Consider the following 115343-nt stretch of genomic DNA (forward strand, 5'->3'; position numbering starts at 1 on the left):
AGCGCAAAGCACCTCACGAGGTGGCGGAATTTCGCCTCGGAAATCTTTGAACGGGTGTAGTACTTGTTTTCCATAGGATCGGCGCGGCTTCCATGCTCTCACCTATCCTGTTTGCTTCCTAAGACCCCAAAAAGAAGAGACACATTCGGTCGGGAAGGAGCGGGGCGTTCACGACGCTACGGGACCTTCGCCAGCACCTGCCAGTCCCGCTTCACGTGCCAGGCGGTGGCGAAGGAGCCGTAGCTCCGGCGGGCCAGTTCGGCGGCGGAGAGGCTGGGGTCCCGGTCCAGTTCGGCCCACATGTCGGCCCGGTACGAGGGTCCTAGGAGGATGCGGCAACGGTAGGAACGGTGGCGCCGGGCCAACTCGGTGGGGCTGAGCACATCGCCTTTTCGGTCACGCAGAGTTCCTGCCGGTACTCGCAGGGGTCCACCCGCGAACCGCGGATCCTCGCCGGACCGCCGGATGTGGAAGCCTGTGCCCGTGGCCAGCAGATCCAGTCGCGGGCCCTCGTAGGTCTTAGCCATGCGGGCAAAGCGCCGGTCCTTGCCCAGCCAGTGGGCCACCGCACTCCAAAAGGCCCGAACTCGCCCTTCCGGTTGCTGCGCCACAAGAAGCGTGAGGCGGTCCGCATTGATCCAGGCCGCGTGGACCTCAAGCCAGCTCATGAGCACCGCCAGCACGCGGAAATCGTCGCGCTCCATGCCCTCGAGGGAGGCGGCCAGAAGGCTGTCTTCCAGGTTGGATTCCCTCGCAGGTTTGGCCGCGAAAGCCATGCCGATGCCCACCAGGGCCGCTGTCAGGGCTTCGCCTTCGAGAGCCACACGCGGTGAGATGTGACGCTTAAAGACCATGGCCGAGCCTCCCGGCCAGATCCTGGAGCGTGGCTCGCACATGGGCGGGCCAGTCGGGATGGAGGTCCTGATCCGCAATCCAAGTTTCGGCCTGGACCAGTTCCTCCGGACTCGGGCACAGAGCCAGGCAGTCGCCCAGGTCCAGCCCTCGATCGCATAAGGCGAAGAGTTTGCTCAGGAGCAGTTCAGGCCGGCCCAGCGTCCAGAGCCGGAGCGCCCGCCCCTGATAGATGGGCTGGAGGCGGCCCCTCCAGCCTTCCGGAAGGAGTTCCCCCAGGGACGCGGGACCGTTGTTCAGCCAGTCGTCACGCAGGATCTCCCCGCTTTCCCGGAGCGCCTCGGCGAAGGCTGCCGCGGCAGCCAGCACTTCGGCGGACAGCTCGGGCTCGATGAGATCGCAGTCCCGCGTCTCCCGGTTGATGATCCTCAGAAGCGCGAGTGCGGCCCCGCCAGTCGCGATGGCTTCCAGCTTCAGGCCCCGATTTGCAAGGAAAGCATCGAACAAGGGAATGGTTTCGGTGGGTTTCACAGGTGGCTCCAGATGGTCGCCGGGTATCAATATAACAGATACCCATTTTTCTCGCTCTGACCTCCCGACAGCCTCCTGAGACGTCAGGGTGTGGGATCTCCCGCTGAGGGGTGGAAGTCCGTTATCGCAGACCTCCTTCAGCCCTGCTTCCCGCCCCGCGTGTTGCTTTCAATGGCGCAGAGCAGGCCCAGGAGTTCCGAGGCGAGGTAGCCGCCCAGCAGGCCCAGGGCCGCGGAGGCCAGGCCGGTCAGCAGCAGGGCCAGGCCTGCCGGGAAGGCATCGCCGCCGACGCCGGGCAGCAGGAGGCGCAGCTCCGCCAGCTCGGGGCGGGCTTCGCCGGCGCTGATCCAGATCATGAGGGCCCCGCCCACGCTCATCACCGCCATCACGCTGGCATAGAGCTCGCCGCCCAGGCGCAGGAGCAGGCGGGCGAGGGGGATGATGACCTCTCCGGCGATCTGGGGCATGGCGGCCACATCCTGAGCGCGCACCCAGGTGAGGTGGGCCACCAGGTAGAGGGCCACGATCAGGGCCACCTGGAAGACCAGCTGGCCGAAGATCGCCTGGCTGCTCGTCCCTCCGCCCCGCCACAGCTCGATGGAGAGCCAGATCCCGCCCACGATGGCGGCAGCGGTGCACAATCTCAGGAGCCAGGCGAAGACCTGCTTGAAGAAGCTGCCCTCGGAGATGAGGCGGAGCAGGGCCGGCACGATGAGGATCTTCGGCATGGGGCCTCCGGGATGGCGCGGGATCGATGGCTCCAGCCTCGGGATGTCCCCACCTTCCGTCAAGCGATTCCCTGGGACAGAAGCAGGGCCGGCTGGGCCGGCCCTGCTTCTGTCGCTTCCTTCTGCTACTTCTTGGCGGCTTTGGGGGCGCCCAGGTCACGGAGCGCGAGCTGGCCCTGGCGGCCATAGTCGATGGCCTCGCCCAGGATGCGGGCCGCCTCCTGCGGGGCGTGGAAGCCCATGGAGTTCTCGGCGTTCACGAAGTCCACGCGCCACTGGGCCTTGCGCTGGAGATCGAGGATGGGCTTGAGCTGCGCCTCGTCGAGACCGCCCTTCTTGGCCTTCTCGATGTCGTTGATGAGGGCCACGACGGCGTCCTCGGCCCGGTCCAGCAGGGCCTTGGTGCGGTCCTGGATGGCCTCCACGCGGGCCTTCAGCTCCGCCTCCGGGAAGCGGTGGCAGGTCTGGCAGGAGCGGCTGATGTCGAGCAGCGGGCTGCGCACCTGATGGTTGCTGATCTTGATGGCCCCTTCACGCTCATAGGGCATGTGGCAATCCGCGCAGGCCACGCCGGAGCGGGCATGGATGCCCTGGCTCCACATCTCGAACTCGGGATGCTGGGCCTTCAGGACCTCGGCGCCGGTGCGGGCGTGCTTCCAGTCGAAGAAGCGGTGGCCGTCCGGGAACTTGTAGCTGTCGTAGTAGGCTTCCTCCTGCTCGACCTTCAGGCCGTTGTTCCAGGGGAAGAACAGGGTGGTCTTGGGGCCGCAGTAGTACTCCACGTGGCACTGCCCGCAGACCATGGAGCGCATCTCCTGGCGCGAGGCCTGGGTGTTCGGGTCGTAGGGCGTCTGGCGGTCCCCCTTGCGCCAGGTCTCGATGGAGGGCAGGTGCGGCACAGGTTCGGCGCTCTGGGCCAGGGCCGCGATGCCGCGGATGAAGCCCGGCTTGGTGACCCGCAGCTGCATGGACTTGGGGTCGTGGCAGTCGATGCAGGCCATGGGGTGCTTGGCCAGCTTGGCGGCATCGGCGTAGGGCAACTTGCAGACGGCCTCGAAGCCCTTCATGAGCTGGTCCTGGGCCGTCGCGCTGCCGAAGGGGTCATCCAGCGAGCCGGAGGCGCCGAGCTTCAGCCCCTCCTGCCGGTAGAGCACGGTGTTGGACGTGTGGCAGTGGATGCAGGAGCCGGGCTGGGGCTTCTCCGTCACGCGCTTGGTCTGCTGCTGGTCGGTCAGCATGTAGGCGTGGCCGCGGCGCTTGTTGTAGTCGATGGCGAAGGCGTAGCCGTCGAAGATGATGGGCAGACGGGGGTCCTCTTTGATCTTGCTCTCGGGAAGAGCCTCGCTGCCGGCGCCGCCGTACTTGGTGCCGTACCGCTCGGTGGTCTTCAGGTAGCCGTCGTACTGGCGGGGGAAGTTCTTCCCCCAGACGGCCGGATCGACCGTCTTCTCGTCCAGATCCACCACGCGGAAGCTGGTCTGGCGTGCCTCGGCCTTGCGCGCGGAGATGTTGGCGTAGAGCGCCATCACGAGCACGCTCGCCACGGCCGCGCCCACTGCGACCAGGCCCAGCCGCACGGACGGACGTGAGAGGAAGGGGGTGGGGTTGTCGGTCATCGGGGATCTCCTCTGGCGTGGGATGGGGAACAGGGATTCGGTCAGCGGGTGGGTCCGTGGCCAGCGTCCTGGTGGCACTGGACGCAGCCGTAGAGGTCAGCCTTGCGGCTGGGGTCCGTGGGCATGCCCAGGGTCCCGTGGGCGGTGATCTCGCCCACCAGCTCGCCGTGGCAGCGGACGCAGTTGGCCTCCAGGACCGCCGCATTGCCCGGCTTGATGCGGATGGGTTCCTTGAAGTCCTGGGCCGTGAAGGCCTTCGAGTGGTGGTAGCCGTTGCTGGCCTTCACGAACAGCTTGTGGACGATGTTGTCATGGGGCAGGTGGCAGTCGTTGCACACGGCTACGGCATGGTGGGGGCCCTTCAGCCAGCCGTCGTATTCCTCGCGCATCACGTGGCAGTTCACGCAGGTCTGCGGATCATTCGACAAGTACGAGGCACCGTGGGCCGCCACGAACGTGTAGGCCCCTGTCCCCAGGAAGACGCCCGCGAAGACGCTGGCGAGGACGCTCAACAGGAAGAGGCGACGCTTTCCGCTCACAGGGTATCCATCCAGTGTCCATGGCTGATTCCCGGACGGACACCAGGATGGAACAAAATTAGGACCTGTCAATCCGATATCAAAAGACCTCGGCTCCGCCTCTTATTTTCACCAAGCGAAAGGGCCGGCGAGGCCGGCCCTTCGTAGCGCAGCGCGAAGGCTCAGTCCAGCGTGATCGCGCCGTTGACGGTCTTCAGCTCGATGCCCCGGTCGCCGCCGGGGAAGACGGCCCTGACCGAGTGCTTCTTCACCTCCACCTGCTCCGCACCCTTGGCGTTGAACGTGATGTCGCCGTGCACGGTGTTGGCCTGCAGCCGACCCTTGAGGCCCGTGGTCTGCAGGTGGATGGAGCCGTTGACCGTGGAGGCCTTGAGCGCCTGCCCCTGGCTGTCCAGACCCGTGCCTTTGATGGTGCCGTTCACGGTCTCAAGGATCAGCTCCCCATGCACCTGGGTCAGCGTGATGGCGCCATTGACGGTGCTGACCTTCAGGGCCTCTGCGAGATCCGTGGCACGCACGCCGCCGTTGACCGTGGTGAGGTCGGCGGCGCCCTGGGTGCCACTGAGGGTCACTTCGCCGTTGACGGTCTGCAGGGAGGGCGCCACTTTGCGAGGCACCTTGAGCGTCATCTGGCACAGGGGCCCCTGGTAGAAACCCCAGCCTTCGTGCTTGGGATACTCACCCCGGATTTCCAGACTGTTCTTCCCGGATTCGATCACCACCTTCACCTGCTCGTCCCGGCTGCTGGGCTTGAACTCGCCCGTGAACTGGACTTCCTCCCGGTCCCAGGCTTCGACATGGATGAAACCATTGACGTTCTTCACCTTGAGCGTCGAGCCGGCCGCCAGGGGCACGGTGCGGGTCTCGGTGGTCTTTTCCGCCTTGGCAGGCTGGACCACCTGGGTCTGGGCCGGGAGCGGGGCCCAGAGGAGGACGGCGACGACCGCCGCGGCGAGGGAACGGGTGAAGGACATGGAAACCTCCTGCGCTGTCAGAGAACGTGACCAGTGATACGAAGGCCTTCGGAGGAGGTTTAGGCTCCGTATACTTGGGGGCGCGCGGAGTCCCCATGTCCCAGACCATCGACCGCCCTGAGCTCAGCCCCGCCGAGTGGAAGCTCATCCAGGATCTGCGTTCCCTGCCCGACGCGGCGCTCCGCGACCGCATGCAGGCCTCCATCGGCGAGTTGCTGTTCTTCTTCCGCACGCCCCGCTGTCAGGGCATCGGGGTCGAGGGTTTCCCCTGCGGTGATCCCCGCTCCTCCTGCGAGGACTGCCACCAGATTTGGGACATGCTCGACCGCGTGGCGGAGCGCTCGCGGAAGGCCTGAGTTCAGCTTTTCTGCCAGCCCGCCAACCAGCGGTCGCCGAAGTTCACCAGGATCGCGCCCACCAGGATGAGCGCGGCCCCGGCGAGGCGGATCCAGGATAGGCCTCGCACCTGCAGGCCAAGCAGGCCAAAGCGGTCGAAGAGCAGCGAGGAACACACCTGCCCTGCCACGATGAGGGACACCATGGCGGCCATGCCGATGCGGGGCGCCAGCAGGGTCGACCCGAACACGAAGTAGGCCCCCAGGAAGCCGCCGAGCCACTGCCACCAGGGCACCCGCGGCAGCCCACTCAGCGCTGTGAAGGGCTGCCCTGCGAGGGCGGAGACCACCAGCAGCGCCAACGTTCCCACGGAGAAAGAAACCAGGGCCGCCAGCATCGACCCGCTATGCAGCGAGGCCCTCAGGGCGTTGTTGACGGCCGATTGGAGCGGGATGGCCAGCCCGATGGCGAAGGCCATGATGAGGAAGAGCAGGACCATCCATGCCTCCGCCGGGAAGCGCCTATGGTAGTCCCCGAAAGCCCACGAAGACACTGCCGGCTTCACCCTGCGCAGACGCGGTTCCGCCCTTCCACCTTGGCCCGGTAGAGGCCGGCATCCGCCCGGGCAAGCATCTGCCCGGCGTCCAGGTCTCCGGGGATCCGTTCCGCGATGCCCAGGCTGCAGGTGACTTCCAGCCCGCCCGCGGGCAGAAGCACGGGGACAGAGGCCAGGGCCTTCCGGAACCGTTCGCCGAGGAGCTGGGCACCGCTCAGGTCCGTCTCCGGGAGGATCACCAGGAACTCTTCGCCCCCAATGCGACCGGCCAGGTCCGCATCGCGCAGGCTGGCCCGCAGCCGCTCACCGAACACCTGCAGCACGAAATCCCCGGCGCCGTGGCCGTGAGTGTCATTGATCAGCTTGAAGTGGTCGAGGTCGCACATCAGCACCGACAGGGGTCGGCCGTAGCGCACGCTCAGGCCGAAGCGGGTCTGGAACTCCGCCAAGGTGCGGGTCCGGTTGGCCAGTCCTGTGAGGGGATCCTTGGTGCTGAGATCGAGCAGCGTCTCGTGGAAGGCGCGTTCGAGGGGATCCATGGCCACCAGCTTGAGCACGTGCCCGCCGATGGTCAGGCGGTCGCCTGGCAGGAGCGTCACCACCCCCTCGCACCGCTCACCGTTCACCAAGGTGCCGTTGGTGGAGCCGAGATCCTGCAGCCCCACCAGGCCTCCGACCACGGCAATCCGGGCATGATGGCGGCTCACCTCGCCGTCCAACAGCGCCACCTGCACATCCGGGGCCCGGCCGATGAGGGAATCGCCGGGGCGGAGCGGGAAGATCCGCCCGAGGGCGGCCCCGGCGTAGGCCACCAGCGCCCATTCCGAGGGGATGGTGTGCTCGTCACTTCCGCCCATGATCCCAGCCATCGTGGGCATGTCCGCAGTGACAGGCGCCTGCGGAGGTCGAGCCGGGGCAGGACGTTTGCGCGCCATGGATCCTCCAGGAGGTCCTCTCTGACCGGAAGACTACATCCCCCGCGCCGGAACGACCTCTTGTCTTTTACCCAACACCTGGTACAGTGAATCTTCCACTCATTGGGGAGTGGTCTAATGGTAGGACAACGGTTTCTGGTACCGTCAGGTGAGGGTTCGAGTCCTTCCTCCCCAACCACTTACAACTTGTTCGATGGTCCCATCGTATAGCGGTTAGTACACCGCCCTCTCACGGCGGGAACAGGGGTTCGATTCCCCTTGGGACTACCAACACGGCCCGGCGCAAGCCGGGCCTTTTTCATGTCCCAAGGGGAATCGAAATCACGGATGGCGCGCAGGTAGGGCCAGGCGTGGACAGCCTGGGGGGCTGTTCGCGCCGATCCGCCGCAGGCGGAGGCCCGTGCGCAGCCAGCCGTGCGGCCGGAACGTCACCTCGGAGGCGTAGCCGCAGAGGTGACGTGGAGGGATTCCCCTTGGGACTACCAACACGGCCCGGCGCAAGCCGGGCCTTTTTCATGTCCCAAGGGGAATCGAAATCACAGGTTGGCGAAGCCCAGACGGGTGGCGAAGGGCGCTGCCACGGCAGCGCACGAAGCCGGGTACCCGTCGGGTTGAGCATCAGGCAGGTAGGGCCAGGCGTGGACAGCCTGGGGGGCTGTTCGCGCCGATCCGCCGCAGGCGGAGGCCCGTGCGTAGCCAGCCGTGCGGCCAGAACGTCACCTCGGAGGCGCAGCCGCAGAGGTGACGTGGAGGGATTCCCCTTGGGACTACCAGCAAAGAGGCAAGAGAAATCTAGGCTCTTCTGGTTTTTAGGCGGCATGCCTCTAGCCTGTTTTGGCTTCAGGGGGAAACGAGGAGGAAAAGCCCGGCCCACGGGATCATGCCGCCAGTGGTCGAGGGCGCCCCCATGCCCTTGCTTGAGTGCCTCCTCGCGGGGCCTTCCCCGCGCGTCGATGGATGGGTGGCCTCGACGGTGATTTAGCCCGCTGTATGGGAGGCCCGCGGCTCATCCGGAGCGCCCCTGGGCCGCAGCCTGCCCACTTCCAGGTAAGGTAATCCCCATGTCCCCCGCGCTCGATGCCTTCCTGAAGACCTGGCGAGGGTCCGCCGGCAACGAGCGGGCCAACTTCCAGTCCTTCCTGCGCGACTTCTGCGCGGCGCTGGAGCTGCCGGTGCCCGAGCCCAAGGGCGTGGAGTCCACCCACTGCTTCGAGAAGGATCTGAAGCTCACCCACCTGGACGGCACCACCTCCACGGGCAGCATCGACCTCTACCGCGAGGACTGCTTCGTGCTGGAGGCCAAGCAGGGCAGCACCACCGACGTGCCCGGCTCCGCCCCCCGCCGGGGCACCCGTGCCTACGATCGCTACATGGAAGCGGCATTTGGGCAGGCCGTGAACTACGCCCGCAACCTGCCCCAGCGCCCGCCCTTCGTCATCACCTGCGACATTGGCCACGCATTCCACGTATGGGACGGCTTCGCCGGGGCCTACGGCGGCTATGGCGCCCGGCGCAGCTTCACCATGGACGACCTGCGGACGCCGAAAGTGCAGGAGTACTTCCGCGCCCTCTGGCTTGATCCCCAGAGTCTCGATCCCGCCCGCTCGCGCACCGCCGTCACCCGCGACGTGGCCGCGGCCCTGGGCGGGCTGGCCCACAGCCTGGAGGCCCGCTTCCCCGCTGAAGTCGTGGCCCGCTTCCTCATGCGCGTGGTGTTCACCTTCTTCGCGGAGGACGTGAGCCTGCTGCCCGAAAAGCTCTTCCAGAACGCCCTGGAGGGGGCCTGGAAGGAGCATCCCGAAGCCTTCCCCAAGGGCATGGAAAGCCTGTGGGACGCCATGAACACCGGCGGTTTCTGGGGGCCGCTCAAGGTGCTGCGCTTCAACGGTGGCCTGTTCTCCGAAAGCCTGGCCCTGGATCTCAACGCCGACGAAATCGCCCGGCTGGCCAAGGCCGCCGCCTTCAACTGGGCCGAGGTGGATCCCAGCATCTTCGGCACCCTGCTGGAGAGCGCCCTGGACGCCCGCGAGCGGCACCGCCTGGGCGCCCACTACACGCCCCGCGCCTATGTGGAGCGCCTGCTCCGGCCCGCCCTGGAGGAACCCCTCCGCGCCGACTGGGAGCTGGCCCAGGCCGAGGCCATGGCGCTGCTCGGCGCTGAAGCCACGGACGCCGACAAGGCCAAGGCCCGCGAGGTGCTCCACGACTTCCAGCGCCACCTGGCCCACGTGAAGGTGCTGGATCCGGCCTGCGGCAGCGGCAACTTTTTGGCCACGGCCTACGATGTGCTGAAGCGGCTGGAGGGCGAGGTGCAGCGCCGCCTGGAGGATCTGGGCGAAACGGGTCGCTCCCTGGCTCTGGAGGGCGTGCTGGTGACGCCCGCGCAGTTCGTGGGCCTGGAGGTGAAGCCCTGGGCCGCCGCCATCACCGACCTGGTGCTATGGATCAGCCACCTGCAATGGTTCCACCGCCTGCACCCCGACCTGGCCCCACCGGAGCCCGTGCTCCAGGCCTACGGCAACATCCAGTGCCGCGACGCCGTGCTGACCTGGACCGGCACCCGCGCCACGGGCCGCAGCCGCTGGGACGGCCAGACCTTCAAGACCCACCCCGTCACCGGCAAGGACGTGCCCGACGAGGCCGCCCAGACAGCCATTGTCGAGTACCTGGAGCCGGAGCCTGCGTCCTGGCCCGAGGCCGACTTCATCGTCGGCAATCCGCCATTCCTGGGGAACGCCCGGATGCGTGATGCCTTGGGCGATGGCTATGCCGAGGCTCTCCGCGCCGCCTATCCCGACGTGCCCGACACCGTGGATTTCGTGTTGTATTGGTGGCACAAGGCCGCCGAGGCCGTGCGCTCGGGTCGTACCCGCCGCTTCGGCCTCATCACCACCAACAGCCTGCGCCAGGTGCGCCAGCGCGGCGTCATCGCCCATCACACGACCGGGAAGAAGCCCCTGAAGCTGCTCTGGGTCATCCCCGACCACCCCTGGACCGACGAGGGCGCCGCCGTCCGCATCGCCATGACCGTGGGTGGCATGGAGGGGCATCCTTGGCTTGGGCGCGTGGTCGAAGAGGGTAGTGGTGACACCCCGGAAATCGAGGCCCAAACCGTGAAAGTTGAAGGGCAGGGAGTTGATCTAATCAACGAAGATCTCAGCCAGGGTGCCAACCTCACCCAAGCGCAACCCCTGAAGGCAAACTCATCCCTTTGTTCCCGAGGAATGGAATTGAGAGGTAAGGGGTTCATCGTGACCCCGGAGACGTGGAACTCCTGGGGGCAACCCGCCGTAGTGCATCACTATCGTAATGGTCGAGACCTCACCGACACTCCACGCGGAGTGATGGTTATTGACCTATTTGGGCTCAGAGAATCTCAGATTCGAGAGCGGTATCCCAGCATCTACCAACATGTCGTTGACAACGTAAAACCTGAGCGTGAACAGAACAATCGCGCCGCATCCAGAGATGGCTGGTGGTTGTATGGAGAGGCTAGAAGTACTTTCAGGCCGGCATTGGTGGGTCTTCGTCGGTTCATCGCAGTCCCCCACATTGCTAAATATCGGGCTTATCAATTTCTGGATGCGGGGGTGATTCCAGACAACATGCTGATTGCTTTCGCGTTTGACGATGCTTGGGTGCTAGGTGTTCTCCAGTCTTCCATTCACGAGAAATGGACACTAGTTTCAGGGGGAACACTTGAGGATCGCCCCATCTATTACAAATCCCGCTGCTTCGACCCCTTCCCCTTCCCGAACGCCACGGAGCCGCAGAAGGCTCGTATCCGCGACCTGGCGGAGCGTCTGGATGCCCACCGCAAGGCGGCCCAGGGGCGGGGCGTGACCATCACGGGCATGTACAACCTCCTGGCCAAGCTGCGGTCGGGCGAGGCCTTCACGGCCAAGGAGCGCGAGCAGCACGAGGCCGCGCAGACCGAGATCCTGCGTCAGCTCCACGACGAGCTGGACGAGGCCGTGATCGAGGCCTACGGATGGAACCAAGACCAGGGGAACCACCGATGCACACCGATGAACACCGATAACAGCTTGGAAAATCATTCTTTGATCGGTGTGCATCGGAGTTCATCGGTGGCTAATCCATCTTTGCCTTCGGCGGCTCTCAGCGATGCCGAAATCCTGGAGCGCCTGGTGGCCCTGAACAAGGAACGCGCCGCCGAGGAGGCCCGAGGCCTCGTCCGCTGGCTGCGCCCCGAGTACCAGGCTCCCGAAGCCGCGCAGGCTGCCGCGAAGCCCATGCTCGAAGAAGAGCGAGCGTTGGCCTCCGAAGCCAACGTCCCCTTGGCTCTCGAACCTCAGCCCTGGCCCAAGGGCCTCAAGGACCAGCTCGCCGCCCTCCGTGCCGTGCTGCTGGCCTCTGCCCGCCTGTGGACCCTGGAGGATGTGGCCAAAACCTTCAAGAGCAAAGGCCGCTACCGCGACAGCATCACCGCCCACCTGGACCTGCTCACCGACCTCGGCATGCTGAGCCGCGTCGAAACCCCCGAAGGCCCCCGCTGGCACCGGCCCCAGGCCCTGGGCGCGTGAACCCGCCCCTATCCGGTGGGCACTCGAAACCAGGAAAAGCTATTTTTGCCACCGATTTCAGTGATGACGGTGATTGGGCCTCGGATGCCTTCCGCATGGGCCGGCCGCCCCCCATGAGCCCCTGCTGCGACGGGGCAGGAAATCCTCTTTTCATCACTGTAATCACCGAAATCAGCGGCGAAAAAAGGCTTTTGCAGTTCAGCTTTCCCAGTTGTTGGGTGCATGGCTCCAGGGCGGGCCTCCTCTCTTGACATGAACTGTCCATCGCGGCGGCGTATGGTAGTCATGACTGACCTTCAGGTCATCATTCCTTCCTCCCCGCTGGAGCCCCCCATGCGCGTGCAGTCCTCCCTTCTTCTGGCTACCGGCCTCCTGGCCTTCCTCGCTTGTGGTGGCGGGGGCGGTTCCTCGACACCGCCTCCCCCGCCGCCTTCCGCGGGCGCCTTCGAGGGCCCCTGGAACGGCACCCTCGTGTCCAACACCGGTGGGAGCGTGTCCGCCACGGCCCTCCTGTTGGCGTCCGGCGAGATGCGCTACGTGGCCTCCAATGGCATCCAGGCCGTGGGCACCCTGTCCGCCAGCGGCAGCAATGCCACGGGTTCCGGCACGATGTACGCCCCCACGGGCTATGTTTTCCCAGGGAACGTCACCTCCCTGAGCTACGCCCTGCGCGGCTCGGGCACGGGCGGGTCCGGGCTCTCCGGCACCTACTCGAGCGCCTACGACAGCGGCACCTTTGCCTTCACCTACAATGCTGGGGCCAAATACGCCTCGCCGGTCGTCCTGGCGAACGTGGCGGGGGCCTACGCCTCCACCGTGACCAGCTCGGGCTACCCCATCAGCGGGCGGCTCACCTCCACCGGGGCCCTGAGCGGGTCCGACGCCTTCGGCACCCTGACCGGCACGCTGACGGCCGTGGATCCCGCCAAGAACGCCTTTCGCGTGAACGTGACCTACACGCCCACCGGCCAGTCGGCCCGCACGTATGCCGGGCTGGCCTTCTTCGACTTCAGCTACTCACCCGTGCGCCTGCAGGTCCAAACCACCGGAGTCGCCGGCCAGTTCGCCGCCGAGCTGCAGCTGGTCGGGCCCTGAGCCAGCCCCTCCGGCGGGGCGTATCCTCAAGGCATGTCGACCCGTGTTCCCGCCCCGTCGCCCACGCCAAAGGCGAGCCGTCCCGTCTGCTCCTGGACGTGCGTGGGGCATTGCCCGACCTGCCAGGCCCGGACTCTGAGCCGGATCAGCTCCGGGTCACCAGGGCCGCGTGCAACGGATCGTGCTTGAAAAAGGTCCTGTCCGGCCAGCCGGAGATGACGATGCGCGCGCAGGCCTGGGCGATGGTGTCGATGCTCTGACGTTCGTTGTTGAACACACCGTCGTACCAGCGGGAAGAGGTGATGTCCGTGTGGAGGCATTCGCTGATGAATTTCTCCCGCAGCTTCGACTGGGTGCGCACCAGCTTCTCCGCTTCCGCCAGAGGCAAGTCCAGCCGGCGGGCGAGGGTCGCGACTCGGAAGTCAAAGCTGCCCTCCAGCCGGAAATGGAAGCAGTTCTTCAGGTCCTGGCAAGCCACGGCGCCGCCGCGACCGACGATGATCGCGCAACCAGCCATGGCGATCTGCACGAGGTGTTTCACCACCTTGGCATAGGCATCATCGTGGGTGAGGTGGCCGAAGTGGGTCCGAAGGACATCCTGGGCATGGCTTTCATCCCCCAGATGGCCCAGGAGCTGGCGGGACAGGCTCTCGTCCGAAGCTACCTTGTCCACGAGGGCCTTGTCGAAGACGGTCCACGGTTGGCCCGAGGCCTCTTCCAGAAGCCCCTTGAGGCGCTGGCCCAGGGAGTAGCCTTCACAACCGTATTGCCTGGAGATGGTGACGGAGGGGTGGGCCGGCGTCTGGTGGGGGGTCGCGAGGCGCTCCCGTATGCGCATCCACCCGGATTCCCGCGTCTCGATGCTGGGGATCAGGGAGTCGAAGTTCTTGGTCATGGAACCTCCGGCTTCTGCATGGCCAAGCCAGGGCCCTACGTACGGAAGATAGGGTTTTCATGGCGGATGGCAAGGCCCCGCACCTCCCTCTTTTCGCAGTCCCGGAGCCGGTGGCCAGCCCGGCTCGCATCTCCGCACCGCCTGTGTTTGGATGGATCATGCGCTTTCGTGGATTCTGGCTCCTTCCCCTGGCCGTGGCCGGGACGATTTTCTGGCTCAGTGCGCAGTCGCACTATCCGGGCGGGATCGAGCTGCCCCCGCCCTTGGACAAGTTCGCCCACGCCACGGTGTACGGCATCCTGGCGCTGGCCATCGACCTGGCCCTGCGGCACACGAGGCCTGGCCTGCCGCTCTATCGCCGCCACCTGCTGATACTGGCCGCCGTGGCCCTCTATGGCGTATCGGACGAGCTGCACCAGCACTTCGTCCCGGGTCGCGACTGCGACCTGGGCGATTGGGCGGCCGATGCCCTGGGCGGCGCCTTGGCTTTGTCGGTCGGCTCTCTCCACCTGCTGGTGACGCGGCGTCTGGACGCCCTTTCCTGGTGGCGGGGCCAGCTGCGGCGCCCCGACCCCGCCCGCGCCCTGATCCTCGTGGCGGATCCCCACTGGGGCGCCACGCTCACGGGGCTGGAGGCCGCCACCACCGCCCATCCCGAGGCCGACTGGCTCTTCCTTGGGGATGTATTCGATGTCTGGGTGGGGTTCCCCGGCATGGAGACCGGCCCGCAGCGGGCCTTCCTCGCCTGGGTGGACGCCCGCCGCGCCGCTGGCCGCTGGGTGGGCCTGTGGCTCGGCAACCGGGAGTACTTCCTGGACCCTCATGCCGCGCGCTTCGACCTCATGGGTGAAGGCATCGGCGGGACGCTCGAAGACGAAGCGCTCGTCTGGGAGCATGGCGACCTCATCAATACGGCGGACCGCCAGTACCGCCTGTGGAACCTGGTGTCGCGGTCCAGCGCCCTGTGGCTGCTGTTCCGCCTGATGCCCGCGGGAACGGCGCGGAAGGTGTCCGCCTGGATGGAGCGGAAGCTCCGCACCACCAACGCCGCCTACAAGCTGACCTTCCCCCGCGAGGCCTTCCGCGCCGCCGCCCAGGCCCATCCCGGCACCACCTTTCTCACGGGCCACTTCCACACCCACGAAGTCGAAGCCAACGGCATCGCCCTGCCCTGGGCCCACGAGGGGCGGTTCATGGTGTGGCGGGACAGGCGCGTGGAGGCGTTGTAGGTTCGACGGGACTACGTTTAAAGACAAAGATCACCACCAACTTGGTGGTAAATCCTTTCTTCTTCGAGTCTTGTACGGGTCAGAGCTCCAGCAGGTCCGCCACTTCACGGCGCAGCTCTGGGATGCCCGTGCCCTTGGCGGCACTGGCCCAGGCGATGTCGCTGGCGTGCAGGCCCAGGTCCGCGGCCACGTCCTTGCGCTGCTTGAGGGCCTTGCTGGGCTTCACCTGGTCGGCCTTGGTGGCCACGATGCGGTGGGGCAGGCCTTCGGAGCGGAGCCAGTCGATCATCTGGTGATCCAGCTTCGTGGGGCCCACCTCGGCGTCCACCAGCACGAAGACCATGCGCAGGGTGCTGCGGCCCGTGAGGTAGCCCTCCACCATCTTCTGCCAGGTGGCGCGCTCGGCGGCGGGCCCCGTGGCGAAGCCGTAGCCCGGAAGGTCCACGATCCAGCGGTCCGGGCCCGTGAGGAACACATTGATGAGCCGCGTGCGGCCTGGCGTCTTCGACACCCGGGCCAGCTGCTTCTGGTTGGCCAGCGCGTTCAGCAGCGAGGACTTGCCCACGTTGCTGCGCCCGACGAAGGCCACCTCCGCATGGCAGATGCCAAGCTTCTTCGCGTCGGCCGCGGAAGTGACGAAACGGGCATCGGTAAGGGGCTGGGCCATGGGACCTCGGGAGGCTGCGACGAAGGTCGAGGCAGATTCAAGATTAGCGCCCTTCCTGACAACCCGGAGTTTGGAGTCCGGACGGCCTTTTACACCGTCACCAGGCTCGTGGGCGCGGGCTGGTCGAAGGCGACGCGGCCATGGTCGAGGCCGATGACGCGCTTCTTCATGCGCTGGATGAGGCTGCGATCGTGGGTGGCCACGACGACCGTGGTGCCCTGGCCGTTGATGCGCTCGAAGAGGGCCATGATCTCCTGGGCGAGGTCGGGATCCAGGTTGCCCGTGGGCTCGTCCGCCAGCAGCACCAGGGGGTCGTTCACCAGGGCCCGGGCGATGGCCACGCGCTGCTGCTCGCCGCCCGACAGCTGGAGCGGGTAGCTGCTGAGCTTGTGCTGGAGGCCCACCATCTTGAGGGCCCGGAAGGTGCGCTGCTTCTGCTCCGCGGCGCTCACGCCCAGCACCCGCAAGACGAAGGCCACGTTCTCGAAGATGGTGCGGGTCCGGATGAGCTTGAAGTCCTGGAACACCACGCCCAGCTTGCGGCGCAGCAGGGGGATCTCCTTTTCGGGCATGGCAGAGAGGCGGTGCCCCGCCATCTGGATATCACCGCTGCTGGGCACCTGTTCGCGGAAGAGCAACTTCAGCAGCGTGGATTTCCCGGCGCCGCTGGGGCCCGTGAGGAACACGAACTCCCCGGATTCGATGGCGAAGCTCACATCCGCCAGGGCGGTGTGGATGCGGTCGTACTGCTTGCCGACGTGGGTGAGGGTGATCATGACAAGAAGTATTTAACCGCAAATGGCGCAGATGGCCGCAGATAGGGCCGATTTCATCTGCGAAATCTGCGTCATCTGCGGTTTCAAATCAAAGTCTTTCGACCAGCATGGCCACCCCTTGGCCGCCGCCGACGCAGAGGGCGGCGAGGCCGAGCCTCTTGTTCTGGTCCTGGAGCAGGTGCAGGAGGGTGACGAGGATGCGGGTGCCGCTGGCGCCGATGGGGTGGCCGATGGCGATGGCGCCGCCGCGCAGGTTCACCTTGGCGGGATCGATCTCGGGCAGCTCCGCAAGCACGCCCAGGCTCTGGGCGGCGAAGGCCTCGTTGAGCTCGAAGAGGTCGATGTCCTGCAGCTTCACGCCGGTCTTCGCCAGCAGCTTCTGGATGGCGGGCACTGGGCCCAGGCCCATGGTGGCGGGATCCACGCCGGCCTGCGCGAAGCCGAGGATGCGGGCGATGGGCTTGTGGGCCTTGGCGGCGGCTTCGGAGACCAGCACCAGGGCGCCGGCGCCGTCATTGATGCCGCTGGCGTTCCCGGCGGTCACGGTGCCGTCCTTCTTGAAGGCGGGCTTGAGCTTGGCCAGGCTCTCGGCGCTGGCATCGAGCTTGATGTACTCGTCACGGTTGAAGATCGTGTCGCCCTTCTTGCCGGCCAGGGTGACGGCGAACACTTCCCGGTCGAAGGCGCCCGCGGCCTGGGCGGCGGCGGCCTTCTGCTGGCTCTGGAGGGAGAAGGCGTCCTGGGCCTCGCGGGTGATGCCGTGCTTGGTGGCCACGTTCTCGGCGGTGATGCCCATGTGGGTGTCGCCGTGGCCGCACCAGAGGCCGTCCTGGATCATGCTGTCGATGAGCTGGGCGTTCCCCATGCGGGCTCCCCAGCGGGCGGCGGGCAGCAGGTAGGGCGCGTTGGACATGCTTTCCGTGCCGCCGGCGACCACGAGGTCGGCGTCGCCCATCAGGATGGACTGGGCGCCCAGGGCGACGGCCTTGAGGCCCGAGCCACAGACCTGGTTCGGCGTGTGGGCGGGCGTCGAGAAGGGCAGACCGGCCTTGAGGGCCGCCAGCCGGGCGACATTCTGGCCGCTGCCGGCCTGGAGCACGTTGCCCATGACCACGTCGCCCACAGCCTCCGGTGCCACGCCGGCACGCTTGAGGGCCTCGGTGATGGCCAAAGCGCCCATCTGCACAGCATTCAGAGGCTTGATCGCCCCTCCGAAAGAGCCGACGGCGGTGCGGGTGGCGGACAGGATATAGGCGGACATGGCAGGCTCCGGAGGATCCCCCCAGGGTATCGCGAAGCCGTGCCATACAGGACTGGGCGGTCTCCCCAGCCCGCTCAGAGGGTCTTGAGGATGGCCTCGCGCTTCTCCTGGTATTCGGCCTCGGAGATCAGGTTCTCATCCCGCAGGCGCTTCAGGGCCTTGAGGCGCTGGTACTGGAGGTCGTAGAAAGCCTGGTCCGGCTTCGGTGTGCTGGGCGGGGTGGCCCCGGGGCCGGGTGAGGTAGCCAGTGGGGTGGCCGGAACAAGAGCCGGGGCGGAAGCCTGGGGAGCGGCCGGGACCACGAGCGGGAGCGCCAGCCAGTCGGGTCGCCGTTGGGTGGCACCTTCAGCCTTGAGGGAGACCGCGGGACCACCGGCCGTTCTTGAGCCATAGGCAAAGGTCGGGAGGGTCCGGTCGGCGGAATAGCGGTCCATGAAATCCAGCCGCGCGTCATGGACGATCAGGTTCAGCTCGCCCCCCTTCAGGAAGAGCCTCGCGGTCACACCCTGGGCGGGATCCATGAAATGCCCTCCCCGCCGCTGGGTGCTCAAGAGGATCAGATCCTCCGACGGCCGGGCGGAGGCGAAGGCCTCCTGGAGGGCCTTGGCGATGGGGACCAGCTCTTTCTCCTCGAACAGTGGCGTATCGGTCTCCTCCATCCGCACCTGGACCGACCCCAGGACTTTCAGGAGCACCGCTTCGGGGACCTTGGCGGGGTGGTCGTTGGCAGCAGCACCGGCCTCCAAGGGGACCTGGTTCACCCAGGAGAAGTTGGCCAGCTTCCAGTGGGTCTTTCTCGCTTCAGCGCCCTTGGCGGGCCCGCCAGGCAGCAGGGTCAGCGCCAGGAGCAGTGCCGGGATCACCCCATTCCTGTATCGCATGTTCTCCTCCGTGATTACCGCGACTGATTCGTTCCCGAAGCATAGCTGCATGGGCGGCCAGGTAGCTTGGTGCCGATGTTCTAGTCCCTACGTGGCTTCCCGAGTGGACTGCAGCGAGGCCTTGGCGGCCTCCATGCGCCGGATGGCCGTGGGGCCTTTTCGCAAGGCCAGCGCGACTGTCAGCACGTCGACGATGGCGAGATGGACGAGCCGGGCCACCATGGGTGCGTAGACCTCCGGGTTCTCCTGCACATCGGCGGGCAGCAGGATATCGGCAGCCTCGGCGAGGGGTGTGTTCGACCGGGTGAGGGCGATCACCGTGGCGCCCGAGCGCCGGACCAGGGCGGCCACTTCCAGCAGGCTCCGGGTGCGGCCCGAGTTGGAGATGATCAGCACCACCGCATCGGCAGGCAGCAGAACCGCGGCCATGCGCTGCATCTGGGAATCAATGCAGGCCACGGTGGGCGTGCCCAGCCGGAAGAGTTTCATCTGGGCATCCTGGGCTGTGACGCCGGAGTTGCCCAGGCCATAGCATTCGATGCGGCTGGCGCGGTCGAGGGCTTCCACGGCCTGGGCCAGGCGCTCCGGGCGCAGGGCATCGCGGCCCCGGACCAGCCCCGACAGGGCGCTATCGAACACCTTGCCGATCAGGTGGCCAAGGTCGTCGCCGGGCGTCAGGCGCGCATGGACGAAGGGGATGCCCGCGCCCAGGTCGCCCGCGAGCTTCAGCTTGAAGCCAGGCAGGCCCGGGAACTTGAGGCGACGGCAGAACCGGATGACCGTGGGTTGGCTGACCTTGGCCATGGCGGCGATCTGCGAAATGGGAGCAGAGACGACATCCACGGGACGGTGCAGCACCAGGTCGGCCACCCGCCGCTCGGAGGGCGGGAGGTCAGCGAGAAGGGCCTGGATGCGGCTGAACAGTGACATGGGGGAAGGTCCGACAACGCCCGTCAGGGGGCCCAGAAGACCGAGACCGGCACGGCCGCCTGCCTCAGGATGGCACGCACCGGCAACGCTTCCACAGGGCCTGCCTCCATGGCCCGTTCCAGGACCTGGCGCTTGGCCTGGCCCGAGATCATCAGCGTGATGCCCCGGCTTTGCAGCAGTGCGTGCAGGGACAGACTCAGGCGCGGGTGGGGCGCGTGCGATGGTCGCACGGCCAAGGCCCAGGCCTCCGTGCTCAGGCCCTCGGCCAGCTCGGCGGCGCCGGGAAAGAGCGAGGCGATGTGGCCATCCTCGCCCATGCCCAGGAGCACATGGCTGAACGGGTGCGGCAATCCGGCAAGCGCCGCCGACGCGATGGGCGCAGCGGCTTCGGGGGACTCCGCATCGCTCCAGAGCGGCACCAGCTGCGCCGCGGCCGCGGGCCCCTTCAGGAGGTGGGTCCGCACCAGGGCCTCGTTGCTATCGGGATGGTCCGGCGGCACCCACCGTTCGTCGGCCAGCGTGACCGTCACCCGCTCCCAGGGGAGAACCTGCCGGGCCAGCGCCTGGAACAGGGGAATGGGGCTGCGGCCCCCGGACACCACCTGGACCGCCCGCGTCTGGCGGGAGAGATCCTCCTTCAGGCGCCGGACCACATCCTGGGCCAGGGCCGCCGTCAGCGTGGCCTGATCTGGGAATTCCCGCAGGGAGCACACCTAGTCCTCCTCGGACCAGGCGAGGCTGTCCCGGGAAAGGAGGGCGCTGGAGGCTGCGGGGCCCCAGCTGCCCGCGGTATAGGACTTGGGCCGGTCCTCGCTGGCGGCCCAGCTGTCGAGGATGGGCTCCACCCAGCACCAGGCGGCTTCCTGCTCATCCCGCCGCACGAAGAGCGTGAGCCGGCCGCGGATGGCATCGAGCAGCAGACGCTCGTAGGCTTCCAGCCGCCGGGACCGGGAGGACTCGGCAAAATCCAGGTTGAGGTGCACCGGCTGCAGGGCCATGGCGTCGCCGGGCTGCTTGGCCACCAGATAGAGCCGCATGCTCTCATCCGGCTGCATGCGGATGACGAGGCGGTTGGCCCGGATGCCGAAGGTGGGCTCGCCAAAGATGTGGTGGGGCACCTGACGGAAGTTGATGACGATTTCCGCCAGCTTCTCGGGCATCCGCTTGCCGGTACGCAGGAAGAACGGCACCCCCGCCCAGCGCCAGGTGTCGATCTCCGCCTTCACAGCCACGAAGGTCTCCGTGCGGCTGTCGGGGGCCACGCCCGGTTCCTCCAGGTAGCCCGCCACGGGCTGCCCGGCCACGGCGCCGGCCTTGTACTGACCGCGCACGGTTTTGGCGGCGACTTCCTGGGGCGTGAAGGTCCGGAGGGAACGCAGCACCTTGAGCTTCTCATCGCGCACCGCGTCAGGATCGCTGCCCGTGGGGGGCTCCATGGCCACGATGCAAAGCAACTGGAGCAGGTGGTTCTGGAGCATGTCGCGCAGGGCGCCAGTGCCTTCGTAGAAGTCACCCCGGCCTTCGACACCCAGCTGCTCTGCCACCGTGATCTGCACGTCCTGCACCCACTCCCGGCGCCACAGTGGCTCGAAGAGCACGTTGCCGAAACGCAGGGCCAGCAGGTTCTGCACGGACTCCTTGCCCAGGTAGTGATCGATGCGGAAGAGCTGGCGCTCCGGGAAGTACTGGCCCACGGCGTCGTTGATCTCGCGCGAGGATTCCAGATCGTGTCCCAGGGGCTTCTCCACCACCACCCGCGATTGCGGCGTGATGAGCCCCGCTTCGCCCAGATGGGTGGAGATGGCGGCGAAGAAATCCGGCGACGTGGAGTAGTAGAAGATGCGGATGCGCTCGGGATGCTGGCCCAGGGCCTCGCCCAGGGCCCCGTAGCTCCCGGCGGACTGCACATCCATGGAGAAGTAGCTGATGCGGTCCGCGAACGAGCGCCAGGTCTCGGGGTCGTAGTCCGCTCCCAGGAAGGGGCGGCAGCTGGACTCGGCGAGTTCCAGGAAGGCTTCGCGAGTGAGGGACCGGCGCGCGGCGGTGAGGATCCGGGACTCGGGGCTCACGCTGCCGGCCTTCACCTGCTGATAGAGGGCGGGCAGCAGCTTACGCATGGCCAGGTCGCCCGTCCCACCGAACAACACCATGTCGAAATCAGGCAGGGTTCTCATGGGATCTCCGGGTGTAAGAATACTACTTTTTTTATGATGCAACCGGTTACAAGAAGTAATAATGTTACACACGCTCGCCCCCTCGAGCCCCTGGGAAGGAACGCCTCATGGCTCTGAACGCCCACGTTTCCGCCCTCACAGATCGGATCCGCCGCCGCAGCCAGAGCGGTCGTGACGCCTACCTCACCCAGCTCCGGGAGGCCGGCACGGCGCACCCCCATCGCTGCGACGTATCCTGCGCCAACCTGGCCCACACCTTCGCCGCGGCCGGCGCCGACAAGGCCGCGCTTCGCGAAGGTCGCGAACCCAATCTGGGCATCGTCACCGCCTACAACGACATGCTCTCGGCCCACCAGCCGCTGGGTGCCTTCCCCGCCTGGATCAAGGCGGCGGCCCGGGAGGCCGGGGCCACGGCCCAGGTGGCCGGCGGCGTGCCCGCCATGTGCGACGGCATCACCCAGGGCCAGCCGGGCATGGAATTGTCGCTCTTCTCCCGGGACGTCATCGCCATGGCCACGGCGGTGGCGCTCTCCCACAACGTCTTCGACGCGGCGCTCTGCCTGGGGGTCTGCGACAAGATCGTGCCGGGCCTGCTCATCGGGGCCCTGCAATTCGGAAACCTGCCAGTGATCTTCGTGCCGGGCGGGCCCATGGTCAGCGGGATCCCCAACGACGAAAAGGCCAAGGTGCGTCAGCGCGCCGCCGCGGGGCTGGCGGATCGCGCCGAGCTGCTGGAAGCGGAGGCGAAATCCTACTCGGCACCGGGCACCTGCACCTTCTACGGCACCGCCAACAGCAACCAGATGCTGATGGAGCTCATGGGCCTGCACCTGCCGGGCTCGGCCTTCGTGCCCGCGGGCAGCCCCTTGCGGGAAGCGCTCACCCGTCACGCCGCGACCCGCGCGGCTGCGCTGGTGGAGGGGAGCCCCGAGTACACGCCCCTGGGCCTGGTGATCGACGAGCGCGCCATCGTGAACGGCATGGTGGGCCTGCTGGCCACCGGCGGCTCCACCAACCACACCCTGCACCTGGTGGCCATCGCCCGGGCCGCGGGCATCGTCATCGACTGGAGCGACTTCGACGAGCTGTCGGCTCATGTGCCGCTGCTGGTGCGGGTCTATCCCAACGGTCAGGCCGACGTGAATGCCTTCCACCAGGCCGGGGGCACGGGCTTCCTCGTCCGCGAGCTGTTGGACGCGGGCCTGCTGCACGGCGACGTGCTGACGGTGGCGGGGCCCGGCCTGCGGTCCTATACACAAGCCCCGGAGCTGGGCGCCGAAGGGTTGGTCTGGCGCGATGCGCCAACTGGCAGCGGCGACGAGACGGTGCTGCGGCCCATGTCACGGCCCTTCGCCCCCAACGGCGGCCTGCGTCTGCTCACGGGCAACCTGGGCCGTTCCGTCATCAAAGTCTCGGCCGTAAAGTCCGAACACCGTCACATCGTGGCGCCCGCCCGGGTCTTCGAGAGCCAGGAGGAACTGCAGGCGGCCTACCACTCGGGCAGCCTGACCGGCGACCTGGTGGCCGTGGTGCGCTTCCAGGGCCCCCGGGCCAACGGCATGCCCGAGCTGCACCAGCTCACCCCAACCCTGGCCAACCTCCAGGACCGCGGCTTCCAGGTAGCCCTGGTCACGGACGGCCGCATGTCCGGCGCCTCGGGCAAGGTGCCCGCCGCCATCCACGCCTCGCCCGAAGCCCTGGCTGGCGGGCCTCTGGCCAAGCTGCGTGATGGAGATGTCATCGAGCTGGATGCCGAGCGGGGCCTGCTGGAAGTGAGGGTCGATCCCACGGCGTGGGCGGCGAGGCCCTTGGCGCCGAGACCCGCGTTGAGCCATGAGCGCGGCCTGGGCCGGGAATTGTTCGGGCTCTTCCGCGCCCACGCCACCGAGGCCGAGGCCGGGGCCACCTCCTTCGGCGACGCCTTCGATCGGAGCCGGCCATGACGACCTCCCTCGAAACCATCCTCCGCGCCTCGCCGGTCATGCCGGTGATCGCCCTCGACCACCTAGACCAGGCCCTGCCTCTGGCCGAGGCCCTGCTGGCGGGCGGCATCGTCACTCTGGAAATCACCCTGCGCACCCCCGTGGCGCTGGAGGCCATCCGGCAGATCCACCAGGCCTTCCCCCACGCCCACGTGGGCGCGGGGACCGTGACCACGCCCGAGGCCCTGCGGCAGGTGGCCGAGGCGGGTGCCGCCTTCGCCGTGAGTCCGGGCCTCACCCGCCCCCTGCTGGAGGCCGCCGCCGGCTCAGGGCTGCCCCTACTCCCGGGCGTGATGACGCCCACGGAAGTGATGGCGGCCATGGACGCGGGCTTCCGCTTCCTCAAGCTCTTCCCGGCGGAGCCGGCCGGAGGCATCCCCATGCTGAAGGCTATGGCCGGCCCCTTCCGCGAGCTCGCCTTCTGTCCCACGGGCGGCATCACTCCCGCCACCGCCGCCGCCTACCTCGCGCAACCGAACGTGATCTGCGTGGGCGGCTCCTGGCTGACGCCCAAGGCCCTCCTGGCGGCGAACGATTGGAAGGCCATCACGGATCTGGCGCGCCAGGCCTCTGCCCTTACCGGCTCTGCGGCTCCGCGCTGAACGGCAACGCCCTAATTTTTGGAGAAGATTCATGACGATCAAGGTAGGCATCAACGGCTTCGGCCGCATCGGCCGCATGGTGTTCCGTGCGGCGGTGCAGGACTTTCCCGACATCGACATCGTGGCCATCAACGACCTGCAGAAACCGGACTACCAGGCGTACCTGCTCCGGCACGACTCCGTCCATGGCCGGTTCCGGGGTGATATCGCGATAGAGGGGAGCACGCTTTTCGTCAACGGCAGGCCCATCCGGCTGACAGCCCTCAAAGAGCCGTCCGACCTGAAGTGGGATGAGGCGGGCGTCGACATCGTCGTCGAAGCCACCGGCCTCTTCCTCACGGAGGAGTTGGCCTCGAAGCACCTGACCGCCGGGGCGAAGAAGGTCGTCCTTTCGGCGCCCAGCAAGGACGCCACGCCCATGTTCGTCTACGGCGTGAACCACGAGACCTACGCAGGGCAGGCCATCATCTCCAATGCCTCCTGCACCACCAACTGCCTGGCGCCCCTGGCCAAGGTGCTGAACGACACCTTCGGCATCAAGCGCGGCCTCATGACCACCGTGCATGCCGCCACCGCCTCCCAGCGCACCGTGGACGGCCTCAGCCACCGCGACTGGCGCGGCGGGCGGGGTATCCTGGAGAACATCATCCCCAGCAGCACCGGCGCGGCGAAGGCCGTGGGCAAGGTGATTCCCGAACTGAACAAGAAGCTCACGGGCATGTCCTTCCGGGTGCCCACCTCCGATGTGTCCGTGGTGGATTTGACGGCGGAGCTGAACACGGAAACCACCTACGAGGCCATCTGCGCCGCCATGAAGGCCGCTTCCGAGGGGCCCATGAAGGGGATCCTGGGCTACACGGACCAGAAGGTGGTCTCCACGGACTTCCGCGGCGAGAGCTGCACTTCCGTTTTCGACGCCGACGCCGGCATGGCCCTGGACGGCACCTTCGTGAAGCTCGTGGCCTGGTACGACAATGAGTGGGGCTACTCCAGCAAGCTCCTGGAGATGGTGCGGGTGATCGGGAAGTAAGGGCTGCGGCACAGTTTGGGCCCGGGAACCCGTCACGGCTCCGCCATACTGGTCCCCGGATTTCCTTCGAGGTCGCCCCATGCGCTGGTCCCCCGCCGCTTTCCTCATCGCCCTCCCCATCGCCGTGATGGTCGGATGCACCAAGCCCGACCTGGACTTCGGCAAGCTCAGGATCGGGATGGACAAGAAGGAGGTCATCGCCCGGGCCGGGCAGCCCACCAGGGCCTCCGTTGTCCAGGGCTTCGAGCTGTTCGAGTACGAAGCCTACGACCGCTACGGCGCCCTCAAGGTCAACGAGCGGTCCTCGTTCGTGCGCTTCGCGAACGGTCGGGTCGATGCGCTCGGAACTCGGGAGGAGGTCGATCCCGCGAAGGTGCCCGCCGCGAAGGTACCGGCAGAACCGAAGGCCGGCGATGGACCGGGAACGACGCCGGCGAGTAGCCGCTCTGCGGGCCCCGCGCCCGCCCCCTTCGATCTCCGGACCGAGCTGGAGAAGCTGGATAAGCTCAAAAAGGACGGGCTGATCTCGGAGGCCGAGTTCCAGGACCTGCGTCAGCGCGTCCTGGAGAAGGCGAAGGCCCAGTAAGGCGCCCCGCGCCCGCGTCTTCCGCAACCGGGCGGCCTGCCACGACGGGCTGTTCCCTCCTGGGGTGGAGTCCTGCCCATGCTCAAACCGCTGCTGCTGCTGACCACCCTCGCCCTCGCCGGTGGAATCCATCCGACCCAGGCGCCGCAGGCTTCTTCCATCCTTCAGGCCCCGGCCGACCTGCCCACGGGTGAGCGCTGGCTGCGGCACTTCCGCGAGGACCTGCTGCCCTTCTGGAATGTGCCGGACGCCTGGGGCACGCCCCGGGGCGACTTCCCCACCTTCCGCGGCAACGACGGCAAGGCCGTGGACTGGGCCAAGCCCCCCGCCGAGCTGGCCGACGCGCCGGGCTGGATCCAGGCCGAGTTCGGCCGCGACTATGTCCGCATGAAGTCGCGCCAAACCTACGTCTACGGCGTGGCCTACCACCTGACCGGCGATCCCAAGATGCTCGAGCTGGCCCGGGACGGCGTGGCCTTCATCCGCGCCAAGGCCCTGGACCCCGCCACCGGCAGCGCCATCTCCTACTTCGAGAAGGGCGAGCCGAAGCCCGAGGTGCTGGCCCGCACCAGCCAGGACCTGGCCTACGCGGAGCTGGGGATGGCGATGTACTACTACCTCACCCGCGACGAGGCTGTGCTGGCGGACATCCGGCGGCTCAAGGACCACATCTTCTCCCAGTACTGGAATCCGGACTGGCAAGCCCTGCGCTGGGTGGCGAAGGACGACGCGGACAAGGACCAGCTGCGCCAGGAGCTGGTGGCCCAGCTGGACCAGGTGAACGCCTACCTGCTGCTGGTCACGCCCCTGCTGCCGGCCCGGGAGCGCCGAGCGTGGACCGCCGACCTGAAGCGCCTCGCGGCCGTCATGGTGAAGGACTACCACGACGCCGACCGCCACCTGTTCTGGGGCACCATCGACGATCCCGCGCAGAAGCGGCTGGGCTCTCGCCACACGGACTTCGGCCACACGGCCAAGGCCTACTGGATGCTGGAGCGCATCGGCCGGCTCACGCACGACCAGGCCCTGGTGGACCTCGCCACCACCGGCGCCAAGGCGGTGCTGAAGCAGGCCTACCTGCCGGATTCCGGGACCTGGGGCTCCCGCCTGCGCCGCGACGGCAGCGTGGATCCGGGCAAGGAATGGTGGATCTACGCTGAGCTGGACCAGCTGGCCGAGACCCTGGCCCTGCGCGATCCCGCCCAGGCCGCGCCCCTGCCCCGCACCACGGACTTCTGGTTCCGCCGCATGGTGGACCCCGTGAACCACGAGGTCTGGGGCGGGGCCGGCGGGCCTCCCGACTTCGAGCCCTGGCAGGGCCCCAAGATCCACCAGTGGAAGAGCGGCTACCACTCGTCCGAGCACGCCCTGGTGGGCTACCTCACGGCCCAGGCCCTCCACCACCAACCCGCGATCCTCTACTTCGCCCCCAGGGATCCGAAGGCGGTCCTGCGGCCCTACTTCTTCGAGGGGCGCCTGGCGAAGCGCACCAGCCACCCCCTGCCCGGCTTTCCCGGGCGCCGGAAGGTGGAGGCCGCCTTCATCGGGTTGAAGTAGCGCTCGCCTCGCCCTTCCGTAAAAGAACGAGATCTTTTCGCCACCGATTTCAGTGATTGCGGTGATGACGCCTCGGATGCTTCCCGCATGGGCCGGCCGCAGGCCGCTTCCGGCTCCGCCGGAAGTCTTGGGGGACGCCAGGGCCGCGCATCCTAAAGAGGGCGCGGTCCTGACTCCCCCCATGGAACCCATGCTGCCTCGGGACAGGGTCAATCCTTTTTCATCACTGAAATCACCGGAATCGGTGGCAAAGAAATCAGTTCATCACACCATGTCGCGAAGAACGGAAAAACAGCACACCTCACCACCAAGGCCATCAAGAATCGCAACAGCAGGTGATCGTGGCTTTCTTGGTGTCTTGGTGGTGTTCATTATCTTTTGAAGGCGTCGTACAAAACTATTTTCTGAAGATGGCGGAGGTCAGCGGATCCAACGTCACCGAGGAGCCGGTGACGGCCACGCCGGTGGGGACGGTGATCGCCGCGGTTCCGGCCGCGGCGCCATCGGCGACCAGGGTGGCCGTGGTGAGGTCGATGTCCGCCGAGAAGGTCTTCGCGGTGGTGTCGGCGTTGTGGAAGACGTACCAGGTGCCCGTGCCATCCGTGGACACGGCCTTGTAGCCGAAGGCCAGGGCGCTGCTGCCGGCGCCCGCGGCCGGCAGGCTGGTCAGGCTGGCGGCCCGCACCGCATCGGGCAGGCGGAAGGCGTTGCTGCTCTTGCGGAGGGCGATGAGCCCCTGGACGTAGCGGTAGAGCTGGTAGCCGTTCTGGGTGGTGTCGTAGTTGGTGAAGCCGCCCGCCAGGGGATTGCCGCTGGTGTACACCCGGGCCCAGGCCACCAGGTTGATGGCGTCGGAGGCGTTGTAGGAGTTGTCGACAAAGTACCGGCCACCGTTCGACTTGGTGTTGGCGTACATCCCGGTGGTCTCCTTCGTGCGGAACATCTCGTCCCCGGCGTGGAGGAAGGCCACCCCCTGGGAGGTCAGCAGCGCGGCGTAGCCCACCCGGGCCCGCTTGAGGAGGACCGCATCGCCCGCTGTGGTCTTCGGCGCGGCGGTGGCCATGGCCAGCACGTCGTAGAGGCAGAGGTTGTCGTGGCAGGTGAGGTAGCTGGCCACGTTGCTCGTGGAGCCCGGCGCAAAGGCGGGGTTGGTGTTGGTGGGCACGCCGGCGATGTTGGAGAACAGGGTCGCCACGGACTGGGAGACGCCCGTGAGGAAAGCGGGCTGGCCGTCATTGGGGTAGCCGTTCTTGAACACCTGGCGGTAACTGTCGGAGAACATGGCGACGTTCTGGCCGAGGAACTGGGCCGAGTTGCCCTGGTCCGCGCCGGAGGTGGCATTGCCGTTGTAGTCCGTGCCGGGCCCGCTGTAGTAGCCATTCCAGCCCTCCCCGATGAAGAGGGTCTTCGGGTTGTAGGACGTGGCGGCACCGTAGGCGGCCTTCACGGTCTGGGTGTCCAGCACGCCCATGAGGTCGAAGCGGAAGCCGTCCACCTTGTACTCGCGCACCCAGTAGGCGATGGAGTCCACGATGAGCTTCCGCACCATCTTGGCCTCGGAGCGCACATCCTGGCTGCCTGCGCCGTTCCGGCTGGTGCTGCGGTAGTAGTAGCCCTGGATGCCCGAATCGCCCAGCACGGCGTTGTTGGCGGTGTGGTTGTAGACCACGTCCAGCACGACGCCCATGCCCTGCTTGTGGATCTCGTTGATGAGGGTCTTCAGCTCATTGACGCGGGCCGTGGGGCTGGCCGGCGCCGCCGAGTACATGCCGGTGGGCGTGAAGTAGTTCTGGGGGTCGTAGCCCCAGTTGTAGTTGGCGCCGGAGGTCTTGGTGATGTCCAGCTCCCGGGTGCCGACCTTGGTCTGGTCGTAGGTGTAGTTCTCCAGGGGGCAGAGCAGCTGCACATGGGTGACGCCCAGCTTCTGGATGTGGGGCAGCAGGTCCACCAGGCCCTTGAAGGTGCCCCAGGTGTGCCCCGCGGCGAAGCCGCTGAGGTTGGGATCCACCGTGAGGTCGCGCACGCCGGCCTCGTAGATGATCGCGTCCCGGTTCGAGGCGTAGGCGTAGGGGGCCGCCGTCGCGCCATCCGGGCCCTTCATGGCCGATCCGTCGAAGTAGTAGGAGGATCCGGCGTAGGGCGCCCAGCCGCCATCGGGGGCGATGGCCGTGGGATCCACGATGGCCCCCTTGCCGATGCTGTCACCCGGGATGGAGGCGCTGGGCGTGCGGACCCACTGGGCCATGGACTTGGCGTAGGGATCCAGCACGTACTCGCCGCCCACCTTGAAGACGTAGAAGCTCTGGGCGGGAAGCGCGATGGCGCCGGTGCTCCAGACGCCGCCGGATCCGCGGGTCATGGCCACCGTAGCGGCCGGCGCGTTCAGGGCGTCGTTCCAATGGGCGTAGAGACACAGCGCGACAGTGCTGGCGTTGGCGTTCCAGTAGTTGAACGTCACCGTGCCAGTGCCGAACACCGGCCCCAGGGCGGTGCTGGGAACCTTGAAGTACGAGGCGTCCGGCGGCGGCGTGGCGTTCGAGTCCGCATCGAGACTGCCCGGGGTGGGGCTGGGGGTGGTCGAGCCGCCGCCTCCCCCGCCGCCGCCCCCGCAGGCGAAGAGAAGGGTCAGGCTGGCGGCCAGGAAGAACGGCAAGATGCGGGGCATGGGATCTCCTGCGGGCGGGGCCGCCCCCCTAGCGGGTGGGACGCTTGTACATCCGGTCGTAGTACTCCTGGAGCATCCGTTCGACTCCGAAGGCGTGCCGAGTGCTCTGGATGGAGGCCACCATCATGTCCACCCAGGCGTCACGCCGGTCATAGTAGGCGGGCAGCACCTCGTCGGCGAGCACCTTCTTAAAGGCCTTGAAGTCGTGCTTGTCCAGCACGGCCTCGTCCTCGCTCTCGAAGCCGTCGCCGAACTGCCAGCCGTTCACGCCGTGCTGGCAGGCCTCGGGCCACCAGCCGTCGAGGATGGAGAGGTTCAGGACGCCGTTCATGGCCGCCTTCATGCCGGAGGTGCCGGAGGCCTCCTTGGGCCGGCGCGGGTTGTTGAGCCACACGTCGGAGCCGCGGGTGAGCATGCGGCCGATCTCCATGTCGTAGTTCTCCAGGAATACGACGCTCCCGGGGTATTTCCGGGCCATCTCCAGGATGTTTTCGACGATGTGCTTCCCGTTGTCGTCCAGGGGATGGGCCTTGCCGGAGAAGACGATCTGGAGCCGGCCGCTGTTGAGGAGGGGCTCGATGAACTTCCGGTCGGTGAAGATGAAGTTGGAGCGCTTGTAGGGCGCGGCGCGGCGGGAGAAACCGATGAGCAGCGTGTCCGCATCGAGCTTCACGCCCGTGCGGGCCTCCACGAAGGCGATCAGCTTCTTCTTGTTGTCCAGGTGGGCCTTCCAGAGCGCGTCCTTGGCCTTCTTCGTGCCGTCATAGGCGGCGCCGAGCTCCAGCATCCGGGCGTCCACCCAGGTGGGGCGGTGGATGGCATTGGTGATGCCGATGATCTCGCTGCGTCCCTCGATGTGCTTCCACATCTTGTTGGAGGTGACCCGGTGCAGGTCGGCCACGGCGTTGGAGATGCGGGACAGGCGCAGTGCCCCCACGGTCATGCTGAAGGGGCTGCCGCCGAGCTGCTTGAGCTGGGCCTTCGTCATCCCGAGGTTGGCGCCCATGTAGAGGAAGCGGTCGATGGGATGGGACTCGTTGCCCTGCAGGATGGGCGTGTGGGTGGTGAAGACGACCTCGTCCCGGGTCTTGGCCCAGGCGGCCTCGAAGGTGGCGCCCTTGACCATGCGCTGGTGCATCAGCTCGAAGCCCGCGAACAGGGCGTGGCCCTCGTTGAAGTGGTAGACGTCGGGCCTGATGCGCAGGGCCTGGAGGGCGCGCACGCCGCCGATGCCCAGCACCATCTCCTGGGCCACGCGCTCCTCGCCGAACCAGCCGTAGAGCTGGCCCGTGATCCACCGGGCCTCGCCGTCGTTCTCCTCGAGGTCGGTGTCCAGCAGGTAGAGGGAATCCACGCCATAGCTGTTCACGCGCCAGACCTTGATCTTCACCGGCCGGGCCTTGATCTCCACCTCGACGGTGACGCCGGTGTCCTCCAGGAACTCGTGGCTGGCGTTCTTGTAGGCGTCGTAGACCTTGCCCGTGGCCGGATCCACCATCTGCTCGCCGTAGCCCTGCTTCCACCGGATGCCAATGCCCACCATGGGGTAGCCGTGGTCCTTCACGCCCTTCAGGTAGTCGCCGGCGAGGATGCCCAGGCCGCCGGAGTAGATCTTGAACGCGCTCTCGAGGGCGTATTCCATGCAGAAATACGCGACCCTTGGCAGCTTCTTGGTGGTCATGCACACTCCTTCGATCTCGATTCATGCCGTATTCAGCGCGCCATCCGCACTGGGTGGCGCGGATGCCAATCTCAGCGGACCTGGACGCGCTCGAGCAGGACGGTTCCCTCCGCCTGGAGGGCGACCTTCCCACCTGCCACGGTGGCGGTGCGGCCGGTGTAGGCGTCGCGTAGGGTCTCGCCGTCGGCGAAGACGCCGGCCACGGGGAGGCTCACCTGGCCCTGGGCGCCCAGGGCCACCACCACGCGGTCGCCGCTGGTGGCCTCGATGCGGCTGAAGGTGTAGGGGGCGTCACCCAGCTGCTTGTGCTCTCCGGTGGCCAGGGCCCGGTGGCGGGCACGGAAGGTGCCGAGCTTGCGCCAGTGGGCGAGGACCTTCGCATCCACCTTGGCCCAGTTCATATCAGAGCGGGTGGCCTGCTGCTTGTCCGTGCGGGGCATGGGCCCCTCGGGCCGGGCAGTCTCGTCGCCGTAGAAGATCTGCACGCCGCCGGGGGCCAGCAGGAGGGCGGTGCCGCCCTCGATGAGCTTGCTGCGGTCGAACAGCTCCGTGTCGTGGGACGAGAGGTAGTTCAGCATGTGGACGGGCTTGCCGGCCTGGGCCTGGGCGTAGCTCCGGAAGAGCTTCTCGGGCTTAACGAAGGCGTCATCCTGCTGCTGGAAGTCGAAGTTGATCATGGCGTCGAAGCCGAAGCCCGTCATCTTGTGCTTCTCGGGCCCGGCGCCCCAGAACTCGCCCACCATCCAAAAGGGGGCGTCGTCGATCTTGCGGGTGGGATTCTTGGCCTTGAACTCCGCCAAGGCCTTCACGGCCTCGGCCTTGAGGGCGGCCCAGGCCTCCGGCTCCACGTGCTTCACGGTGTCGCAGCGGAAGCCGTCGACGCCGTACTCGCGCACCCAGTCCGTGAGCCACTTGATGAGGTAGCCGCGCACGGTGGTGTTGGGGAGGTCCACGGCCTTGGTGTCCGCCTTCTCCTTCAGGAACTTCGGCAGCTTCACGGCCTCGGTGCTCTCCGTGCGGAAGTCGGGCAGGAAGGCCAGCTGCATGGTGAGGTCGTTGCGCCCGCCATCGATGTAGCCCGGCAGCCCGGCGCGCACCCAGGGGCGGCCCCACCAGTCGCCGAACTTGAAGGAGTTGTAGTCGATGTAGTTGTGGTAGTTCCTCAGCAGGTTCGGATCCTTCTCCCAGTCCGGCCACAAGACGTCCACCTTCAGGTCCTTGGCCGTCTGAATGTCGAGGTAGCCGGGGTGGTTCATCACCACGTCGAAGAGGATGCGGATGCCCTGGGCGTGGGCCGTGTCCACCAGCTCGCGGAGGTCCGCGGCAGTGCCCAGGTTCTTGTCCAGCACCGTGTAGTCCAGGGCCCAGTAGCCGTGGTACCCGTAATGCTTGAACTCCTTCTGACCGCCCTGGACCCAGCCGTGGATCTGCTCGTAGGGCGCGGTGATCCACAGGGCATTCACGCCCAGTTCCTTGAACCAGCCCGCCTTGAGCTTCTGGGTGAGCCCCTTGAAGTCGCCCCCGTGCCAGGTGCCCACGTCGTCCTTGGGATTCATCTCCCGCTGGCGGCCGTAGGCGTGGTCGTTGGTGGGGTCCCCGTTGACGAAGCGGTCCGTCATCACGAAGTAGACGATGGGATTCTCGGCGAAGGTGCCGGGAACGGCCACCGGCGCCTGGGCCCGGATGGGTTGCCAGGGCGAGGTGAGGACCGCAGCCAGAAGGAGGATGCGAAGGGCGGAGGCGGGGCGCAGCGGGGTCATGGGAGTCTCTTCAAGGTTCAAGGGGAGCCAGGGCCGGGCTCGGCCCGACCCTGGCACCGGGTCATGCTTTGCCTACTTCTTGCAGACGTGATCCTTCAGGGCCTCTTCCTTGGAGAAGTAGATGGTGCGGTCGCCGTTGACCACCCAGATCGCCTTGTGGGCATGGCCATCGAAGGCCATGTCCTTGGCGCCCTGCTCCTTGATGTCGCCCTTGTGGATGATGTAGTTCACCTGGGCCTTGGAGCCCGTGTTGAACTCGGATAGATCCGCCCACCAATACACCCCGAAGTCGGTCTTGCCGGTGGGCATCATGGGGTTGGGCCACTCGATGTCGGGCAGCGGCATGTTGGGGCTCTTCCAGAGGTGCACGCCCCATTTCTCGTACTTGCCGTCGCAACGGTGGTAGTTGATCTCGATCTTGCCCTCGGGCGGGGTGGCCAGGGCGGGGCTGATGATCAGGGCGACCACAGCGATCGCCTTGAGGAAGGACGTGCGGAGGCTCATGCGTGACTCCTTGGGGAAGGGAGGGCCATGGCCCTCGGGTTGGAAAAGAGGGGTTCAGCCCTTGTTGGCCCCGGCGGTGAGGCCGGAGATCATCCAGCGCTGGACGAGGATGAAGACAACGGCGATGGGCAGGCCGGAAAGGATGGCCGCGGCCGCGAAATCGCCCCAGAGGTATTTCTGCTGGTAGAGGAACTGCTTCATGCCCGCGGCCATGGTGAGCTTGTCCTGGCTGCGCAGCAGAACAGAGGCCACGGGGTACTCATTCACCGCGCCGATGAAGGCCAGCAGGAAGATGACCATGATGATGGGCAGGGCCATGGGGAGAAGCACCCGCCAGAAGGCCTGCCAGGGCGTGGCGCCGTCCACGGTGGCGGCTTCTTCGATCTCGGCGGGGATGGTTTCGTAGAAGCCCTTGATCGTCCAGATGTGCAGGGCGATGCCGCCCGAGTAGGCCAGGACCAGGGCCCAGGGGCTATCGATCCCGACCAAGGGGAAGCTGTGCCCGAGGCGCGAGAAGATCGAGTGGATGGCGATGAGCGCCAGGATCGTGGGGAACATCTGCATCAGCATCAGACCCACGAGCGAGGCCTTCTTCCCGGCGAACTTCATGCGGGCGAAGGCATAGGCGGCCGTCGTCGAGAGCAGGACGGCCGTGCTGGCCGACAGGAGGGCCACCTTCACCGAGTTCCACAGCCAGCGCAGCACGGGCAGGTCCGGGATGATCACGCGCCCATCGGCGTTGGTCACCGGCATACCCAGGGCAAAGCGCCAATGTTCGAGGCTGATGGTCGTGGGGATCAGGCTCCCCGAGGCGAAATTCCCTGGGCGGAGGGAGATGGAGACCACCATCAGCAGCGGGAAGAGGACGAGAGCACAGAGGCAGATCAGGAACACGTGGGCGGCGATGACGCGCCAGCGCTGGGACTTGTCGATGACAATGGCCATGGCGTCTCCTTTCAGCGCTTGCTGTCTTCGGCGATGCGGGTGGACCGGATCTGGATCATCGAGATCGCGGCGACCATCAGGAACACCACCGTCGAGATGGCCGCGCCCAAGCCGAACTTCTGTCCCGAGTCCTGGAAGGCCATGCGGTAGGTGTAGGACACGAGAATGTCCGTCGTGCCCGCCGGTGTGGAGGTATTGAGGAAGTCCGGCAATCCTCCCGTCAGGAGGTTGATGAGCACGAAGTTGTTGAAGTTGAAGGCGAAGGAGGAGATGAGCAGCGGCGTCAGGGGCTTGAGGATCAGCGGCATCGTGATCCTGAAGAAGTTGGTGATCGGCCCGGCCCCCGCCACCGCCGACGCCTCGTAGAGGTCCTGGGGGATCGCCTTGATGAGGCCCATGCAGACCACCATCATGTAGGGAAAGCCCAGCCAGGTGTTGACGATGAGGATCATCGACTTGGCCAGGAAGGGATCCGAGAACCAGGTGGGCTTGATGCCGAAAAGGGCACTGAGCACCAGGTTGATCTCACCGAAATTGTTGTTGAACAGCCCCTTGAACACGAGGATGGAGATGAAGCCCGGCACCGCGTAGGGCATGAAGAGCAGCAGCCGGTACGCGCCCCGGAACTTCAGGTTCTCCCAGCTCAGCAGCACGGCCAGGACCATGCCGAGCGCGGTGCAGAACACCACGGTGAGGGTGGAGAAGACAAGGGTCCAGACGAAGATCCGCACGAGGGGCTCGCGCAGGGTGGTGTCCGTGAAGATGTCGACGTAGTTCTTCCAGCCGATGTCCGCCTGGAAGCCTGGCGTCACCTGCTCGCCGTCAGCGGTCTCGTAGAAGCCGGTCTTGAAGTTGGGCCGGATGACGCTGTGGTCCTGGTTGTTCGTGAGGCTTCCATCGGCGTTGCGCGTGAACTGGGGCAGACTGGGGGCAAACTCCCGCAGGCCCGTCATGCGCACGTGGCCGCCATCGGGCATGATCACGGTGATGCCCTTGAGGAAGGGCTGCTGATCGATCAGGTCCCTGATGGGCATTTCGTCGCCCGGCAGCGGCCCGGTGGCGGGCTGGGCCTTCAGGGTGAGGTGCGTCCCCTCGGCACCGAGGGAGAGGGGTTCCGTCACGAAGGCGGCGCCGCTATCAGCATCCTCCAGGCGGAACCGCCAGCGGTTGCCGTCGGCATGAAGCTCGGAGGTGTAGGTGGCGCCGTCGGACCGGTAGGTCTCCTCCAGCAGATACTGGGTGGCCCGCTTGAAGGTGAGGAGGTTCGTGGAGCTGTAGTTCGTGAAGCCGATGCGGATGGTGTAGAGCATCGGAAAGACCACGAAGATCAGCGCCGCGCCGATGCCGGGGTAGAGGTAGCGGTACGCGTAGGTCTTCTTGGAGGTGTAGATCCACACGAAGCAGGCCAGGGTCACCAGCATCATGCCCGCCAGGAGGGTCTCGCCGGTGGCGTAGACCAGGGTGACGGCGTACAGCCCGGCCAGCCCCAGGAGGAGCATCAGGATGGGCGGCAGAAGGCGTTTGAGGACCGGCGGCATGGGCATGGGTGGATCCAGATCGGAAGGAAGACCCTGGCGGCGGGGTGGGCCCGGAGGCCCGCCCCGCGCCCGGAGGAATGGCTACTTGAGGATCCGCTTGGCCGCGGCGTCCAGGGCCTCCTTCGGAGCCTGACGGCCTTCGGTCATGTTGTTCAGTGCGGAGACCATGGCGGCCCAGAAGCGGCCCATGCGGGGGTTGTTTGGCATGACGACGCCATCGTTGGCGCTGGCCATGGAGACCTGGATGAAGGGATCGCTCTTCATCTTGGCGTAGGCGGCCTTGTTGGCGGGCGCGCCGATGGCCACGTCGGCGTTGATGGTCTCGAGCCCCTTCAGGGTCAGCATGTTGTTCTCGATGAACTCGCGGGCGATGTCCACGTTCCCAGCCGAGGAGGCGGCCTTGGTGATCATGGCGCCCATGTAGCCCACGAACGGCTTGGCGGGCTTGCCGGCCACGCTGGGGAGCTTGGCCACGCCGAAGTTGATCTTGGCCTTCTTGAGGTTGTCCCAGGCCCAGGGGCCGCTGATCATCATGGCGAGCTTGCCCTGGGCCATCTGGGCTTCCATCTCGGCATAGGTGGCGCCCTTGGGCATCACGCCCTCCTTCACCATCCTCGTGAGCAATTCGGCGCCGATGACGGCCCCGGCGTTGTTCACGCCCGTGTCCTTCTGGTCATAGGTGCCATCGGCGTTCATCTTGAAGGCGTAGCCGCCATTGGCCGCCAGCATGGGCATGGTGAAGTAGGTGTTCGTGTAGTCCCACAAGATGGCCTTCTTGCCCTGGGCCACGAGCTTCTTGTCGAGGGCGAAGATCTCTTCGAAGGTTTTCGGCGGCGTCTTGATCAGAGCCTTGTTGTAGATGAGGGAGACCGCCTCGATGGCCACGGGATAGGCCCACACTTTGCCCTTGATGGTGAAGGCCTGCCAAGCCTTCTCGTCGATCTGGTCCTTGATCTTCTTGCCGGGGGTCACGGCGTTGATGACGCCGCTCTCGGCCCACTCGCCCACGCGGTCATGAGCCCAGATCCAGATGTCGGGCCCCTTGCCCTCTTCGGCGGCCGCCTGGAACTTGCCGGGGGCGTCCTCGGGATGCTCGACGACGACCTTCACGCCCGTCTTCTTGGTGAACTCGTCGCCCACTTTCTGGAGGCCGTTGTAGCCCTTGTCGCCGTTGATCCAGATGAGGAGCTTGCCCTTCTCGGCGGCCTGGGCCACGGTGAGGGCGCCAGCGACGAGGATGGTGGCGGTGGTGGCCGCCAGTTTGCGGAGGGTGGATGGATGACTCACGACAGTCTCCTTGGGTTGGGCCGGAGGGTCCGGGTGGATGAAAGCGCTAGATGAGGCGGGTCAGGGCCCGGTCATCCGGGCCGAACAGGTGGCAGTGCTTGGCGGGGAAACGAAGATGGGTCTCGTCGTCCGTCCGGAGGGTGGTCTCGGGGAGGGCTTTCACGGTGAGCTGCCCCTGGCCGCCAGGGGCATGGACGTACAGGAAGACGGTGTCGCCCAGGTGCTCGGACACGATGACCGAGGTCTTGGCGGTGCCTTCGCCGGGGGCCGTCTCGGCCAGGAGGCGCTCGGGGCGGATGCCCAGGGTGAGCGGTGTGCCCTCGGCCAGGCCCTGGGCCTCGACCTGGGCGGTGACCACTGTGCCGTCCTCCAGGCGAACCGTAGCCAGCGCGTCTGTCGCGGAGACCAGCGAACAGGGGAGGAAGTTCATCTTGGGTGAGCCGATGAAGCCGGCCACGAAGTGGTTGACGGGGCGGCGGTAGAGTTCCAGGGGCGTGCCCACCTGCTCGATGCGGCCCTCGTTGATGACCACGATGCGCCCGGCCAGGGTCATGGCCTCCACCTGATCGTGGGTGACATAGACCATGGTGGTGGCCAGGTCCTTGTGCAGGCGGGCCAACTCGACGCGCATCTGCACTCGCAGGCCGGCATCCAGGTTGGAGAGGGGCTCGTCAAAGAGGAACACCCCGGGCTTCCGCACAATGGCCCTGCCGATCGCCACCCGCTGGCGCTGTCCCCCCGACAGTTCCTTCGGTCGACGATCGAGCAGGGGTTCGATCTGGAGAATCTGGGCCGCCCGCTGGACGGCCTCGGTGGTCTCCGCTTTGGAATTCCCCGCGAGCTTCAGACCAAAGGCCATGTTCTCGGCCACGGTCATGTGGGGATAGAGGGCGTAGCTCTGGAACACCATGGCGATGCCGCGCTTGGACGGTGGCACCTCGTTCACCTGGCGGCCCCCGATGCAGAGCTCGCCGCTGGTGATCTCCTCCAGGCCGGCGATGCAGCGCAAGAGCGTGGACTTGCCACACCCCGAGGGCCCCACGAATACGACGAACTCCCCGTCCGTGATGTCGAGATCGATCCCATGGAGGATCTCCACGTCGCCGAAGGACTTGCGGAGGGATTTGAACTGGAGGTCGGCCATTTGGATCCCGGTAGAGACAGGTGGAGCCTGATGGATAGGGCCGCAGGGCCCGGAAAGCAAGGTCAGTTCAGGTCGCCGTGGAGGGTGCCTTGGAAGGCCGTGCCCGCCATATAGAGCACGCGGACACTGAATGGAGGCAGGCTGGTGGCGGTGTAGGTGTCACCGCTGAGGGCGCCGATGCCTTTCAGGTCGCCCAGGATGGCCCGCACGGGACCGGAGGCGGGCACGCCGAGGGTCGTCAGCCCGGAGACGGTGACGGTCTGGGCTGCCCCCGTGAGGTTCGCCACCACCAGCACCCGCTCGGTACCCGCGTCGCGCAGGTAGGCCAGCGCCTTGCCGGTGCCCACATCGGTGGAAAGGGTCGCGTAGCCGCCGCGCAGGGCCGGGTAGGTTTTCCGGGCCTGGATGAGGTACTTGCACCAGCTCAGGATGGAGTCGGGCTGGCCTGCCTGGGTCGCCACGGCCGCCCAATCCATGGGCTGGCGGAGGTTGATATCCGAACCCGCCTGGCCGGTCATGCCGACTTCATTGCCGTAGTAGAGGATGGGCGTGCCGGGGGACAACAGGTTCAGGGCCTCGGCCAGGATGATCCGGCCCCGGTCGCCGCCGTATTGGGTGCCGGGGCGGGAAATCAGGTTGTCGTGGTTCGAGTCGAAGGTGGCCGAGCGGTAGCCCGCCGGATAGGTGCGCTGCTCGTACTCCCAGAGGGAGGTCAGCTGCGTGGCATCCCCTCGGCTGATGGTGTTGTAGACGGCCCAGGGCGCGCTGAAGTCCAGGCACATGTGGAACTCGTTCGTGCCGTTGCCGTAGTAGGGCGTGACGCCTGAGGCGTCGTTGGTCCAGGCCTCGGCGATCATGGCCTTGCTGCTGTGCTTCGTCGGGTCGCCGCCCGGATGGGGATGGAAGTCGCCACTGTCGTACTCGTCCAGCAGCGCGCGGAAGGCCTGCAGCCGGGTGTGGGTGTCGGGCTGGTCGGCCTGCTGGCCGGGGCCGGTCTCGCAGAGGTAGCGGACCGCGTCCACCCGCATGCCGTCGAAGCCGCGGTCCAGCCAGAAGGCCTGGACCTTCTGCAGCTCCGCCTGGACGGCCGGGTTGTACCAGTTCAGGTCCGCCAGGGTGTCCGTGGCGAAGGACGTGTAGAAGTAGCCGGAGGCGCCGGATTTCCAGACATCCTGCGAGGTGCCGCCGCCCCAGGGAAGGCCCCAGCCCGCAGGCTGGCCGGCGCTCCAGATGTACCAGCTGTCCCGCGTGGCGGTGTTCGTGAACCAGGGGTGCTTCGTGGAGGTATGGTTCGGCACGAAGTCGAAGAGGATCCGCATCCCGCGGCCGTGGACGGCTTCGAGGAGGTTCTTGAGATCCGCGCGGGTGCCGAAGCGGTCGTTCACGGCGTAGTAGTCCGTCGTGTCGTACCCATGCATGTTGTCGCCCTTGTAGCTGCATTCGAAGATCGGCGACAGCCAGAGGGTGTTCACGCCCAAAGACTGGAGGTAGTCCAGCTTGCCCTGGAGTCCGGGCAGGTCGCCGATGCCGTCCTGATAGGCACCATCGGCGAAGGCCTTCACCCAGACGTGATAGACCACCGCGTCCCGGTACCAGCCGGGGGCATTCTCCAGCTGCTGCCCAGGCGCAATGGTGGTCGTGTCCACCGGGTAGCGGCTGGGACTGGTCGAGGATGGACCCACGCAGGCCACCCCGCCCACCAGGAGGAAGGCGAACAAGGCCGTGGCCGTCATCAGGCGAAAGGTCTTCACATCCGGTCCTTTGCGTCAGGAGCGAGGAAACGGCCCGCCCCGGAGGACGGGCCGTTTCGTCAGCCAGCCATTACCACCAGGCCTCGACCTGGGCGCCGAACGTCATGCCCTGGAGGGCGGTGCCGAACTGGCCTTCGCCGATCAGGTTCCAGTTGTTGGCGTTCTTGTTCCAGTCCGCGCGGGTCGCGAACAGGCGGATCACCGGGCGGCTCCAGAAGGAGGCCTGGGGGCTCCACTGCAGCGCGATGGTGTTCTTGAGGAGCTTGCGGGCCTCGTCCTCGTTGTCGAACTTCAGTTTGTCGAAGCCGACTTCATAGGCCACGCTGAAGTGTTTGGTGAAGAAGTAGACAGGGCGGACGCCCACAGAGGTCCAGGCGTTGGTCGTGCTCTCCATGGTGCCCTTGCCGTTCTGCTTCCGGTACTGCACCACACCTTGCATCTCGAGGTTGGACATAGGCTTGATGTAGAAGATGTCCATGACGTGCCACCAGTTGTTCTCGGTCTTCACGTCGGGGTTGTACCAGTTCCAGTAGGTGGAGCCGTTGCCCCAGGTGGCGTAGACGCGGTTATCGCCGCCGAGGACACCAGCCTGGTTGAGGATCAGGTTGTACTGGGTGCCCTTGTTCTTGTTGCCATCGTTCTCGAAGCCGGTTTTCGTGCGGGCTTCGTTGTACTGAACGCCGAAGGTCAGCGAGCCGCCTTCCCAAAGCTTGATGTCGGACGCGCGCAGGTCATGGGAGCCCACGACCGTGTGGCCGCCGCCGCCCACCCACTGACTGTAGGGGTTCACGGTACCCAGGATGGCGCCGTTGTTCCAGTCGCTGCCAAGGTTGCCGGTGTCATGCTGGATGTAGGCGTAATGCAGCTTGAGGGCGCCGAAGTCGATGTTCTCGATGCCCACGCCATCGCCGCTGTTGTTCCAGTACCACTGGTCCCGCAGGTGGAGATCCTGGCGCATGTAGAAGCGGCGGCCAGCCCAGATGGAGGCGTCCTTGAAGGGGCCACTGTTCCCGAAGATGCCGGTGGCCTCGCCCCAGGTCTCACGGAGGTAGACCATCTGGTTAGGCGTTGCGACCTTGCTGTTATCCACGTTGCCACCCGCGTCGGCCGAGGCGTCGCGCACCTGGTAGAACTGGCGGAAGGTGGGGCGGAAGTGCAGCTTGAAGGTGGTGTTGCCCTTCTCGTAGGCCTTCACGTCGACGGCCAGCTCGAGGTAGTTGTCGGTCTCGTTGCCGAGGCGGTAGCCGGGGCCGTTGGTGGGGGCGCCACCCGTGTTGGCCATGAAGAACGACACCTGTTCGCCGCCGTTCGAGGAACGGCCGACGCCGGCGCGCATGTAACCGTGGATTTCGACCACGTCATCGGCGAGGAGCGGTCCGCAGACCAGCGCCAAGGGCAACGCGGCCTTGATGAGGGAGAGAGACTTCATGGTCTTGCCTCCAGTGAGAGGAGCCGCGGGGGCGGCTGGGTGGGTGGGTGACTTGCGGAGGGAGGGCCGGCGCCTGGGTCAGGCCAGGCGACCGAAAAAACCTCCCCAAGGGGGAAGGTGGAGGTCCCGGCCCTCGAGATGACAGGCCGCGAGGCCGTGTCCCTGGAGGGGCTGCGCTGGAACCGGGAGCGTGTATGGAACGGGGGTGGGGCTCAGGTTGAAGACGGCCAGGATCCGCTCGGCCCCCTCCTCACGGCGAAGGGCCAGGATGGGCTCGGCGGTACGCTGGAAACGGAGGGTGCCGCGGCGAAGGGCCTCGGAGCCCTTGCGCCAGGCGAGGAAGCGCCGGTAGAAGCCCAGCACCGAATCAGGCGCAGGCGCCTGGACCGCCACGGAGCGGCGGAGGTGATCCGGGAACATTGGCAGCCAGGGTTCGACAGTCGAGAAGCCGCCCCAGGGTGGCTCGCTGGTCCACGGCATGGGGGTTCGGCAGCCATCCCGTCCCTTGAAGTCAGGCCAGAAGGCGATGCCGTAGGGATCGATGAGGCGGTCGAATGGCACTTCAGCTTCCGGAAGGCCCAGTTCCTCACCCTGATACACACAGAAACTCCCCCGGAGGGAGCCCAGCACCGCCAGCAGCAGCTTTGGGAACGCGGGATCGTCCACCCCCTTGCCCCAGCGGGTGACCGCCCGGACGCTGTCGTGGTTGGAGAGCGACCAGCAGCCCCACCCCCCGCCCGGGCGGACCCGGCGCTCGAACTCCTCCACCACGGACCGGATCCGTGTGGCGCTGAACTCGTCCGTGAAGAGGCTGAAGCCATAGGCCATGTGGAGCTTGTCGCCGTCCGCGGTGTATTCAGCCATGGTGGCGAGGGCGCCCTCATCCCCGATCTCGCCGACGCTCATGGCCCCGTACTGGTCCAGCAGCGTCCGCAGGCGTTTCAGGAAGCCTAGGTTCTCGGGCCGGGTCTTGTCGTAGCGATGGATCTGCCAGCCGTAGGGGTTGCCCTCCTTGACGGAGGTGAGCTCCACCGACCCGGGCCGGGCCGCCGGATTGTTCCTCAACTTCTGGTCATGGAAGTGGAAGTTGCAGGCGTCGAACCGGAAGCCGTCCACCCCGCGCTCCATCCAGAAGCGCACTTCCTCCAGCATCTGGGCCTGCACGGGCTCGTGGTGGAAATTCAGATCCGGCTGGGATTCCAGGAAGTTATGGAGGTAGTACTGCCGCCGCCGCGGCTCCCAGGTCCAGGCCGAGCCTCCGAAGACGGACTGCCAGTTGTTGGGGGGTGTGCCGTCGGGCTTGGCCTCGGCCCAGACGTACCAGTCCGCCTTGGCATTCGTGCGACTGGTGCGGCTCTCCTTGAACCAGGCGTGCTGGTCCGAGGAATGGGACAGCACCTGGTCGATGAGCACCTTCAGACCCAGGCGGTGCGCCTCGCCCACCAGCCGGTCGAAATCCGCCAGCGTGCCGAAGGTCGGATCCACGTCGCGGTAGTTCGACACGTCGTAGCCGAAATCCCTCATGGGCGACGTGAAGAAGGGGGAGATCCAGATGGCGTCCACACCCAAGTCAGCCACATGAGGGAGGTGCGCCGTGATCCCGGGCAGATCGCCGATGCCATCCCCATTCGTATCCTGGAAGCTCCGGGGATAGATCTGGTAGATCGCCGCCCCGCGCCACCATTCGGCACCGGAGGTTCGATGATCAACTGCGTCCCGGACGGGCATCGTCTAAGTTCCTTTGGGGGGCACGACGGGGTGGTGCGAATGGGCCTGAAAGCGAGTCAAATGAGCTATGTAACCGGTTACACAATCCTAAAAGCCAGCAGGTGAGTTCCCATGAGCCCGAAGGTGGAGATAGGAAGGCAGAGGAGGTGGATGCTTGAATGTAAACGGTTACAAAGAGGTCGCAGGTATGGTTGACCGACGTCACGGGTCTGTCAAGAAAGTTGTTTAGGAGGTGGGAACCTTTTCATGCGTCGCAATAAATCGGGTGTTTGAGCCCATTCCGGTGGCTTCGGGCTCGGGGATCGGCGCCCGCTCTCGGAGTGACGTCCCCCGATTCAGTGGACGACTGCCCTGGGAAGGGAGACCATCTGTATCCTGCTGGTTTCTCATGAAGGAATAACCGATCATGGGGCACCATTCGGTGGATTGAGGTGATGTTTCAGTGAATGCAACCGTTAACAATCTCATCCTGGTCGCGGATGTCGGTGGTACCAACCTCAACCTGGCCCTGCTGGTGCCCCAGGGCGGGGGCTACCGCGTTCATCGCAAGGACCGCTTCAGCACCCAGGGCGAGCCGTCTTTTCTTGCGCCCATCCAGCGATTCCTGGCGGCCGAGCCAGGCCACCGGCCGGTGCGGGCCTGTCTGGCCGGGGCTGGGCCGGTGGTCGATCACCGGATCCACCTCACCAACGCCCCCTGGGACATGGATGGACCCGAATTGGAACGGGAACTGGGCATCCCCGTGCGCCTGATCAACGACTTCACGGCCCTTTCCTGCGGCGTGCTCGGGTTGGACCTCACAGACGCCGGCCAGGTCACCCCCCTGCCTCACGGCGACGGCAGCCTGCCCGCGGTGGATCCTCGGGGCGTGATCTTGGTGGTGGGCGCCGGCACGGGTCTCGGCGTGGGTTTCCTCGTGCGCACCCCCCAGGGCCCACGGGCGTACCCCAGCGAGGGTGGGCACATCGGCCTGCCGGTGTTTGACGACGATTCGCTGGCGTTCTGGAGACACTTGGCCACGGGGCTGCCCGGCCCGCCAGGTGCCGAGTTGGCTGTCTCCGGGCAGGGGCTGGCGCGCATCTTCCAATTCCTCCTGGACTCCGGCCGGGCTTCCGGTACGGCGGACACCACCGCCATCCTGGACCTTCCCGCCGTGGACCAGCCGGCCGCCATCTCCGCCCGGGCCACTGCGGATCCGGTCTGCCGGCGCGCCATGGCGATGTTCGTGGACCTCTACGCACGAGTGTGTGCCGAACTCTGCGCCGTCTTCCTGCCCACGGGCGGGTTGTTCCTCGCCGGTGGCATCCCCGCCAAGAATGGGGCGCATCTCCTCAGCGGTGGCCGCTTCATGGCCCGCTTCGAACAGAACTACCGCACCCACCTAGACCATCTCTGCCGCGAGACCCCGGTGTTTCTGGTCCGGGACTACGATCTGAGCCTCTTCGGCGCGGCCCAGGCGCTCTCCTGCTTGGACTGAGCCGGCCGACCGCGCATTGACGCCCTGGAAACCGAACGGTATTCATGGATGAACGCATTCCCCACCTTCGCGCCCCTTTCCCGGCGGCCCCCATGAAGATCACCATCGGCGAGATCGCCCAGCAGGCTGGTGTCTCCACAGGCACGGTGAGCCGCGTCATCAACGGCAAGCCCACGGTGGCCGCCGAAACGCGGGCCACGGTCCTCGCCGTGATGAAGAAGCTCGGCTATGAGCCCGATCCCGTGGCGCGGGAGCTGTCTCGGCGCACCAAGCACACCCTCGGCATCTGGGTGGGCGCGGGCGAGAACCGGCTATCACCCTACTTCAACGTCATCTGGCGGGCCCTGCTGCGCGAGATGCAGCTCCACGCCACGCAGTTCGTGGAACTTCCGGTGGACATCACCTCCGTGCGACGGCGCCTGGACGCGGTGCTGATGTTTCATTGCGCCGACATCGATCAGCGCCTGGCCACCCTGTGGCGGCGCGGCGTGCCCGGCGCGCTCATCGGCCACCATCCCGGCGTATCCTGTGTGGCCCCCGACGACATCGGCGGCGGCCGACTCGCCGCGGCCCGGCTCCTGGCCCTGGGGCACCGGGACATGCTGCACCTCACCGTGGCCGATGAACACCAGTGGGCGGTGGATCGTGCGGCCGGCTTCACCGCTGCCCTCGCCGAGAGCGGGGGAGCTTCCCTGGTTCCGGTCATCTTGCGGGGCAGTGGCTCGGTACTCGGCGGCTACCGGCTCATGCGCGATGCCTGGCAGCAGGGCCACCGGCCCACGGGAATCTTCTGCGCCACCGACGAAATGGCCGTGGGGGCCCTGGGCGCCCTGGCCGATCTGGGAGTTTCCGTGCCTGATCAGGTCTCCGTGCTGGGTTTCGACGGCCTCGTGGATCTCTACCCCGGCCTGGCCTCCGTGGCCCAGGACATCCCCGCCATCGCCCACGAGGCCGTCACCCTCGCCCTTGGCGCCATCGAACGCGATGCCATCCGGCATATCGTCGTCCCTGTGAAGATCGTCGAGGGGGCCACGCTGGGGCCGGCCCCGAAAAAAGCCTGACTCGGGGCGATCCCCGTCCCCCTCAGGCCCACTGGAAGCGATCGTGACTAAACGTAGCCGCTGCAGTACCGTGAACATGACATCCAGGCCCGCCCTGGTTCTTTCTCCCCCGGGAGCCGCCATGAACGTTTCCAGCCGTTGGATCCCCTTGTTCCTGCTCGGGAGCGCCCTGCTGGCCCAGGCTCCCCCACCCCCGCCGCCGCCTGCCCCTCCGGCGCCGCCCGCGCCCATGATTGGGGTGGATGTCCCTTCCGGATCCCGGACGGAGCAGCGGACGGAGAAGTTGACCTACGGCTCGAAGCTCTGGGTGAAGAACCGCAATGGCGGCATCCGGGTGACCGGCTGGGACAAGGAGGAGGTCGCCCTCACCGCCCAGATCCGCGACAGCGAGAAGCGCCGGGTGGAGTTGGTGCTCCAGCGGAAGGGATCGGACCTGGACATCGAGGCGATGTTCCAGCAGCCCTCCTGGAGCTTCGGCCTCTACATTAGCCCCCGTTGCGAGATGACCCTCCAGGTGCCCCGCCGGGTCCTGGGCTATTTCCGCACCACCAACGGCACTGTGGCCGTGGACCATCTTGAGGGCTACGCCCGATGCGAGGCCACCAACGGCGCCATTCTGGTTTCCGACGTGCGCGGGGAAGTCCAGGTGGACACCACCAATGGCCCCATCGAGGCCCGGAACCTGGCGGCGCGGATCAAAGGGGGCACCACCAACGGGCGCATCGTCCTTGAGGACGTGGCCGGCGGCATCCGCCTGGAGACCACCAACGGTAGCGTCCGCGCCCGGAACCTGGACGGCTGGGGGGAGGGCATCTACCTAGAATCCACCAATGGCAGCATCGAGGTGGACCTCGGCAAGGCCTCTGGCGTGCTGTTGGCCGAGAACAGCAACGGGTCCATGGACATCAAAGTCCCCGGCGCCCAGGTCATCGAGATCACCAAGCACAGCGCCCACGTGAAGGTGCCCGGCCGGACCCAGTCCATCCGCCTCGAAACCACCAACGGCAGCATCCGGGTCAAGTAGTACCCGGGACCAGTAGTACCCTTGGGGCCATGCGACGCCTGGCCCTGCTCCTCCTCGCCGCCCTGGGCCTGAACGCCCAGGCGCTCCACCTCGACGAGGTGCAGGAGCGGCGGCTGGCCAATGGCGTTCGACTGCTGGTGGTGGAACGGCGGGGCCTCAACGCGTTTCACGCAGCCCTGGTCTTCCGCGGCGGGCGGGCGGAAGAACCCCCGGCCCTGGCCGGCGCCACCGACCTGCTGGCTCGTACCCTCTACGGTGCCACTTGGCCCGAGGACCTGGAGGCCTCGAAAGGGGCTGGCTCCCTGGACGCCCTGCTCAAGGAGGAGGAGGGCCTGCTCGAATCTCTGCGCCTGGAACGGCTCCGCCAACGAAAGGACCCGGCCGCCGCCAGCCAGGCCTCGGCCCTGGGGGCCAGTCTTTGGACTCTGCACGAGGCCGTGCGCGCCCGGTTCTCTAGCTCACCACTCATGGATGTGTATGCCGCCCGGGGCGGACGGCAGACCGCCGTTGCCAGCGCGGACGCTCTGCTGGTCCAGACCGAGCTGCCCATGGCCGCCTTCGAATTCTGGTGCCACACCGAGGCCCAGCGGCTGGCCATCCTTCAGCTCAGCCGGTTCTCGGAAGCCCGAGCCGCCTTGGCGGCGGAACTGCGCGGCCAGGGTTCCCAGGGACTGGCGCTGCTCCAGGGTGCTGCCTTGCCCGGCCACCCCTACGGCCGGGATCTGGCCGATCACCTCCCCGCCCTGGAGGCCATGCGGCGCTCAGAGCTGCAGACTTGGGCCCGCCGCGCCTGCGGGCCGGACCGGCTCACCGTGGTGCTGATCGGTGGCCTGGCGATGGAGGCGGTCCTGCCGCTGGTGGAGCGCAGCTTCGGCGCCCTGCCCACCGTGCAGGAGGCCGAGGATCCGCTCCTGCCCGAGATTCCGGCCGACCTGGGGGATCGGCACATCCAAGCCTCTCTCGGCGGCGCGCCCGGATTGTTGGTGGGCTGGCGCATTCCTCCCCGTCCCGACCGTGAGCACCTGGCCTTGCGCCTGGCGGCCTGCCTGTTGGGTGGAGGTCCCTCCGGGCGGCTGACCCAGCGGCTCGTACACCAGAAGGCCTTGGCCCAATCCGTGGAGGTCCGGATGGACCTGCCTGGGGGACGCCTGCCGGGCCTGCTCGTGATCAGCCTGGTTCCCACCGAAGGGCACAGCCTCGCCGAACTCGAAGGCGCCCTCCATACCGAGATCCTGCGGCTCCAGCAGGAACCCATTCCCGCGGAGGAGTGGCAGCGGGCTCTGACCCAGATCGACGTGGACCAGCTCCGCGTCCAGGACGAACCCGCAGCCCTGGCCCGGGCCCTGTGCCTCGCCTGGGTCGAAGCCGGCGATTGGCGGCAGGCAGAACAGGAGCTCCAGCGCCTGCGGAATGTCGGACCCGAGGCCGTCCAGGCCGCAGCGCGGACCTGGCTGAATCCCAGCCACCGGACCACGCTCTGGCTGCAGGCCGGAACGGACGCAGGCCAAGACCCCCTGGAGGCAGAGACGGCGCGGGTATTGAAGGCCCTGGCGGCCACCCGCATCGAGGACCTGGCCCAACGGGAGCACATGGTTGCGGAAGGGCTCCGCCAGCTCCGCATGCTCAGCATGGAAGAGCGGCGCCGCACCCTCAAGCTGCTGGAAGCCCAACTCTCCCCGGAGAAGCGATGAGATCCTTGGCGACCCTCGCGGCCTTCATCCTGACGGTCCAGGGCCAGGCCCTGCCCTCGATCCGACCCCAGATGTTCACCCTGCCCAATGGCTTGCGCGTGGTGCTGCTGGAGGATCATGAGCGCCCCCTGGTCCGGGCCCGCCTGCATCTGACCCTGGACAGCGAGGCCGCCACCCGCCCTGGGCTCGCCCCTCTGGCCCTGCGCGTACTCAGGCATTCGGATGCAGCCGCCTTCCGGATGGAAGACTTCGAGCAACTTCTGGCGGGAGCGGGCATCGAGCTGACCTCGGCCCTCCGATCGGATGGGCTCTCCTGGAGCCTGCTGGCCCGCAGCCGCGACCAGGATCTGGCCCTGGGCCTGCTCGCGGACCGGGCCTTCCGCTCGATCGTGGATCCCGCCACGCTGGAGGCCGAGCGCCTCGCCTGCTGGCGGGAGACGGAGCGTCTGGACGCTTCGCCTCGAGCGAAGCTGCGCTCGCTCCTGGAACCTGACTGGACCCTCCAGGCACCCACCCTCGCGCGCCTGACCGCCATCACGTACGAGGATCTGCTCGCGTTCTACGCCCGCACCCTGCGGCCCGACCGCGCGGTGCTGGTCCTCCAGGGCGACCTCGGGCAGGAACAGGCCAAGCGCCTTGTGGTGCTGAGCTTCGGAACCTGGACCGTCCAGCCGCCACCTCCCGTTCCGGGGGCCCCGACGTCGGTACCAGCTCCTGCTCCCACACCAGCCTCCTCACCTGCCGCCCCCTCGCCAGAGGCCCAGCGAATCCAAGTGGCCCTAGCCGGGGCTGGCCTGCGAGCGATGGCGGTGGCGGCGGAGCCCGAAGATCTGGGGGTGGAGGCTGGAGCCTTGCTGGCGCTGCTCCTTCCCGGGAATCCGGTGTTGTTCCCCGCGCAGGTCACGCTGGAGGGCCAGGATCTGGTCGCTATCCTGGACGCGGAACCCCTGGGGTCCCCATCCGCCGTCGAGACTTCCCTGCGGGAGCGCCTCCAGACGCTCAGACAGCGCGGCTTCACAGAACAGGACCTGGACCGGGCCCGGGCCGCCTGGCTCGCAGGCCGGGCCCTCACGAGTCTCCATCCCGGATCCATGGTAGACGAGGCCCTGGCCGAGGCCCGGGGGCGGGCGGTCACCCCGGAAGGCATGGCGGCCGTCACCCTGGGCCACCTGAACGAGGCCCTTCGCCGTTGGCTGGATCCCGCCCGCTTGCATACCGGTGTGGTGGGCGGATCGAACCGCTGAAATCCCCAGTCCCCCGGAGCCGACCAGGTCAGATGGTCACGCCGAAGCGCGAGGCGAGATCCAGGTACCGGGCCCGGATGCCTTCGATGATCGCAGGAGGCAGGTGCGGCGCGGGTGGTTGCTTGTCCCAGCCCGGCAGGGTCTCGAGGTAGTCGCGCAGGAACTGCTTGTCCAGGCTCGGCGGATTCTTCCCCGGCGCCCAGCTGTCCGCCAACCAATAGCGGCTGCTGTCCGGCGTGAGGGCCTCGTCGATGAGGATCAGTTCGCCCGCGTCGCTCAGCCCGAATTCGAACTTGGTGTCCGCCAGCAGGATCCCCCGCTGGGCCGCCAGTTCCGCGCCGCGACGATAGAGGGCGAGGCTCAGGTCCCGCAGCCGAACCGCCAAGTCCGCACCCACGATCTCGGCCATCTGCTCGAAGCTGATGTTCTCGTCGTGGCCTTCCTCTGCCTTGGTGGCGGGCGTGAAGATGGGCTCCGGTAGCCGGTCCGCGAGGCGCAGGCCCGAAGGCAGCGCCACCCCGCACACGGCCCCGCTGGCCTGGTATTCCTTCCAGCCGCTGCCTGCCAGATAGCCACGCACCACGCATTCCACGGGCAGGGGTCGGGTCTTCTCCACCACGACCGCGCGGCCATCCAGGGCCTCGCGGTGGGCTTCCAGAACGGCGGGCCAGCCCAGGCTGCCGCGGAAATGGTTCGGCACCAGATCCTCGGTGGCCGCGAACCAATAGGCGGCTACGGCGGTGAGGATGCGACCCTTGTCGGGAATGCCTTCGGGCATCACGCAATCGAAGGCACTGATGCGGTCGGTGGCCACGATGAGCAACTGCTTGCCCAGGTCGTACACATCGCGCACCTTGCCCCGGCGAAAGATGGGAAAGGGGAGATCGGTGCTCAGCAAGACGGACATGGGGCCCCCGAAATGAAAACCCATCTTAGCTGTCGGCCGTCACCGGTCGGTCACTGACCTCCGAAAGCCGATCGTTGACAGCTCCTAGACCAGATCCGGCAACCGCCTGGGCGTCGGGGCGGACCAGTTCAGGCCCCCGGGCAGCAGGGCGTAGCGGTTCATGACGCCTGCCCAGCGCGCCAGCTCAGATTCGCGCACCGTGCCGTCGGGCCCCGTGAGGGGCAGGCCCAGGAACTGGATGAAATCCTGGATTTCGGCGCCGGACACGCCCAACAGAGGCGGCAGGGCCTCCAAGCTGTGGGACCGATCCGCGGCCGGAGGCGCCAACAGGCGGTAGTCGAAGGTCTCTCGCAAGACCGAGGCCGTGGCCGCGGGATCCAGTTCCTGGGCTGCGTCCAGATGGGGAAAGGGGTTCCCCCCCAGCAGCCCCAGGGCCTGGGCCATGCCGAGGTGGGCCAGCAGGTGGACCGGCTGCGCCTTGAGCACGCCTTCAAAGGCATCCCTGGCTTCCTGGGCCCGGCCCAGGCGCAGCAGGGCTTCGCCCTGGCGCAGGCGCGCCTCCATCCGACCAGGCTCGGCCTTGGTCCAGCGCTCCGCGACCGCGGCCATCTCTTCGGCCATGCCCTGGGCGCGGAAGAACCCAGCCAGGTAGGCGAGGCTGGCGACGTCTTTGGGGGCCAGGAGCAGCAGCCGATCCAGGACTTCGGCCGCACGAAGGCTCTGGCCCTCCTGATCCAGCCGGTTCGCCCAGTCCCGCAGAATCTCCACCTGCCCTGCCACGGGATGGTTCGGGGTGGAGCGCGCCGCCTCGGCGGGGTGGAGCAGCTGGGTCCTCACCCACAGGTAACGGAGGGCGTTGCGCCCCTCCGGCCCGGCCAGTTCCTCCTCGATGGCATGGATGACCGTTTTGAGGCCGTGCTCCCATAGCGGTGGCACGGGCATCTGCACATGCGTCCGCAGCTGTCGGCTGAGGGGTTCCAGGGTATTGCCGCTCCTGCCCAGGTGGAGGTGCAGCCGAATCAGCTCCAGCCCTGGTTCCAAACCGGATTGGAAGGCCACCCGCAGGGCCAGCTCGCCCGTGTCGGGGTCGAAGCCGTCCAAGATCAGGAAGCGCAGATGGGCCCGCATGACCTGAGGTTAGCAAGACCTTGGCAAGGATGGAGATTGACCGTACCCGGGCCAGAGCCGATGATGCACTATCTGCTGAATTGGAGGACCCCATGCGCAAGAAGCTGCTCGTTCTCTCTGCACTGACCGCGCTGGCCGCCATTCCGGCCTCCGCCGGCGAGCTGGGCGTGCTGGTGGACAAGCAAGTCGGCAAAGCCCAGGTTGCGTCCTTCGGCACCGGCCAGAAGTACGATGCCGTGAGCCCCACGGGCTTCGCCCTCCGGGCCGGCTTTGACGTGGTCGACCTCAAAGTGGCCGCCCTCCAGCTGAACGCCACCTGGCACAACAAGACCACCGGCGACCTGACCTACGGCGGCACCAAGTACGGCGAGCTGGAGAACCAGTACTGGGCAGTGGGCGCCATGGTGAACTGGAAGCTCCTGGTGAACGTGGGCGCTGGCGTGGAATACCGCTCTGAGAACCTTACCTGGCGCCCCACCAGCGGTCCCAGTACCGACAGCACTCTGGGGCGTCCCTGGGCCCGCGTGAATGTGGGCTTCAGCATCCCCACCCCCATCGTGAGCCCCTTCTTCGCCGTGGAAGTGGCCGCGCCCCTTTCCAAGAAGGACACCACCGCCACCTACAAAGACCTCAGCGAGGCCCTGGCCCCCCAGGTGCAGATCGGGATCTACGGCGGCATCCGCTTCTAAGCGCCCGTTGAAAAATCTCCGCTTCACTGGGATCCCTTGAACTGGATCCCTTTTTTTGCGGGTCGGAACTGGATTTCGACGCCCCATTCCAGGAGGATAGGGTAAAGTTTACCCGTCCCGCCCTTTGGAGCCTGCTCATGAAAAAGCTTGTCCTGCCCCTGCTCCTCGTAGCGCCTCTCGCGGCCCAGAGCTTCGAGTTGGGGCTCAATGTCTCCCGGCAGCAGTACCCCAGCCACACCGAATTGGGCGCGTTCAAGGTCGAGCCCCAGGACAAGACGGTGGTGGCTGGCCGCTTCGGCTACGCCATCGTGGACCTGGGCCCGGCCCTCTTCCAAATCACGGCCGCCTACCAGCCCAAGGTGGACACTAACGTGAAGGTGAACGGCACGACCTCTCCGACTCAGCTCGGCCAGGAGTACTGGGGCGTGGGCGCCATGTTCAATTTCAAGGCCGTCGTCGCCGTGGGCGCCGGCGTGGAGTACCGCTCCGAGAAGCTGTCCACGCCCGGAGTCAGCACCACCTACGGCCGCCCTTGGGTGCGCATCAATGCCGGCTATGCCTTCCCGACCCCTCTGGTGAAGCCCTTCATCGGCATCGAGGTGGCAGCGCCCCTCGTCAAGAAGGATTACAGCGATTCCCTCGGCCAGGAGGACCTGCTCAAAGCCTTCGCACCCAAGCTCCAGGTCGGTGTCTACGGCGGCATCCGATTCTAGACTTCAACTGTCGTGCGTGAAAGGGGCGCCCACCGGCGCCCCTTTTCCGTATGATGAAGGCTCATTTACCGAGGGACAATGGAACTCCGGGTCCTGGGCTGCAGCGGCGGAGAGGCCGAAGGTGAGCGCCTGACGGGGCTCCTCGTGAACGGCTGCGTGGCCATCGACGCCGGCTCCATCACCGCGGCCCTGACCGTCGAGGAGCAGGTGAGGATCCAGCACGTGTTCCTCAGCCACTCGCACCTGGACCACATCTGCACCCTGCCGTTCTTCACCAAGAACATCTTCGGGCACACCCACGAAGCGGTGGAGATCCATGCCCTGCCCGAAACCCTCGACGCCCTGCGCCGCCACCTCTTCAACGATGAGCTTTGGCCCGACTTCAGCGTGATCCCCAGCCCCAACGATCCCACCATCCGGTACACCGAGATCGAACCCGAGCACACCTACCATGTGTGCGGCCTGCACATCACACCCATCCGGGTGAACCACCTGGTGCCCTGCGTGGGCTACAAGGTGGACGACGGGAAGGATGCCTTCATCTTCACCAGCGACACCGCAGAGACTGGCCGCATCTGGGAAGTGGCCAACACCACGCCCAACCTGCGCCTGGTCATCACGGAGGCCAGCTTCCCCAACGAGCAGGCTGGCCTGGCCGAGGCCTCCAAGCACCTCACCCCCGCCAAACTCGGCGCCGAATTGAAGAAGCTGCATCGCGACGTGCCCGTGCGGGTCTACCACCTCACCCCCGGCGACAAGGCCACCATGCTGCCGCAACTTCTGGCTCTGGGTGAGCCCCGCATCAGCCTGCTGGCCCAGGATGAGCGGCTCTCCTGGTGATCCCGCTTCAGGCTTCGGGAAAGGCTGCCTGGAGGGCCGCCAGGGCCTCCTCATAGGCGCCCGGGAAGATCTCCACCAGCTCCTGCGCCCCATTCCAATGGCCTTCCCGAAGTTGGTCCTCCACCTGGCGGACGCGTTCCGCGAACCGCTGGAGCCCCAAAGTGCCCAGGCCTCCCTTCAGCTGGTGGACCGCTCCGAGGGCCGCCTCCAGGTCCGTGGCCTCCAGGGCCTTTCGCAAAGCCGCCAGCCGGACAGGAGCATCAGCCTTGAGCAGCGCGATCAACTCCCCCACGAGACCCGATTCCGCCCCCATGTCCAGGAGAGCCTGGAGGGGTTGAGGATCAAGCACGGGAAGCAGGTTGGCCAAGGCGACTCCATCGGGCTATGGTGACCCGACCTCATCGGCCCAGGAGAAGGGGTCCATGAGGTTGGGTAATGAAGGCGATGGTCAGGAGTTCAGAATCCGTGGCCTGCGGGATGGCCGGCGGCCTGGAGGCGGATGAGGCTGGCATCGAGGGCGGCCTGTGCGGAGGTCAGGTCATGCTCGGTGACGGCCTCCTTCAGGAGCTTGAGGGCCCGCTGGCGCTGGGCCTCGACCTGCTCCAGGTCGATCATGTCCACGGTCTCGCTTTCCCGGGCCAGGATGGTGACCCGGTCGGGACCCACTTCCGCGAAGCCGCCGAAGACCGTCAGCCAGTGCTTCTGGCCATCCTGGACGTAGTACAGCAGGCCATCGCCCACGGCAGTCATCAGGGGCGTGTGGCCCGGCAGGATGCCGTAGTAGCCGCGAGCGGCTGTGGGGAACTGCACCTCGGAGACTTCGGCCGAAAAGACCGGCCGCTCCGGCGTCACCACTTCCAGTTTGATGGATTGAGACATGGCAGGCTCTTTTCAAGGCTCGGAATCCGCTCGCGCGGATTCCGAGTTGGAGAAAGACAGAACTAAACGGCGGCGAGCTTTTCGGCCTTCTCGACGGCTTCCTCGATGGTGCCGACAAGGTAGAAAGCCTGCTCGGGCAGGTGATCCCACTTGCCGTCGCAGATCTCGCTGAAGCCCTTGATGCTGTCCTCGAGCTTCACGTACTTGCCCGACATGCCCGTGAACTGCTCAGCCACGAAGAAGGGCTGGCTGAGGAAGCGCTGGATCTTGCGGGCACGGGCCACGACGAGCTTATCGTCGTCGGAGAGCTCGTCCATGCCGAGGATGGCGATGATGTCCTGCAGCTCTTTGTACTTCTGCAGGATCGCCTTGACGCGCATGGCGGTGTTGTAGTGGTGGTCGCCCAGGATGCGGGGATCCAGCAGGCGGCTGGTGGACGCCAGGGGATCCACAGCCGGGTAGATGCCCAGGGCCGCGATCTCACGGGAGAGGTTGGTGGTGGCGTCCAGGTGGGCAAAGGTGGTGGCGGGCGCGGGATCGGTGTAGTCATCGGCGGGCACGTACACCGCCTGCACGGAGGTGATGGAGCCCTTCTTCGTGGAGGTGATGCGCTCCTGCAGCTCGCCCATCTCCGTGGCCAGGGTCGGCTGGTAGCCCACGGCGGAGGGCATGCGGCCCAGCAGCGCGGACACTTCGGCGCCGGCCTGGGTGAAGCGGAAGATGTTGTCCACGAAGAGCAGCACGTCCTTGCCTTCCACGTCGCGGAAGTACTCGGCGACGGTGAGGCCGGTGAGCGCCACGCGGGCACGGGCTCCGGGGGGTTCGGTCATTTGGCCGTAAATGAGCGCCACCTTGCTCTTCGACAGGTCGTTCTTGTCGATGACGCCGGAGTCCATCATCTCGTGCCAGAGGTCGTTGCCCTCGCGGGTGCGCTCGCCGACACCGGCGAACACGGAGTAGCCGCCGTGGCCCTTGGCGATGTTGTTGATGAGTTCCATGATCAGCACCGTCTTGCCCACGCCGGCACCGCCGAAGAGGCCCGTCTTGCCGCCCTTCGCGTAGGGTTCCAGCAGGTCGATGACCTTGATGCCCGTCTCGAACATCTCAGAGGTGGTATTCAGCTCCTCGTACTTGGGGGCCTCGCGGTGGATGGGCAGGGTCATCTTGTGGCCGATGGGCCCGCGCTCGTCGACGGGGTCGCCCACCACGTTGATGATGCGGCCAAGGGTTTCAGGTCCCACAGGCACGTTGATGGGCTTGCCCGTATCCGTCACGATCTGGCCGCGGATCATGCCCTCGGTGGGCTGCATGGACACGCAGCGGACGCGGTTCTCGCCAAGATGCTGCTGCACTTCCAGCGTCACGGTGACGCCGGCGATCTCGGTGAGCAGCGCGTTCATGATTTCCGGCAGGTGGCTGCCGAACTCGACGTCCACGGCGGGACCGACGATCGCGATCACGCGGCCTTGAAGGTTGATTGACATGGGGAACCTCGACGAAGGAATGGGCGCTGGGTGCGACTGCTGGATACGAGGGTTGGGGATCAGGCGTTGGCGCCCGAAACGATCTCGATGATCTGGTTGGTGATGCTGGCCTGGCGGATCTTGTTCATGGTCAGGGTCAGCTGGGCGATCATCTCGCCGGCATTGTTGCTGGCCTTGTCCATGGCCGCCATGCGGGCACCATGTTCGGAGGCGCTGCTCTCCAACAGGTTGCGGAGCAGTTCGGTCTCCACGAAGCGGGGCAGCAGGGTCTCCAGCACCGAGTTGGGATCGGGTTCGAGCAGGTGGGACACTTCAAGCGCCTCCCGGCCTTCCGCGAGGCGATCCAGTTCCATGGGGAAGACCCGGAACACGGTGGGTGTCTGGGACATGGGGCTGTTGAAGTAGTTGTAGATGATGTAGAGCGCGTCGATCTCCCCGGCGTGGTACTGGGCGGCAGCGCCTTCGGAGATCTCGGTCACCACGCGCTGGAAGCCCGCGAGGGGAATGCCAAGGTACTCCCCCGCCGCGGTCAGCTGGTGCTTGCGCGCCCACTCGGCTGCGCGCTTGCCCACCACGTCCAGGTGGACGATCTCGGCGGTAGTCTCCGCCACGAAGGTGCTGGCGGCCTTGAGTACGTTGGCGTTGAAGCCACCGCAAAGGCCCTTGTCCGAGGCCACCAGGACCACGCGGATGCGCTTCTCTTCGCGGGGGGACAGGAACGCCTGGGCCGCGGGGCCGGGCTGGATCTCGACATCACCCTGGATCCGGCTCACGACCCGGCGGACGACTTCCATCATCTTCCCGGCGTAGGGGCGCAAGGCCACCAGGCGCTCTTGAGCCTTCCGCAGCTTCACCGCGGAGATCATCTTCATGGCCTTGGTGACCTGCTGAGTGTTCTTGACTGACCGAATACGGCGTCGGATGTCTTGGAGGCCGGCCATGGCTAGTTACTCCAATCCGAAAGGGGTCGGTAAGGCAAGCTCATGGCCTTGGTGACCTGCTGAGTGATCTTCACCGACCGGATGCGGCGGCGAATATCCACTCCGAAAGCCCAGAAGGCTTTCGGAGAACGGCTGGGCATCACCCGACCGCTCGATGTGGCTTCCTGGAGACCGGCCATCGGACTAGGCTCCCGCGGTCTGGTTCAGGGAGGCCTGGAAGGTCTCCTTGAAGGCCGCCACCTGGGTCTTGAGCTGGGCCTTGGCGTCGTCGCCTAGGGTCTTGGTCTCGCGGATGCCGCGGAGCACCTCGGGGGCGTTCACATCGAGGTACGCCATCAGCTCGGTCTCGAAGCGGCGGACCTGGGCAACCGGCAGGTCATCCGTGTAGCCGTTGGTGGCGGCCCAGATGATGACCACCTGCTTCTCCACCGGCATGGGCTGGTACTGACCCTGCTTCAGGATCTCCACGAGGCGCTGGCCGCGGTTCAGCTGGGCCAGGGTGGCCTTGTCCAGGTCGGAGCCGAACTGCGCGAAGGCCGCCAGCTCGCGGTACTGGGCCAGGTCGAGCTTGATGGTGCCGGCCACAGCCTTCATGGCCTTCACCTGGGCGGAACCACCCACGCGGCTCACGGAGATGCCCACGTTCACCGCGGGGCGGACGCCCGCGTTGAAGAGGTCGCTCTCGAGGAAGATCTGGCCGTCGGTGATGGAGATGACGTTGGTGGGAATGTAGGCGGACACGTCACCGGCCTGGGTCTCGATGACCGGAAGGGCCGTCAGCGAGCCAGCGCCACGCTCATCGCTGAGCTTGCAGGCACGTTCCAGCAGGCGGGAGTGGAGGTAGAACACGTCGCCGGGGTAGGCCTCACGTCCGGGAGGGCGGCGCACCAGCAGGGAGATTTCGCGGTAGGCCGCTGCCTGCTTGGACAGATCGTCGTAGATGCAGAGGACGTGGCCACCGGGGTTGTCCTTGCCTGCGGGCTTGCCGTCCTTGCCGTGCCACATGAAGTACTCGCCCAGGGCGGCGCCGGTCATGGGCGCCAGGAAGAGCAGCGGGGCGGCTTCGGAGGCGGAAGCGGCCACCACGATGGTGTGCTTCATGGCGTCGTACTCTTCCAGCGTCTTCACCACCTGGGCGATGGTGGAGCGCTTCTGGCCGATGGCGACGTAGATGCAGATCACGCCGGTGTCGCGCTGGTTGATGATGGTGTCGACGGCGACGGCGGTCTTGCCGGTCTGGCGGTCGCCGATGATCAGCTCGCGCTGGCCGCGGCCGATGGGGATCAGGCTGTCGATGGCCTTGAGGCCCGTCTGCATGGGCTCGTGCACGCTCTTGCGGTCCACGATGCCGGGGGCGATCTGCTCGATGGGGTTCGTCTTGGCGGCCTGGATGGGACCCTTGCCGTCGATGGGGTTGCCGAGGGCGTCGATGACGCGGCCCACGAAGGCGGGGCCCACGGGCACGGACATGATCTTGCCGGTGCGCTTGACGGTGTCGCCTTCCTTGATGGCGGCGGCGTCGCCCAGCAGGATGATGCCGACGTTGTCCTCTTCGAGGTTGAAGGCGAGGCCCATGACACCGTGGGGCAGCTCCAGCAGCTCGCCGGCCATGGCCTTCTCGAGCCCATAGGCGCGGGCGATGCCGTCACCCACGCTGATGACGGTGCCGACTTCGGCCACGTCCACCTGGGCATCGAAGCCTTCGATCTGGCTCCGGATGATGCGGGAAATCTCTTCCGCGCGAATGTCCATGAAGTCCTCCAAACCTGCGAGTTGAAAGCGAATGAATTAAGCGGAGAGAAGCTGAGTCTTGAGCTGGCGGAGCTGGCCCTGGAGCGAGGCGTCCAGGACTGTGGAGCCCACCTGGACCTTCAGGCCGCCGAGGAGGGCAGAATCCTGGTGCCAGGAGAGGCGGATGGTCTTTCCCGTGCGGGCCGTGAGCGAAGCCACCAGGGCCGTGGTCTGAGCCTCACTCAGGGGCTGGGCGCTGGCCACCTTGGCTTCGACGATGCCGGCGCGCTCGTCCACCTGCTCCGCGAAGGTGCGGTGGATGTCGGGCAGCAGGTTCAGGCGGCCGGCCTCGGCCACCACCCGGAAGAAGTGGCGGAGCGTCTGGCTGACCTTGGCGGTGGCGAGGATGGCTTCGAAGACCTCGGCCTTCTTGGTGGGCAGCACCAGCGGTGAGGCCACCAGCCGGGAGAGGTCGGCGTTGGCGGCCACGGTGGCGGCCACGGTGTCCAGTTCCTGCTGCAGCTGGGGAACATTGCCCTGCTGATCGCCGATCTGGAGGAGGGCCTTGGCGTAGCGCCGGGCGGTCAGGCGGTTGCTCACTGGACTCCTCCGGTCTGCTGGCCGATCTGCTGGATGGCGCGGTCAAGGGCCTTGGCGGCGTCTGGCCCCTGCATCCTGGATTCAAGACGCTTCGCAGCGCCTTCGATGGCCAGCTCGGCCACGAGGGCTCGCAGTTCCAGCTCGGCCTGGCGCTTCTGGAAGCCAATCTCAGCCTGAGCCTGGGCCAGGATCTGGGCAGCTTCGGCCTTGGCAGCCTCCAGCACGCGCTGCTTCTCGGCCTCGGCGTCGGTCTCGGCCTTGGCGAGGATCCCCGCCAGCTCACCTTCGAGCCCGGCCATCTTCGTCTCCATCTCCTTCAGCTGGGCTTCGCCCTCGGCCTTGTCCTTCTCCGCCTGGGCGAGCAGGGTCTCCAGCTCCTCCTTGCGGGACTTGAACATGGCCGACAGCGCGCCCTTCAGGAGGAAGAACAGGGCAGCACCATAGATCGCGAAATTCAGTAGCTGGACCAGAAAGGCCCCGCCCTTGCCGTAGTCCTTGCCGAAGAGCTTCATGGCGGGGCCGTGATGGGCGCCGCCGTGAGCCTCCTGGCCAGCCGCCTCATGACCTGCGGCCTCGTGGCCGACAGCTTCTGTTCCATGGCCTTCTGGGACGTGGCCTTCCGCAGGCTGGGCCTCGTGGCCGACCGTGGGCGGTTCGTGCGGCTCCACCGCTGGAGCGGCATGGGCGTCATGCGCCTGGGCCGCGAGCCCGAGGGGACTGAGGGCCAGGACGACAGCGAAGGAAATTCGGGTCAGCGTCTTCATGGTTCAGGCCTGCTTCAGAAGGGTCTGGGCCATGGCTTCGGACAGGGCGTCCACCTGAGCCAGCAAGTTCTGCCGAGCCTCCGCCTGCTGAGCCTTCAGGGAGGCCACCGCAGCCAGGCGCTCGGCCTGGGCCTTGGTGCGAGCCTCGTCCAGAAGTTGCTGTTTCGCCTTGCCCGCGGCATCCGCCAACGCCTTGCGGCGGGCGAAGGCCTGGGCGCGGAGATCCTTCAGCCGGCCCTGGTAGTCCTTCTGGCGGGCGTCCACCTGGGCCACGGCCTGGGCCTTGGCATCCCCGCCGGCGTTCAGGTCGCGCTCCCGGTCATCCATGACCTGAGTGATGGGCTTGAAGAACACCACCCGGAGGTAGAGGTAGAGCACCACGAGCAAGACGATCACGAACAGGATGGCCGGCAGGTCGGGGCGCATGGGGTCCGGCATCTGAGCCAGGATGCGCGCGACGGGGCCGTCCCCTTCCGGTGATCGAAGCGTCAGATTCGCCAGTTCCAGCAGCGCCACAGGCCACCCTCCAGAAACGTCCCAAGGCCACGGCCGAAGGGATCGGCCAGGGTCACACCGACACCAGCGAAAGGTCCGCGGGAACCTCTGGCACGGAAGTCTGGAAACCTTACCAGATCTGACGGAAACCCTCAACGCAGACCTTTGGCCTTGACCCTTCCCTCCTCCCGTGTGAGGATCGTGATTCGGCGATTCGGGCGATTAGCTCAGTCGGTAGAGCGGCTGCCTTACACGCAGCATGTCGGCGGTTCGAGCCCGTCATCGCCCACCAGCCAGCCTGGTGAAAAGCAGGAAAAGCAAGGGGTTGTAGCTCAGTCGGTTAGAGTGCCGGCCTGTCACGCCGGAGGTCGCGGGTTCGAGCCCCGTCAGCCCCGCCAGAACGAAAAAGGGTCCCACGCGGGACCCTTTTTCGTTCTGAAGCGCGGGGCTGACGGGGCTCGAACCCGCCCCGGCCGCGCATGCGCGGCCAGGATCCAGCGTCGAGTGCGGAGACGGCAGCGTCAGCGGAGGCCCTCCAGTGGAGGGCCGAAGTAGCTGCGGGCTACGCGGGGGACGCAAGCCCGCAGGGCGCAGCGGATCCGTTCGAGCCCTCGATCCGGTGGGTCGTGATGGAAGGTGGAGAACGGCGTGGTCCGCCTCTCCTACTTCATCTCGCCCTTGAACGTCGCGATCTCCCGCCGCAGGACCGTGGCACGGTTCTTCGCTTCGGTCGACTTTAGTTGCGGCGTCAAGTCCGCCAGTTCCTGCTCGACGCGTTCGACAGTGGCGATCGGTGCCTCCACCTGGCTGGACGCATCCACGCCCAGCGCCTGGGTCCGGCCGGCCGCCTGCCATTGCTCGCGGGCTCGCGCGAATTCCTCGCCCAGATCAATCACCTGCTGCTCCTCCGCCGAGAGGGCCACCCAGGGGAGGCGGCCCGTCATGAAGTAGTAGCCTCCCGTAAACAAGCCAGCCACGACCACAAAGACAGCCAGAATCCTCTTCATGAACACACCCCATCGGATTTCTCCGCCTCAGCTTACGGCGAATGGAGGGCGATAGTCTCATTCCTTCCCTGTCTTTTCCCGCCCGAACCGATAGACTGAAGGGCTTGGAACAGATATGAAACTACCCCTTGTCGCCCTCTGCGGACGCCCGAACGTGGGCAAGTCCACCCTCTTCAACCGGCTCACCCGCACCCGGGCGGCCCTGGTCCACGACCTGCCGGGCATGACCCGCGACCGCAGCTACGGGCGCGTCACCTGCCTGAGCGAGGAGGGCGTGGCGGAGGAGGTCTTCGAGCTGGTGGATACCGGCGGCCTGGATTTCGAAGGCGATGACGTCATCACCCAGGGCATCACCCGCATGGCCGAGGCCGCGCTGGGCGAGGCCCACGTGGCCATCCTCCTGGTGGACGGCCACGACGGCCTGACCGCCGGGGACGAGGAGATCGCCGCGCGGCTCCGCCGCCAGGGCAAGCCCATCCTGCTCGTCATCAACAAGCTGGACGGCATGAAGGGCGGCGCGCCCGATGCCGGCTTCTACGGTCTGGGCTTTGATCAGGTGCTGGCCATCTCCGCCGCCCACGGGGCGGGTGTTCCCGAGCTAATCGAGGCCATCCGTGCGCGTCTGCCCTTCCACCGCACGCCCGAAGAGGCGGAAATCCACTCGCTTTCGGACGAGCTGCGCTTTGCCATTATCGGCCGGCCCAACGTGGGCAAGTCTTCCCTCACGAACCGCCTGCTGGGCTATGAGCGCAGCCTGGTGAGCGAGGTCGCCGGCACCACGAGGGATACCGTAGATACGGTCTTCCACGTGAAGGACAAGGTCTACCGGATGATCGATACGGCCGGCATCCGCAAGAAGGGCAAGACCCACGAAGGCGCCGAGAAGCTCAGCATCCTCAAGGCCAAACAGGCCATGGCGCGCGCCGACGTGAGCCTGCTCCTGCTGGATGCCGTGGAGGGGGCCACCCACCAGGATGCCGTCATCGCCGGCTACGCCCAGGAGGCCGGTGCCGCTGTCATCCTCGTGGTGAACAAGTGGGATCTCGTCGAGAAGGACACCCACACCATCTACGGGGCCGAAGAAGACCTCCGCCGCAGCCTGGGCTTCCTGCACCACGCACCCATGATCTTCCTGTCGGCGCTCACCGGACAGCGCGTGTCAAAACTTTTCGGCATGATCGACGAGCTGGCCGAGGCCCACGCCCGGCGGATCCCCACGGGCGAGCTGAACCGGTTCCTGCGCGAAACCGTGAGCGCCATGAGCCCCCACGCCATCGATGGCAAGCTGCCCAAGCTCTACTTCATGACCCAGGTGGGTGTGCGACCGCCCAGCTTCGTGGTGAAGGCCAACACGGACCGCGGACTCCACTTCAGCTACGTCCGCTACATGGAGAACCGCCTGCGCGAGCAGTTCGGCCTAGCAGGCGTGCCGCTACGCCTCAGCATCCAGAAAAAAAAGAAAGACGAGGGCGAGGAAGCGGAAGTCGCAGCTGTGCGCCGCATCCTGGATCCGGGTGAAGGCCTGAAGCCTTCCCGTAGCAACGAATCCCTCCAGGCCCAGCGGGTGGACAAGGTCAAGGCGCGGCCCCGCCCCAAGAAGAAGGAAGGCCCCAAACCCGCTGCCAAACAGGCGCCTCGCAAGGGCCCCGGCGGGCCGCCCAAGCGGGTTCGGCAGAAGTCCACCAAGCGCCCCTAGCACGCCCTCGGCCAGGCCGAAGTTGCCCGAATGCGAGGGCTCGGTCTGGGCTGTCGGAGGCCAATTCCCCGAAGGTTCCATCGTCAAGGCGCGCGTCCCATGCCTGCTCAAAGAGGACCGGATCAACCTCCAGCTCCCTTGATCAATAGCTTCAAACAGGACTTTCTGATTGATTATTAATTATTGTAAATAATGCATTTATTTTAAAAATATCTAAATAGAACTGATTCTCAAGAAAATTAACAAGCCTTAACTTGAGGGGTTGACGGGCGACAGGGACTCTGGTTCCTACTTCCTGATCTTTCTTCGCAACCTTACCCTCCACGTCTGCACTCGCGAGGCGTGGGGCCGCATGGGCCAGTCGGGCCGATGTGGTTGCGCCCCCTCCCCCCCTCTATTGAAGGAGTTGCCAATGGCGATCTCCAAGGGCCGCATGGCCTTGTCTTTCCTCGCGGCCGCGCTGGCCGCCGGTTCCCTCAGTGCCCGCCTTCCGCAGGAGTCTCTGCGCGGCGAGGCCGCGACCCAGCGCCTGCTGGCCAACCGGGCCCAGCTGGGCCTGACCGCCGACCACGCGTTCCTGCTGCGGGACACGCATTCCGACCAGCTCGGTCAAACTCACGCCCATTTCCAGCAGACGTACAAGGGTGTGAAGGTGTGGGGCGGCGACGCCATCACCCACCTGAGCAAGGATGGCGCCGAGCTCCCACTCACCAATGCTCTGCTCAAGGGCATCCAGCTCAACGTGACGCCAGCTCTGGGCGCCACCGAAGCCCTGGCTGTGGCGCAGCAGGACTTGGCCCCCAAGGGTGCCTTCGCCTACGCCCCGACCACGGAACTGGTGGTCTACCCCGAGATGACCGAGGTCGTGCGTCGCACCGGCAAGGCCGCCGCGGAGTTGAACGCCGAGGACATGTCCCGCGAGGTGCTCCGCTACACCCTCGCCTACCACGTCCACACCGAGCTTGAGAATGACCAGGACGGCATCAAGCACACGGACTACCTGGTGAACGCGCACACCGGCGCCATCCTCAAGTCCTGGAACACCCTCCACACCACCGCCGCCACCGGCACCGGCAACAGCCAGTACAACGGCACGATCTCCCTGCCCACCAACTACACCGGCAGCACCTACGAACTGCGCGACATGACCCGCGGCACCGGCGGTTCCTTCGGCAACAACGTGGTCACCAACATGGCCCACGCCGCCACCACCAGCACCGCCACGGGCACCCTCTACACCGACGCCGACAACACCTGGGGTGACGGCGCCAACTACGTGGAAGGCAGCTCCACCACCGCCGCCAATGGCGAGACCGCGGCCGTTGACGCCATGTTCGGCATGATCAAGTCCTGGGACTTCTACAAGAACGTCTTTAGCCGCAACGGCATCGACGGGGCCGGCACCGCCACCTACAGCCGCGTCCACATCAGCAACAGCTACGACAATGCCTTCTGGTCTGACAGCTGCTTCTGCATGACCTACGGCGATGGGTCCTCCTTCACCACGCTCACCGCCCTCGACGTGGCCGGCCACGAGATGAGCCACGGCGTCTGCGCCCGCACCGCGAACCTCACCTACTCCGGTGAGTCGGGCGGCCTGAACGAGGCCAACTCCGACATCTTCGGCACCATGATCGAGTACTACGCCCGCGGCGGGTCGGGTTCGACCATCGGCAGCACCGGCGGCAACTGGACCATCGGCGAGCAGCTGGCCACCAGTCCCCTGCGCTGGATGTACAAGCCCAGCCTGGACGGCTCCAGCCCCGACGCCTGGTCCTCCACCATCGGCAACCTGGACGTGCACTACTCCAGCGGCCCCATGAACCGCTGCTACTACTTCCTCAGCCAGGGCGCCACCACCAGCGGCAACACCAGCACCACCTACCTGCCCAGCGGCATGACCGGCATCGGAAACGACGCCGCCGCCCGCATCTGGTTCCGCGCACTTTCGGTCTACATGACCTCCAGCACCAACTACGCCGGAGCCCGCACCGCTTCCATCAGCGCCGCCAAGGACCTCTACGGTGCCGGCAGCGCCCAGGAACAGGCCGTGTGGAACGCCTTCCATGGCATCAACGTGGGTGCCGCCTGGACCAGCGGATCTTCGGATACCACCGCTCCCACCGTCTCGGCCACCGAGTCTGGCACCAGCGGCACCATCACCTTCTCCGCCACGGCCTCCGACAATGTGGGCGTCACCAAGGTGGAGTTCTACGTGGATGGCGCCCTGAAGGGCAGCGACACCACCAGCCCCTACAGCATGACCCTGGACAGCACCACGCTGACCAATGCCAGCCACACCCTCACGGCCAAGGCCTATGACGCGGCGGGCAATGTCGGCACCAGCACCGGTGTCAGCTTCACGGTGTCCAACGCCACCTCCGGCGCGGAACTCATCCTGAACGGCGGCTTCGAAAGCGGCGTCACCAGCTGGACCCAGACTACCGGCGTCATCGGCACCTACACCGGCGAGCCCGCCCATGGCGGTTCCTACGATGCCTGGATGTGCGGCTACGGCTCGGCCCACACCGACTACGTCTACCAGCAGATCGCCGTCCCCAGCACCGCCACCGGCACCCTGACCTTCTGGCTCCACATCGACACAGCGGAAACCACCACCACCACCGCCTACGACACGATGAAGGTCCAGGTGCTCAACACCTCCGGCACCGTGCTGGCCACCCTGGCCACCTACTCGAACCTGAACAAGAACACGGGCTACACCCAGAAGTCGCTGAGCCTCAGCGCCTACAAGGGCCAGACCATCCGCCTGCGTTTCTACTCCGTGGAAGACAGCAGCCTCCAGACCTCCTTCGTCATCGACGATGTGAGCGTCAAGTAGTCTCGTTCCGCATCACGATAAGGGCCGCCTCCGGGCGGCCCTTTCTCATTTTCTTCCGTGGTCTAAGAAGTGCTAGAACACAGAGGGCGCGGAGGACCACAGAGGACGCAGAGGGGGCTGTGTGCTCGCCGCGCGGGTCCGCCGAAGGCCGCTTTCGCTTTTCCCCTGATCAGCAAGAGTTCCAACGTGGCCCAGGGCTGATAGGAGACCATCCGCAGCAGCTCTCTGTGCCTTCTGCGGCTCTCTGCGTCCTCTGTGTTCCTCTTTTTGAGACTTGAAAACCCTGGACGATTCCCTGCTCATCCCTCGAGCAGCACCTTCGCGTGTTCCAGGGCCTCGGGCCGGTCAGGGTGGCCGGAGAGCAGGCGTGCCAGCTCGCGGTTGCGGGCCTCACCCGCCACCCAGCCCAGGGCGCTGCGGGTGCGGCCGCCTTCGGTTTCCTTGTGCAACCGTCCATGCCGGTCCGCCCGGGCCGCCACCTGGGCGAGGTGCGTCACAGCCAGCACCTGGTGCGCCTGCCCGAGTTCCGCCACGGCTTTGCCCACAGCCAGGGCCGTCTCGCCGCCGAGGCCGGCGTCCACTTCGTCGAGGACCAGCGTCAGCCCGTCTTTCACGCCCGCGCCCAGGGCCAGGCCCGCGCCCACCAGAGCCAGCATGAGGCGGCTCAGTTCGCCGCCAGAGGCGATCTTGGCCAGGGGACGGAAGCCTTCGCCTGGGTTCGGCTCGATCCAGATGGCCAGGGCCGAGAAGCCCTGCGCCGCCACCCGGACGGGCCGACCGCTCTGCTGCACAGGGCTGCCGGTCTCCTCCGCGAGGGAAAGCCGCAATTGGATCCGCGCACCCTTCATGCCCAGGCGGCCAAGGCGCTTCTGCACCTCAGCCTCCAGCTTGGGGATGGCTTCGCCTCGGCGCCCGTGCAAGAGCTCAGCCACCAACCGGTAGGCCTCCGCGGCCTTTGCCAGAGCCTTTTCCAGTTCCTTCACCGAGACATCACCGGCCAGCAGGGCCCGCCGTTCGTCCCTGAGGGTCTGCTGGCGGGCGACCAGTTCCTCGGGCTCGCAGCGGTGGCGGCGGGCCAGGCGTTCGTACAGCGCCAGACGGGCTTCCATGATCTCGATGCGGTCGGCCCCAGCCTGGGACCAGCGCAGGGCCTGATCCTGGGCCAAGGCCAACAGGTCCTCCAGCTCCAGGACGGCGGAGCGCAGGCGGTCCTGCTCGGCGACGGCGTCAGGCCAGTGCGCCACAGCGCGCACCAAGGCCTTATGAGCCAGCTCCACCTTGGGAATGCCGTCGTCCAGGGCCTCCGCTGCCTCGCGGAAGGCCTGTTCGAGATGGACGGCGTGGCGCAGGGGTTCGCGATCCGCCTTGAGCTGGGCCCATTCGCCAGGTTTCGGAACGAGCTTGTCCAGATCCGCGAGCGCCTCCGCCAGCTGCTCCAGTCGCTGCTCGCGTTCGGCCTCGCTGCGACGCCGGGCCTTCAGCGCCGTCTCGGCTTCCCGCACGGCCGCAGCCTCGGCCTCCAGGCCGGGCTCGATGCCCAAGACTTCGTCGATGAGGGCGAGATGACGTTCCTCCCCCAGCAGGGACTGGTGATCATGCTGGCTGGTTAGGCGCATCCAAAGGCGGCCGGCATCGCGCAGATCCGCGAGGGTGCAGCTGGCGCCGTTGATCCAGGCCCGGCTGCGGCCCGACCCCACTTCGCGCCGCAGCACCACCGGCTGTTCCTCCGGCATGCCTCGTTCAGTCAGGAAGGCCCGCCAGACCTCGAAACGACCTTCCACGACGGCTTCCACCGTGGCCCGTTCCGAGCCGTGGCGCACCAGTTCCGCATCGCCCCGGGCGCCCACCAGCAGGGACAGCGCATCCACCAGCAGGGACTTGCCCGCGCCGGTCTCGCCCGTGAGCACCGTGAAGCCCGGCCCCCAATCCAGGGACAGGTCTTCGACCAGGGCCAGGTTCTGGATGCGCAGCGAGGAGAGCATGGGGAGAGTCTAGCGGGTCGCAGAGAAAGGCGGGCGCGGCCCCCGAAACCCCGCTAGCCGAACCCGACCCGCCGCTGTTCCTCGAACAGATCCCTGCCCTCCAACCATGCATCGATTTCGAAGGGATAGGCATAGACGGAGCCGAGCCGACGATGCATGTGGCGGTGCACGGGCAGCCGCTCCCACTTCTCCCAGCGTTGGACGGTCGCCACGCTCACCTGCGCGTAGGCGGCGATCTCCTTCCAGGAGCGCAGGCAGACCTCTCCCGCCTTGGCGCCGCCCGGGGTGTCGCCTGAAGGGGCCATGCCGCTCCTCCCTCCGACCTCGTCATGCCACGCTCTGAAATGCCTTGAGCATGTCGGCAATCTTACAGAAAAAGGCATTCTTGTCGATTACATCCATCACTATTTTCATAAAATCGCTTCTCATTCTTAATAAACATCAGCATGAACATGAGTCGTTGGCAGACCTCGCCACGCCTCTCATCGCTGTCGTCTGGTCCACAGCGATCCCGGCACGGTGGCACCCGCAAGTTCACCGAACCGGGGTTCTCCCTTTCCAACTCAGACAAAATCCTCCCGGGCAGGCATGGACCGGGTCGGTCCCTGCCTGCCACCCACCCTACCTATTGCAGGGGCGCAACGTTGGTGAGCACGCCAGAGATATCGGAGTTGAAATAGCCCAATTCCTGCATGCCGCCGGCCAGGGGGGACCAGGCGAAGATGCCGGCCCCCAGGAGGTTTCCGGAAGCGTTGGCGAAGTCGCCGCCCGGATTCTCATGCTTCCTGACCCGCCCGAAGGGATCGAGAGCCTCTCCCCGAGGTGGCGGCATCGCCGGTCATACTGGCATCAGGAGGAACCTCATGCAGTACCGGAAGCCCTGCGGCAGTGTCCTGGAAGCCATCGGCAACACGCCGCTGGTGCGGCTGCGCCGCGTCGTGGGGGACCTGCCGACGGAGGTCTTCGCCAAGCTCGAGTTCCTGAATCCCATGGGCAGCAGCAAAGACCGCATTTCCAAGTACATGATCGAAGCCGCGGAGCGCGACGGCCGCCTGAAGCCCGGGGACACCATCATCGAAAACTCCTCGGGCAACACCGCCATGGGCTTGGCCCTCATGGCCATCCAGAAGGGCTACAAGCTGAAGGTGGTGGTGCGCGACACCATCTCCCAGGAGAAGCTCAATCAGCTCCTGGCTCTCGGCGCCGACGTCCTCAAAGTGGACACGAGCCTGCCGCCAGAACACCCGGACAGCTACAACAACATCACGCCCCGCCTCGCCCGGGAGATCCCGAACTGCTTCTTCCCGGACCAGCACGGGAACCGCGAGAATAACGCGGCCCACTACCACGGCACGGGGCCGGAGATCTGGGAGCAGATGGAAGGCCGCATCGACTACCTGGTGGCCGGAGCCGGCACCGGCGGCACCATCGGCGGCGTGGGGCGGTATCTCAAGGAGCAGGATCCGAAGATCAAGGTGGTGGCCGTCGATCCTGTGGGCTCGGTGTTCACGCCTCACTTCCACGGGGAGAAGGACCCCAAGGCGGGCCCCTACAAGCTTGAGGGCCTGGGCGACGAATTTCTCATTCCCACCATGGAGTTCGAGCTCATCGACGAGATGTTCCAGGTGACGGACCGCGACGCCTTTCAGCACGCCCGCCGGCTCGTGAGGGAGGAGGGCGTCCTGGGCGGTGGCTCCAGCGGCGCGGCCCTCTGGGCGGTGCTCCAAGTGGCGAAGCACTTGCCGCCCATGGACCGCCCGGCGCGCATCGTGACCGTCTTCCCGGATGGCGCGGGCCGCTACCTCAGCAGCATCTTCAACGACGCCTGGCTCGCGGAACGGGGCCTGCTGGAGGCGAAATGACCGCCTTCTCCGGCACCTACGTCGACGCCATCCGGCAGGCCCTCTTCGATGCCATGGAGGCCGATCCCCGGGTCTGCTGCCTGGGTGAGGACATCGGCACGTACGGGGGTGCCTTCCGCGCCACCGAAGGATTGCTGGCCCGGTTCGGCCCGGACCGGGTCATCGACACGCCCATCTCCGAGCAGGCCATCGTGGGCGCCGCCATCGGCGCGGCGATGATGGGCCAGCGGCCCGTGGCCGAGTTCCAGTTCATGGATTTTGCCCTGCTGGCGTCCGACCTGATGGTGAACTTCGCCGCCAAGACCCACTGGCGCTGGGGCGCCACCGTGCCAGCGGTATTCCGCGGACCCTCCGGCGCTGGCAACGGCGGCGGCCCCTTCCACAGCCAGAATCCCGAGGGCCATTTCCTGGGCAGTCCTGGCCTCAAGGTGGTGGCACCGGGCACCGTGCGCGACGCTTACGCCTTGCTGCGGGCCGCCATCGAGGATCCCGATCCGGTGCTGTTCTTCGAGCACAAGCACCTCTACCGCCGCCTCAAGGACCAGTGGGACGCGGCCCCCACGGCCCGGCTCGGGGAAGCGGCCCTACGCAAGGACGGCACGCGGGCCTGCATCCTCACCTACGGCGCGGCCCAGCATGTGGCGCTGGAGGCCGTGGCCGACCTGGATGTGGCCGTGCTGGATCTCCGCACCCTCTGGCCTCTGGACGATCAGGCCATCACGGGGCTCGTGCAGCGCACCCATCGCGCCCTGGTGCTCACGGAGGCCAGCCTCACCTACGGTCCCGGCGCCGAATGGGCGGCCCGCATCGGCGAGACCTGCTTCGGCTGGCTGGACGCCCCGGTTCTGCGCCTGGGCGCCGCGGACACACCCACGCCCGCCAGTCCGCCCCTGGAGGCGGCCTATCTGCCTGGCGTGCAAGCCGTGCGGTCCGCCGTGGAACGGCTCCTGGCCTGGTGAGGTCCCCGGATCGCACCTCGACCTCCAGTTTCATGACCAGGATCCGAGAAAAGCCGGTCTAATAGGTCAAATGCTCCCGTCATTACCGGCCTTGATATCTCTCAGCCTCGTTCTTTTCCTGGGTCCTCCTGGAGTGGAGGCCATGGCCTTGGGGCAGGTCTCCCGTCCACCCCGATCCCGGACCGTGGCCCAGACTCCGGTTCCCCTACCCACCCAAATCCAGATCCCGGCCCGGGCGCATGACCGCCGGCTGGAAGTGGCTGATGGTCAGGGCGGTTGGCGGCCCTTCTATGTCAAAGGCGTGAACCTCGGCGCGGCCCTGCCGGGCAAATTCCCCAGCGAGTTTCCCGGCCGGACCACCTACGACGGGTGGCTCCGGGAAATGGCCGAGGCGGGCTTCAACACGATCCGGGTCTACACCATCCACCCGCCCGCCTTCTACGAGGCGCTGCGCGCCTACAACCTCGGCGCCCGGAAACCACTCTGGCTCATCCATGGCGTGTGGGCCGAGTCCCCTCCCCGCCATGATTTCCAGGACCCGGCCTGGCTCGCGGCCTGGCGCCGGGAGATGCGGGAGGTGGTTGAGGTTCTCCACGGCCGCGCCCGCATCCCCGTGCGCCCGGGGCACAGCGATGGCACATACGGGGCGGATGTCAGCCCGTGGACCCTGGCCGTCATTTTGGGCCGCGAGTGGGAATCGTCCAGCGTGGTGGCGTTCAACCGCCAGCATCCGGGCGCCGCGGACTGGGCCGGCCGCTTCGTGACCGTGCGGGGCGGCCACGCCATGGAACAGTTCCTGGCCCAGAGCATGGACCGCTTCCTGAGCCTCGAGTGGGACCAGTTCCACGCCCAGCGCCCCATCGCCTTCACCAACTGGCCCACGCTGGACCCCCTGTTCCACATCACGGAAGCCACGGAACGGGAGGAGCGCGCCCTGCGCCAGAAGCTGGGCATGGCCGTCGAGCCGCTGAACGCCGACATCGACGACGAGGATGCCGTCGGCCTCGACATGGAGAAGTTCGACGGGACACCGGCCTTGTTGGCGGGCCTCTTCGCCAGCTACCACGCCTATCCGTACTATCCCGACTTCATGAACCTGGATCCCGGTTATGCCCAGGCCAGCGACCATCTGGGGCCCAGCAACTATGCGGGGTACCTCGCCGAGCTGGTGAAGCACCATGCCCGTCACCCGGTGCTCATCGGAGAATTCGGAGTGCCCTCGTCCCGCGTGGTCGCCCACTGGCAGGCCCAGGGGTTGACCCACGGCGGCCAGAACGAACGCGAACAGGGCGAGCAGGATGCCCGGCTCCAGCGGGACATCTACGACGCGGGCTGCGCGGGGGGCGTCCTGTTCGCCTGGATCGACGAATGGTTCAAGAAGAATTGGCTGACCATGCCGTTCGAGCTTCCCTCCGATCGGAAGCCGCTTTGGTACAACGTCATGGATGCCGAGGAGAACTACGGCCTCATTGCCTACCGTCCGGGCGCCAAGGGACCCGCGATCCTCATCGACGGCAAGGCCGGGGATTGGGCCCGGGTTCCGGTCTATCTGGATGGCGGCGGCTACACCCTGAAGGTGCTGGCGGACGAAGGCTGGCTCCATCTGGGGCTGTTCCTCCCTGGTCCAGTGGACTTTTCGAAGCAGGCCTTCCTGGTGGGCATCGACACCGTGGATCCCCGGCGGGGTGATCACCGGCTGTCCGGTATGTCAGACCTTCGCAGCGAGGCGGGACTGGAGTTTGTGGTCCGCTTCCAGGGCTCGGACCGCACCGGCGTGTTCGTGGACGCACCCTATGCTATTCCCGAGTTCCGGCCCAGGCCCGACCAGCACTACCGGAGCCTCCCCAACGAGGCAGGCCGGTTCGTCATGCCCACGGCCAAGAGCAACCATCCCCGGATCGGCCGCGACGGCTCGAGGTTCCCGGGCCACAGCACCGATATCGGCTGGCTCCGCCAGGGCACCCAGGACCGCACCGACCCCGCCTTCGATTCCCGGGCCGAGTGGCAGGTGGGCCAAAGCCCGGACGGGCGGGGGTTCCTGGAGGCGCGGATTCCCTGGACGCTGCTTCAGGTCACGGACCCCAGCAGCCGGACGGTCCTCGACGATCCCGAGCAGAAGCAGCCCGGCTCTCTGGGAACGGCGATCACGCCCGGGTTCAGATTCGTGTTCGCGGCCCTCGCTGCCGACACACTCATCGGGGCCGGGAATGGCACTGTTCGCCTGACCCTCCCGACCGCCCGTCACGGACGCATCCCCTTGCCCCCCCTCTTCACCTGGCCCACCTGGAACCGACCGAGCTTCCATCGCTTCCGCAAGCAGTCCTACACGATCTACCAGAAGGCCCTGGCCGACACCCCCGACGAACCGAGGATGCCCCGATGATCCATCCCGCACCGCCCGCCCTGCAGGAACCCGCTCCGGCCCCCAACGCCACCGCCCTTCTGAAACAGGCCCGGGAGCTGCGTTCGCAAAAACGGCTGCCCGAGGCCGTGGCGGTGTACACCCGGATGCTGGAACGCTGGAAGGATCAGCCCGACGCCCTCCTCGAACGGGCCCGGACGCTGAGCTGGATGAAGCGCTTCGACGAGGCCATCCGCGACCTCAAGCGGCACCGGGAGGTCCATCCGGAGCTTGCGGCCGAATCCGAACCGGTGCTGGCCCGGGTGACCGCCTGGTCCGGCCGGTTCAAGGAAGCGGTGCGGATCCTCCAGCCTTACGTCGCCAGGGGCGACCGCCAGGCCACCCTGGATACCGCCACCTATCTGAGCTGGGACGGACACCTCAATCAGAGCCTGGACCTGACCGACGGTTGGCTGAAGAGCCACCCGGCGGACCGGGACTTCTTCATCCTCCGGGGACGGGTGCTGGGCTGGCGTGGACGGCACGCCCAGGCGCGCCGGGCCTACCAGGAAGCGCTCCTCCAAAACCCGGGGGACCGCGAAGCGCTGCTGGGGCTCGCCCAGCTGGACCTCTGGGCGGGCGATCCCGAGGCGGCAGAGCGGCGCCTGGCCAGCCTGGGACCCGAGGACGCCAAGAGCCCCGAGGCGGAACTCATGCGGGCCCAGATCGACCAGCGCATGGGGCGCCTCCGCCAGGCCCGGAGCCGGACCGAGGCCTTGCTGGACCAGCCGGACCAGCGGGAGGACGCCCAGTCCAGGCTGCGCGGCCTCGCCGACGCCCAGGGCCCCTGGCTCGAACTCTCCCAGACCCGCACCGATTCCAACGAAGGGCTGCGGGCCCAGGCCCAGCGGGTGGACGCGGCGATCCCGTTCTTCGACGGCAGTCTGCGGGTCGGCGGATCCTTCGACCTGCTCAATCAGAGTGGCCTGGCCGAGCGCAAGCCCCAGGAATGGTCAGTGGGGCTCAGCCAGCCCCTGGGCTCGCGCCTCACGGCCTCGGCGCAGGTGGGTCGGGTGGATGACGTCGGGGGGGATCCGGCGGGCTTCCATAGCCTCGCCCTGGGCTGGCGCGCCGCACCGGGATTGAACCTGGTCCTGTCCCATGCCTTCGCGCCGAACCTGGCCACGCCCATGGCGGTGGACCTCCGCACCTACACCCGGACCTGGGGCCTGGGCGGGGCCTGGGTCTTCAACCAGACCCTCGATCATTTGGCTCTGTCCCTGGAGCGGGCCTTCCTCTCCCCGGGCGCCGCCCGAACGGGCCTCCGGGGAGAGGCGGGGCACCGCTTCCCCTTCGAGGGGGGAGAATGGCGCGCGGGCCTTGCCAGCCGGTTCATCGACCAGAACCGGAGCCTTCGCATCGGCTTCTTCAATCCCCAGCGCTACCGGTACTATGGCGCCACGGCCGGAGCCTCACTGCGCCAGGAGGAACGCTGGGAGCTCGCCCTCGATGCCTGGGGGGGAAGCCAGACGGTGAACCAGACGTCCAGCCAGTTCACCTGGGGGTACACGCTGGCTGGTACCTGGACGCCCGGGGGCTCGGCCGTCTCCCTCTTCGCCTCCTGGGGCCAGAGCATGGCGGGCCTGCCCATCGCGGATCCCACGGATCCCACCAGCTACCGGGATCACACCCTGCGATTCGGAATCCGGATCCGTGGAAAACGCTGGATTTGGTAGAAAGGCGGTAGACTTTTTCCCGATGACTCGACGCTGGCCAATTCAAACGACGGTCCTGGTGGTGGAAGACGACCCGGCGACCGCGAAGATCATCCAGGTCCGCCTGGAGATGGAGGGGCTGAAGGTCCTCGTCGCCGCCAATGGCCTGGAAGCGCTTGAGATCCTCCAGCGTGAGAAGATTGATCTGATCTCCACCGACCTCATGATGCCGGCCATGAACGGGTTCCGATTGGTGCAAGAGGTCCGGGACCTCCCGCCCCCCAAGGGGCGCATTCCCATCCTGCTCCTCTCCAGCAACCACAGTGAGCAGGACATGGTGCGCTGCCTGGCCGCCGGAGCCGACGACTACATGGCCAAGCCGATCTCGGTACAGGTGCTGGTGGAACGGCTGTGGCGACTTTACGAACGCTCCCATCGCGCGGGGTGAGTCATCGTCCCCCTTCACCTGCCGCATAACCTGCTTCTGCCCATCCTGGAATGGGCCACGCTCGGGCTGGTCGCCTTAGTCGCCTTCCTGGTGCTGGTGGGCACGGCCATGCAGTACCGCAAGGATCGCCTGAACCGGCATCGCATCGCCCGCTATCAGGCCTGGGAGGCCCAGCTCACGGACTACCTTTTCAAGAAGGGGTATCAGGAGCGGGGCTTCGGATCCATCGCCTGGCCCGACCGCTGGCTGTTCCGGGATTTCCTGGCCCGCTATCTGTCCACGATCGCTGGCCAGGAATCCGAGCTGCTCCGCGAGCTCTACCTGAGCACGGGCATCCACCCGTCTCTGCCCCGGCGCCTGCGGGACCGCGATCCGAAGGTCCGCGCCCAGGCGGCCAAGGAGATCGCCGTCTTCCGCCTGGATGAACCCGCGGAGCATGCGCCGCCGCCGGTGGCCGAGCGGCCCTGGCGCTGGAAGCCCGGCATCCGGATGGAGGGCTACATCGATCACGTGCTCCCCCTGCTCGATGACCCTGTCCCCTTCGTGGCCCACACCGCGGCCCAGACCTTGACCCATAGCCGGAACCTGAAATTCGCCGCCCCGGTGCTGGCCTGGGTCATGCGGGAGGAACTCTACCAGCGGGAACGGCTGCTCCGGGTGCTCGAAGGCTTCGGCCCCTCCCTGCTGCCCTGGATGAAGGAGAATCTGGAGTCCCCGGATCAGAGCCCTGAGCCCTGGATCCTCTTCGCCCTGTTGGCAGGCTCCCACCGGCACCGGGAATCCCTGCCTCGCTTGATTTGGCTCCTGGACATCCCGAACGTGGATCTGCGTGCTTCCGTCCTCAAGGCCCTGATCATTCTCGCGGATCCGGCGGTCTATTCGAAAGTACAGGGCTTCGCCGCCAGTCCCGCCTGGGAAATCCGGGCCCAGGTCGCCCGGGCCCTGGGTGTGCTCGGCGGTCCCTCCGCCGTTCCCGATCTGCTGCCCCTGATGGCCGATCCCGTGTATGAGGTCCGCCGGAATGCCGCGCAGAGTCTCGTGGATCTTGGCCACTCCGGCGTCTCGGCCCTGACCTGGCTGGCGGACGATCTCGCGGCGGATCGCTTCGCCCGCGACATCGCCCGGGAGCGGCTCGAATGGGCGGATGAGCGGGGGCACATGTGACGTTCCGAGTGATCCTCATCGCCACCGTCGAGTGGAGCATCCTTGCCTATTTCCTGGCCACCAATCTGACGCACCTGGCCTTGATCCTGAGGGCCTTCTTCTCCATCCGCCGCTACCTGGATGCCGTCGGCATTGATCGCCTCGACACCGCCTTCGAAACCAGCCATTACAAGCCCATCACCCTCGTCTGCCCGGTGCACAACGAAGAGGCGGGCGCGGTGGCGAGCATCAACAGCCTCATCAGCCTGCGCTACCCCGAGTTCCAGGTGGTGGTGGTGAACGACGGCAGCACGGACGCCACCCTCGCACGCCTGCTCAAGGCCTTCAAGCTCCAGCCAAGCCAGCGCGTCCTGCGCGAGCTGCTGCCCACCCAGGAGGTGCGCGGCATCTACGAGAGTGCCTACGTGCCCAACCTCGTGGTGGTGGACAAGGCCAACGGGGGGAAGGCCGACGCCCTGAACTGCGGCATCAACCTGGCCCGCTACCCTCTGGTCTGCTGCATGGATGGAGACAGCCTCCTGGAGAACGATGCGCTCCTCCGTATCGCCCGGCCCTTCACCGATCGCCCGGACATGGTGGCCTCCGGCGGCGTGGTCCGTCCCCTCAATGGCTGCAAGGTGACCCCCATGGGCATCCGCGGCATCTACCTCCCCGGTTCCTGGCTGGCCCGCTTCCAGATCGTGGAATACCTGCGGGCCTTCCTCTTCACCCGCGTGGGTCTGGCCTCCCTGGACAGCATGTTCATCGTCAGCGGCGCCTTCGGGGTGTTCCGCAAGGATGTGGTGGTGGCCGCGGGGGGCTTCGAGACCGCCACCATCGGCGAGGACTTCGAGCTGGTCGTGCGCCTGCATCGCTGCCTGCGTGAGTGGAAGCGCCCCCATCACATCACCCTGGTGCCCGATCCGGTGTGCTGGACCGAGGTGCCCGAGGATTTCCGGGGGCTGGGTCGGCAGCGGAACCGCTGGCAGCGCGGCTTGCTGGAGACCCTCTGGCGGCACCGGAGCATGTGCTTCAATCCGAAGTACGGCCGCATCGGGCTCTTCTCCATGCCGTATTTCATCTTCTTCGAGGCGCTGGCACCCATCATCGAGGTCAGCGGGTACCTGCTGTTCGCCGTGTCCCTCCTGACCCACTCGGTCAGTGGCACCTTCGCGCTCCTGTTCTTCTACGTGGCCCTGCTCCTGGGCGTGCTGAATTCCGTGGTGGCCGTGGTCCTCCAGGAGATCAGCGGCCACCGCTACCAGGGCCTCAAGGCCTTCGGCCTGCTACTCTTCGCGGCCGTGGCCGAGAACTTCGGCTACCGCCAGCTCACGGTCTGGTGGCGCCTGAAGGGCACCCTCGACTGGATCCGTGGAAGGGGCCATTGGGGCCACATGAAGCGCCAGGGCCTGACGGCCCACCCCGCCCCGGAAGGGCCCACCCCGCCAGCCCAGGCTTGACGGCAAGCGGCGGTCAGACCATCCTGATCCCTCGATCTTTGGCAGTCCGATAGCGCTATCCAGAAAGGTGGAGGGAAAGGCCCTGTGAAACCTTGGCAACCTGCGACAGCAAGGTGCCAACTCCTGCCCCCGGCATGCCCGGGGGGAAGATACCGAACCGTCTCTGACTGACCCGACCCTATCTGGATGCCGATCTACGGACTGCCGCTTCCCAGGCGCGTCCATGACCCCATCCACCTTCCAGCAGGCCCTCGATGAGGGCGAGTGTTTCCTCTTCGACGGAAGCACCGCCTCGGCTTTGCATGATCGTGGAATCACGCTTCAGCGCAGCTTCGAGGAGTGCAACCTCAAGGCGCCGGACCTGCTGCTGGCCATCCACGGCGAATTCCTCGCGGCGGGCGCCCAGGTCCTCACCACCAATACCTGGGGCGCCAACCGCCTGAAGCTGGCCGCCCGGGGCCTGGAAGGCCAGCTCGATGCCATCAACCGGGAAGGCGTGGCCCTGGCGAAGCAGGCCATCGCCCAGCAGGGCGCCCGGGCCTGGGTGGCGGGCTGCATGGGGCCACTGGGTGTCCGCATCGAGCCCTGGGGACCCACGTCCTTTGACGAGGCCCGCGCCCTTTTCCGCGAGCAGGCCGAGGCGCTCGTCGGGGCCGGGGCGGACCTGATCGTGCTGGAGGCCTTCGAGGATCTCAACGAGATCCACCAGGCCATCCTCGCCGCGAAGGAAGCCGGCAGCCTGCCCGTCGCGGCCCTGATGACCACCAACGATGACGGCCAGGCCCTGTTCGGCGCCGAACCCGAGTGGTTCATCAAGCAGCTCGACACCTGGGGCGCCGAGTTGGTGGGCCTCATCGGCGGCAACGGCCCCGCGCCCCAGCTGCGCCTCCTGGAGCGCTTGAAGGCCATCACCACAAAGCCCATCGTCCTCCAGCCGAACCCCGGCCTGCCTCACCAGGTGGACGGCCGCCTCATCTACGGGGCCAGCCCCGAGTACCTGGGCGGCTTTGCAGCCCGCGCCCTCGCCGCCGGCGCCCGCGGCGTGGGCGGCTGCAGTGGCACCACGCCCGCCCACATCCGCGCCATGCGCGGGGCCTTCCGCCAGGAGCGGGCCTTCGTCCAGGCTGGCAGCGGGTTTGAGCTGAAACCCCATGAGCAGCCGCAGCCCGAGGTGCCCTTCGCCTACCGCAGCCGCTTCAGCCTCAAGCTGGCCCAGGGCGAGTTCGTCCACACCGTGGAGCTGGTGCCGCCCAAGGGCATGGAGTATGACAAGCTCCTGGCCAAGACCCGCCAGTGCCGGGCCCTGGGCGTGGACGCCATCAACGTGCCGGACGGTCCCCGGGCCATGGCCCGCATGTCCGCCTTGGCCACGGCACTCATCATCGAGCAGCAGGTGGGGCTTGAGACCATCCTCCACTACGCCTGCCGGGACCGGAACCTGCTGGGCATGCAGAGCGACCTGCTGGGGGCCGCGGGCCTGGGCCTGCGCAACATCCTGGCCGTCACCGGGGATCCCCCGAAGCTAGGCCCCTATCCCCAGGCCACGGCAGTCTTCGACGTGGACGCCATCGGCCTCGTGAACATGCTCAAGCGCCTGAACACGGGTCTCGATCTGGGCGGCGCCAGCATTGGTAAGCCCACCTCCTTCAGCGTGGGCGTGGGCGCCAATCCCGTGGCGCCGGACCTGGAACGGGAGAAAACCCGCTTCCGCTACAAAGTGGAGGCCGGCGCCCAGTGGGCCATCACCCAGCCCGTCTTCGACGCCGAGAGCCTCTTCCGCTTCCTCGACTTCACCGAGTCCCTGGACAGCAAGGGCGGCCTGCCCATCATCGCCGGTATCTGGCCGCTCAAGAGTCTGCGCAACGCCGAGTTCATGGCCAACGAGGTGCCCGGCGTCTTCATGCCGCCGTCCATCCTGGCCCGCATGGCGAAGTGGTCAAGCGCCGAGGACCAGATCAAGGAAGGCCTCGCCATCGCCCAGGAAGTGATCGAAACGATCCGGCCCCGCGTCCGCGGCCTCCAGCTCAGCGCCCCCTTCGGCCAGGTCGAACTGGTCGCACCACTGCTGCCGAAACGGGAGGAGTAAGTGATGAAAGAGAACTGCCTACCACCAAGACACCAAGACACCAAGAACGACAGGGAAGTGATCCTTCTTTTCTTGGTGCCTTGGTGTCTTGGTGGTGATCTTTTGTGTTCTTGCAAGAGTGCCCCATGCCAGTAAAAGTCCACTTCCTCCTCGAAGACCTGCTGGTGGAAGCTCCCGCAGGCACGTCCTTGCAGCGCATCGCGGACGCCGCGGGGGCTGACATCACCTTCGGCTGCCGCACTGGCTCCTGCGGCACCTGCCGGGTGCGCGTCGCAGAGGGCCTGCACCATTGCAGCGACCCAAGCCCGGAGGAGCGCGACTTCCTTCAGGGCCTGGACGCCCCGCCAGACCAGCGCCTCGCCTGCCAGGTGACCGTTCACGGCGATGTGGCCATCGACTACATAGGGCTTTAACGATGAAACCGCAGATGACGCAGATTTCGCAGATGAAAAACTGGAATGAATTCCGCTCACTCCATCTGCGTTCATCTGCGTCATCTGCGGTTAAAGAAAAAGGTCTTTCATGACCACCCTCGACACACTCCTCCATGACAAGGTGCTGCTGCTGGACGGTGGCATGGGGACGCAAATCTTCGCCCGCAAGCCCACGATGGAGGACTACGGTGGCGCGGCGCTGGAAGGCTGCGTGGATCTGCTCACAGAGCGGCGGCCCCAGTGGATCCGGGAGATCCACGAAAGCTATTTCAACGCCGGTGCCGATGCGGTGGAAACCAACACCTTCGGCGCGAACCCGCTGGTGCTCGGCGATTTCGGGCTCTCGGCCAAGGCCTACGAGCTGAACGTGCAGGCGGCCTCCCTCGCGAAGGAAGTTGCTCGCAGCTTCGACCGGCCCCGCTTCGTCATTGGCTCCGTCGGCCCCGGCACCAAGCTCATCACCCTGGGCCACGTGGGCTACGCGGAGCTGCTGGCCTCGTACCGCGTGCAGATGGACGGCCTGCTGGATGGCGGGGTTGACGCCATCCTCATCGAGACCTGCCAGGACCTGGGCCAGATCAAGGTAGCCGTGCGAGCCGCCCGCGAGGCCATGGCCGCCAAGCAACGGAAGGTACCCATCTGGGTGCAGGCCACGGTGGAGACCACGGGCACCCTGCTGGTGGGATCCGACATCTCCGCCGTGCTCACCAGCGTGGAGCCCCTGGGCATCGACGTGCTGGGCCTCAACTGCGCGACGGGCCCCGATGAGATGCACGCCCACCTTCAGACCCTCTGCGAGGCCAGTCCCTTCCGCATCAGTTGCCTGCCCAACGCGGGGTTGCCAATGAACGTGGGTGGGCAGGTGGTTTACCCGCTGGATCCTGCGGGCTTCGCCCCCAAGGTGCTGCACGCGGCATCGGAATTTGGCCTCGCCATCGTCGGCGGCTGCTGCGGCACCACGCCGGAGCACATCCGGGCCCTGGCACCAGGTGTGGCGAAACTGAACGTGCCGCGGCGCGCCCCAAAGCTGGAGCGTAGCGCCGCCAGCCTCTACCAGAGCGTGACGCTCCGGCAGGAACCCGCGCCCCTGATCGTGGGCGAGCGGACGAACGCGAACGGCTCGAAGAAGTTCCGCGACCTGCTGGCCTTGGAAGACTGGGACGGCATGATCACCCTGGCCAAGGAACAGCAGAAGGAGGGCGCCCATCTGCTGGACCTCTGCGTGGCCTACGTGGGCCGCGACGAGGTGCGCGACGCCGACCAGCTGCTGGGTCGGCTGGTCTCCCAGATCACGCTGCCGTTGATGATCGACAGCACCGAATTCCCGGTCATCGAGCGGGCCCTGCAGCGTTCCCCGGGCAAGTGCGTGGTGAACTCCATCAACTTTGAGGACGGCGAGGCCAAGGCCCGGAAGATCCTGGATCTGTGCAAGACCTACGGCGCGGCCGTGGTGGCCCTCACCATCGACGAGCGCGGCATGGCCAAGACCCGCGAGCAGAAACTCGAGGTGGCCCGGCGCCTCCACGCCCTGGTGGTGGGCGAGTACGGCCTGGATCCCGGTGACCTGATCATCGACCCCCTGACCTTCACCCTCGGCAGCGGCGACGAGGAATTCCGCGGCTCCGCCGTGGAAACGCTCGAGGCCCTGAAGCTCATCAAGGCCGAGCTGCCAGGGGTCATGACGATCCTCGGCGTGAGCAACGTGAGCTTCGGCCTGAACCCCGCCTCCCGCCATGTGGTCAACGCCCTCATGCTCTACCACGGCGTGAAGCATGGCCTCGACATGGCCATCTTCAACGCCTCGAAGGTGCTCCCCGTCGCGAAGATCGATCCCGAGGACCGCCGCATGGTCGAGGATCTGATCTTCGACCGGCGCTCGGAGGGCTACGACCCGCTCAAGGCCGTGCTGGCGCGCTTCAGCGACCGCAAGGCCACCCTAGTGGACGCTCACCGCACTGACCTGCCCGTGCTGGAGCGCCTGCACCGCGGCATCCTCGACGGCGAGAAGCAGGCCATCCTCGCGGACGTGGACGAGGCCCTGAAGGACCACGACCCCCTGAAGCTCATCAACGAGGTGCTCCTGGGGGCCATGAAGGTGGTGGGCGAGCGATTCGGTGCCGGCGAGATGCAGCTGCCCTTCGTGCTCGAGAGCGCCGAAGCGATGAAGGCGGCCATCAAGCGCATCGAACCCCACCTGCCCCGGGAATCGAACTATCAGAAGGGCCGCATCCTGCTGGCCACCGTGAAGGGCGATGTCCACGACATCGGCAAGAACCTGGTGGACATCATCCTCAGCAACAACGGCTTCGAGGTGAAGAACCTGGGCATCAAGCAGCCCATCGAAGCGATCCTCAGGGAGCTGGAGGCCTGGCCCGCGGACGCCATCGGACTCTCGGGCCTGCTGGTGAAATCCACCGTGATCATGAAGGAGAACCTGCATTTCATGGAGGAGCAGGGGCTGAAGGTACCTGTCATCCTTGGCGGCGCCGCCCTCACCCGAGACTACGTGGAGGGCGACTGTCGCCGCTCGTACGCGGGCGCGGTTCACTACGCAGAGGATGCCTTCGAGGGTCTTCGCCACATGCAGTCACTGGTGGCGGGCGACATCAGTGTGCCGGCTCCGGCAACCGCCGCCTCCGCGGCGGGCGACATCAAAATCCTGAAGCGAGGCGGCGCCGCGGTGCCGCTCACGGAAGCGGGGCAGAGCAGCTGGGTGCGCCATGACGCGCCCTCGCCGGAGCCGCCCTTCTGGGGCGTTCGCGAGCTGACGGATGCACCGGGGGACCTCTTCGAGCACCTGGACGAGTTCGCCCTGGTGCGCAACCGCTGGGGTTTCAGCCAGGGCAGTCAGAGTGACGAGGCCTTTGCCGCCGTGCTGCGGGACAAGGCGGAGCCCCAGCTGGCGCGCTGGAAGGCGCGCCTTGTGGCCGCTCCGGTGTTTCAGCCGAAGGCCCGCTACGGCTACTTCCCCGTGCGGGCCGAAGGCGATGCTCTGCGGGTGCTTGATCCAACCGACCGCGAACGTACGCTGGCTTTGCTCGGCTTCCCCCGCCAGCCTGCAGGGCGTCGCCTCTGCATCACGGACTTCTTCCGGGCTGACGCCACCGATGTGCTGGCCCTCCAGCTCGTCACCCTGGGCCAGGCCGCCGCGGATCATGCGGCCAGGCTCTACCGGGAGGACGGCTATGCGGACTACTTCGCCTTCCACGGCCTGGCCACGGAGCTGACCGAAGCCTATGCCGAGCGGCTCCACGCCCGCATCCGCCGGGAGCTGGGCATCCACCACAAGGACCTGCCCGGCCGCGCGCTCTTCGCTCAGGGCTACCAGGGCTCGCGCTACTCCTACGGCTACCCCGCCTGCCCCGACCTGGAGGGCAACGGCCCCATCCTCGACCTGCTACGCGGCGCCGAGATCGGCGTCCACCTCAGCGACAGCCACCAGATGGACCCCGAGTACAGCACCAGCGCCCTCGTGGCCTGGCATCCCCAGGCGCGGTACTTCTCCGTCTGACCTGATCGGAAAGGAAGAATGGAAGCGGAGGAAAACGGAGGTAATTGAGGAAAGCGGAGAAAGACCAACGATCCTTGCCTCAACCGGTTATCTTTTCTCCGCTTTCCTCCGCCCCTCCGCGACCCTCCGCTTATCGACATTTTTTCTGTGGGGACACCAAAAGGGGCTTGCCTGGATTCCCCCATGGCGCTAGCCTTCTCCATCGGCCCTTCGGGGCCGTTCTCTTACGAGATCCTTGTCAGTTCCATAGCGAGTTATCCAGAAAGGTGGAGGGACGGGCCCTGTGAAACCTTGGCAACCTGCGAAAGCAAGGTGCCAATTCCTGCCGCGATTGAGCAATCAAGCGCGGAGAGATGTCGAGCTGTGTCGAGCTGACGCAATCATCGAAGGGGCCCGAGAAATCGGGCCCCTTTTGCTTTTCCTGGACTTGCTTGGACAGACGAGGCCTCGGCCTTTTCAACCTTCCTTCTCCAGGAGACGCCATGAGCGCCACCCCCGCGCACCGCTTCGAGACCCTCGCCCTCCACGGGGGCCACAGCCCGGATTCGGACACGAAGAGCCGGGCCGTGCCCATCTACCAGACCACCAGCTATGTGTTCGACAGCACCGAGCACGGCGCGGCCCTCTTCAACCTGGAGGTGCCGGGGAACATCTACACCCGGATCATGAACCCCACCACGGCCGTGCTGGAGCAGCGCGTGGCGCAGCTGGAAGGCGGCATCGGAGCCCTGGCCACAGCCTCGGGCCAGGCGGCCATCACCCTCGCCCTCACCACCCTGCTGCGGGGCGGCGACCACGTGGTGGCTGGGAACAACCTCTACGGCGGCACCTACAACCTGCTGAGCAACACCCTCCCGCGCGGAGGCATCACCACCACCTTCGTGGATTCCACCAAGCCCGAGGCCTTCCGTGCGGCCATCACGCCCACAACCCGAGCCATCTACATCGAGGCCGTGGGCAATCCCAAGCTGGACGTGCCCGAGTTCGAGGCCATCGCCGCCATCGCCCACGCAGCGGGCATCCCCCTCATCGTGGACAACACCCTGCCCAGCCCCTACCTGCTGAACCCCTTCAAGCTCGGCGCGGACATCGTGGTACACAGCGCCACCAAGTACCTCGGGGGCCATGGCACCTCCGTGGCGGGCCTCATCGTGGACGGCGGCACCTTCGACTGGAAGAGCGGCAAGTTCCCCGAGTTCACCGAGCCCTTCGCCGCCTACCATGGCGCCATCCTGGCCGACCTGGCGGGCCCCGCGGCCTTCATCACCAAGGCCCGCATTGAGGGCCTGCGCGACACCGGCGCCGCCCTGAGCCCCTTCAACGCCTTCCTCATCCTCCAGGGGATCGAGACCCTGCACCTCCGCCTGGAGCGCCACGGCGCGAACGCCCTGGCCCTGGCTCAATGGCTGGAGAAGCATCCCAAAGTGGCCTGGGTGAACTACCCAGGCCTGCCCACCAGCCCCAACCACGCGGCCGCGGCCCGGTACTTCCGCAAGGGCGCAGGCTTCGGCGGCATCCTCACCTTCGGCCTCAAGCCCTCAGCATCGGGGGGGGGGCTGAAGGCCGGCGGGGCCGTCATCGACGCGGTGCAGCTCTTCTCGCGGCTGGCCAACCTGGGCGACGCCAAGAGCCTCATCATCCATCCCGCCAGCACCACCCACCAGCAGCTGTCCGCCGAGGAGCGGGTGGCCACGGGCGTCACCGACGACCTGATCCGCCTCTCCGTGGGCCTCGAGCACATCGACGACCTCATCGAGGACCTGGATCAGGCCCTGGCGAAAGCCTGAAGGCCCAGCCATGCCCGTCAAGGTCCCCAGCTCCCTGCCCGCCCGCGGCGTCCTCGAGGCGGAGAATGTCTTCCTGATGGACGAGCAGCGCGCCCTCCAGCAGGACATCCGCCCGCTCCGCATCGCGCTCCTCAACCTGATGCCCACCAAGGTGGCCACGGAGACGCAGCTCCTGCGCCTGCTCGGCAACACCCCTCTGCAGGTGGAGGTGACGCTGCTCCACACGGCGTCCCACGAGGCGAAGAACACCCCGACGGAGCATCTGCTGGAGCACTACGTGTCCTTCGCGGAGGTGCGCGACCAGACCTTCGACGGCCTGATCGTCACCGGGGCTCCGGTGGAGCAGCTGCCCTTCGAGGCCGTGGACTATTGGCCGGAGCTCGCCGAGCTGCTGGACTGGGCGCGGACGAACGTCTTCTCCAGCCTGTTCATCTGCTGGGGAGCCCAGGCCGCTCTCCACCGCTACTACGGGATTCCCAAACATCCCCTGGCGGAGAAGTTGTTCGGGGTCTTTCCCCACCGGCTGGAGGTGCGCAACGAGCGGATCGTGCAGGGGTTCGACGATGTCTTCTTCGCGCCGCACTCCCGCCACACGGAAACCCGCCGGGAGGACATCCTGGCGGAGCCGCGGCTGGAGCTGCTCGCCGAATCCGACGAAGCCGGGGTGTATCTCCTGCAATCCACGGATCACCGGCAGGTCTTCGTCACGGGACATTCGGAATACGATCCGGGCACCCTCCAGGGCGAATACGCACGGGATCTCGGGAAGGGCCTGCCCATCGGCCTCCCGCGGAACTACTTCCCCGAGGACGACCCCACCCAAGCGCCTCTGGTGCGTTGGCGGAGCCACGCCAACCTCCTCTTCGCCAACTGGCTGAACTACTTCGTCTACCAGGAGACGCCCTACGAGCTGGGCCGCCTGCCAGAGAAGGGGGGCCGGGGATGAGCCTGAAAATCCTCAAGTTTGGCGGCAGTTCAGTGGGCAGCGCCGAGGCGCTCCGCCGCGCCACCGCCATCGTTCGCGACGAGCTGCCGGCGGGCGGCCTGGTGGTGGTGTCCGCGCTCAAGGGCACGACGGATCGCATCCTCGAGGCCTGCGCCGCTGCGGGCAATAGCCACCTGGCCGAGGCCCAGGCCCACCTGGCGGGCCTCCGCCATCGGCATCGCGAAGTCGCCACCGAGCTCGGGCTGCTGGGGGCCGTCGAGGCGGCCTGGGAGCCCCTGTTTACCCGGCTCGACCAGCTGCTCACGGGCATGGCCATGCTGGGGGAGGCCACGCCCCGGGGCCGGGACTCGGCCCTGGCCCTGGGAGAAACCCTGTCGGCGCACCTGGCGGCCGCATGCTTCGGCGGAACCTTCCGCGAGGTCCGCGACGTAATGCGGACGGACGCCCGCTTCGGCAAGGCCCGGCCACAGCTCGTCGCCCTGCGCGTGGCAGCCGCTCCCTGGCGCGAGGCCCTGGCGGGCGGCGCCCTCTGGATCACCCAGGGGTTCCTCGGCGCCACGGCCGAGGGCCACACCACCACCCTGGGCCGGGGCGGCTCCGACACCAGCGCCACCCTTCTAGGCGAGGCCCTGGATGCGGAGGAGGTGCAGATCTGGACGGATGTGGACGGCGTGCTGACGGCGGATCCCAGCCTGGTGCCCAAGGCCCAGCCCATCGCCCAGATGAGCGTGAGCGAGGCCGAGGCCCTCAGCGCCTTCGGAGCCAAGGTGCTCCATGCGGATTCCCTGGCCCCCGGGGGACGGGCGGGGTTCCGACTCGTGGTGGCCAACACCCTGAGACCGACCGCCTCCCGCACGGAGATCCTGCCGGTGTCGCCCCTCCGGATTCCGGGCACCGTCACCTCGGTGGCCTACAAGGAAGGCATCAGCCTCCTGCGGTTCCCCGCCTCGGACGGCCTGGAACCGCCGCTGGAGGCCGCCCGGCGCCTGGAGGAGGCCGGAGCCCTGCGGTTCGGCCTGGTCTCGAGCCCTGCCGGCACGCTGCTGGCGGTGCGGCCGGACACGCCCGCCGCGACCAAGGTCCTGGCAGACCTGGCCATCTCGGGGCCGGAGCTGGAAGCCGGCTGGGCAGTCGTAGCTCTGGTAGGTGAGGGCCTGCGGGCGGATCCCCTGGCCGCATTGCGCCATCTGGCGACGCTGGGGCAGGAGCCCGTAGGCGGTCTCCTCACGGGCAGCAGCACGGTCTCCATCGCTTTCCTGGTGCCCGAAGCCCGCCTGGGCGACCTCATCCCGCGCCTGCATGACCGCTGTGTGGGAGGGTTGCGGCCGTCCAGACCACCGGAGGGTCAGCTGGCCGGATGATTGAAGCAGGACACCCTCAGACCTGGCGCAGCAGCCACGCGACCAGGCGGGAGTGGAAGCTCTCGGGATGTTCCAGATCCGTGCGGCGTAGGCGGGCCGGATGGGCGGGATCCCCCAGCAGCAGGGGGTCCGAGTCCACCAAATTGGGTAGACGCTGGCCATCGGGCAGAGACCAGAGGCCTCCCCGACCCTCATCTTTCCGCAATTGCGATGCCTGGCGTCGATCGCCCTGGGTCTCCCGGACCATCTCTTTCCCCTGTGGAATCTAAAAGATAGGCCCGCTCATCCGCGGCGCCACCGGCCCCTCCTGGGAAGGGCGGCTTCGTGATCTCGCGCACCCCGGATTCAAGGAACGGCCCAACCCCACCTTCGGGCGATCCGGCCCTTTTTGCTCTAGATCGAGAAGGCATGGCACTGCATCAATTACGGTGGAACTTAAGCAGCGCATGGATTTTTCAGTGACAAACCTCTGACCCGACCCCTCCGATGGACTTACATTTCCCGTACGCGGATGCATCCCCCGCGGGAACAGGCGGAGCACCATGAAATCCCTCACCGAATGTTCAACCAACTTCCTGGAATGGCGGAGGGGAGACTCCAGCCCTCTCAGCTTTGAGCTGCGCAACGACGATGGGACCTTCGCCACCCTCGTCTTCCTGGATAAGGAGTGCATCCTGGCCCGGGTGGAGACCGCCGAGGGGACCTGGACCCTCAAGCACCTGGGCGTCATGAACCCGGTGGTGACCCTGCGCGAGGAGGGCGGGAAGGTGAACCTTGCCACCTTCCACCCCCATGCGTTCCGGCATGGCAAGCTGGAATTCCAGGATGGGGCGGTCTTCGACTGGACCTGGCACCACGGCATGGGACCCGGCGGGACCTTCACGGACCAGAGCGGCCTGCCCATGGTTCGCCTCCATGCCCGCACGGGACGAGATCTGACATCCGCGCCGGGGCTTGAGCATGGGGACGTGGAACTGAATACCGAACACTCGGTCCGCTTCCGGTTCGCCCTCCTGGCGGCCTTCGGCTGGTATCTGATCCTCTTCGACCACCTGAAGGTACGCGATGAGGTGGCCGCGGAAACGGCCTTAAGGCTGTAGGCCTGGGTTTCTTCAGCCCAGGAACTTCTTCAGCAGATCCATCCCGAGGCCGCCTTCGGGCAGGCTTCCCTGGGGGCTGAGCTTGTCCACCACCTGGGGCAGCACACTGGCCAGGCCGGAAGCGGCTTCGTCCTGGGAGACCCCCATCTGACCGGCCAGCTGCTGGAGCTGGTCCGAGCCCAGGGCATTCTGGATGTGCTCAGCGCTGACGGGCTGGTTCGCGCCTGTTCCGATCCACGAGGCCACCTGGTCCCCCAAGCCCTTCTCCTGGAGCTGGCTCAAGAGGCCCTGGATTCCTCCGGGATGGTTCTGGATGAGGCCCATGACCGCGCTCATGAGCGGGTTACCGCCCTGCGCCTGGCCGCCCTGTCCCAACAGACCGCCCACCATATCCATCAAACCCATGACGTGCTCCTCGAGAAGTTGAGCCCCAGGGTCAACCCGGAACGTCGCGGCGGCAAGGACCATTGCAAAGTATTTCGGAACAACCCGGAATCCGTTGCCCCGCTTCCGGACCGGGCGTAGGGTGGATCACCATCTCTCAATCCATCAGGGGGTTCCCATGCTCCACTTCATCTGGACCTGCATCATCGGTCTCATCGCCGGTGCCGTGGCGAAGCTCCTCATGCCCGGCAAGGACCCGGGCGGGTGGATCATCACCATGATCCTCGGCATCGCCGGGTCATTCCTGGGCACCTGGATCGGGCGTGCGGTGGGCCACTATCAGGAAGGCCAGGGGGCCGGCTTCCTCATGTCCGTGGTGGGCGCGGTGATCCTGCTGGGCCTCTACCACCTCTACAAGCGGTTCACGGCCTGATGGGCCCAGCGCAGACCCTGGCGGCCATCCTCGGCCTGTCCACCGTCTCTGGCATCAACCTCTACCTCACGGTGCTCCTGGTGGGTGCCGGGCAGCGCTTCGGCTGGATCCACGGCCTGCCGTCGGATCTGGCCATCCTGAGCCATCCGGTGGTGCTGGGCGTGGCGGGTTTCCTGTTCCTCCTGGAGTTCCTGGCAGACAAGGTGCCCTTCATCACGCCCATCTGGGACGGCCTCCACACCTTCATCCGCCCCGTGGGCGGCGCTCTGCTGGCCCTGGGCGCCGCGGGCGAGCTGCATCCCGTGGCCAAGGTGCTGGCCCTGCTGGCGGGCGGCACCATCGCCCTGGGCACCCACGGCAGCAAAATGGGCGTGCGGCTCCTGGCCCACACGGCGCCTGAGCCGGCCAGCCACAGCCTCCTCAGCGTGGCCGAGGACCTGGGCGTGGCGGCCCTGCTGGCCCTGGCCTACAGACACCCGGCCATCGCCCTGCCCGTGCTCGGGGCGGTGCTGGTGGCCACGGCCCTCCTCCTGCCCCTGCTGCTGCGGGCTCTGGCTTTCGTGCTCACGGGCTTCCGTGGTGCCCTGCGCTCCCTGGTGGGGCGCGGGAGCCGCGACGAGATCCCCCTCTGGGCGGAACTGAAGGCCCTGGAGCTGGCGCCCACGCGCCCCACGGAGGTCCTGCCCTGCTTCGCCCGCCGCGTGAAGGGCCTTCCGCGCTTCCACGGGGCCTTCCTCGTCCAGGCGGGTGGGAGCTGGCACCTGGTCTACCGGCGCTGGTTCCGGAGCCGCAGCCTTTCTTTCGACGCGGCTGCCGGCCCCGCCCGCACCCTCCCCGGCCTCCTGTGGGACACCACCGTGTTCCTCCTCGATGGGAAGCCCCAAATCCTGCTGGTAGGGCGGGACTGGCGCCATACTCTGCCCACCGTGACGGCCACCCCCTGAGCCACCCACCAATCCGGAGACCATCCCAATCCTTCACAAGTCAGATGGACCGGTAGGGATCTTGCGGGACTACACTTGGCGTCCCACCCCAACCCCTTCCCGAGGAGCCCCACCATGGATCGCTTCGAACTTCTGAAGTCCGCCTATTCGCCGGCCCTGAGCATCGTGAACGGCCCCGGGTTCCAGGTCCACAATCTCCACCTGCAGGACGACAAGTTGTTCCTTAAGGCTAGCGCAGGCTCCGAGCAGTTGAAGAACGCGGTCTGGGACGCCCTGAAATCCGTGAACCCCAACGTAGATGACGTGACCTGCGACATCGACGTGAACGCGGCTCTGGCGCCCAAAGAAGCTGCCTACGAAGTGCATCCCGGGGATTCGCTCTCCAAGATCGCCAAGCGTTTCTACGGTGACGCGAGCGCCTACATGCGCATCTTCGAAGCGAACCAGGACCAGCTCAAGGATCCCAATCAGATCAATGTGGGTCAGACGCTCCGCGTTCCGCTCGACTGAAGGTCCATAGGCCCTGGCCGATCGCAATCTGGGGCTTCAGGATGATCTTCGACTCCCGGGTCGGTAGGGGGAACCCACCCCTTCCGACCCGACATCTTCCCGTGGCGAGCCTTTCGGTTCACCCTGGATGGTCCTGAGGTACTTCATGCGCCGATCTTTGCCCCTCCTTTCCCTGTGTCTTGCCGTCCCCGCCCTGGTGGCGGCGCCGCCCAAGGCCCAGCCCCACGGCCTCGACCTGGCGGGCATGGACCGCAGCGTGGCCCCCGGCGACGACTTTTTCACCTACGCCAACGGCGCCTGGGTGAAGCACACCGAGATCCCCGCCGACCGCGGCTCCTACGGGATCGGGCGCGAGGTGGCCGACCTCACCGACCGCCGCACCGCCGCCCTGATCAAGTCCGCCGCCGCCTCCAAGGCCCCTGCGGGATCCGAGCTGCGCAAGATCGGCGACTTCTACACGAGCTTCATGGCCGAGAAGGCCATCGACCGGAAGGGCATCAGGCCCCTCCAACCCACCTTCAAGGCCATCGGCGCCATCCAGGACCGCAAGGCCCTGGCCCACTACCTGGGCACAACCCTGCGGGCCGACGTGGACGTGCTGAACGCCACCCAGTACCACACGGCCAACTTCCTCGGTCTGTGGGTGGCCCAGGACCTGGACCAGCCCGATCGCTACGCGCCCTTCCTCCTTCAGGGCGGCCTGGGCCTGCCCGAGCGCAGCTACTACCTGGATCCCTCCGAGGGCATGGCGGCCGTCCGCACTCAATACACCACCCACGTGGCGGCCATGCTGAAGCTGGCCGGCCTGTCGAACGTCCTTACCCGTGCCACAGCCGTGGTGGACCTGGAGACCCGCATGGCCAAGGCCCACCTGGGTCGGGAGGAATCCGGCGACATCCAGAAGGGCAACAACCACTGGGCCCAGGCAGACTTTCCCGCCAAGGCCCCGGGCCTGGACTGGAATAGCTTCTTCACCGCCGCGGACCTGTCGAAGCAGGCGGTGTTCGTGGTCTGGCAGCCCGGCGCCGTCACCGGCCTCTCGGCCCTGGCCGCGGAGGTGCCCCTCGATGTCTGGCGGGACTACCTGACCTTCCACGCGATCCAGCACTGGGCGCCGGTGCTGCCCAAGGCCGTGGCGGACCAGTCCTTCGCCTTCTACGGCAAGGTGCTGAGCGGCGCCTCGCAGCCCCTGGACCGCTGGAAGACGGGCGTGGCGCTGACCAACCAGGCTCTGGGCGAGGCCGTGGGCAAGGCCTACGTGGCGAAGTATTTCCCGCCTTCGGAGAAGGCCCGGGCCGAGCGGATGGTCTCGAACATCAAGGCGGCCTTCCGCATCCGCATCGAGCACCTGGACTGGATGTCCCCCGCCACCAAGGCCAAGGCCGTCGCCAAGCTGGACGCGCTCAAGGTGGGCGTGGGCTACCCGGATCGCTGGCGCGATTACCGGAGCCTGAAGGTCGTGGCCGGGGACGCCTTCGGCAACCTCCAGCGGGCGGAGCGCTTCGATTACGAGCGGAACCTCAAGAAGCTCGGCCACCCCATCGACCGCACCGAGTGGGTGATGAACCCCCAGCTCGTAAACGCCGTGAACCTGCCCGTGATGAATGCCCTCAACTTCCCGGCGGCCATTCTCCAGCCCCCGTACTTCGATCCAAAGCGGCCCATGGTCATGGACTTCGGCGCCATCGGCGCGGTGATCGGCCACGAGATCAGCCACAGCTTCGACGACTCTGGCTCGCTCTTCGACGCCACTGGGAAGCTGGAGAACTGGTGGACGCCCGAGGACCTGAAGCACTTCCAGGCTTCCGCCAACCAGCTGGTGAAGCAGTTCGACGCCTACGAGCCCTTCCCGGGCCTGCATATCAAGGGCAAGCAGACCCTGGGCGAGAACATCGCCGATGTGGCGGGTCTGGCCGCCGCCTACGATGCCTACCGTCTGTCCCTGGGCGGGAAGGAGGCGCCCGTGGTGCAGGGCCTCACCGGCGACCAGCAGTTCTTCCTCAGCTACGCCCAGAGCTGGCGCGAGAAGACCCGCGAGCCGCTGCTGCGCCAGCAGATCCTCACGGACGGCCACGCCCCGGCCTCCTTCCGGCCCTACACCGTGCGGAACCTGGATGCCTGGTACCCCGCCTTCCAGGTGAAGCCCGGCCAGAAGCTCTACCTGGCCCCCGCGGACCGCGTCAGGATTTGGTAGCCCACTCGTAGCATCCAGCAGGGGGTTTCGCAGGAACCTCAAAGCTCCCGGGGAAGTCGCCCTTCCGGCGACTGGACAACGCGACTATCGTCAGGGCCGATGACCCTCGCCACCAGCACCCGCCTCGGCCCCTACGAACTCGTGGAGCGGATCGGTGCAGGCGGGATGGGCGAGGTGTGGAAGGCCCGGGATCCGAAGCTGGGCCGCTTCGTGGCCATCAAGGTCCTGCCCGATACTTTCCTGGCGGAGCCGCACCGGGTGGCCCGCTTCCGCCGGGAGGCGAAGGTCCTGGGAACCCTGAATCATCCCAACCTCGTGCAGGTCTTCGAGACGGGTGAACACGATGGCCTTCCCTACCTGGTGATGGAACTGCTGGAGGGCGAAACCCTGCGGGCCAGGATGGACGGCCACCCCCTGCCCCCGCACCGGGTCGTGGAGGTGGGTAGGGAACTCGCCATCGGTTTGGCCGCCGCCCACGAGAAGGGCATCCTCCACCGGGACCTGAAGCCCGAGAACATCTTCCTCACGAAGGATGGCCGGGTGAAGATCCTGGACTTCGGGCTGGCGAAGTCGCAGCCACCTCCAGAAGGCGGCTCGCGGATCGCCACCCAGACTCAGCTCAGCGAGCCAGGCATGGCCGTGGGCACCCTCGGTTACATGAGCCCCGAGCAAGTGGCCGGGGATCCCGCGGACGCCAGGTCAGACCTCTTCAGCCTGGGGGTGACCCTCTGGGAGATGCTGGCAGGCGCGCGGCCCTTCCAGGGCGCCTCGGCCCTCGAGGTCATGCACGCCATCCTCCGGGAGGAACCGCCCGCCCTGGCCCCGGAGCTGAAGGTGCCTCCGGGCCTGGAACGCATCCTCCAGGACTGCCTGGCCAAGGCCCCCGAGGGCCGCTTTCACAGCGCCCACGACCTGGCCCTGGCCCTGGAGTCCCTGTCCACGATGGGCTCTCACCTCCTCCCGTTCTCCTTCCACCGCCCAGGCTGGATCAAGTGGGGGCTTCCCATCCTGGCCGCCGGGGCCCTGACCGTGGCTGGGCTTGGCCTCTGGATGCACCGGCGGCCCCTCCCGCCATCCTGGGATCCCCGCTGCGTGGCCATCCTGCCCTTCGAGAACCGTACCGGCGACCCGGCCCTCGACCCCCTCGGCCAACAAATCGTAGATCTGTTGCGCCAGGATCTGCAGCCTGTGGAGGACCTGAAGGTGGCGGCGGACCCACCGCCCGCACTGAGCCACGGTAGCCCCATGGTGCGCTTGGCGGAGGCCACCCGGGCCCGCTACATCGTGGCGGGGGCCATCTACCGGAAGGGCGGGGAGCTGGAATTCCAGGGGCGCCTGGAGGATCCCTGGATGAATCAGGTGGTCTACCAACTGGGGCCGTGGAAGGCCCCGCAGGAAGCTCCCGAACCCGCCCTGCTCGAACTGCGCCAGCGTCTGGGCGGCGCCGTGGCCTGGACCTTCGAGAAGGGCTTGCGCTATCACCCTGGCGCCGTGCGCCCCCCGCGCTTGGATGCCCTGCAGATCTACCTGAAGATCATGAAGGACTGGGGGGGAGTTCCAGTCCAGAGCCTGATCCCGGATTTCGAAAGGGCCGTGAGCCTGGACCCGGATTTCCTCCCCCTCCGCCTGGATTTCTTCGATGCCTGGGCGGCAACCTCAATCCAGCGGAGGGATAAGGCGGCCGAGCAGGTCGAAGCCGTGGAGGCTCGTGCCGGAAGCCTCACGCCCGTGGAACGGGTGCTCGCACGCCACCTTCGCGCCAGCCTCGAGGGATGGCGGACCGACATGTTGACCTCCTGCGAGGAACTGGACGCCCTCCTTCCCGGCACTCCCTGGATCCGAGCCCGGCTAGGGACCACCTTCGTCACAGTCATGAGAACCGGTTCGGCCATCCGCGTCCTCCAGCAGATTCCCGAGGGCTGGTATGGGCCCGGTGCCGGGGCGGCCACCTACCCCACGATCTGGCTCTGCTGGGCCTACCACCTTCAAGGGGACTACGCGTCGGAGTTGAAGACGTCGCGGGAGGCCCAGGTCCTGCATCCCAACGATACAGGTCTGCGCGTTTCCGAGGTGGGGGCGCAGATCGGCCTGGGTCGATGGGAGGAGGCCGAGGCCCTGGTGGAGACCCTGGCCTCCGTGGGCCCCGGGCGGGGCGGCAGCGTCGTGTCAGGAGCCGTGGCGCAGCGGGCCATGATCGAGTTCCGGGTGCATGGGCAGCCGGAAAGGGCCCGGAGGTTGGCCGAACGTCGCCGGGCCGCCCTCCTGCAGGGCCCGCCCGAGGTGCGCAGAATTCATCGGGCTGACCTTTCCGTGGCACTTCTCTGCCTTGACCGGGTTGAAGAGGCCATGGCCATCCACCGGGAGCTCCTGGGTGAAGCCGACCCGGCCTCCATGAACGTCATCTTCCTCCGCGGGCGCGTGGGTGCCGCCCTGGCCCGCCTGGGCAGAGCCGAGGAGGCCCGGCAGGTCGAAGCCGACCTGGCCGCCCTGTCCCGCCCCTACTTGCGGGGAGACCACACCTTCTGGCGGGCCTGCATCGCCGCGAATCTGGGCGAGAAGGACCGGGCTGTGGACCTCCTGCGACAGGCCTTCGCCCAGGGTCGAGCCATGGACTTTGCGGCCAGCACCCATCGGGAGTTGTATCTCGAGCCCCTGCGGGACTACCGGCCTTTTCAGGACCTCATGAGGCCCCGGGACTGATCCCGCCCCGAGCCCCCGGAACACGCTTCTGGAGATGGCGCCCTGTCCCGAACACAGGCCTGGCATGGCCCTGGCTGGAGCCGCTGCCGGGGGCACGCTACGCTGGTTCCCTTGCCAGGAGGTTCCCATGGCCCTTCTCGATCCCACCCGCAGCATCCTCGTGGTCATCGACCTCCAGGGCAAGCTCGTGGGCATGGTCCACCGGCCGGCCCTGGTGCTGGAGGCCACGCGCCGCCTCATGCGCCTGGCGGACCTCTTCGCCGTGCCCGTGGTGCTGACGGAGCAGTACCCCAAAGGCATCGGCCCCACGGAGGAAAGCATCCGGGCGACATACGACGGTCTCACGACGTCGAAGTTCTTCCTCGAGAAGACGGCCTTCGGGTGTTGCGGCGATTCCGGCTTCGAAGCCCTGCTCCGCCAGGCCCGGCCCCACCTGGCCCGGGAGAAGCGCCAGATCGTGGTGGCGGGCATCGAGGCCCATGTCTGCGTGATGCAGACCGTGCTCGAGCTGCTGGGCTCGGGCCACGAGGTGCACCTTTGCTGGGACGCCGTCAGCGGCCGGGGCGAGGAATACCGGAAGCACGCCCTGGAGCGCATGGCCGCCGCCGGTGCCACGCTCACCAACCACGAGTCCGTGGCCTTCGAGTGGGCCCGGGACAAGAACCACCCCCAGTTCAAGGCACTCTCGGCGCTCATGAAGGAAGGCCAGCCCCAAGGCTGAGGTGCTCAGCGCAGGGATCGGGGCGGGCCGAAGGTGCCCGGAACCGCGGTCTGGAGCATCACGCTCGGCCCTTCGTTCAGGATCAGGTCGGTGCGGCCGTCTCCATCCAGATCGCCCAGGGCGATGAAGTTGGCATTCATGGTTCCATCCAGGACGGCCGCCACCGAGAAGGCGCCCCGATGGGCAGCGGTTTGCAGGAGGACGGTCACCTTCGAAGGGGTGGACAGCGACTGGTATACCAGCGAGATCACCGCCAAGTCCGGCAGGCCGTCGCCATTGAGATCGCCGATGACCACCTGGCGGGCCCCGTCGACCACGGGGATGGCCGTGGCTCCGAAACTTCCCGGCTGGTTCTGGAGGAAGACCGTCACGTTGGCGCCGCCCTTCCCGCCGTCCGGAGCATTTCCGGCGTTGGCCGCCACCAGGTCCACTCGGCCGTCGCCGTCGAGGTCCGCAGCCGCGACGCCATCCACCTTCAGCCCTGCGCTGAGGAACACGGGGGCCGCCAATCCGCCGCCGGGTTGCTGGTACAGGATCGCCACACAGTCGTAGCCGGCCAATGCCAGATCCGGACGGCCATCCCCGTTGACGTCGGCCACGGCCAAATCGCGGAAGCCGTGTCCGGAACCCACCGGCACCGGCACCGGCGGCAGCAGGGCTCCGGGTAGACCCGGAGCCTGCGCCAGCAGCAGGAGGCGGCTGTGGACGAAGACCCCGTCCGCCACCACCACATCCGCGCGGCCGTCTCCCGTCAGCTCCACCACGGCCGCAGGGCCAGCCCCCCCGCCGGTCCACACCCAGGTGGCGGGGAGGAAGTGCCCGGGCGTGACGGGATCCTGGCGCAGGATCAGCAGCCCGCCGCTGTCGCCAATGACATTCGCCTGAGGGGGGACCGAGGCCTGGATGGACACGATGAGGTCCGGCCGCCCGTCCCCATCCACATCCCCCACGCACAGGTTCCAGGGATCGAATTCGAGAGGGTAGGTCGACGGCGCCGCGAAGCCCCCCGCCGCGTCCCGGAGGAAGACCTGCACGCTGTTCCGGTGGGTGCCCCCGTCGATGAGGGTGGCGGGAACGGCCACATCCAGACGGCCGTCCCCATTGAGATCTGCCACCACCACCTGGCCCCAGACCCAGAACGGTGGCAGGACAAACCCACTCTCGCCGCCCCCGCCACAGGCAGGGCCAAGCAGCAGGGCCGCTGCCCCCAGGGCGAATGAGATCCCCTTCCCGAGGCGACCAGCGAACCACTGCACGATCCACCTCCCCCGGGAGCTTCCGGTTCGGTCCCGCGGAGATGGCCTTCTGCGGAGAAGGGTGTCTTTGTGGGAGCCGACCCGCCAAACTGGCGGAATCGCCGTCAATGTACGCCTTCTGGAAGCGTCATGCCCCGCATTCAAGGCCACCCTGTCCCTGCCCTCTTCCCCGACACGAGTTCTGTGTCCGTGATGCTCTTCGGGGAGGCCCCGGGCCCCAGAGGCGCGGACCAGTCCGGCCTCCCCTTCTGGGGCGATGGGGCGGGCATCACGGTCTACCGCGCCCTGGCCGCCACCGGCCGGGCGGAGGTGCCCGAAGCGGCGTGGACGGACTGGGACGGCGCCCGCTTCAAGGCCCTGGGCCTGGCGCCGCGCCTCATCGGCACCGCCCTCAGCAACGCCTATCCCGCCTGCCCCACGAAGGATGGCGAGCACTTCCACGCGCCCTCCAACAAGGATCTGCTGGCCCCCGCCAACCTTGCCCGCCTGGTGGCGGAACTGGCCCGGGCCGCCACCGGTCGCAGCACCCCCCTGCGCGTCATCGCCTTCGGCAAGCGGGCGGAGTGGGTGCTCTCGCGGCTGGAGGGCGCGCCCCCCTTCGAGCTGCACGCCCTGCCCCACCCCAGCGCCCAGGGCTTGCTCCAGGCGGCACCGGGCAAAGGGAAGGGGCTGCGGCTGGACGATCTTCGCGTGGCATGGGAGGCCCAGCTGCGGGGACTGCTGGAGCAGGATGGGCCAGAACGGCCTGGCACTCCCACCTAGCTGTCAGGGAGGGTTTGGCGGAAGCCGAGGCGGCTGCAAAGGCTCCTTCCGGGGCCGGATCTGCCTCAGGGGAACTTCCCGGGGCGCCTAAACATTTCTTAACAAGCGCTTTTCTTCGTGCCGCGTATGCTGAGGGCTTCCATGCGGAATCTTTCACAACCTGGAGGTCACATGTCTCTCTCCCGTCGATTCATCTTGCCCCTGTGCGGGGCCCTGGCCTTCGCGCTGGTGGCGGGAGACGCCCCCAGGCCGGCCAGTGCGGCGTACAAGGCTGCCGCCAAGGTGAAAGCCGCGAAAGCGCTTCCGCTGCCTGCTCCCGCCAAGGTGACGGCGGTGGAGGGCATCACGGAATACCGCCTGGCCAACGGCCTGCGCGTGCTGCTCTATCCCGATGCGAGCAAGCCGACGATCACCACCAACATCACCTACCTGGTGGGCAGCCGGATGGAGCATTACGGCGAGACGGGCATGGCCCACCTGCTGGAGCACATGCTCTTCAAGGGCACGAAGGCGCGGCCGGACACCTGGAAGATCCTCAACGAGCTGGGCGGCGACGCCAACGGCACCACCAACTTCGACCGCACCAACTACTACGTCTCCTTCCCGGCCTCCGAGGAGAACCTGAAGAAGGCGCTGGATCTGGAGGCGGATCGGATGCTGAACTGCACCTTCACGGCGGAGACGCTGTGGGGCAAGGACGGCAAGAGCGGCGAGATGACCGTCGTCCGCAATGAGTTCGAGTCCGGCGAGAACAGCCCCTTCCGCACCACCCTCCTGCGGGTCATGTCGGCGGCCTACGACTGGCACAACTACGGCAAGCCGGTCATCGGAGCCCGCAGCGACATCGAGCATGTGAATGTGGCCCACCTCCGGGCCTTCTACACCAATTACTACCAGCCGGACAACGCGATTCTGATGGTGGCGGGACAGTTCGACGGGCCGAAGACGCTGGCCACCATCAACGCCACCTTCGGCCGGCTCCCGAAGCCGGCCCGCACCCTGGAGCCCACCTACACCGTGGAGCCCGTCCAGGACGGCGAGCGGCTGGTGACCATCCGCCGCGTGGGCGGCACCCCGCTCCTGGTGGCCGGGTACCACGTCGCCCCCTCGGCCCAGGCAGATCGCAGCGCCACAGACTTGGCGGCGGCGATCCTTACTGATGCCCCCAGCGGCCGCCTCTACAAGGCGCTGGTGGAAACCAAGCTGGCCGCCCAGGTGTTCCCCCTCTCCTTCACCACCTACGAGCCCGGCCTCCAGATGTTCGGCGTGGTCCTGGCGAAGGATGGCGACATGGAGAAGGCGAAGGAGGTTCTCCTGCACGAAGTGGAAACCCTGAAGGACAAGCCTCTCACCCAGGCGGAGCTGGATCGCGCCAAGGCCCAGGTCCAGAAAGGTATCGACCAGGCTCTGTCCGACACCAAGACCATGGCCATCAGCCTCAGCGAAGCCATGGCGGCCGGTGATTGGCGGGAATGGTTCCTGGATCGCGACCGCACCATGGCCGCGACCCTCGACAAGGTGCAGACGGCCGCGGTGGCCTACTTCAAGCCGAGCAATCGCACCCTCGGGGAATACATCCCCACGGAGAAGCCGGATCGGACCACGGTGCCGGCGGTGCCCGACGTGGCCGCGGATGTGAAGGCCTACACCGGCAAGCAGACCATCGCCCAGGGCGAGGCGTTCGATGCCAGCCCCGCCAACGTGGATCAGCGCACGGTACGGTTCACCACGCCCAACGGCCTGAAGGGCGCCCTGCTCTCCAGGAAGACCAAGGGCGGCATGGCCGCCGTCCAACTCACCCTGCGCTTCGGCCAGGAAACATCCCTGCGCGACAAGCTGGCCACGCCGGATCTCACCGGCGCCATGCTCATGCGCGGCACCCTCAAACATTCGCGCCAGGAGCTGGCGGATGCCTTCGACAAGCTGAAAGCGGAAGTGATGATCACCGGCGGCGCCACGTCCGCCAACGCCCGGATCAAGGTGCCCCGGGAGAACCTGGCCGCCACACTGAAACTCGTGGCCGAGGTGCTGCGGGAACCTGCCTTCCCGGCCTCCGAGCTCGAGACCCTCGTGAAGCAGCAGACCACCGGCATCGAGTCCCAGCGTCAGGAGCCCCAGGCCAAGGCCATGGATTTCCTGGGCCAGACCTTCGATGCCTACCCGGCGGGCCACCCCTCGGCCTACCGGTCGCTGGAGACTCGGATCCAGGATATGAAGAGCACCAAGGTCGAGGATCTGAAGGCCTTCCACGCAGCCTTCTACGGGGCGGACCACGCGACCTTCGCGGCTTCGGGCGACTTCGACGCCAAGGAGATCCAGGGCCTGGTCACAGACCTCTTCGGTTCCTGGACATCCGCCTCGGCCTATGAGCGCATCCCCGCGCGCCTGAAGGTGGTTCCCGGCCAGTCCGAGGCTTTCGAAACGCCCGACAAGCAAATGGCCATCTTCGTGGCCATGGAGCGCTGGGCCATGAAGGACACGGATCCGGGCTATCCAGCCTTCCTCATGGCCAACCAGATCCTCGGCGGCGGCATCCTGAAGAACCGCCTCGGCGATCGCCTGCGCCAGAAGGAGGGGTTCAGCTACGGGGCGGGATCCAACTTCAACAGCAGCAGCCAGGATCCCGTCTCGTCCTGGCAGGCCTACGCCATCTACGCGCCCCAGAACGCGGCGAAGCTGGAGGCGGCCTTCCAGGAGGAACTCCAGAAAGCCCTTAAGGAGGGCTTCACCCAGGAGGAGCTGGATTTCGCCCGCAAGACCTGGCTCCAGGGCGAACAAACCCAGCGCCAGGAGGATCCTGCGATCGCCGCCTGGTTGAACAACAGCCTCTACCTGGGCCGCCCCGTGCTCTTCCAGGCGGAACTGGAGGCCAAGATCCAGGCCCTGAAGCTGGACGAGGTCAACGCCGCCCTGCGCCAACACCTGGACCCCGCGAAGCTCGTGATCGTCAAGGCCGGCGACTTCGCCAAGGGCGCGAAGAAGTAGGGTCCTCTTCACTGGGAAAATGGGGGAGCGGTCGGCCGCTCCCCCATTTTGCTAGGTGGGGAAAGCCTTTCATGGTCTTCTGGATGTCCGCTTGGCGTTGATCAGGACGCGAGGCGATGACGGAGGGCGTAGCCATGGCACGCATCGAACGGGAATGGAAAGCGGAACACGAAGGCTCGGCGCTGGCCTCGGAACTGCACAGGGTGATGGTCATCAGCCACCGTCAGGCCAAGGGCTTCATTGATGGCCATTGCGTCACGGTGAACGGCGAGACCGTCGAGAAGCACGGCCACCGGCTCAACCCAGGGGACACCGTGAAGGTGGTCTTCGATCCCGAGCTGACCTACGACGTGCTGCCCGCGGCCCGGAAGCTCCAGGCAGGGCCCTTCGAAACCCTGTGGGAAGACAACCATCTGCTCTTCGTCTTCAAGCCCGCGGGTCTGCTGACGGTGCCCGCGGAACAGGGCGGCGAACCCAGCCTGGCCGAGGCCATCACCGAGTCCTACCGCCGTCGCGGCTTCAAGCGCTTCAACCTCTACATCGTCCACCGCCTCGACCGCTTCACCAGCGGTGTGCTGGTGTTCGCCAAGACCCCCGAAGCCCTGCACGGTCTCAAGAAGCACTTCGAGCTGCACCGCCTTCAACGCGTCTACTTCGCCGTGCTCGTGGGTGAGCTGCCCGAGAACAGCGGCACGCTCGCGGGCCACCTCATTGAGCACGCCAAGTCCCTGAAGATGTCCGTGGCCACACCCCGCAAGGGCCCTGGCGGTGGCAAGCGCATGCCCGCCGGCGCCAAGGAGGCCGTGACCCACTACCGTGTGATCGAGCGCCTGCCCGGCCACACCGTGGTCGAGGTGCGCCTGGAGACCGGCCGCCGCAACCAGATCCGCGTGCAGTTCGCCGACCGCGGCTATCCGCTGCTGGGCGATCAGGTCTACGGCACGGAGAGCCCCCTGCTCGATCGCCAGGCTCTGCACGCCGAGCTGCTCGGCTTCAAGCATCCCGTCACCGAGGAGCAGGTCACAGTTACAGCCCCCATGCCCGCGGATATGGAGGCGGCCCTGAAGGCCCTGCGCAACCAGGCCCGCATCGTCCGCGCCGCCACCGGCGTGAAGGGCGAGGAGGGCATCTACCAGCCCACGGAAACGCGGGATCACAAGCTCAAGCGCGTGGCCCGAGCCAAGCGCTTCGACGAACGCGAGGCGCCGGCACGGACTCCGCGTCCCCGCCCCGTGGATGGCGACGAGCGGCCCCGCCGCACCTTCGGTTCCGCCGAGCGACCCGCCCGTCCGCGCCGCGAGGAGGGCGAGGCACGGCCCCGCAAACCCTTCACCCCTGGCGATCGCCCAGCACGGCCCCGTCCGGACAGCGACGAGCGGCCGCGCCGCACCTTCGGTTCCGCCGAGCGACCCGCCCGGCCGCGCCGCGAGGATGGCGAGGCACGCCCCCGCAAGCCCTTCACCCCTGGCGATCGCCCGGCCCGGCCCCGTCCAGACAGTGACGAGCGGCCCCGCCGCACCTTTGGTTCCACCGAGCGGCCCGCCCGGCCGCACCGCGAGGATGGCGAGGCACGACCCCGTAAACCCTTCACCCCTGGTGACCGCCCGGCCCGGCCCCGCCCGGACAGCGACGAGCGCCCGCGTCGCACCTTCGGCTCCTCCGAGCGGCCCGCCCGGCCGCACCGCGAGGATGGCGAGGCACGGCCCCGCAAACCCTTCACCCCCGGTGACCGCCCGGCCCGGCCTCGCCCAGACAGCGACGAGCGCCCGCGCCGCACCTTTGGCTCCTCCGAGCGGCCCGCCCGGCCGCACCGCGAGGATGGCGAGGCACGGCCCCGCAAACCCTTCACCCCCGGCGACCGCCCGGCCCGGCCCCGCCCGGACAGCGACGAGCGCCCACATCGCGCCTCTGGACCTGTGGGCCGCCCGGGCGGCCCACGACGGGATGAAGGTGCGCCCCGGCCTCCCCGCACCTACAGTGCCGCCGGCCGCCCCACGGGCCCACGCCGCGAAGGCCCGGGTGAACGCCCCACCCGCAAGCCCGCACCCCGCACTGGCAAGCCCAAGTCGCGGAAGCCCTGAGGAACCGGGCCGCCGCCCGGACTATCCTGCTTCCATGCGCGGCCTTCTCTCCAGCCTCCTTCTCTCCTCCTGCCTGACCGCGCAGGAGGTGGGGAAGCTGGAGCTCCGTACGGAACTGGGCGTCCCCACCGAGCCCGTCCATCTGGTCATGCCCGGGTGCTGGGACGGCCTGATCCTCGGGATCACCGCGAAGCCTCTGAAACCTTCCCGCCGGGAGCCGGCAGGCGCCACGGTGGAGGTGTGGGACTTGGCCTACCGCGAGTCCCCACGTCACGAAGTGTTCACCCTCTACCTCAAGGCCCTGCGGGAGCGCCTCTCCGGGGCCTTTGAACTGCCTCCGCCAACACACCAGGCCCTGGAGCTGGGTGAATTCATGTCCTCCGATCCGTCTCATCCGGAGCAGCTGGACCTCACCAAGGTGCAGTCCATGCAGGAACGGTTCAACCCGCCACCCCGCGCGACACCAATGCGGTGAGACAGGCTGGAGACTGGATTCCGGCCTCCCGCCTAGATGTGCTCCAGATACATCCGGTCCAGCGCCTCGGCCAGGTCCAGGTCCCGCTGCGTGACACCTCGGCTGACATGGGTGGTGAGGACGGCCACGACCCAGCGGTAGCCAAGGGTCAAGTCTGGGTGGTGGTTCACTTTCTCGGCGTGCTCGGCGGCGGCCATCACGAACCCGAGGCCCCGGGGGTAGGCCGAGAAGACGTAGCGGCGGCGCAGGGTGAGGCCATGGGAATCCCCCTGTGCAACCCAGTCTGGATGCGTCTTGAGGAAGTCCTCCATGGCGTCAGGGCTCACCAGATCCTTGGACATGCATTCCCCCATGAGGCATCCTAATCTGTTCAATTCGAGTTGCGCCATGCCCTTCAACCAACCACCCCTGCTCGGCCGCATCGCCTTCGTCACCGGGTCCTCCCGGGGCATCGGGCGGGCCATTGCCGTGGAGTTTGCCCGCTGGGGCGCGGACGTGGTGGTGCATGCCCAGAAGAATCAGGACCTGGCCGACGCAGTGGCCGCCGAGATCCGGGGCCTGGGCCGCCGCGCCATGGTGGTGCTGGCGGACGTGCGGGTGAAGGCTGAACTGGAGGCCGCCGCGGACCGCGTGAAGGCCGAGTTGGGGCCCGTGGACATTCTTGTGAACAACGCCGGCACCCGCCAGGACGGTCCCTTCATCCTCATGGGCGACGAGAAGTGGGAGGAGGTCATGAACGTGAACCTCCGGGGCACCGTGTACGCCACTAAGGCCTTCGTGCGCGGCATGATGGCCCGCAAGTGGGGCCGCATCGTCAACATCGTCAGCCCCACGGGCATCATCGGGAAGGCGGGCCAGACCAACTACGGCGCCAGCAAGGGCGCGGTGATCGCTCTCACCCGTAGCCTGGCCCGGGAGATGGCCCCTTTTGGTGTGCTGGTGAACGCCGTGAATCCCGGCCTCATCCATACGGAACTCACGCAGGACGTGCCCGAGGAGGTGCGCCGCCAGATGCTGGCGCCCACCATCCTCAAACGCGAAGGCGAGCCCGAGGAAGTGGCCGGCGTGGTGGCCTTCCTCTGCTCCGACTGGGCCAGCTACATGAGCGGCCAGATTATCAATGTCGACGGCGGACTCTGTCCCTGAAATTCGCCGGCGAATCAGCCTAGTTGATTCGCCGCCTGGAGGGTGTTGGTCAGCAACCCGGCGATGGTGAGCGGGCCGACACCGCCGGGCACAGGCGTCACGGCGGACGCCACCTGCATGGCTTCGCCAAAGCGCACGTCACCGCAGAGGACGGCGCCCTTGGCCAGCAGCGTCTCCAGCTTCTTCGGCTCGGCGGCGAAGATCCGCTCGCCCAGGAGGAGATCCTCCACGCGGTTGATGCCCACATCCACCACCACGGCGCCGGGCTTGATCCAGGAGCCCTCCACCAGCCCGGGGCGGCCCACGGCGGCCACCAGCAGGTCCGCCTCCCGGCAGACGGCGGGCAGATCCTGCGTCCGGCTGTGGGCGATGGTCACGGTGGCGTGCTGCTCCAGCAGCATGAGAGCCATCGGCTTCCCCACGATCTCGCTGCGCCCCAGCACCACCGCCCGCAGGCCCTTGAGGGCCACGCCGTGGTGGGCCAGCAGGGACATGCAGGCGCTGGGGGTGCAGGGACGCAAGCCCGGCAGGCCCTCCAGCAGCAGGCCCTGGTTCATGGGATGGAAGCCGTCCACATCCTTGGCGGGGTCGATGCGGTGCAGGGCCCGCTTGGAATCCAGACCCTTGGGCAGGGGCAGCTGTACCAGGATCCCATCCACCGCCGGGTCGGCATTCAGGCGGTCGATGAGGGTATCCAGCTCCGCCTGGGGGGTGTCCGCGGGCAGCCGGTGTTCGAGGGAGGTGACACCCACCCGGGCGCAGGCCGCGGCCTTGTTGCGGACGTAGACGTGGCTGGCGGGGTCATCCCCCACCAGCACCACCGCCAGGGCCGGGGCCCGCAGCCCCTGGGTCGCCCGGGCCTGCACGCCCAGCCGCACGGCCTCCAGCATGCGATCCGCGTGCGCCTTGCCGTCCAGGATGGTGGCCATGGGTTCCTCCAACCTCCATTGAAGCCCAGGGGGACCGTGGCCCTCATCAAGATTTTCAGCAGGGACACGACTTGGCCCTGGACCCCCCAGGGAGGCAGCAGTGGCCCGGCTGCGCCGGGCCACTGCGCGGGGGTCCGGGGGTCTGCGCGCAGCGCAGACCCCCGGAGAGCATTAACCAACCTTGAGATTCCTGGGAATGGGCGTTAGACTTGAAATTCAATTCGGCCATGGCAACCCCCCTCGGGTGCCAAGACTGGGTGGGTTCGGCCCACCTTTTTTGTTGTTAACTCGGAGTCTCCTTGGATCTGAAGAAAGCGCAGCCCCCCCTTGAGCGTCAGCTGGCCCTGCTGGGCTTCGAGCTGGTGCACCTGGAGCTCGTCCGCGAGGGCCGGGACGAGATGCTGCGCCTCTACATCGACCATCTGGATGCCGAGGCCAGCGGCCGCAAGATCACCCTGGACGACTGCACTTCCGCCAACGAAGGCCTGTTGCTGTGGATGGACGTGGAATTCCCCGATCTGCGGGAGAAGCTCGGCGTCGAGATCAGCAGCCCAGGCATGGAGCGCCCCCTGGTGAAGGCCGATCACTTCCGCCGTTTCGCGGGCCGGCTCTGCCGCGTGCAGACCGCCGCCCCCATCAACGGCCAGAAGCGCTTCAAGGGCTGGATCGGCCCCGTGGCGGACGGCAACGTCACCCTCGAAGAAGACGGCGTCCTCAAGGTCATCCCCATCGAAGGCATCCAGAAGGCCCGGCTGGCGCCGTTCGACGAAGAGAAAACCCCGCGGCCCAAGCATTTGACGGCCCGATTCACCGAAGTACCTGATGCCGATGGCGTAGAGACAAGCGTCGTCGAGGACGAGGAGGCCTGAGATGGCGAATGTGGCAACGACCTTTTTCGACAGCGTGAAGATGATCGCCGCTGAAAAGGGCATCCCCGAGGAAGACGTCTTCGCGGCGGTCGAGGAAGCCCTGGCCAAGGCCGCGGACAAGTACTTCAATGCCCAGGATTTCTACGGCAACTTCCAGGCCCAGATGGACCGGGAGACGGGCGAGTTTCACGTCTACGCCCTGAAGCAGGTCGTGGCCGAAGTCGAAGAAGAGGATCTCGAGATCAGCCTGGCCGAGGCTCAGACCCTGAACCCCGACGCGGCAGAGGGCGACACCCTCTGGCTACCCCAGGACACCAGCCAGCTTGGCCGCATCGCCGCCCAGGCCGCCAAGCAGGTGCTCGTGCAGAAGGTCCGCGAGGCCGAGCGCGAGCGCATCTTCACGGAGTTCGCCGACCGCATCGGCGAGGTGGTGGTGGCCGAAGTGAAGCGCTTCGAGAAGAGCGCCATCATCCTGGAGATCGACCGTGTGGAAGCCATGCTGCGCCGCAGCGAGGCGCTGCGCGGCGACCGCTTCGACAAGGGCCAGCGCATCAAGGTCGTCATCGTGAGTGTCGACCGCAGCGCCAAGGACCCCCAGGTGCAGGTCAGCCGCACCGATCCGCGGCTGCTCATCAAGCTCTTCGAAAATGAAGTGCCCGAGATCCATGACGGCACCGTGGTCATCCGCAACTGCGTCCGCGAAGCCGGCGACCGCGCCAAGGTGGCCGTCCACAGCCTCGATCCCGACGTGGATCCCGTGGGCGCCTGTGTGGGCCTCAAGGGCAGCCGCGTGCAGGCCATCATCCGCGAGCTGAAGAACGAGAAGATCGACATCGTCCGCTACTCCGACGACCCTGCCCAGTTCATCGCCAACGCCCTGAATCCCGCCAAGGCCATCCGGGTGAACCTGGGTGACCCCGAGAGCCGCCGGGTCGAGGTGGTGGTGGACGACGAACAGCTCAGCGTCGCCATCGGCAAGCGGGGCCAGAACGTCCGCCTGGCCGCCAAGCTCACGGGCTGGAACATCGATGTCCGCAGCGAGGCCGACAAGCGCCGCGAGGCCGAGGTCGCCATGGGCCTGGCCCTGCCTGAGATCGACGCCGAGGCGGCCCCTGCCGTCGAGGCCGCCGCGCCTGCTTCCACCCTGCTCGACGAGATCCAGGTCGAGGGGTTGGATGCCGCCCTCGTGGACCGACTCGCCGCCGCGGGCTTCTCCGATGTCAAATCCCTTTACACTGTCACTGCCGAGCAGCTCATGCAGGTGGATGGCATGGATCAGGATCTGGCCTTCCGTCTCATCGATGCCGTGCAGGCTCATTTCGGGGAGTAGGCTGTAGTCCTGCAGCCCTTCCCGTTTCCCACCCCCAGGCCGAGGTAATCCGCTTACATGCTGCGTATCAACCAACTCGCCAAAGAGCTCGGAGTCGCCAATCAGGAGGTCATCGAGGCCTGCGAGAAGCGTCTGGGCCTCCAAGGGAAGAGCCATAGCTCCAACCTCACCGATGACCAGGCGGACCAGCTGCGCCGGACCTTCCAGGGCAAGCACAAGGGAGAGAGCGATGCTCCGCCCCTCGCGCTGCACAAGCCCTCCGCTGCCGTGAGGGTGGTGAAGGCCCCCAATCAGCCGGCCCCCCCGCCGGTCAAGGCCGAGGTCCAACCCGTGCCTGAGGCGCCCAAGCCGGCCCCGGCCGTATTGGTGAAGAAGGCCGAGCCCCGACCCGAGCCCCAGCCGGAAGCCGAGGCACCTGCACCTTCCGCCGCGACCCCCCACGCGAAGGCCGCCGAGCCCGCTCAGGGCGCGGTCGCCACGCCCGTCGCCGCGCCGGCCCCTGAAGGCGGAGCTGTCGCGCCGACCAAGGCCCCGGCGCCCGCCGAGCCCGCTCAGGAGACTTTCTCCCGCCTGAAGGTGTCCACGGGCGCCGCCCCTGCCCCCCGGGAAGAGAAGCCGGCCCGCTACATCCAGCTGCCCCCGGCCCGTCCCACGGGCGGCCAGGCATCCCAGCGCCCGCCCCAGACCTCCGGCCCCGGCCAGACCTCCGGTTCCGGTCCCCGCCCCGAAGCAGGCGCCCGTCCCATCGTCCAGCGCCCCGGCCAGGCCCCTTCGCCCGGCAGCGTGCAGCGCTCCGGCATGCCCCAGAAGGAGAAGGCCGTTCTCCAGATGGCCACCAATACCGGTCGGGGTGAGGTGCGCCATGAGGCCCCCGTGCCGATCTCCCCCAGCCGGCGGCCGTACATCCCGCCCGCCATCACGGAGATGAGGCCCGACCAGGGCTTCAGCCGCATCAAGACCTCGGACACCCCGGCCCCTGCGCCGCGGTCCACAGAACCCGCCCGCTACATCCAGCTGCCTCCGCCCCGTCCCGTGGGCGGGGTCCGGCCCAGCGGCCCCGGCACGCGCCCCAGCGGCCCTGGCGGACGCCCCGGCGGTCCCGGCATGGGTTCCCGCCCCGGCGGCCCCGGTGGACGCCCTGGTGGTCCCGGTCGCCCTGGCATGGGTTCCCGTCCCGGTGGCCCCGGCCGCGGCCCGTCCATCCCCGCGACCGGCCCCATCGATCCCAACAGCCAGAAGGGCCCCGGTCGTGGCGCCCATGTGGGTGGCAAGAAGAAGAAGGGCGGCTACGTCCGGAGCAAGGAGGAGGAACTCGACCTCAAGCTCCGCCAGCCCCGGTCCCGCGCTCAGCAGGTGGCCAGCGAATACATCGAAGAGGAAATCGGCATCGTCATGCTCTCCGAGGGCGTGACGGTCAAGGAACTCGCCGAGAAGTGCAACCGGCCCGCCAAGGATGTCGTGGCCAAGCTGCTGCATCGCGGCGTCTTCGCCACCATCAACCAGCCCCTCGATACCGAGATGGCCAAGGACATCGCCCGCGAGTTCGGCTTCCTGGCCGACATCGTCTCCTTCGAGGAGGATGTCCAGATCGCCTCCGACGAATCCGGTGACGTGCAGGGCGAGAAGCTGCCCCGTCCCCCCGTGGTCACCATCATGGGCCACGTCGACCACGGCAAGACCTCGCTGCTGGACGCCATCCGCAAGACCAAGGTGGCGGCGGGCGAGGCAGGCGGCATCACGCAGCACGTGGGCGCCTACCACGTGAACGTGAAGGACCCGAACACCGGCGAGATGCGCAAAGTGGTCTTCCTGGATACGCCTGGCCACGAAGCCTTCACCAAGATGCGTGCCCGGGGCGCCAAGGTCACAGACATCGCTGTCTTGGTAGTGGCTGCCGATGACGGCGTCATGCCTCAGACCGTGGAATCCATCAACCACGCCAAGGCCGCGGATGTGCCCCTCGTCGTCGCCATCAACAAGATCGACAAGCCCGGCGCCAATCCCGACAAGGTCCAGCAGGGCCTGCTCCAGCACAGCGTCCAGACCGAGGCCTACGGTGGCGATGTGCCCGCCGTCCTCGTCAGCGCCAAGACCCAGCAAGGCCTCGACGAACTGCTTGAGACCCTGCTCCTCGTGGCAGATCTGAAGGAACTGAAGGCCGTCTACGACTGCCCCGCCGCCGGGTCCATCATCGAAGGCCGCCTCGACCGGGGCCGCGGCCCCGTGGCCACGGTGCTGGTGCAGCGCGGCACGCTCAAGGCCGGTGACATCTTCGTGGCCGGCGCCACCATGGGCCGCGTCCGCGCCATGTTCGACTATTTGGGCCAGCGCGTCACCGAGGCCGAGCCATCCACCGCTGTGCAGATCCTCGGTTTCGAGGAAGTGCCCAGCGCCGGCGACAACTTCCAGGTGGTGGAGGACGAGGGCAAGGCCCGCACCATCGTCTCCTTCCGCCAGGAGAAGGCCAAGCTGGCCGCGCAGCAGAAACAGCGCGCCACGCTGGAAACCCTGTTCAGCACCCTCAAGGACGGCCAGGTCAAGGAACTGCCCCTCATCATCAAGGCGGACACCCAGGGCTCGGTGGAATCGCTGGTGGGCCAGCTGGAGCGGTTGAGCACTGAAAAAGTGAGAGTGCGCATCATCCACAGCGCCGCCGGCACCGTCACCGAGAACGACGTGCTCCTCGCCGAAGCTTCCAAGGCCACCATCATCGGCTTCCAGACCCGGGCCGAGAAGAAGACCGAGGAGCTCGCCCGCGAAGAGGGTGTGGATCTGCGCTTCCACGACATCATCTACAAGATCACGGAAGAGATTGAGCAGGCCATGGTCGGCATGCTCGATGCCACGGAGAAGGAAACCGTCCACGGCCAAGCCGAGATTCGCCAGCTCTTCAAGATCGGCAAGACTGTCATCGCCGGTTCCTTCGTCACCGAAGGCAAGGTCCAGAAATCGAACAAGGTCCGCGTGAAGCGTGGCGAGGAAGTCCTCTTCGAGGGCGGCATCAAGAACCTCAAGCGCTTCAAGGAGGACGTGACCGAGGTGAAGAACGGCCTCGACTGCGGCATCTCCCTCGACGGCTTCGACGAGCTGAAGGAAGGGGACATCCTCGAGTTCTTCAGCAAGGAGAAGGTCATCGCCACGTCCCTGAGTTGATCCCAGCAGCCGCGCTCCGCGCGGTTATCGAAAGGGCCCGTGCAGCGGGCCCTTTTCATTGACATCAATAATCGACTCAATGGTATTTAAATGCTGAATTTGCTGAAGTAAACTTAAATCATGTGATCCTCGTCACGCACCCGGCGCCGCAGAATGATCGGCTGCCCTGCGTGAGGTGCCCATGTCCGCTCCCAGCTTCGCCCTGACCGCTCCCACCCACAGACAGCCCGGCGGCAACCCCATGGGGTTGCAGCGCATCGACCACTTTCAGTTGACCGGCTCCGTCGAGCACCTGGAGCCTCTTTACCGCCGCCTGGGCTTCGCCCGCGTGGCCAGTGGCTCCCACACCTGGGGCCGACTGGTCCACCTGCGCCAGCAGCGCATGGATATCCTCATCTTCGAGGCCGTCGCCTCCCACCCCGCGGGCCATTACGCCCAGGCCCATGGTGAGGGCGTGTGCGCCCTCAATTTCCTCGTGGACGACCTCGACGTGGCCCTGGCCCAGGCCCGGACCCAGGGTGCCCATGTCTTACAGGAGCCGGAGTCCCACGACCTCGGTGGCGGCACGCTGCGCTTCGCCGCGATCCAAGGCGTGGGTGACGTCTGGAACTTCCTGGTGGAGCGGAAGGGCGAACTGTCCGCCTTCTGGCCCGGCCTTGCGCCCGACCCGGCCCCGGCCTTCTGCGACCCCGGCCTGGTACGCGTGGACCACCTCACCAACAACGTGGGCCCCGCCGAGATGGACGCCCTGGTGGCCTTCTACGAGCGCGTCTACGGCTTCGTCGTCACCCGCGAGTTCCACATTCGCGGCGCCCTGGGCACGGGGCTGGATTCCAAGGTCGTGCAGAGCGCGAACAACCAGGTGATCATCCCCATCAACCAGCCCACGGACGAGAAGAGCCAGGTGCAGGAATACGTCCAGCGGCACCGGGGCCAAGGCGTGCAGCACATCGCACTGTCCACCAACGACATCTTCCACACCCTGCGCACCCTCCAGGACCAGGGGTTCCAGTTCCTCCGCGTGCCGGACACCTACTACGAGCTGCTGCCCGGGCGCATCGCGAAGGGCGGCTACACCGTGCAGGAGAGCCTCGGCGAGGCCAAGGAACTGGGCATCCAGATCGACGGCGACGAGACCGGCTACCTGCTTCAGATCTTCACCGAGGACCAGATCGGGCCGCTGTTCTTCGAGATCATCCAGCGGCGGGGGAACATGGGCTTCGGCGAGGGCAACTTCCAGGCGCTGTATGATTCCATTGAGCTGGATCAAAAGAAGCGTGGCGTACTCTAATGCCGCCCCGGTTCCCTCGAAAACGGGCCGCCCTGCGGCCCGTTTTCATGCGCTCCCTATCGGAGGATCCCCCGGAGCCTCCGATGGCTGGTCGCCCCATGGGCTTCGGCGAGGGCAACCTCCTCGCCCTTCGGGCTCAGACCTCTCCCAGAACGGTCCAGGCAATACCACGCCCCGTCATCCCGGCAGGAGTGGTTCTCCACCCACCGTCGCTCTCCAGGCGCTGTATGACTCCATCGAGCTGGATCAGAAGAAGAGGGGCGTTCTCTAGCGCAGCGTCTTGTGGGGCAGTCCCTCCACCCAGCCGGCGGGGGACACCTGCACGTAGTTGAGTTTCCGCTGGAGCTCGCGGATGGTGTTCGCGCCGGCATAGGTCAGGCCCGAGCGCAGGCCGCCCACGATGTCGGCGAGGATCTCGTCCTCGTCCTCGCGATAGAGAACCTCCGTGGCCACGCCTTCGGAGGTCTTCCAGCCGGTGAGCCCACCGAGGTGGTCGTCTGCCACCTCCTGGCTCGCCATGCCCCGGTACACCTTGCGGGTGGGCGTCCCCGCGGCATCCAGGAGCGGCTCGCCCGGCGTGGGGCGCGTGCCGGCGAGCATGCCGCCGATCATCACGAAGTCCGCGCCGAAAGCCAGGGCCTTCACGATGTCTCCCGGGGTGCGGATGCCTCCGTCGGCCACGATGGAACGGTCCGCCCGGGCGCATTCCTTGATGGCGGTGAGCTGGGGTACGCCGAAGCCGGTCTTGATGCGGGTGGTGCAGACGCTGCCGGGGCCGATGCCCACCTTCACGATGTCGGCCTTCACGCTGGCCAGATAGTCCGCCCCGGCGTAGGTGGCCACATTCCCCGCCATGATGCATTCGTTGGGGAGGATCTCGCGCATGCGTTTGACCATCCGGCCGACGTACCGGGCGTGGCCATGGGCCACGTCCACGCAGAAGTACTGGGCCCCCGCATCCCGGAGGGCTTCCACCCGCTCCATCTCGGACTCGGCCGTGCCCACGGAGACGAAGGTGGGGAACCGGCAGCGCCGGAACATGGCGACGTTCTCCCCTACGGAGAGGAACCGGTGGAGGACCCCGATGCCGCCCCGTTCGCCGATGAAGTCGGCCATGGCCTCCT

The 115343-nt window shown here is 67.0% G+C and carries 94 protein-coding genes, 4 tRNA genes, 1 pseudogene and 2 riboswitches (1 of these 101 running past the window's edge); of the genes and pseudogenes, 52 read left to right on the top strand and 47 right to left on the bottom strand.

All coding sequences use genetic code 11. The annotated features are described in order from the left end of the window. Positions 1-176: 176 nt before the first annotated feature. From NOV74_RS14320 to NOV74_RS14345, 6 genes are all read right to left on the bottom strand, one after another. Complete coding sequence (locus NOV74_RS14320) at positions 177-854, bottom strand: hypothetical protein (protein WP_257313874.1); 678 nt, start codon at positions 852-854, stop codon at positions 177-179. Then, the gene (locus tag NOV74_RS14325) at positions 844-1383 is read right to left on the bottom strand and encodes a DUF6036 family nucleotidyltransferase (RefSeq protein WP_257313875.1); all 540 of its coding nucleotides are present in this window, start codon (positions 1381-1383) and stop codon (positions 844-846) included. Before NOV74_RS14325 ends, NOV74_RS14320 begins: the two co-directional genes overlap by 11 nt. Before the next feature lie 137 nt (positions 1384-1520). Next, entirely contained in the window at positions 1521-2111 is a 591-nt protein-coding gene (locus NOV74_RS14330) for a hypothetical protein (RefSeq protein ID WP_257313878.1), read from the bottom strand. A 125-nt stretch (positions 2112-2236) separates the two neighbouring features. Next, the gene (locus tag NOV74_RS14335; protein ID WP_257313879.1) at positions 2237-3727 is read right to left on the bottom strand and encodes an ammonia-forming cytochrome c nitrite reductase subunit c552; all 1491 of its coding nucleotides are present in this window, start codon (positions 3725-3727) and stop codon (positions 2237-2239) included. Positions 3728-3768: 41 nt separating this feature from the next. After that, positions 3769-4266, bottom strand: a complete 498-nt coding sequence (nrfH, locus tag NOV74_RS14340; RefSeq protein WP_257313880.1) for a cytochrome c nitrite reductase small subunit — start codon at positions 4264-4266, stop codon at positions 3769-3771. Between the two features lie 161 nt (positions 4267-4427). Continuing rightward, positions 4428-5240 (bottom strand): DUF4097 family beta strand repeat-containing protein, encoded by an 813-nt coding sequence (locus NOV74_RS14345; protein ID WP_257313881.1) that lies wholly within the window; start codon positions 5238-5240, stop codon positions 4428-4430. Between the two features lie 95 nt (positions 5241-5335). Here NOV74_RS14345 and NOV74_RS14350 point away from each other — a divergent pair, with 95 nt between their 5' ends. Continuing rightward, positions 5336-5596 (top strand): hypothetical protein, encoded by a 261-nt coding sequence (locus NOV74_RS14350; protein ID WP_257313883.1) that lies wholly within the window; start codon positions 5336-5338, stop codon positions 5594-5596. Positions 5597-5598: 2 nt separating this feature from the next. Here NOV74_RS14350 and NOV74_RS14355 read toward each other — a convergent pair whose 3' ends face one another. After that, complete coding sequence (locus NOV74_RS14355) at positions 5599-6075, bottom strand: DMT family transporter (protein ID WP_257313884.1); 477 nt, start codon at positions 6073-6075, stop codon at positions 5599-5601. A gap of 62 nt (positions 6076-6137) precedes the next feature. Next, a complete protein-coding gene (locus NOV74_RS14360; RefSeq protein ID WP_257313887.1) occupies positions 6138-7067 on the bottom strand; it encodes a GGDEF domain-containing protein in 930 nt (309 codons plus the stop codon). A gap of 103 nt (positions 7068-7170) precedes the next feature. Between NOV74_RS14360 and NOV74_RS14365 the strand changes: the two genes are divergently transcribed. The 4 genes from NOV74_RS14365 to NOV74_RS14380 all read left to right on the top strand — a co-directional run bounded on the left by NOV74_RS14365 (position 7171) and on the right by NOV74_RS14380 (position 12706). Then, positions 7171-7245: transfer RNA gene (locus tag NOV74_RS14365), tRNA-Gln, on the top strand. A gap of 17 nt (positions 7246-7262) precedes the next feature. Further along, positions 7263-7337, top strand: a tRNA-Glu gene (locus NOV74_RS14370). A gap of 791 nt (positions 7338-8128) precedes the next feature. Then, positions 8129-11611, top strand: a complete 3483-nt coding sequence (locus NOV74_RS14375; protein WP_257313890.1) for a DNA methyltransferase — start codon at positions 8129-8131, stop codon at positions 11609-11611. A gap of 333 nt (positions 11612-11944) precedes the next feature. After that, entirely contained in the window at positions 11945-12706 is a 762-nt protein-coding gene (locus tag NOV74_RS14380; RefSeq protein ID WP_257313892.1) for a hypothetical protein, read from the top strand. A gap of 145 nt (positions 12707-12851) precedes the next feature. Here NOV74_RS14380 and NOV74_RS14385 read toward each other — a convergent pair whose 3' ends face one another. Next, positions 12852-13601, bottom strand: coding sequence for a cytidylate kinase-like family protein (locus NOV74_RS14385; protein ID WP_257313894.1), 750 nt, complete (start codon positions 13599-13601; stop codon positions 12852-12854). Between the two features lie 158 nt (positions 13602-13759). On the opposite strand from NOV74_RS14385, the gene NOV74_RS14390 reads away from it, so the two are divergent. After that, on the top strand, positions 13760-14830 hold the full coding sequence (locus NOV74_RS14390) for a VanZ family protein (RefSeq protein ID WP_257313895.1): 1071 nt from the start codon (positions 13760-13762) through the stop codon (positions 14828-14830). A 79-nt stretch (positions 14831-14909) separates the two neighbouring features. Here NOV74_RS14390 and yihA read toward each other — a convergent pair whose 3' ends face one another. The 7 genes and pseudogenes from yihA to zwf form a co-directional block, all read right to left on the bottom strand. Further along, on the bottom strand, positions 14910-15497 hold the full coding sequence (yihA, locus tag NOV74_RS14395; RefSeq protein WP_257313897.1) for a ribosome biogenesis GTP-binding protein YihA/YsxC: 588 nt from the start codon (positions 15495-15497) through the stop codon (positions 14910-14912). Between the two features lie 89 nt (positions 15498-15586). Then, positions 15587-16273 carry a cell division ATP-binding protein FtsE gene (gene ftsE / locus NOV74_RS14400; RefSeq protein ID WP_257313899.1) on the bottom strand — a complete coding sequence of 229 codons (687 nt, stop codon included), beginning with the start codon at positions 16271-16273 and terminating at the stop codon, positions 15587-15589. An 88-nt stretch (positions 16274-16361) separates the two neighbouring features. After that, positions 16362-17534 (bottom strand): thiolase family protein, encoded by a 1173-nt coding sequence (locus NOV74_RS14405; RefSeq protein WP_257313901.1) that lies wholly within the window; start codon positions 17532-17534, stop codon positions 16362-16364. Positions 17535-17608: 74 nt separating this feature from the next. Then, positions 17609-18415, bottom strand: a complete 807-nt coding sequence (locus tag NOV74_RS14410; protein WP_257313902.1) for an SHOCT domain-containing protein — start codon at positions 18413-18415, stop codon at positions 17609-17611. A gap of 87 nt (positions 18416-18502) precedes the next feature. After that, positions 18503-19345, bottom strand: a complete 843-nt coding sequence (locus NOV74_RS14415) for a MurR/RpiR family transcriptional regulator (protein ID WP_257313905.1) — start codon at positions 19343-19345, stop codon at positions 18503-18505. A 107-nt stretch (positions 19346-19452) separates the two neighbouring features. Next, a pseudogene (gene pgl, locus NOV74_RS14420) lies at positions 19453-20058 on the bottom strand (6-phosphogluconolactonase); the annotation flags it as partial. Further along, positions 20059-21519, bottom strand: coding sequence for a glucose-6-phosphate dehydrogenase (gene zwf / locus NOV74_RS14425; RefSeq protein WP_257313910.1), 1461 nt, complete (start codon positions 21517-21519; stop codon positions 20059-20061). Positions 21520-21626: 107 nt separating this feature from the next. On the opposite strand from zwf, the gene edd reads away from it, so the two are divergent. The 5 genes from edd (at position 21627) to NOV74_RS14450 (ending at position 27276) form a co-directional block, all read left to right on the top strand. Beyond that, entirely contained in the window at positions 21627-23462 is a 1836-nt protein-coding gene (edd, locus tag NOV74_RS14430) for a phosphogluconate dehydratase (protein WP_257313912.1), read from the top strand. After that, on the top strand, positions 23459-24103 hold the full coding sequence (eda, locus tag NOV74_RS14435; RefSeq protein WP_257313915.1) for a bifunctional 4-hydroxy-2-oxoglutarate aldolase/2-dehydro-3-deoxy-phosphogluconate aldolase: 645 nt from the start codon (positions 23459-23461) through the stop codon (positions 24101-24103). The genes edd and eda overlap by 4 nt, the downstream gene beginning before the upstream one ends. A 31-nt stretch (positions 24104-24134) precedes the next feature. After that, on the top strand, positions 24135-25133 hold the full coding sequence (gap, locus tag NOV74_RS14440; protein ID WP_257313918.1) for a type I glyceraldehyde-3-phosphate dehydrogenase: 999 nt from the start codon (positions 24135-24137) through the stop codon (positions 25131-25133). A gap of 79 nt (positions 25134-25212) precedes the next feature. After that, a complete protein-coding gene (locus tag NOV74_RS14445) occupies positions 25213-25719 on the top strand; it encodes an SHOCT domain-containing protein (protein WP_257313921.1) in 507 nt (168 codons plus the stop codon). Between the two features lie 78 nt (positions 25720-25797). Further along, entirely contained in the window at positions 25798-27276 is a 1479-nt protein-coding gene (locus NOV74_RS14450) for an AGE family epimerase/isomerase (RefSeq protein ID WP_257313925.1), read from the top strand. 397 nt (positions 27277-27673) lie between these two features. Here the strand turns inward: NOV74_RS14450 and NOV74_RS14455 are convergent, their stop codons facing one another. The 11 genes from NOV74_RS14455 to NOV74_RS14505 all read right to left on the bottom strand — a co-directional run bounded on the left by NOV74_RS14455 (position 27674) and on the right by NOV74_RS14505 (position 43708). Beyond that, the gene (locus NOV74_RS14455; protein ID WP_257313927.1) at positions 27674-29941 is read right to left on the bottom strand and encodes an alpha-amylase family glycosyl hydrolase; all 2268 of its coding nucleotides are present in this window, start codon (positions 29939-29941) and stop codon (positions 27674-27676) included. A gap of 28 nt (positions 29942-29969) precedes the next feature. Beyond that, entirely contained in the window at positions 29970-31622 is a 1653-nt protein-coding gene (glgP, locus tag NOV74_RS14460) for an alpha-glucan family phosphorylase (RefSeq protein WP_257313929.1), read from the bottom strand. Positions 31623-31693: 71 nt separating this feature from the next. Next, positions 31694-33382, bottom strand: a complete 1689-nt coding sequence (locus tag NOV74_RS14465) for an alpha-amylase family glycosyl hydrolase (RefSeq protein WP_257313934.1) — start codon at positions 33380-33382, stop codon at positions 31694-31696. Positions 33383-33454: 72 nt separating this feature from the next. After that, positions 33455-33886 (bottom strand): pullulanase-associated domain-containing protein, encoded by a 432-nt coding sequence (locus NOV74_RS14470; protein ID WP_257313936.1) that lies wholly within the window; start codon positions 33884-33886, stop codon positions 33455-33457. Positions 33887-33940: 54 nt separating this feature from the next. Further along, a complete protein-coding gene (gene malG, locus NOV74_RS14475; RefSeq protein ID WP_257313939.1) occupies positions 33941-34831 on the bottom strand; it encodes a maltose ABC transporter permease MalG in 891 nt (296 codons plus the stop codon). Positions 34832-34842: 11 nt separating this feature from the next. Beyond that, on the bottom strand, positions 34843-36369 hold the full coding sequence (gene malF / locus NOV74_RS14480) for a maltose ABC transporter permease MalF (protein WP_371748463.1): 1527 nt from the start codon (positions 36367-36369) through the stop codon (positions 34843-34845). A gap of 81 nt (positions 36370-36450) precedes the next feature. Beyond that, positions 36451-37656, bottom strand: coding sequence for a maltose/maltodextrin ABC transporter substrate-binding protein MalE (gene malE / locus NOV74_RS14485; protein ID WP_257313944.1), 1206 nt, complete (start codon positions 37654-37656; stop codon positions 36451-36453). 46 nt (positions 37657-37702) lie between these two features. Then, complete coding sequence (locus NOV74_RS14490; RefSeq protein WP_257313945.1) at positions 37703-38800, bottom strand: ABC transporter ATP-binding protein; 1098 nt, start codon at positions 38798-38800, stop codon at positions 37703-37705. 62 nt (positions 38801-38862) lie between these two features. Next, positions 38863-40551 (bottom strand): alpha-amylase family glycosyl hydrolase, encoded by a 1689-nt coding sequence (locus NOV74_RS14495; RefSeq protein ID WP_257313948.1) that lies wholly within the window; start codon positions 40549-40551, stop codon positions 38863-38865. Between the two features lie 70 nt (positions 40552-40621). Next, positions 40622-41980 carry a maltoporin gene (locus NOV74_RS14500; protein ID WP_257313950.1) on the bottom strand — a complete coding sequence of 453 codons (1359 nt, stop codon included), beginning with the start codon at positions 41978-41980 and terminating at the stop codon, positions 40622-40624. A gap of 78 nt (positions 41981-42058) precedes the next feature. Then, complete coding sequence (locus tag NOV74_RS14505; RefSeq protein ID WP_257313953.1) at positions 42059-43708, bottom strand: alpha-glucosidase; 1650 nt, start codon at positions 43706-43708, stop codon at positions 42059-42061. Positions 43709-44150: 442 nt separating this feature from the next. On the opposite strand from NOV74_RS14505, the gene NOV74_RS14510 reads away from it, so the two are divergent. The 5 genes from NOV74_RS14510 to NOV74_RS14530 all read left to right on the top strand — a co-directional run bounded on the left by NOV74_RS14510 (position 44151) and on the right by NOV74_RS14530 (position 50205). Further along, complete coding sequence (locus tag NOV74_RS14510; protein WP_257313956.1) at positions 44151-45185, top strand: glucokinase; 1035 nt, start codon at positions 44151-44153, stop codon at positions 45183-45185. Between the two features lie 92 nt (positions 45186-45277). Beyond that, complete coding sequence (locus NOV74_RS14515) at positions 45278-46246, top strand: LacI family DNA-binding transcriptional regulator (RefSeq protein WP_257313960.1); 969 nt, start codon at positions 45278-45280, stop codon at positions 46244-46246. Positions 46247-46367: 121 nt separating this feature from the next. Continuing rightward, positions 46368-47270, top strand: a complete 903-nt coding sequence (locus NOV74_RS14520) for a DUF4097 family beta strand repeat-containing protein (RefSeq protein WP_257313963.1) — start codon at positions 46368-46370, stop codon at positions 47268-47270. Positions 47271-47299: 29 nt separating this feature from the next. Continuing rightward, on the top strand, positions 47300-48961 hold the full coding sequence (locus NOV74_RS14525) for a M16 family metallopeptidase (RefSeq protein ID WP_257313964.1): 1662 nt from the start codon (positions 47300-47302) through the stop codon (positions 48959-48961). Continuing rightward, entirely contained in the window at positions 48958-50205 is a 1248-nt protein-coding gene (locus NOV74_RS14530) for a M16 family metallopeptidase (protein WP_257313967.1), read from the top strand. Before NOV74_RS14525 ends, NOV74_RS14530 begins: the two co-directional genes overlap by 4 nt. 28 nt (positions 50206-50233) lie before the next feature. On the opposite strand, the gene NOV74_RS14535 is transcribed toward NOV74_RS14530, so the two are convergent. Further along, positions 50234-51112: a phosphoribosylaminoimidazolesuccinocarboxamide synthase gene (locus NOV74_RS14535; RefSeq protein ID WP_257313970.1), complete on the bottom strand. Its 879-nt coding sequence runs from the start codon at positions 51110-51112 to the stop codon at positions 50234-50236. Positions 51113-51196: 84 nt separating this feature from the next. After that, positions 51197-52240, bottom strand: coding sequence for a tetratricopeptide repeat protein (locus tag NOV74_RS14540; protein WP_257313973.1), 1044 nt, complete (start codon positions 52238-52240; stop codon positions 51197-51199). 92 nt (positions 52241-52332) lie between these two features. On the opposite strand from NOV74_RS14540, the gene NOV74_RS14545 reads away from it, so the two are divergent. The 3 genes from NOV74_RS14545 (at position 52333) to NOV74_RS14555 (ending at position 54482) form a co-directional block, all read left to right on the top strand. Continuing rightward, a complete protein-coding gene (locus tag NOV74_RS14545; RefSeq protein WP_257313976.1) occupies positions 52333-52929 on the top strand; it encodes a hypothetical protein in 597 nt (198 codons plus the stop codon). 137 nt (positions 52930-53066) lie between these two features. Next, entirely contained in the window at positions 53067-53642 is a 576-nt protein-coding gene (locus NOV74_RS14550) for a hypothetical protein (RefSeq protein WP_257313977.1), read from the top strand. 78 nt (positions 53643-53720) lie between these two features. Continuing rightward, the gene (locus tag NOV74_RS14555) at positions 53721-54482 is read left to right on the top strand and encodes an MBL fold metallo-hydrolase (RefSeq protein ID WP_257313981.1); all 762 of its coding nucleotides are present in this window, start codon (positions 53721-53723) and stop codon (positions 54480-54482) included. 7 nt (positions 54483-54489) lie between these two features. Here NOV74_RS14555 and NOV74_RS14560 read toward each other — a convergent pair whose 3' ends face one another. From NOV74_RS14560 to NOV74_RS14595, 8 genes are all read right to left on the bottom strand, one after another. Continuing rightward, positions 54490-54849 (bottom strand): Hpt domain-containing protein, encoded by a 360-nt coding sequence (locus NOV74_RS14560; RefSeq protein WP_257313984.1) that lies wholly within the window; start codon positions 54847-54849, stop codon positions 54490-54492. 89 nt (positions 54850-54938) lie between these two features. Then, complete coding sequence (gene atpC, locus NOV74_RS14565) at positions 54939-55361, bottom strand: ATP synthase F1 subunit epsilon (RefSeq protein WP_257313986.1); 423 nt, start codon at positions 55359-55361, stop codon at positions 54939-54941. 62 nt (positions 55362-55423) lie between these two features. Next, positions 55424-56845: a F0F1 ATP synthase subunit beta gene (gene atpD / locus NOV74_RS14570; RefSeq protein ID WP_257313988.1), complete on the bottom strand. Its 1422-nt coding sequence runs from the start codon at positions 56843-56845 to the stop codon at positions 55424-55426. A 59-nt stretch (positions 56846-56904) separates the two neighbouring features. After that, positions 56905-57786 carry an ATP synthase F1 subunit gamma gene (gene atpG, locus NOV74_RS14575; RefSeq protein WP_257313989.1) on the bottom strand — a complete coding sequence of 294 codons (882 nt, stop codon included), beginning with the start codon at positions 57784-57786 and terminating at the stop codon, positions 56905-56907. 183 nt (positions 57787-57969) lie between these two features. Beyond that, the gene (gene atpA / locus NOV74_RS14580; protein WP_257313991.1) at positions 57970-59538 is read right to left on the bottom strand and encodes a F0F1 ATP synthase subunit alpha; all 1569 of its coding nucleotides are present in this window, start codon (positions 59536-59538) and stop codon (positions 57970-57972) included. Between the two features lie 36 nt (positions 59539-59574). After that, entirely contained in the window at positions 59575-60117 is a 543-nt protein-coding gene (gene atpH, locus NOV74_RS14585) for an ATP synthase F1 subunit delta (RefSeq protein WP_257313993.1), read from the bottom strand. After that, a complete protein-coding gene (locus NOV74_RS14590) occupies positions 60114-60881 on the bottom strand; it encodes a F0F1 ATP synthase subunit B (RefSeq protein WP_257313995.1) in 768 nt (255 codons plus the stop codon). Before NOV74_RS14590 ends, atpH begins: the two co-directional genes overlap by 4 nt. A 3-nt stretch (positions 60882-60884) precedes the next feature. After that, positions 60885-61397, bottom strand: coding sequence for a F0F1 ATP synthase subunit B (locus NOV74_RS14595; RefSeq protein ID WP_257313997.1), 513 nt, complete (start codon positions 61395-61397; stop codon positions 60885-60887). A 195-nt stretch (positions 61398-61592) separates the two neighbouring features. Between NOV74_RS14595 and NOV74_RS14600 the strand changes: the two genes are divergently transcribed. Both NOV74_RS14600 and NOV74_RS14605 read left to right on the top strand, forming a co-directional pair. Beyond that, positions 61593-61668, top strand: a tRNA-Val gene (locus tag NOV74_RS14600). Positions 61669-61697: 29 nt separating this feature from the next. Continuing rightward, positions 61698-61774: transfer RNA gene (locus tag NOV74_RS14605), tRNA-Asp, on the top strand. Between the two features lie 264 nt (positions 61775-62038). Here the strand turns inward: NOV74_RS14605 and NOV74_RS14610 are convergent. After that, positions 62039-62383, bottom strand: coding sequence for a hypothetical protein (locus NOV74_RS14610; protein ID WP_257313998.1), 345 nt, complete (start codon positions 62381-62383; stop codon positions 62039-62041). A gap of 115 nt (positions 62384-62498) precedes the next feature. Here NOV74_RS14610 and der point away from each other — a divergent pair, with 115 nt between their 5' ends. Then, complete coding sequence (der, locus tag NOV74_RS14615; RefSeq protein ID WP_257314000.1) at positions 62499-64079, top strand: ribosome biogenesis GTPase Der; 1581 nt, start codon at positions 62499-62501, stop codon at positions 64077-64079. Positions 64080-64491: 412 nt separating this feature from the next. Beyond that, positions 64492-66921, top strand: coding sequence for a M4 family metallopeptidase (locus tag NOV74_RS14620; protein ID WP_257314002.1), 2430 nt, complete (start codon positions 64492-64494; stop codon positions 66919-66921). Between the two features lie 299 nt (positions 66922-67220). Here the strand turns inward: NOV74_RS14620 and NOV74_RS14625 are convergent, their stop codons facing one another. The 3 genes from NOV74_RS14625 to NOV74_RS14635 form a co-directional block, all read right to left on the bottom strand. After that, on the bottom strand, positions 67221-68903 hold the full coding sequence (locus NOV74_RS14625) for a DNA repair protein RecN (RefSeq protein WP_257314004.1): 1683 nt from the start codon (positions 68901-68903) through the stop codon (positions 67221-67223). 53 nt (positions 68904-68956) lie between these two features. Further along, complete coding sequence (locus NOV74_RS14630; protein WP_257314006.1) at positions 68957-69208, bottom strand: MerR family transcriptional regulator; 252 nt, start codon at positions 69206-69208, stop codon at positions 68957-68959. Between the two features lie 320 nt (positions 69209-69528). Then, positions 69529-69735: a hypothetical protein gene (locus NOV74_RS14635; RefSeq protein WP_257314008.1), complete on the bottom strand. Its 207-nt coding sequence runs from the start codon at positions 69733-69735 to the stop codon at positions 69529-69531. Between the two features lie 31 nt (positions 69736-69766). On the opposite strand from NOV74_RS14635, the gene NOV74_RS14640 reads away from it, so the two are divergent. The 13 genes from NOV74_RS14640 to NOV74_RS14700 all read left to right on the top strand — a co-directional run bounded on the left by NOV74_RS14640 (position 69767) and on the right by NOV74_RS14700 (position 88956). Beyond that, entirely contained in the window at positions 69767-70765 is a 999-nt protein-coding gene (locus tag NOV74_RS14640; RefSeq protein ID WP_257314010.1) for a PLP-dependent cysteine synthase family protein, read from the top strand. After that, positions 70762-71724, top strand: coding sequence for an alpha-ketoacid dehydrogenase subunit beta (locus NOV74_RS14645; protein WP_257314011.1), 963 nt, complete (start codon positions 70762-70764; stop codon positions 71722-71724). The genes NOV74_RS14640 and NOV74_RS14645 overlap by 4 nt, the downstream gene beginning before the upstream one ends. Before the next feature lie 142 nt (positions 71725-71866). Further along, a complete protein-coding gene (locus NOV74_RS14650) occupies positions 71867-74107 on the top strand; it encodes a hypothetical protein (protein WP_257314014.1) in 2241 nt (746 codons plus the stop codon). Beyond that, the gene (locus NOV74_RS14655) at positions 74104-75801 is read left to right on the top strand and encodes a tetratricopeptide repeat protein (RefSeq protein WP_257314015.1); all 1698 of its coding nucleotides are present in this window, start codon (positions 74104-74106) and stop codon (positions 75799-75801) included. Before NOV74_RS14650 ends, NOV74_RS14655 begins: the two co-directional genes overlap by 4 nt. 22 nt (positions 75802-75823) lie before the next feature. Then, positions 75824-76228 carry a response regulator transcription factor gene (locus tag NOV74_RS14660; RefSeq protein ID WP_257314017.1) on the top strand — a complete coding sequence of 135 codons (405 nt, stop codon included), beginning with the start codon at positions 75824-75826 and terminating at the stop codon, positions 76226-76228. A 108-nt stretch (positions 76229-76336) separates the two neighbouring features. Continuing rightward, positions 76337-77392: a HEAT repeat domain-containing protein gene (locus tag NOV74_RS14665; protein ID WP_257314021.1), complete on the top strand. Its 1056-nt coding sequence runs from the start codon at positions 76337-76339 to the stop codon at positions 77390-77392. Then, on the top strand, positions 77389-78831 hold the full coding sequence (locus tag NOV74_RS14670) for a glycosyltransferase family 2 protein (RefSeq protein WP_257314022.1): 1443 nt from the start codon (positions 77389-77391) through the stop codon (positions 78829-78831). Before NOV74_RS14665 ends, NOV74_RS14670 begins: the two co-directional genes overlap by 4 nt. A 52-nt stretch (positions 78832-78883) precedes the next feature. Continuing rightward, positions 78884-78987: riboswitch (SAM riboswitch) on the top strand. A gap of 67 nt (positions 78988-79054) precedes the next feature. Continuing rightward, complete coding sequence (locus NOV74_RS14675; RefSeq protein ID WP_257314024.1) at positions 79055-80917, top strand: bifunctional homocysteine S-methyltransferase/methylenetetrahydrofolate reductase; 1863 nt, start codon at positions 79055-79057, stop codon at positions 80915-80917. A 125-nt stretch (positions 80918-81042) separates the two neighbouring features. Then, positions 81043-81330 carry a 2Fe-2S iron-sulfur cluster-binding protein gene (locus NOV74_RS14680; RefSeq protein ID WP_257314027.1) on the top strand — a complete coding sequence of 96 codons (288 nt, stop codon included), beginning with the start codon at positions 81043-81045 and terminating at the stop codon, positions 81328-81330. Positions 81331-81439: 109 nt separating this feature from the next. Continuing rightward, complete coding sequence (gene metH / locus NOV74_RS14685) at positions 81440-84862, top strand: methionine synthase (RefSeq protein ID WP_257314029.1); 3423 nt, start codon at positions 81440-81442, stop codon at positions 84860-84862. Between the two features lie 251 nt (positions 84863-85113). Further along, positions 85114-85222, top strand: a riboswitch (SAM riboswitch). Positions 85223-85344: 122 nt separating this feature from the next. Next, positions 85345-86649 (top strand): O-acetylhomoserine aminocarboxypropyltransferase/cysteine synthase family protein, encoded by a 1305-nt coding sequence (locus NOV74_RS14690; RefSeq protein ID WP_257314031.1) that lies wholly within the window; start codon positions 85345-85347, stop codon positions 86647-86649. A gap of 10 nt (positions 86650-86659) precedes the next feature. Further along, positions 86660-87595, top strand: coding sequence for a homoserine O-acetyltransferase MetA (gene metA / locus NOV74_RS14695; protein WP_257314033.1), 936 nt, complete (start codon positions 86660-86662; stop codon positions 87593-87595). Further along, positions 87592-88956 carry an aspartate kinase gene (locus tag NOV74_RS14700; protein WP_257314035.1) on the top strand — a complete coding sequence of 455 codons (1365 nt, stop codon included), beginning with the start codon at positions 87592-87594 and terminating at the stop codon, positions 88954-88956. Before metA ends, NOV74_RS14700 begins: the two co-directional genes overlap by 4 nt. A gap of 16 nt (positions 88957-88972) precedes the next feature. Here the strand turns inward: NOV74_RS14700 and NOV74_RS14705 are convergent, their stop codons facing one another. Continuing rightward, on the bottom strand, positions 88973-89203 hold the full coding sequence (locus NOV74_RS14705; protein WP_257314036.1) for a hypothetical protein: 231 nt from the start codon (positions 89201-89203) through the stop codon (positions 88973-88975). A gap of 295 nt (positions 89204-89498) precedes the next feature. On the opposite strand from NOV74_RS14705, the gene NOV74_RS14710 reads away from it, so the two are divergent. Beyond that, a complete protein-coding gene (locus tag NOV74_RS14710) occupies positions 89499-90056 on the top strand; it encodes a hypothetical protein (RefSeq protein ID WP_257314038.1) in 558 nt (185 codons plus the stop codon). Between the two features lie 12 nt (positions 90057-90068). Here the strand turns inward: NOV74_RS14710 and NOV74_RS14715 are convergent, their stop codons facing one another. Then, a complete protein-coding gene (locus NOV74_RS14715) occupies positions 90069-90461 on the bottom strand; it encodes a YidB family protein (protein WP_257314040.1) in 393 nt (130 codons plus the stop codon). Between the two features lie 157 nt (positions 90462-90618). On the opposite strand from NOV74_RS14715, the gene NOV74_RS14720 reads away from it, so the two are divergent. From NOV74_RS14720 to NOV74_RS14745, 6 genes are all read left to right on the top strand, one after another. Continuing rightward, on the top strand, positions 90619-90873 hold the full coding sequence (locus tag NOV74_RS14720; protein ID WP_257314046.1) for a GlsB/YeaQ/YmgE family stress response membrane protein: 255 nt from the start codon (positions 90619-90621) through the stop codon (positions 90871-90873). Further along, a complete protein-coding gene (locus NOV74_RS14725) occupies positions 90873-91817 on the top strand; it encodes a DUF4126 domain-containing protein (protein ID WP_257314048.1) in 945 nt (314 codons plus the stop codon). The genes NOV74_RS14720 and NOV74_RS14725 overlap by 1 nt, the downstream gene beginning before the upstream one ends. Before the next feature lie 114 nt (positions 91818-91931). After that, complete coding sequence (locus NOV74_RS14730; RefSeq protein ID WP_257314050.1) at positions 91932-92327, top strand: LysM peptidoglycan-binding domain-containing protein; 396 nt, start codon at positions 91932-91934, stop codon at positions 92325-92327. Positions 92328-92472: 145 nt separating this feature from the next. Beyond that, positions 92473-94521: a M13 family metallopeptidase gene (locus NOV74_RS14735; RefSeq protein ID WP_257314053.1), complete on the top strand. Its 2049-nt coding sequence runs from the start codon at positions 92473-92475 to the stop codon at positions 94519-94521. Between the two features lie 99 nt (positions 94522-94620). Then, the gene (locus tag NOV74_RS14740; RefSeq protein ID WP_257314056.1) at positions 94621-97221 is read left to right on the top strand and encodes a serine/threonine-protein kinase; all 2601 of its coding nucleotides are present in this window, start codon (positions 94621-94623) and stop codon (positions 97219-97221) included. 127 nt (positions 97222-97348) lie between these two features. Beyond that, positions 97349-97942 carry an isochorismatase family protein gene (locus NOV74_RS14745; protein ID WP_257314058.1) on the top strand — a complete coding sequence of 198 codons (594 nt, stop codon included), beginning with the start codon at positions 97349-97351 and terminating at the stop codon, positions 97940-97942. A 5-nt stretch (positions 97943-97947) separates the two neighbouring features. On the opposite strand, the gene NOV74_RS14750 is transcribed toward NOV74_RS14745, so the two are convergent. Next, positions 97948-99198 (bottom strand): FG-GAP repeat domain-containing protein, encoded by a 1251-nt coding sequence (locus tag NOV74_RS14750; protein ID WP_257314060.1) that lies wholly within the window; start codon positions 99196-99198, stop codon positions 97948-97950. Between the two features lie 129 nt (positions 99199-99327). Here NOV74_RS14750 and NOV74_RS14755 point away from each other — a divergent pair, with 129 nt between their 5' ends. The 4 genes from NOV74_RS14755 to NOV74_RS14770 all read left to right on the top strand — a co-directional run bounded on the left by NOV74_RS14755 (position 99328) and on the right by NOV74_RS14770 (position 105501). Further along, positions 99328-99960 (top strand): uracil-DNA glycosylase family protein, encoded by a 633-nt coding sequence (locus NOV74_RS14755; protein ID WP_257314064.1) that lies wholly within the window; start codon positions 99328-99330, stop codon positions 99958-99960. Positions 99961-100131: 171 nt separating this feature from the next. After that, a complete protein-coding gene (locus NOV74_RS14760; protein WP_306672524.1) occupies positions 100132-102945 on the top strand; it encodes a M16 family metallopeptidase in 2814 nt (937 codons plus the stop codon). Between the two features lie 134 nt (positions 102946-103079). After that, on the top strand, positions 103080-105026 hold the full coding sequence (locus NOV74_RS14765) for an RluA family pseudouridine synthase (protein ID WP_257314066.1): 1947 nt from the start codon (positions 103080-103082) through the stop codon (positions 105024-105026). 34 nt (positions 105027-105060) lie between these two features. After that, positions 105061-105501, top strand: coding sequence for a hypothetical protein (locus tag NOV74_RS14770; protein ID WP_257314069.1), 441 nt, complete (start codon positions 105061-105063; stop codon positions 105499-105501). 32 nt (positions 105502-105533) lie between these two features. Here NOV74_RS14770 and NOV74_RS14775 read toward each other — a convergent pair whose 3' ends face one another. After that, entirely contained in the window at positions 105534-105842 is a 309-nt protein-coding gene (locus NOV74_RS14775; RefSeq protein ID WP_257314071.1) for a 4a-hydroxytetrahydrobiopterin dehydratase, read from the bottom strand. A gap of 46 nt (positions 105843-105888) precedes the next feature. Here NOV74_RS14775 and NOV74_RS14780 point away from each other — a divergent pair, with 46 nt between their 5' ends. Beyond that, a complete protein-coding gene (locus tag NOV74_RS14780; RefSeq protein ID WP_257314073.1) occupies positions 105889-106647 on the top strand; it encodes an SDR family NAD(P)-dependent oxidoreductase in 759 nt (252 codons plus the stop codon). A 14-nt stretch (positions 106648-106661) separates the two neighbouring features. On the opposite strand, the gene folD is transcribed toward NOV74_RS14780, so the two are convergent. Continuing rightward, entirely contained in the window at positions 106662-107576 is a 915-nt protein-coding gene (folD, locus tag NOV74_RS14785; protein WP_257314075.1) for a bifunctional methylenetetrahydrofolate dehydrogenase/methenyltetrahydrofolate cyclohydrolase FolD, read from the bottom strand. A gap of 299 nt (positions 107577-107875) precedes the next feature. On the opposite strand from folD, the gene rimP reads away from it, so the two are divergent. From rimP to hppD, 4 genes are all read left to right on the top strand, one after another. Then, positions 107876-108445, top strand: a complete 570-nt coding sequence (gene rimP / locus NOV74_RS14790) for a ribosome maturation factor RimP (protein WP_257314077.1) — start codon at positions 107876-107878, stop codon at positions 108443-108445. Position 108446: 1 nt separating this feature from the next. Then, entirely contained in the window at positions 108447-109775 is a 1329-nt protein-coding gene (gene nusA / locus NOV74_RS14795) for a transcription termination factor NusA (protein ID WP_257314079.1), read from the top strand. 57 nt (positions 109776-109832) lie between these two features. Next, positions 109833-112928, top strand: a complete 3096-nt coding sequence (infB, locus tag NOV74_RS14800) for a translation initiation factor IF-2 (RefSeq protein ID WP_257314081.1) — start codon at positions 109833-109835, stop codon at positions 112926-112928. A 181-nt stretch (positions 112929-113109) separates the two neighbouring features. Beyond that, positions 113110-114219: a 4-hydroxyphenylpyruvate dioxygenase gene (gene hppD / locus NOV74_RS14805; protein WP_257314084.1), complete on the top strand. Its 1110-nt coding sequence runs from the start codon at positions 113110-113112 to the stop codon at positions 114217-114219. Between the two features lie 267 nt (positions 114220-114486). On the opposite strand, the gene NOV74_RS14810 is transcribed toward hppD, so the two are convergent. Beyond that, positions 114487-115343, bottom strand: the 3' portion of a protein-coding gene (locus NOV74_RS14810) for a guanosine monophosphate reductase (RefSeq protein WP_257314086.1). 157 nt of this gene lie beyond the right edge of the window; only the last 857 of its 1014 coding nucleotides appear in the window; the start codon falls outside the window, past its right edge — the gene reads right to left on this strand; its stop codon occupies positions 114487-114489.

The organism is Geothrix fuzhouensis, from assembly GCF_024609325.1.
Classification (GTDB): Bacteria; Acidobacteriota; Holophagae; order Holophagales; family Holophagaceae; genus Geothrix; species Geothrix fuzhouensis.

Bases quoted from the DNA above. Each gene is read 5' to 3' on its own strand.
- NOV74_RS14320 (WP_257313874.1), bottom strand. From the start codon at position 854: ATGGTCTTTAAGCGTCACATCTCACCGCGTGTGGCTCTCGAAGGCGAA.
- NOV74_RS14330 (WP_257313878.1), bottom strand. From the start codon at position 2,111: ATGCCGAAGATCCTCATCGTGCCGGCCCTGCTCCGCCTCATCTCCGAG.
- NOV74_RS14335 (WP_257313879.1), bottom strand. From the start codon at position 3,727: ATGACCGACAACCCCACCCCCTTCCTCTCACGTCCGTCCGTGCGGCTG.
- NOV74_RS14345 (WP_257313881.1), bottom strand. From the start codon at position 5,240: ATGTCCTTCACCCGTTCCCTCGCCGCGGCGGTCGTCGCCGTCCTCCTC.
- NOV74_RS14350 (WP_257313883.1), top strand. From the start codon at position 5,336: ATGTCCCAGACCATCGACCGCCCTGAGCTCAGCCCCGCCGAGTGGAAG.
- NOV74_RS14355 (WP_257313884.1), bottom strand. From the start codon at position 6,075: ATGGTCCTGCTCTTCCTCATCATGGCCTTCGCCATCGGGCTGGCCATC.
- NOV74_RS14360 (WP_257313887.1), bottom strand. From the start codon at position 7,067: ATGGCGCGCAAACGTCCTGCCCCGGCTCGACCTCCGCAGGCGCCTGTC.
- NOV74_RS14375 (WP_257313890.1), top strand. From the start codon at position 8,129: ATGTCCCCCGCGCTCGATGCCTTCCTGAAGACCTGGCGAGGGTCCGCC.
- NOV74_RS14380 (WP_257313892.1), top strand. From the start codon at position 11,945: ATGCGCGTGCAGTCCTCCCTTCTTCTGGCTACCGGCCTCCTGGCCTTC.
- NOV74_RS14385 (WP_257313894.1), bottom strand. From the start codon at position 13,601: ATGACCAAGAACTTCGACTCCCTGATCCCCAGCATCGAGACGCGGGAA.
- NOV74_RS14390 (WP_257313895.1), top strand. From the start codon at position 13,760: ATGCGCTTTCGTGGATTCTGGCTCCTTCCCCTGGCCGTGGCCGGGACG.
- yihA (WP_257313897.1), bottom strand. From the start codon at position 15,497: ATGGCCCAGCCCCTTACCGATGCCCGTTTCGTCACTTCCGCGGCCGAC.
- ftsE (WP_257313899.1), bottom strand. From the start codon at position 16,273: ATGATCACCCTCACCCACGTCGGCAAGCAGTACGACCGCATCCACACC.
- NOV74_RS14405 (WP_257313901.1), bottom strand. From the start codon at position 17,534: ATGTCCGCCTATATCCTGTCCGCCACCCGCACCGCCGTCGGCTCTTTC.
- NOV74_RS14410 (WP_257313902.1), bottom strand. From the start codon at position 18,415: ATGCGATACAGGAATGGGGTGATCCCGGCACTGCTCCTGGCGCTGACC.
- NOV74_RS14415 (WP_257313905.1), bottom strand. From the start codon at position 19,345: ATGTCACTGTTCAGCCGCATCCAGGCCCTTCTCGCTGACCTCCCGCCC.
- zwf (WP_257313910.1), bottom strand. From the start codon at position 21,519: ATGAGAACCCTGCCTGATTTCGACATGGTGTTGTTCGGTGGGACGGGC.
- edd (WP_257313912.1), top strand. From the start codon at position 21,627: ATGGCTCTGAACGCCCACGTTTCCGCCCTCACAGATCGGATCCGCCGC.
- eda (WP_257313915.1), top strand. From the start codon at position 23,459: ATGACGACCTCCCTCGAAACCATCCTCCGCGCCTCGCCGGTCATGCCG.
- gap (WP_257313918.1), top strand. From the start codon at position 24,135: ATGACGATCAAGGTAGGCATCAACGGCTTCGGCCGCATCGGCCGCATG.
- NOV74_RS14445 (WP_257313921.1), top strand. From the start codon at position 25,213: ATGCGCTGGTCCCCCGCCGCTTTCCTCATCGCCCTCCCCATCGCCGTG.
- NOV74_RS14450 (WP_257313925.1), top strand. From the start codon at position 25,798: ATGCTCAAACCGCTGCTGCTGCTGACCACCCTCGCCCTCGCCGGTGGA.
- NOV74_RS14455 (WP_257313927.1), bottom strand. From the start codon at position 29,941: ATGCCCCGCATCTTGCCGTTCTTCCTGGCCGCCAGCCTGACCCTTCTC.
- glgP (WP_257313929.1), bottom strand. From the start codon at position 31,622: ATGACCACCAAGAAGCTGCCAAGGGTCGCGTATTTCTGCATGGAATAC.
- NOV74_RS14465 (WP_257313934.1), bottom strand. From the start codon at position 33,382: ATGACCCCGCTGCGCCCCGCCTCCGCCCTTCGCATCCTCCTTCTGGCT.
- NOV74_RS14470 (WP_257313936.1), bottom strand. From the start codon at position 33,886: ATGAGCCTCCGCACGTCCTTCCTCAAGGCGATCGCTGTGGTCGCCCTG.
- malG (WP_257313939.1), bottom strand. From the start codon at position 34,831: ATGGCCATTGTCATCGACAAGTCCCAGCGCTGGCGCGTCATCGCCGCC.
- malF (WP_371748463.1), bottom strand. From the start codon at position 36,369: ATGCCGCCGGTCCTCAAACGCCTTCTGCCGCCCATCCTGATGCTCCTC.
- NOV74_RS14490 (WP_257313945.1), bottom strand. From the start codon at position 38,800: ATGGCCGACCTCCAGTTCAAATCCCTCCGCAAGTCCTTCGGCGACGTG.
- NOV74_RS14500 (WP_257313950.1), bottom strand. From the start codon at position 41,980: ATGAAGTCTCTCTCCCTCATCAAGGCCGCGTTGCCCTTGGCGCTGGTC.
- NOV74_RS14505 (WP_257313953.1), bottom strand. From the start codon at position 43,708: ATGCCCGTCCGGGACGCAGTTGATCATCGAACCTCCGGTGCCGAATGG.
- NOV74_RS14515 (WP_257313960.1), top strand. From the start codon at position 45,278: ATGAAGATCACCATCGGCGAGATCGCCCAGCAGGCTGGTGTCTCCACA.
- NOV74_RS14520 (WP_257313963.1), top strand. From the start codon at position 46,368: ATGAACGTTTCCAGCCGTTGGATCCCCTTGTTCCTGCTCGGGAGCGCC.
- NOV74_RS14525 (WP_257313964.1), top strand. From the start codon at position 47,300: ATGCGACGCCTGGCCCTGCTCCTCCTCGCCGCCCTGGGCCTGAACGCC.
- NOV74_RS14530 (WP_257313967.1), top strand. From the start codon at position 48,958: ATGAGATCCTTGGCGACCCTCGCGGCCTTCATCCTGACGGTCCAGGGC.
- NOV74_RS14535 (WP_257313970.1), bottom strand. From the start codon at position 51,112: ATGTCCGTCTTGCTGAGCACCGATCTCCCCTTTCCCATCTTTCGCCGG.
- NOV74_RS14540 (WP_257313973.1), bottom strand. From the start codon at position 52,240: ATGCGGGCCCATCTGCGCTTCCTGATCTTGGACGGCTTCGACCCCGAC.
- NOV74_RS14545 (WP_257313976.1), top strand. From the start codon at position 52,333: ATGCGCAAGAAGCTGCTCGTTCTCTCTGCACTGACCGCGCTGGCCGCC.
- NOV74_RS14550 (WP_257313977.1), top strand. From the start codon at position 53,067: ATGAAAAAGCTTGTCCTGCCCCTGCTCCTCGTAGCGCCTCTCGCGGCC.
- NOV74_RS14555 (WP_257313981.1), top strand. From the start codon at position 53,721: ATGGAACTCCGGGTCCTGGGCTGCAGCGGCGGAGAGGCCGAAGGTGAG.
- atpC (WP_257313986.1), bottom strand. From the start codon at position 55,361: ATGTCTCAATCCATCAAACTGGAAGTGGTGACGCCGGAGCGGCCGGTC.
- atpD (WP_257313988.1), bottom strand. From the start codon at position 56,845: ATGTCAATCAACCTTCAAGGCCGCGTGATCGCGATCGTCGGTCCCGCC.
- atpG (WP_257313989.1), bottom strand. From the start codon at position 57,786: ATGGCCGGCCTCCAAGACATCCGACGCCGTATTCGGTCAGTCAAGAAC.
- atpA (WP_257313991.1), bottom strand. From the start codon at position 59,538: ATGGACATTCGCGCGGAAGAGATTTCCCGCATCATCCGGAGCCAGATC.
- NOV74_RS14590 (WP_257313995.1), bottom strand. From the start codon at position 60,881: ATGAAGACGCTGACCCGAATTTCCTTCGCTGTCGTCCTGGCCCTCAGT.
- NOV74_RS14610 (WP_257313998.1), bottom strand. From the start codon at position 62,383: ATGAAGAGGATTCTGGCTGTCTTTGTGGTCGTGGCTGGCTTGTTTACG.
- der (WP_257314000.1), top strand. From the start codon at position 62,499: ATGAAACTACCCCTTGTCGCCCTCTGCGGACGCCCGAACGTGGGCAAG.
- NOV74_RS14620 (WP_257314002.1), top strand. From the start codon at position 64,492: ATGGCGATCTCCAAGGGCCGCATGGCCTTGTCTTTCCTCGCGGCCGCG.
- NOV74_RS14625 (WP_257314004.1), bottom strand. From the start codon at position 68,903: ATGCTCTCCTCGCTGCGCATCCAGAACCTGGCCCTGGTCGAAGACCTG.
- NOV74_RS14630 (WP_257314006.1), bottom strand. From the start codon at position 69,208: ATGGCCCCTTCAGGCGACACCCCGGGCGGCGCCAAGGCGGGAGAGGTC.
- NOV74_RS14635 (WP_257314008.1), bottom strand. From the start codon at position 69,735: ATGCCGCCACCTCGGGGAGAGGCTCTCGATCCCTTCGGGCGGGTCAGG.
- NOV74_RS14640 (WP_257314010.1), top strand. From the start codon at position 69,767: ATGCAGTACCGGAAGCCCTGCGGCAGTGTCCTGGAAGCCATCGGCAAC.
- NOV74_RS14645 (WP_257314011.1), top strand. From the start codon at position 70,762: ATGACCGCCTTCTCCGGCACCTACGTCGACGCCATCCGGCAGGCCCTC.
- NOV74_RS14650 (WP_257314014.1), top strand. From the start codon at position 71,867: ATGGCCTTGGGGCAGGTCTCCCGTCCACCCCGATCCCGGACCGTGGCC.
- NOV74_RS14655 (WP_257314015.1), top strand. From the start codon at position 74,104: ATGATCCATCCCGCACCGCCCGCCCTGCAGGAACCCGCTCCGGCCCCC.
- NOV74_RS14660 (WP_257314017.1), top strand. From the start codon at position 75,824: ATGACTCGACGCTGGCCAATTCAAACGACGGTCCTGGTGGTGGAAGAC.
- NOV74_RS14665 (WP_257314021.1), top strand. From the start codon at position 76,337: ATGCAGTACCGCAAGGATCGCCTGAACCGGCATCGCATCGCCCGCTAT.
- NOV74_RS14675 (WP_257314024.1), top strand. From the start codon at position 79,055: ATGACCCCATCCACCTTCCAGCAGGCCCTCGATGAGGGCGAGTGTTTC.
- NOV74_RS14680 (WP_257314027.1), top strand. From the start codon at position 81,043: ATGCCAGTAAAAGTCCACTTCCTCCTCGAAGACCTGCTGGTGGAAGCT.
- metH (WP_257314029.1), top strand. From the start codon at position 81,440: ATGACCACCCTCGACACACTCCTCCATGACAAGGTGCTGCTGCTGGAC.
- NOV74_RS14690 (WP_257314031.1), top strand. From the start codon at position 85,345: ATGAGCGCCACCCCCGCGCACCGCTTCGAGACCCTCGCCCTCCACGGG.
- metA (WP_257314033.1), top strand. From the start codon at position 86,660: ATGCCCGTCAAGGTCCCCAGCTCCCTGCCCGCCCGCGGCGTCCTCGAG.
- NOV74_RS14700 (WP_257314035.1), top strand. From the start codon at position 87,592: ATGAGCCTGAAAATCCTCAAGTTTGGCGGCAGTTCAGTGGGCAGCGCC.
- NOV74_RS14705 (WP_257314036.1), bottom strand. From the start codon at position 89,203: ATGGTCCGGGAGACCCAGGGCGATCGACGCCAGGCATCGCAATTGCGG.
- NOV74_RS14710 (WP_257314038.1), top strand. From the start codon at position 89,499: ATGAAATCCCTCACCGAATGTTCAACCAACTTCCTGGAATGGCGGAGG.
- NOV74_RS14715 (WP_257314040.1), bottom strand. From the start codon at position 90,461: ATGGGTTTGATGGATATGGTGGGCGGTCTGTTGGGACAGGGCGGCCAG.
- NOV74_RS14720 (WP_257314046.1), top strand. From the start codon at position 90,619: ATGCTCCACTTCATCTGGACCTGCATCATCGGTCTCATCGCCGGTGCC.
- NOV74_RS14725 (WP_257314048.1), top strand. From the start codon at position 90,873: ATGGGCCCAGCGCAGACCCTGGCGGCCATCCTCGGCCTGTCCACCGTC.
- NOV74_RS14730 (WP_257314050.1), top strand. From the start codon at position 91,932: ATGGATCGCTTCGAACTTCTGAAGTCCGCCTATTCGCCGGCCCTGAGC.
- NOV74_RS14735 (WP_257314053.1), top strand. From the start codon at position 92,473: ATGCGCCGATCTTTGCCCCTCCTTTCCCTGTGTCTTGCCGTCCCCGCC.
- NOV74_RS14740 (WP_257314056.1), top strand. From the start codon at position 94,621: ATGACCCTCGCCACCAGCACCCGCCTCGGCCCCTACGAACTCGTGGAG.
- NOV74_RS14745 (WP_257314058.1), top strand. From the start codon at position 97,349: ATGGCCCTTCTCGATCCCACCCGCAGCATCCTCGTGGTCATCGACCTC.
- NOV74_RS14755 (WP_257314064.1), top strand. From the start codon at position 99,328: ATGCCCCGCATTCAAGGCCACCCTGTCCCTGCCCTCTTCCCCGACACG.
- NOV74_RS14760 (WP_306672524.1), top strand. From the start codon at position 100,132: ATGTCTCTCTCCCGTCGATTCATCTTGCCCCTGTGCGGGGCCCTGGCC.
- NOV74_RS14765 (WP_257314066.1), top strand. From the start codon at position 103,080: ATGGCACGCATCGAACGGGAATGGAAAGCGGAACACGAAGGCTCGGCG.
- NOV74_RS14770 (WP_257314069.1), top strand. From the start codon at position 105,061: ATGCGCGGCCTTCTCTCCAGCCTCCTTCTCTCCTCCTGCCTGACCGCG.
- NOV74_RS14775 (WP_257314071.1), bottom strand. From the start codon at position 105,842: ATGTCCAAGGATCTGGTGAGCCCTGACGCCATGGAGGACTTCCTCAAG.
- NOV74_RS14780 (WP_257314073.1), top strand. From the start codon at position 105,889: ATGCCCTTCAACCAACCACCCCTGCTCGGCCGCATCGCCTTCGTCACC.
- folD (WP_257314075.1), bottom strand. From the start codon at position 107,576: ATGGCCACCATCCTGGACGGCAAGGCGCACGCGGATCGCATGCTGGAG.
- nusA (WP_257314079.1), top strand. From the start codon at position 108,447: ATGGCGAATGTGGCAACGACCTTTTTCGACAGCGTGAAGATGATCGCC.
- infB (WP_257314081.1), top strand. From the start codon at position 109,833: ATGCTGCGTATCAACCAACTCGCCAAAGAGCTCGGAGTCGCCAATCAG.
- hppD (WP_257314084.1), top strand. From the start codon at position 113,110: ATGTCCGCTCCCAGCTTCGCCCTGACCGCTCCCACCCACAGACAGCCC.